This is a genomic window from Campylobacter sp. RM12642 (assembly GCF_020137635.1).
In the GTDB taxonomy this organism is placed as follows: Bacteria; Campylobacterota; Campylobacteria; order Campylobacterales; family Campylobacteraceae; genus Campylobacter_E.
This window is the reverse complement of the sequence record NZ_JACGAT010000002.1, coordinates 1-115,343: the sequence shown is the minus strand read 5'-3', so window position 1 is coordinate 115,343 and position 115,343 is coordinate 1. Positions and strand designations below refer to the sequence as shown.

Annotated in this window: 109 protein-coding genes, 2 tRNA genes, 1 other RNA gene and 4 pseudogenes (1 of these 116 running past the window's edge); 71 read left to right on the top strand and 45 right to left on the bottom strand. The window is 27.9% G+C overall.

Going from position 1 to position 115,343, the window contains the following annotated elements:
• From AVBRAN12642_RS01485 to AVBRAN12642_RS01470, 4 genes are all read left to right on the top strand, one after another.
• Positions 1-788: the 3' portion of a hypothetical protein gene (locus AVBRAN12642_RS01485; protein ID WP_336607320.1), read on the top strand. Its footprint begins 1,630 nt before the window's first position; 788 of the gene's 2,418 nt are visible here — the last part of the coding sequence; the start codon falls outside the window, past its left edge; it ends in the stop codon at positions 786-788.
• A complete protein-coding gene (locus AVBRAN12642_RS01480; RefSeq protein ID WP_214117184.1) occupies positions 775-2,025 on the top strand; it encodes an adenylosuccinate synthase in 1,251 nt (416 codons plus the stop codon). Before AVBRAN12642_RS01485 ends, AVBRAN12642_RS01480 begins: the two co-directional genes overlap by 14 nt.
• Entirely contained in the window at positions 2,022-2,438 is a 417-nt protein-coding gene (locus AVBRAN12642_RS01475) for a hypothetical protein (protein WP_214117182.1), read from the top strand. The genes AVBRAN12642_RS01480 and AVBRAN12642_RS01475 overlap by 4 nt, the downstream gene beginning before the upstream one ends.
• A gap of 85 nt (positions 2,439-2,523) precedes the next feature.
• On the top strand, positions 2,524-3,075 hold the full coding sequence (locus AVBRAN12642_RS01470) for a tyrosine-type recombinase/integrase (RefSeq protein ID WP_336607342.1): 552 nt from the start codon (positions 2,524-2,526) through the stop codon (positions 3,073-3,075).
• A gap of 611 nt (positions 3,076-3,686) precedes the next feature.
• Here AVBRAN12642_RS01470 and AVBRAN12642_RS01465 read toward each other — a convergent pair.
• Positions 3,687-3,762 (bottom strand) — tRNA-Met (locus AVBRAN12642_RS01465).
• A 10-nt stretch (positions 3,763-3,772) separates the two neighbouring features.
• Positions 3,773-3,847: transfer RNA gene (locus tag AVBRAN12642_RS01460), tRNA-Gln, on the bottom strand.
• Positions 3,848-4,000: 153 nt separating this feature from the next.
• Here AVBRAN12642_RS01460 and AVBRAN12642_RS01455 point away from each other — a divergent pair.
• Positions 4,001-4,990, top strand: a complete 990-nt coding sequence (locus AVBRAN12642_RS01455; RefSeq protein ID WP_214117180.1) for a bifunctional 3,4-dihydroxy-2-butanone 4-phosphate synthase/GTP cyclohydrolase II — start codon at positions 4,001-4,003, stop codon at positions 4,988-4,990.
• A gap of 55 nt (positions 4,991-5,045) precedes the next feature.
• Here the strand turns inward: AVBRAN12642_RS01455 and AVBRAN12642_RS01450 are convergent, their stop codons facing one another.
• From AVBRAN12642_RS01450 to glmM, 7 genes are all read right to left on the bottom strand, one after another.
• Positions 5,046-5,339: a DUF2325 domain-containing protein gene (locus AVBRAN12642_RS01450; protein ID WP_214117178.1), complete on the bottom strand. Its 294-nt coding sequence runs from the start codon at positions 5,337-5,339 to the stop codon at positions 5,046-5,048.
• 87 nt (positions 5,340-5,426) lie between these two features.
• The gene (locus AVBRAN12642_RS01445; protein WP_214117176.1) at positions 5,427-6,227 is read right to left on the bottom strand and encodes an adenylosuccinate lyase; all 801 of its coding nucleotides are present in this window, start codon (positions 6,225-6,227) and stop codon (positions 5,427-5,429) included.
• Between the two features lie 121 nt (positions 6,228-6,348).
• A complete protein-coding gene (dcuC, locus tag AVBRAN12642_RS01440; RefSeq protein ID WP_214117164.1) occupies positions 6,349-7,659 on the bottom strand; it encodes a C4-dicarboxylate transporter DcuC in 1,311 nt (436 codons plus the stop codon).
• 144 nt (positions 7,660-7,803) lie between these two features.
• Positions 7,804-8,535 carry an IclR family transcriptional regulator gene (locus AVBRAN12642_RS01435; RefSeq protein ID WP_336607078.1) on the bottom strand — a complete coding sequence of 244 codons (732 nt, stop codon included), beginning with the start codon at positions 8,533-8,535 and terminating at the stop codon, positions 7,804-7,806.
• Between the two features lie 160 nt (positions 8,536-8,695).
• Entirely contained in the window at positions 8,696-9,139 is a 444-nt protein-coding gene (gene hemJ / locus AVBRAN12642_RS01430; protein WP_214117160.1) for a protoporphyrinogen oxidase HemJ, read from the bottom strand.
• Positions 9,123-9,614, bottom strand: coding sequence for a signal peptidase II (lspA, locus tag AVBRAN12642_RS01425; RefSeq protein WP_336607077.1), 492 nt, complete (start codon positions 9,612-9,614; stop codon positions 9,123-9,125). Before lspA ends, hemJ begins: the two co-directional genes overlap by 17 nt.
• Entirely contained in the window at positions 9,581-10,903 is a 1,323-nt protein-coding gene (glmM, locus tag AVBRAN12642_RS01420; RefSeq protein ID WP_336607076.1) for a phosphoglucosamine mutase, read from the bottom strand. The genes lspA and glmM overlap by 34 nt, the downstream gene beginning before the upstream one ends.
• Positions 10,904-11,002: 99 nt before the next feature.
• Between glmM and rpsT the strand changes: the two genes are divergently transcribed.
• The 7 genes from rpsT (at position 11,003) to sdhE (ending at position 21,136) form a co-directional block, all read left to right on the top strand.
• Positions 11,003-11,269, top strand: coding sequence for a 30S ribosomal protein S20 (rpsT, locus tag AVBRAN12642_RS01415; protein WP_214117154.1), 267 nt, complete (start codon positions 11,003-11,005; stop codon positions 11,267-11,269).
• A gap of 6 nt (positions 11,270-11,275) precedes the next feature.
• Positions 11,276-12,343 carry a peptide chain release factor 1 gene (prfA, locus tag AVBRAN12642_RS01410; RefSeq protein WP_214117152.1) on the top strand — a complete coding sequence of 356 codons (1,068 nt, stop codon included), beginning with the start codon at positions 11,276-11,278 and terminating at the stop codon, positions 12,341-12,343.
• Positions 12,340-13,209 (top strand): hypothetical protein, encoded by an 870-nt coding sequence (locus AVBRAN12642_RS01405; RefSeq protein ID WP_336607075.1) that lies wholly within the window; start codon positions 12,340-12,342, stop codon positions 13,207-13,209. Before prfA ends, AVBRAN12642_RS01405 begins: the two co-directional genes overlap by 4 nt.
• A 60-nt stretch (positions 13,210-13,269) precedes the next feature.
• Positions 13,270-16,821 carry a pyruvate:ferredoxin (flavodoxin) oxidoreductase gene (nifJ, locus tag AVBRAN12642_RS01400; RefSeq protein ID WP_214119808.1) on the top strand — a complete coding sequence of 1,184 codons (3,552 nt, stop codon included), beginning with the start codon at positions 13,270-13,272 and terminating at the stop codon, positions 16,819-16,821.
• A gap of 647 nt (positions 16,822-17,468) precedes the next feature.
• Complete coding sequence (gene sdhA / locus AVBRAN12642_RS01395; RefSeq protein ID WP_336607074.1) at positions 17,469-19,313, top strand: 8-methylmenaquinol:fumarate reductase flavoprotein subunit; 1,845 nt, start codon at positions 17,469-17,471, stop codon at positions 19,311-19,313.
• A complete protein-coding gene (gene sdhB, locus AVBRAN12642_RS01390) occupies positions 19,313-20,272 on the top strand; it encodes an 8-methylmenaquinol:fumarate reductase iron-sulfur subunit (RefSeq protein ID WP_214117140.1) in 960 nt (319 codons plus the stop codon). Before sdhA ends, sdhB begins: the two co-directional genes overlap by 1 nt.
• 3 nt (positions 20,273-20,275) lie before the next feature.
• Positions 20,276-21,136, top strand: coding sequence for an 8-methylmenaquinol:fumarate reductase membrane anchor subunit (gene sdhE / locus AVBRAN12642_RS01385; RefSeq protein ID WP_214142701.1), 861 nt, complete (start codon positions 20,276-20,278; stop codon positions 21,134-21,136).
• A gap of 9 nt (positions 21,137-21,145) precedes the next feature.
• On the opposite strand, the gene AVBRAN12642_RS01380 is transcribed toward sdhE, so the two are convergent.
• The 6 genes from AVBRAN12642_RS01380 to AVBRAN12642_RS01355 form a co-directional block, all read right to left on the bottom strand.
• Positions 21,146-22,045, bottom strand: a complete 900-nt coding sequence (locus AVBRAN12642_RS01380) for a LysR family transcriptional regulator (RefSeq protein WP_214142702.1) — start codon at positions 22,043-22,045, stop codon at positions 21,146-21,148.
• A gap of 400 nt (positions 22,046-22,445) precedes the next feature.
• Positions 22,446-23,087 carry a histidine phosphatase family protein gene (locus AVBRAN12642_RS01375; protein WP_214142703.1) on the bottom strand — a complete coding sequence of 214 codons (642 nt, stop codon included), beginning with the start codon at positions 23,085-23,087 and terminating at the stop codon, positions 22,446-22,448.
• Positions 23,068-24,654 (bottom strand): phosphoglycerate dehydrogenase, encoded by a 1,587-nt coding sequence (serA, locus tag AVBRAN12642_RS01370; protein WP_214150537.1) that lies wholly within the window; start codon positions 24,652-24,654, stop codon positions 23,068-23,070. The genes AVBRAN12642_RS01375 and serA overlap by 20 nt, the downstream gene beginning before the upstream one ends.
• Before the next feature lie 88 nt (positions 24,655-24,742).
• Positions 24,743-25,558, bottom strand: coding sequence for a Gfo/Idh/MocA family protein (locus AVBRAN12642_RS01365; RefSeq protein ID WP_336607073.1), 816 nt, complete (start codon positions 25,556-25,558; stop codon positions 24,743-24,745).
• Positions 25,558-26,676 (bottom strand): 5-methyltetrahydropteroyltriglutamate--homocysteine S-methyltransferase, encoded by a 1,119-nt coding sequence (locus AVBRAN12642_RS01360; RefSeq protein ID WP_336607849.1) that lies wholly within the window; start codon positions 26,674-26,676, stop codon positions 25,558-25,560. Before AVBRAN12642_RS01360 ends, AVBRAN12642_RS01365 begins: the two co-directional genes overlap by 1 nt.
• Positions 26,677-27,768: a DegT/DnrJ/EryC1/StrS family aminotransferase gene (locus AVBRAN12642_RS01355; RefSeq protein ID WP_336607848.1), complete on the bottom strand. Its 1,092-nt coding sequence runs from the start codon at positions 27,766-27,768 to the stop codon at positions 26,677-26,679.
• Positions 27,769-28,095: 327 nt separating this feature from the next.
• Between AVBRAN12642_RS01355 and putP the strand changes: the two genes are divergently transcribed.
• The 5 genes from putP to AVBRAN12642_RS01330 all read left to right on the top strand — a co-directional run bounded on the left by putP (position 28,096) and on the right by AVBRAN12642_RS01330 (position 35,474).
• Entirely contained in the window at positions 28,096-29,616 is a 1,521-nt protein-coding gene (putP, locus tag AVBRAN12642_RS01350; protein ID WP_214119815.1) for a sodium/proline symporter PutP, read from the top strand.
• Positions 29,617-29,687: 71 nt separating this feature from the next.
• On the top strand, positions 29,688-32,228 hold the full coding sequence (alaS, locus tag AVBRAN12642_RS01345) for an alanine--tRNA ligase (RefSeq protein ID WP_336607070.1): 2,541 nt from the start codon (positions 29,688-29,690) through the stop codon (positions 32,226-32,228).
• Positions 32,222-32,680: a hypothetical protein gene (locus AVBRAN12642_RS01340; RefSeq protein WP_214117112.1), complete on the top strand. Its 459-nt coding sequence runs from the start codon at positions 32,222-32,224 to the stop codon at positions 32,678-32,680. The genes alaS and AVBRAN12642_RS01340 overlap by 7 nt, the downstream gene beginning before the upstream one ends.
• 9 nt (positions 32,681-32,689) lie before the next feature.
• Positions 32,690-34,633, top strand: a complete 1,944-nt coding sequence (locus AVBRAN12642_RS01335) for a transglycosylase domain-containing protein (RefSeq protein WP_214150496.1) — start codon at positions 32,690-32,692, stop codon at positions 34,631-34,633.
• 10 nt (positions 34,634-34,643) lie between these two features.
• Positions 34,644-35,474: a hypothetical protein gene (locus tag AVBRAN12642_RS01330; protein WP_336607069.1), complete on the top strand. Its 831-nt coding sequence runs from the start codon at positions 34,644-34,646 to the stop codon at positions 35,472-35,474.
• Positions 35,475-35,574: 100 nt separating this feature from the next.
• On the opposite strand, the gene AVBRAN12642_RS01325 is transcribed toward AVBRAN12642_RS01330, so the two are convergent.
• Together AVBRAN12642_RS01325 and AVBRAN12642_RS01320 are read right to left on the bottom strand one after the other, a co-directional pair.
• Positions 35,575-36,192, bottom strand: a complete 618-nt coding sequence (locus AVBRAN12642_RS01325) for a hypothetical protein (RefSeq protein WP_336607068.1) — start codon at positions 36,190-36,192, stop codon at positions 35,575-35,577.
• 68 nt (positions 36,193-36,260) lie between these two features.
• Positions 36,261-37,010, bottom strand: coding sequence for a hypothetical protein (locus AVBRAN12642_RS01320; RefSeq protein ID WP_336607067.1), 750 nt, complete (start codon positions 37,008-37,010; stop codon positions 36,261-36,263).
• 53 nt (positions 37,011-37,063) lie between these two features.
• Between AVBRAN12642_RS01320 and rnpB the strand changes: the two genes are divergently transcribed.
• Positions 37,064-37,388, top strand: an RNA gene (gene rnpB, locus AVBRAN12642_RS01315) — RNase P RNA component class A.
• A gap of 9 nt (positions 37,389-37,397) precedes the next feature.
• Positions 37,398-37,763: a YbgC/FadM family acyl-CoA thioesterase gene (locus AVBRAN12642_RS01310; protein WP_214117099.1), complete on the top strand. Its 366-nt coding sequence runs from the start codon at positions 37,398-37,400 to the stop codon at positions 37,761-37,763.
• A gap of 1 nt (position 37,764) precedes the next feature.
• Here AVBRAN12642_RS01310 and AVBRAN12642_RS01305 read toward each other — a convergent pair whose 3' ends face one another.
• On the bottom strand, positions 37,765-38,493 hold the full coding sequence (locus tag AVBRAN12642_RS01305; RefSeq protein ID WP_336607066.1) for an ATP-binding protein: 729 nt from the start codon (positions 38,491-38,493) through the stop codon (positions 37,765-37,767).
• Between the two features lie 128 nt (positions 38,494-38,621).
• On the opposite strand from AVBRAN12642_RS01305, the gene AVBRAN12642_RS01300 reads away from it, so the two are divergent.
• The 3 genes from AVBRAN12642_RS01300 to AVBRAN12642_RS01290 all read left to right on the top strand — a co-directional run bounded on the left by AVBRAN12642_RS01300 (position 38,622) and on the right by AVBRAN12642_RS01290 (position 42,039).
• Positions 38,622-39,902 (top strand): aminotransferase class V-fold PLP-dependent enzyme, encoded by a 1,281-nt coding sequence (locus AVBRAN12642_RS01300; protein ID WP_336607065.1) that lies wholly within the window; start codon positions 38,622-38,624, stop codon positions 39,900-39,902.
• 24 nt (positions 39,903-39,926) lie between these two features.
• Positions 39,927-40,865 carry a glycosyl transferase family 90 gene (locus AVBRAN12642_RS01295; RefSeq protein ID WP_336607064.1) on the top strand — a complete coding sequence of 313 codons (939 nt, stop codon included), beginning with the start codon at positions 39,927-39,929 and terminating at the stop codon, positions 40,863-40,865.
• 94 nt (positions 40,866-40,959) lie between these two features.
• Positions 40,960-42,039: an NAD(P)/FAD-dependent oxidoreductase gene (locus AVBRAN12642_RS01290; protein WP_336607063.1), complete on the top strand. Its 1,080-nt coding sequence runs from the start codon at positions 40,960-40,962 to the stop codon at positions 42,037-42,039.
• A 32-nt stretch (positions 42,040-42,071) separates the two neighbouring features.
• Here AVBRAN12642_RS01290 and AVBRAN12642_RS01285 read toward each other — a convergent pair whose 3' ends face one another.
• On the bottom strand, positions 42,072-43,358 hold the full coding sequence (locus AVBRAN12642_RS01285; protein WP_336607062.1) for an adenosylmethionine--8-amino-7-oxononanoate transaminase: 1,287 nt from the start codon (positions 43,356-43,358) through the stop codon (positions 42,072-42,074).
• A 48-nt stretch (positions 43,359-43,406) separates the two neighbouring features.
• Here AVBRAN12642_RS01285 and AVBRAN12642_RS01280 point away from each other — a divergent pair, with 48 nt between their 5' ends.
• Genes AVBRAN12642_RS01280 through AVBRAN12642_RS01270 form a run of 3 tightly spaced genes read left to right on the top strand, consistent with a single transcriptional unit; the run spans position 43,407 to position 45,755 of the window.
• On the top strand, positions 43,407-44,507 hold the full coding sequence (locus AVBRAN12642_RS01280) for an aminotransferase class I/II-fold pyridoxal phosphate-dependent enzyme (protein ID WP_336607061.1): 1,101 nt from the start codon (positions 43,407-43,409) through the stop codon (positions 44,505-44,507).
• Complete coding sequence (locus AVBRAN12642_RS01275) at positions 44,497-45,084, top strand: pimeloyl-ACP methyl esterase BioG family protein (protein ID WP_336607847.1); 588 nt, start codon at positions 44,497-44,499, stop codon at positions 45,082-45,084. Before AVBRAN12642_RS01280 ends, AVBRAN12642_RS01275 begins: the two co-directional genes overlap by 11 nt.
• On the top strand, positions 45,081-45,755 hold the full coding sequence (locus AVBRAN12642_RS01270; protein WP_336607846.1) for a methyltransferase domain-containing protein: 675 nt from the start codon (positions 45,081-45,083) through the stop codon (positions 45,753-45,755). The genes AVBRAN12642_RS01275 and AVBRAN12642_RS01270 overlap by 4 nt, the downstream gene beginning before the upstream one ends.
• Before the next feature lie 5 nt (positions 45,756-45,760).
• Here the strand turns inward: AVBRAN12642_RS01270 and AVBRAN12642_RS09855 are convergent.
• From AVBRAN12642_RS09855 to AVBRAN12642_RS01255, 5 genes and pseudogenes are all read right to left on the bottom strand, one after another.
• A pseudogene (locus AVBRAN12642_RS09855) lies at positions 45,761-46,264 on the bottom strand (methyl-accepting chemotaxis protein); the annotation flags it as partial.
• A gap of 354 nt (positions 46,265-46,618) precedes the next feature.
• Positions 46,619-47,362: pseudogene (locus tag AVBRAN12642_RS09850) on the bottom strand (cache domain-containing protein); the annotation flags it as partial.
• A gap of 309 nt (positions 47,363-47,671) precedes the next feature.
• On the bottom strand, positions 47,672-48,412 hold the full coding sequence (locus AVBRAN12642_RS09845) for a methyl-accepting chemotaxis protein (RefSeq protein ID WP_442862223.1): 741 nt from the start codon (positions 48,410-48,412) through the stop codon (positions 47,672-47,674).
• 117 nt (positions 48,413-48,529) lie between these two features.
• A pseudogene (locus tag AVBRAN12642_RS09840) lies at positions 48,530-49,273 on the bottom strand (cache domain-containing protein); the annotation flags it as partial.
• 341 nt (positions 49,274-49,614) lie between these two features.
• Entirely contained in the window at positions 49,615-50,451 is an 837-nt protein-coding gene (locus AVBRAN12642_RS01255) for a biotin synthase (RefSeq protein ID WP_214117065.1), read from the bottom strand.
• A gap of 53 nt (positions 50,452-50,504) precedes the next feature.
• On the opposite strand from AVBRAN12642_RS01255, the gene bioD reads away from it, so the two are divergent.
• From bioD to AVBRAN12642_RS01220, 7 genes are all read left to right on the top strand, one after another.
• Positions 50,505-51,101, top strand: coding sequence for an ATP-dependent dethiobiotin synthetase BioD (bioD, locus tag AVBRAN12642_RS01250; protein ID WP_336607843.1), 597 nt, complete (start codon positions 50,505-50,507; stop codon positions 51,099-51,101).
• A 2-nt stretch (positions 51,102-51,103) separates the two neighbouring features.
• Positions 51,104-51,664 (top strand): LemA family protein, encoded by a 561-nt coding sequence (locus AVBRAN12642_RS01245; protein WP_250325842.1) that lies wholly within the window; start codon positions 51,104-51,106, stop codon positions 51,662-51,664.
• A complete protein-coding gene (locus AVBRAN12642_RS01240) occupies positions 51,661-52,425 on the top strand; it encodes a DUF3137 domain-containing protein (protein WP_336607842.1) in 765 nt (254 codons plus the stop codon). The genes AVBRAN12642_RS01245 and AVBRAN12642_RS01240 overlap by 4 nt, the downstream gene beginning before the upstream one ends.
• Positions 52,422-53,126, top strand: coding sequence for a DUF3137 domain-containing protein (locus AVBRAN12642_RS01235; protein ID WP_336607841.1), 705 nt, complete (start codon positions 52,422-52,424; stop codon positions 53,124-53,126). The genes AVBRAN12642_RS01240 and AVBRAN12642_RS01235 overlap by 4 nt, the downstream gene beginning before the upstream one ends.
• Positions 53,127-53,240: 114 nt before the next feature.
• Positions 53,241-53,690, top strand: coding sequence for an acetyl-CoA carboxylase biotin carboxyl carrier protein (accB, locus tag AVBRAN12642_RS01230; RefSeq protein ID WP_214118793.1), 450 nt, complete (start codon positions 53,241-53,243; stop codon positions 53,688-53,690).
• Positions 53,691-53,700: 10 nt separating this feature from the next.
• Positions 53,701-55,035 carry an acetyl-CoA carboxylase biotin carboxylase subunit gene (locus AVBRAN12642_RS01225; RefSeq protein WP_214118795.1) on the top strand — a complete coding sequence of 445 codons (1,335 nt, stop codon included), beginning with the start codon at positions 53,701-53,703 and terminating at the stop codon, positions 55,033-55,035.
• A 48-nt stretch (positions 55,036-55,083) separates the two neighbouring features.
• Positions 55,084-56,394, top strand: coding sequence for an MATE family efflux transporter (locus AVBRAN12642_RS01220; RefSeq protein WP_214118797.1), 1,311 nt, complete (start codon positions 55,084-55,086; stop codon positions 56,392-56,394).
• An 18-nt stretch (positions 56,395-56,412) separates the two neighbouring features.
• Here the strand turns inward: AVBRAN12642_RS01220 and AVBRAN12642_RS01215 are convergent, their stop codons facing one another.
• The 4 genes from AVBRAN12642_RS01215 to AVBRAN12642_RS01200 all read right to left on the bottom strand — a co-directional run bounded on the left by AVBRAN12642_RS01215 (position 56,413) and on the right by AVBRAN12642_RS01200 (position 58,555).
• Positions 56,413-56,841 (bottom strand): hypothetical protein, encoded by a 429-nt coding sequence (locus tag AVBRAN12642_RS01215; RefSeq protein WP_214118799.1) that lies wholly within the window; start codon positions 56,839-56,841, stop codon positions 56,413-56,415.
• The gene (locus AVBRAN12642_RS01210; RefSeq protein WP_336607053.1) at positions 56,841-57,056 is read right to left on the bottom strand and encodes a flagellar biosynthesis anti-sigma factor FlgM; all 216 of its coding nucleotides are present in this window, start codon (positions 57,054-57,056) and stop codon (positions 56,841-56,843) included. The genes AVBRAN12642_RS01215 and AVBRAN12642_RS01210 overlap by 1 nt, the downstream gene beginning before the upstream one ends.
• Positions 57,057-57,110: 54 nt before the next feature.
• Positions 57,111-57,371: a rod-binding protein gene (locus AVBRAN12642_RS01205; RefSeq protein ID WP_239803721.1), complete on the bottom strand. Its 261-nt coding sequence runs from the start codon at positions 57,369-57,371 to the stop codon at positions 57,111-57,113.
• A 149-nt stretch (positions 57,372-57,520) separates the two neighbouring features.
• Positions 57,521-58,555 carry a flagellar basal body P-ring protein FlgI gene (locus tag AVBRAN12642_RS01200; protein WP_214118805.1) on the bottom strand — a complete coding sequence of 345 codons (1,035 nt, stop codon included), beginning with the start codon at positions 58,553-58,555 and terminating at the stop codon, positions 57,521-57,523.
• A gap of 130 nt (positions 58,556-58,685) precedes the next feature.
• Here AVBRAN12642_RS01200 and AVBRAN12642_RS01195 point away from each other — a divergent pair, with 130 nt between their 5' ends.
• The 7 genes from AVBRAN12642_RS01195 to AVBRAN12642_RS01165 all read left to right on the top strand — a co-directional run bounded on the left by AVBRAN12642_RS01195 (position 58,686) and on the right by AVBRAN12642_RS01165 (position 65,014).
• On the top strand, positions 58,686-59,369 hold the full coding sequence (locus AVBRAN12642_RS01195; RefSeq protein ID WP_214118807.1) for a F0F1 ATP synthase subunit A: 684 nt from the start codon (positions 58,686-58,688) through the stop codon (positions 59,367-59,369).
• Positions 59,369-60,787 (top strand): Asp-tRNA(Asn)/Glu-tRNA(Gln) amidotransferase subunit GatB, encoded by a 1,419-nt coding sequence (gene gatB, locus AVBRAN12642_RS01190; protein ID WP_267525128.1) that lies wholly within the window; start codon positions 59,369-59,371, stop codon positions 60,785-60,787. The genes AVBRAN12642_RS01195 and gatB overlap by 1 nt, the downstream gene beginning before the upstream one ends.
• On the top strand, positions 60,784-61,662 hold the full coding sequence (locus AVBRAN12642_RS01185) for an NAD(P)H-dependent glycerol-3-phosphate dehydrogenase (protein ID WP_336607052.1): 879 nt from the start codon (positions 60,784-60,786) through the stop codon (positions 61,660-61,662). The genes gatB and AVBRAN12642_RS01185 overlap by 4 nt, the downstream gene beginning before the upstream one ends.
• Positions 61,659-62,648 carry a glycoside hydrolase family 3 N-terminal domain-containing protein gene (locus tag AVBRAN12642_RS01180; protein WP_336607051.1) on the top strand — a complete coding sequence of 330 codons (990 nt, stop codon included), beginning with the start codon at positions 61,659-61,661 and terminating at the stop codon, positions 62,646-62,648. The genes AVBRAN12642_RS01185 and AVBRAN12642_RS01180 overlap by 4 nt, the downstream gene beginning before the upstream one ends.
• Positions 62,645-63,418: a TIGR02757 family protein gene (locus tag AVBRAN12642_RS01175; protein WP_336607050.1), complete on the top strand. Its 774-nt coding sequence runs from the start codon at positions 62,645-62,647 to the stop codon at positions 63,416-63,418. The genes AVBRAN12642_RS01180 and AVBRAN12642_RS01175 overlap by 4 nt, the downstream gene beginning before the upstream one ends.
• A complete protein-coding gene (locus AVBRAN12642_RS01170) occupies positions 63,405-64,163 on the top strand; it encodes a sulfite exporter TauE/SafE family protein (RefSeq protein ID WP_336607049.1) in 759 nt (252 codons plus the stop codon). The genes AVBRAN12642_RS01175 and AVBRAN12642_RS01170 overlap by 14 nt, the downstream gene beginning before the upstream one ends.
• 98 nt (positions 64,164-64,261) lie before the next feature.
• A complete protein-coding gene (locus tag AVBRAN12642_RS01165; protein WP_214118818.1) occupies positions 64,262-65,014 on the top strand; it encodes a TSUP family transporter in 753 nt (250 codons plus the stop codon).
• On the opposite strand, the gene AVBRAN12642_RS01160 is transcribed toward AVBRAN12642_RS01165, so the two are convergent.
• Positions 65,000-65,524 carry a GNAT family N-acetyltransferase gene (locus tag AVBRAN12642_RS01160; RefSeq protein ID WP_336607048.1) on the bottom strand — a complete coding sequence of 175 codons (525 nt, stop codon included), beginning with the start codon at positions 65,522-65,524 and terminating at the stop codon, positions 65,000-65,002. The two genes, AVBRAN12642_RS01165 and AVBRAN12642_RS01160, sit on opposite strands and share 15 nt — an antisense overlap.
• A gap of 55 nt (positions 65,525-65,579) precedes the next feature.
• Here AVBRAN12642_RS01160 and AVBRAN12642_RS01155 point away from each other — a divergent pair, with 55 nt between their 5' ends.
• Entirely contained in the window at positions 65,580-66,287 is a 708-nt protein-coding gene (locus AVBRAN12642_RS01155; protein ID WP_214118822.1) for a YebC/PmpR family DNA-binding transcriptional regulator, read from the top strand.
• A 9-nt stretch (positions 66,288-66,296) separates the two neighbouring features.
• Positions 66,297-66,764 carry a peptidylprolyl isomerase gene (locus AVBRAN12642_RS01150; protein ID WP_214118824.1) on the top strand — a complete coding sequence of 156 codons (468 nt, stop codon included), beginning with the start codon at positions 66,297-66,299 and terminating at the stop codon, positions 66,762-66,764.
• A 57-nt stretch (positions 66,765-66,821) separates the two neighbouring features.
• Here AVBRAN12642_RS01150 and AVBRAN12642_RS01145 read toward each other — a convergent pair whose 3' ends face one another.
• Both AVBRAN12642_RS01145 and AVBRAN12642_RS01140 read right to left on the bottom strand, forming a co-directional pair.
• Positions 66,822-66,971, bottom strand: coding sequence for a hypothetical protein (locus tag AVBRAN12642_RS01145; protein WP_214118826.1), 150 nt, complete (start codon positions 66,969-66,971; stop codon positions 66,822-66,824).
• Positions 66,972-66,973: 2 nt separating this feature from the next.
• Complete coding sequence (locus tag AVBRAN12642_RS01140) at positions 66,974-67,219, bottom strand: XRE family transcriptional regulator (protein WP_336607047.1); 246 nt, start codon at positions 67,217-67,219, stop codon at positions 66,974-66,976.
• A gap of 248 nt (positions 67,220-67,467) precedes the next feature.
• On the opposite strand from AVBRAN12642_RS01140, the gene AVBRAN12642_RS01135 reads away from it, so the two are divergent.
• From AVBRAN12642_RS01135 to dnaK, 3 genes are read left to right on the top strand one after another with little or no spacing between them, the layout of a single operon-like run.
• Positions 67,468-68,253, top strand: a complete 786-nt coding sequence (locus tag AVBRAN12642_RS01135) for a hypothetical protein (protein WP_214120281.1) — start codon at positions 67,468-67,470, stop codon at positions 68,251-68,253.
• A complete protein-coding gene (locus tag AVBRAN12642_RS01130; protein WP_336607046.1) occupies positions 68,250-68,813 on the top strand; it encodes a nucleotide exchange factor GrpE in 564 nt (187 codons plus the stop codon). Before AVBRAN12642_RS01135 ends, AVBRAN12642_RS01130 begins: the two co-directional genes overlap by 4 nt.
• A 12-nt stretch (positions 68,814-68,825) precedes the next feature.
• Positions 68,826-70,691, top strand: a complete 1,866-nt coding sequence (gene dnaK, locus AVBRAN12642_RS01125; protein WP_214118833.1) for a molecular chaperone DnaK — start codon at positions 68,826-68,828, stop codon at positions 70,689-70,691.
• Between the two features lie 504 nt (positions 70,692-71,195).
• Here dnaK and AVBRAN12642_RS01120 read toward each other — a convergent pair.
• Genes AVBRAN12642_RS01120 through gltX form a run of 3 tightly spaced genes read right to left on the bottom strand, consistent with a single transcriptional unit; the run spans position 71,196 to position 74,444 of the window.
• The gene (locus AVBRAN12642_RS01120) at positions 71,196-72,809 is read right to left on the bottom strand and encodes a lytic transglycosylase domain-containing protein (RefSeq protein ID WP_336607840.1); all 1,614 of its coding nucleotides are present in this window, start codon (positions 72,807-72,809) and stop codon (positions 71,196-71,198) included.
• Entirely contained in the window at positions 72,806-73,120 is a 315-nt protein-coding gene (locus AVBRAN12642_RS01115) for a YggT family protein (protein ID WP_336607839.1), read from the bottom strand. The genes AVBRAN12642_RS01120 and AVBRAN12642_RS01115 overlap by 4 nt, the downstream gene beginning before the upstream one ends.
• Complete coding sequence (gene gltX, locus AVBRAN12642_RS01110; RefSeq protein ID WP_336607838.1) at positions 73,107-74,444, bottom strand: glutamate--tRNA ligase; 1,338 nt, start codon at positions 74,442-74,444, stop codon at positions 73,107-73,109. Before gltX ends, AVBRAN12642_RS01115 begins: the two co-directional genes overlap by 14 nt.
• Positions 74,445-74,503: 59 nt before the next feature.
• Here gltX and AVBRAN12642_RS01105 point away from each other — a divergent pair, with 59 nt between their 5' ends.
• From AVBRAN12642_RS01105 to AVBRAN12642_RS01090, 4 genes are read left to right on the top strand one after another with little or no spacing between them, the layout of a single operon-like run.
• Complete coding sequence (locus AVBRAN12642_RS01105; protein ID WP_336607837.1) at positions 74,504-75,151, top strand: Crp/Fnr family transcriptional regulator; 648 nt, start codon at positions 74,504-74,506, stop codon at positions 75,149-75,151.
• A gap of 2 nt (positions 75,152-75,153) precedes the next feature.
• Positions 75,154-76,245 (top strand): metallophosphoesterase, encoded by a 1,092-nt coding sequence (locus AVBRAN12642_RS01100; RefSeq protein ID WP_336607836.1) that lies wholly within the window; start codon positions 75,154-75,156, stop codon positions 76,243-76,245.
• A gap of 8 nt (positions 76,246-76,253) precedes the next feature.
• Entirely contained in the window at positions 76,254-77,018 is a 765-nt protein-coding gene (locus AVBRAN12642_RS01095) for a phosphatidylserine decarboxylase (protein ID WP_336607835.1), read from the top strand.
• Entirely contained in the window at positions 77,011-77,484 is a 474-nt protein-coding gene (locus AVBRAN12642_RS01090; protein ID WP_214150280.1) for a YbaK/EbsC family protein, read from the top strand. The genes AVBRAN12642_RS01095 and AVBRAN12642_RS01090 overlap by 8 nt, the downstream gene beginning before the upstream one ends.
• Here AVBRAN12642_RS01090 and AVBRAN12642_RS01085 read toward each other — a convergent pair.
• The gene (locus AVBRAN12642_RS01085; protein ID WP_336607834.1) at positions 77,470-78,189 is read right to left on the bottom strand and encodes a hypothetical protein; all 720 of its coding nucleotides are present in this window, start codon (positions 78,187-78,189) and stop codon (positions 77,470-77,472) included. The two genes, AVBRAN12642_RS01090 and AVBRAN12642_RS01085, sit on opposite strands and share 15 nt — an antisense overlap.
• Before the next feature lie 462 nt (positions 78,190-78,651).
• On the opposite strand from AVBRAN12642_RS01085, the gene AVBRAN12642_RS01080 reads away from it, so the two are divergent.
• Genes AVBRAN12642_RS01080 through AVBRAN12642_RS01070 form a run of 3 tightly spaced genes read left to right on the top strand, consistent with a single transcriptional unit; the run spans position 78,652 to position 80,402 of the window.
• On the top strand, positions 78,652-78,972 hold the full coding sequence (locus tag AVBRAN12642_RS01080; RefSeq protein ID WP_214118493.1) for a hypothetical protein: 321 nt from the start codon (positions 78,652-78,654) through the stop codon (positions 78,970-78,972).
• 10 nt (positions 78,973-78,982) lie between these two features.
• On the top strand, positions 78,983-80,131 hold the full coding sequence (locus AVBRAN12642_RS01075; RefSeq protein ID WP_336607040.1) for a hypothetical protein: 1,149 nt from the start codon (positions 78,983-78,985) through the stop codon (positions 80,129-80,131).
• Positions 80,112-80,402 (top strand): metal-sulfur cluster assembly factor, encoded by a 291-nt coding sequence (locus AVBRAN12642_RS01070; RefSeq protein ID WP_336607039.1) that lies wholly within the window; start codon positions 80,112-80,114, stop codon positions 80,400-80,402. The genes AVBRAN12642_RS01075 and AVBRAN12642_RS01070 overlap by 20 nt, the downstream gene beginning before the upstream one ends.
• A gap of 35 nt (positions 80,403-80,437) precedes the next feature.
• On the opposite strand, the gene AVBRAN12642_RS01065 is transcribed toward AVBRAN12642_RS01070, so the two are convergent.
• Positions 80,438-81,268, bottom strand: a complete 831-nt coding sequence (locus tag AVBRAN12642_RS01065; RefSeq protein WP_336607833.1) for an ATP-binding protein — start codon at positions 81,266-81,268, stop codon at positions 80,438-80,440.
• 62 nt (positions 81,269-81,330) lie between these two features.
• Positions 81,331-82,194 carry a helix-turn-helix domain-containing protein gene (locus AVBRAN12642_RS01060; RefSeq protein WP_239803594.1) on the bottom strand — a complete coding sequence of 288 codons (864 nt, stop codon included), beginning with the start codon at positions 82,192-82,194 and terminating at the stop codon, positions 81,331-81,333.
• A gap of 228 nt (positions 82,195-82,422) precedes the next feature.
• Between AVBRAN12642_RS01060 and AVBRAN12642_RS01055 the strand changes: the two genes are divergently transcribed.
• The 8 genes and pseudogenes from AVBRAN12642_RS01055 to AVBRAN12642_RS01020 all read left to right on the top strand — a co-directional run bounded on the left by AVBRAN12642_RS01055 (position 82,423) and on the right by AVBRAN12642_RS01020 (position 89,219).
• Positions 82,423-83,319: a dihydrodipicolinate synthase family protein gene (locus AVBRAN12642_RS01055; RefSeq protein WP_336607037.1), complete on the top strand. Its 897-nt coding sequence runs from the start codon at positions 82,423-82,425 to the stop codon at positions 83,317-83,319.
• Positions 83,316-83,573 (top strand): annotated as a pseudogene (locus tag AVBRAN12642_RS01050) (UxaA family hydrolase); the annotation flags it as partial. The gene AVBRAN12642_RS01055 and the pseudogene AVBRAN12642_RS01050, both read left to right, overlap by 4 nt.
• A 99-nt stretch (positions 83,574-83,672) precedes the next feature.
• Positions 83,673-84,833 (top strand): UxaA family hydrolase, encoded by a 1,161-nt coding sequence (locus AVBRAN12642_RS01045; protein ID WP_336607079.1) that lies wholly within the window; start codon positions 83,673-83,675, stop codon positions 84,831-84,833.
• 20 nt (positions 84,834-84,853) lie between these two features.
• Positions 84,854-86,113: an MFS transporter gene (locus AVBRAN12642_RS01040; protein ID WP_336607036.1), complete on the top strand. Its 1,260-nt coding sequence runs from the start codon at positions 84,854-84,856 to the stop codon at positions 86,111-86,113.
• A 9-nt stretch (positions 86,114-86,122) separates the two neighbouring features.
• Complete coding sequence (locus AVBRAN12642_RS01035; RefSeq protein WP_336607035.1) at positions 86,123-86,911, top strand: SDR family oxidoreductase; 789 nt, start codon at positions 86,123-86,125, stop codon at positions 86,909-86,911.
• Between the two features lie 9 nt (positions 86,912-86,920).
• Entirely contained in the window at positions 86,921-88,168 is a 1,248-nt protein-coding gene (fucP, locus tag AVBRAN12642_RS01030) for an L-fucose:H+ symporter permease (protein WP_214149984.1), read from the top strand.
• The gene (locus AVBRAN12642_RS01025) at positions 88,165-88,899 is read left to right on the top strand and encodes an amidohydrolase family protein (protein ID WP_336607034.1); all 735 of its coding nucleotides are present in this window, start codon (positions 88,165-88,167) and stop codon (positions 88,897-88,899) included. The genes fucP and AVBRAN12642_RS01025 overlap by 4 nt, the downstream gene beginning before the upstream one ends.
• A 2-nt stretch (positions 88,900-88,901) precedes the next feature.
• On the top strand, positions 88,902-89,219 hold the full coding sequence (locus AVBRAN12642_RS01020; RefSeq protein ID WP_336607033.1) for an L-rhamnose mutarotase: 318 nt from the start codon (positions 88,902-88,904) through the stop codon (positions 89,217-89,219).
• A gap of 62 nt (positions 89,220-89,281) precedes the next feature.
• On the opposite strand, the gene AVBRAN12642_RS01015 is transcribed toward AVBRAN12642_RS01020, so the two are convergent.
• Positions 89,282-90,034 (bottom strand): amidohydrolase family protein, encoded by a 753-nt coding sequence (locus AVBRAN12642_RS01015; RefSeq protein ID WP_214120164.1) that lies wholly within the window; start codon positions 90,032-90,034, stop codon positions 89,282-89,284.
• 9 nt (positions 90,035-90,043) lie between these two features.
• Positions 90,044-91,333 carry an SLC13 family permease gene (locus AVBRAN12642_RS01010; RefSeq protein ID WP_336607832.1) on the bottom strand — a complete coding sequence of 430 codons (1,290 nt, stop codon included), beginning with the start codon at positions 91,331-91,333 and terminating at the stop codon, positions 90,044-90,046.
• Positions 91,334-91,436: 103 nt separating this feature from the next.
• On the opposite strand from AVBRAN12642_RS01010, the gene AVBRAN12642_RS01005 reads away from it, so the two are divergent.
• The 4 genes from AVBRAN12642_RS01005 (at position 91,437) to AVBRAN12642_RS00990 (ending at position 98,152) form a co-directional block, all read left to right on the top strand.
• Positions 91,437-94,175 (top strand): FAD-binding and (Fe-S)-binding domain-containing protein, encoded by a 2,739-nt coding sequence (locus AVBRAN12642_RS01005; protein WP_239803600.1) that lies wholly within the window; start codon positions 91,437-91,439, stop codon positions 94,173-94,175.
• Positions 94,176-94,319: 144 nt separating this feature from the next.
• Positions 94,320-95,690 (top strand): dihydroorotase, encoded by a 1,371-nt coding sequence (locus tag AVBRAN12642_RS01000; protein ID WP_214120167.1) that lies wholly within the window; start codon positions 94,320-94,322, stop codon positions 95,688-95,690.
• 1 nt (position 95,691) lies between these two features.
• Entirely contained in the window at positions 95,692-96,897 is a 1,206-nt protein-coding gene (locus AVBRAN12642_RS00995) for a hydantoinase/carbamoylase family amidase (RefSeq protein WP_336607031.1), read from the top strand.
• Positions 96,887-98,152 carry an MFS transporter gene (locus AVBRAN12642_RS00990; protein ID WP_214120169.1) on the top strand — a complete coding sequence of 422 codons (1,266 nt, stop codon included), beginning with the start codon at positions 96,887-96,889 and terminating at the stop codon, positions 98,150-98,152. The genes AVBRAN12642_RS00995 and AVBRAN12642_RS00990 overlap by 11 nt, the downstream gene beginning before the upstream one ends.
• A gap of 43 nt (positions 98,153-98,195) precedes the next feature.
• Here the strand turns inward: AVBRAN12642_RS00990 and citF are convergent, their stop codons facing one another.
• From citF to AVBRAN12642_RS00960, 6 genes are all read right to left on the bottom strand, one after another.
• Entirely contained in the window at positions 98,196-99,704 is a 1,509-nt protein-coding gene (citF, locus tag AVBRAN12642_RS00985; protein ID WP_336607030.1) for a citrate lyase subunit alpha, read from the bottom strand.
• Positions 99,701-100,516, bottom strand: coding sequence for an HpcH/HpaI aldolase/citrate lyase family protein (locus tag AVBRAN12642_RS00980; protein WP_336607029.1), 816 nt, complete (start codon positions 100,514-100,516; stop codon positions 99,701-99,703). Before AVBRAN12642_RS00980 ends, citF begins: the two co-directional genes overlap by 4 nt.
• Entirely contained in the window at positions 100,513-100,758 is a 246-nt protein-coding gene (locus tag AVBRAN12642_RS00975) for a hypothetical protein (protein WP_214118452.1), read from the bottom strand. The genes AVBRAN12642_RS00980 and AVBRAN12642_RS00975 overlap by 4 nt, the downstream gene beginning before the upstream one ends.
• A 1-nt stretch (position 100,759) precedes the next feature.
• The gene (locus AVBRAN12642_RS00970) at positions 100,760-102,031 is read right to left on the bottom strand and encodes a 2-hydroxycarboxylate transporter family protein (protein WP_336607028.1); all 1,272 of its coding nucleotides are present in this window, start codon (positions 102,029-102,031) and stop codon (positions 100,760-100,762) included.
• A gap of 103 nt (positions 102,032-102,134) precedes the next feature.
• A complete protein-coding gene (locus tag AVBRAN12642_RS00965) occupies positions 102,135-102,785 on the bottom strand; it encodes a response regulator (RefSeq protein WP_214118448.1) in 651 nt (216 codons plus the stop codon).
• Positions 102,778-104,316 (bottom strand): sensor histidine kinase, encoded by a 1,539-nt coding sequence (locus AVBRAN12642_RS00960; RefSeq protein WP_336607027.1) that lies wholly within the window; start codon positions 104,314-104,316, stop codon positions 102,778-102,780. Before AVBRAN12642_RS00960 ends, AVBRAN12642_RS00965 begins: the two co-directional genes overlap by 8 nt.
• 61 nt (positions 104,317-104,377) lie before the next feature.
• Here AVBRAN12642_RS00960 and AVBRAN12642_RS00955 point away from each other — a divergent pair, with 61 nt between their 5' ends.
• The 8 genes from AVBRAN12642_RS00955 to AVBRAN12642_RS00920 all read left to right on the top strand — a co-directional run.
• Entirely contained in the window at positions 104,378-105,679 is a 1,302-nt protein-coding gene (locus tag AVBRAN12642_RS00955; RefSeq protein ID WP_336607026.1) for a triphosphoribosyl-dephospho-CoA synthase, read from the top strand.
• 132 nt (positions 105,680-105,811) lie between these two features.
• On the top strand, positions 105,812-107,611 hold the full coding sequence (locus tag AVBRAN12642_RS00950; RefSeq protein ID WP_336607831.1) for a TolC family protein: 1,800 nt from the start codon (positions 105,812-105,814) through the stop codon (positions 107,609-107,611).
• Between the two features lie 3 nt (positions 107,612-107,614).
• Positions 107,615-108,280, top strand: coding sequence for a transglutaminase-like cysteine peptidase (locus tag AVBRAN12642_RS00945; protein ID WP_214120625.1), 666 nt, complete (start codon positions 107,615-107,617; stop codon positions 108,278-108,280).
• Complete coding sequence (locus AVBRAN12642_RS00940) at positions 108,277-110,169, top strand: bifunctional diguanylate cyclase/phosphodiesterase (protein ID WP_336607830.1); 1,893 nt, start codon at positions 108,277-108,279, stop codon at positions 110,167-110,169. Before AVBRAN12642_RS00945 ends, AVBRAN12642_RS00940 begins: the two co-directional genes overlap by 4 nt.
• Positions 110,166-112,301 (top strand): type I secretion system permease/ATPase, encoded by a 2,136-nt coding sequence (locus tag AVBRAN12642_RS00935; RefSeq protein WP_336607829.1) that lies wholly within the window; start codon positions 110,166-110,168, stop codon positions 112,299-112,301. Before AVBRAN12642_RS00940 ends, AVBRAN12642_RS00935 begins: the two co-directional genes overlap by 4 nt.
• A complete protein-coding gene (locus AVBRAN12642_RS00930) occupies positions 112,298-113,590 on the top strand; it encodes an HlyD family type I secretion periplasmic adaptor subunit (RefSeq protein WP_214118428.1) in 1,293 nt (430 codons plus the stop codon). Before AVBRAN12642_RS00935 ends, AVBRAN12642_RS00930 begins: the two co-directional genes overlap by 4 nt.
• Entirely contained in the window at positions 113,590-114,177 is a 588-nt protein-coding gene (locus AVBRAN12642_RS00925) for a response regulator transcription factor (RefSeq protein ID WP_336607022.1), read from the top strand. The genes AVBRAN12642_RS00930 and AVBRAN12642_RS00925 overlap by 1 nt, the downstream gene beginning before the upstream one ends.
• A gap of 154 nt (positions 114,178-114,331) precedes the next feature.
• The coding region (locus AVBRAN12642_RS00920) for a cache domain-containing protein (protein WP_336607828.1) at positions 114,332-115,343 on the top strand (1,012 nt) is incomplete at its 3' end.

The window sequence follows — 115,343 nt, the reverse complement described above, 5'->3', positions numbered from 1 at the left end:
ATGGTAGATATGCAGAATTTAAAGTTAGCTTTAATATTTCAAGAGATTATAATTATGATAGTAAACAAGCTAGGTTTTTAAATATAACAGCTCATCTTGCTTTATTAAAACAAGATATATTAGAAGATGAAATAAAAGAACCTATATCTTTTAGTGATATTTATAAACAAAGTAATTCTATCATAGGTATATTTGATAAAGAATTTAAATGTATTAGTGCTAATAAAGAACTAAGAAATTTATTAAATACTCAAAATGTACCTAAGATATATTTAAAAGACTTGTTAGCAAAAGAACAAGATAAAATTATTGCAAATATATTAGATGGCAAAACTTGTTCTATTAAGGATATTGTTTATTTAAAAGACTTTAATAATATATTGCATCCTAATAAATTAAGCTATGTTGTAACTAAGAATTCTTTAGGTGAGAATTTATATTGTTTAATTTTTAGACAAGAATATGACCCAGCAGAATTGGATAATTTTGTTGTATTTTGCAAAAATAGAATTGTAAATAATGAGAATTTAGATATTTTGTATTGCGAATATTACTATAAAGTAATTGGCAATAGAATTAACAATAATGAATCTTTTGATAATTTAGATTTTGATAAATTCTTAAATAATATTAGAAATTTTGATTTTACTAATGAAGAATTGGCTATTAAAGCAGATTATATGAGTAGATTAGTATCTTTAGTGAAAGAAAAAAATAGAGATAAAATTATGCAAATGTATGAAAACGGAAATAATATTTTTATAGGAGATATATATGAGCAAAGCTGACATATTAGTAGGTATTCAGTGGGGAGATGAAGGTAAAGGCAAAGTTGTAGATAAATTATGCGCTAACTATGATTTTGTATGTAGGAGTGCAGGAGGACACAACGCAGGTCATACTATTTGGGTTGATGGAGTTCGTTATGCTTTACATTTATTACCTAGTGGTATTTTGCATCATCGTTGCAAAAATGTAATAGGAAACGGGGTTGTATTAAATCCTGAAGTTTTGATTACAGAAATGGCTCAATTTGATAATTTAGAAGGTAGATTATTTATTAGTGATAGAGCTCATCTTAATTTAAGCTATCATGCACAAATTGATATTGCTAAAGAAAAATTTAAAGGTGATAATGCAATAGGAACGACTGGTAAAGGGATAGGACCTTGCTACGCTGATAAGATTTCAAGAAGTGGGCATAGAGTAAGTGAGTTGCTTGAACCTGAAAAACTTTGTAATGCAATTTTGAAAGATTTTGTGATAAATAAACCATATTTTGATACTTTAGGTGTAAATGCTCCTGATGCAAATGAGCTTTTAGCTAATCTTAAAAGATATAAAGAAATGTTAGCACCATTTATTTGTGATACTACAAGACTTATATGGAAAGCTTTAGATGAAGATAAAAAAGTCTTGTTAGAGGGTGCTCAAGGTAGTTTATTAGATATTGACCACGGAACTTATCCTTATGTAACTAGTTCAACAACTATTGCTGCAGGAGCTTTAAGCGGTTTAGGATTAAGCCCTTATGAAGCAGGCAAATCAATAGGAATAGTAAAAGCTTATACTACAAGAGTTGGACACGGACCTTTCCCTACAGAAGATAAAACAGAGCAGGGCGAAAGAATAGGCGAAATAGGAAAAGAAATAGGTGTTAGCACAGGTAGAAAAAGACGCTGCGGATGGTTTGATGCAGTAGCTGTAAGATATACTGCTAGATTAAACGGGCTTAGCGAACTTGCTTTAATGAAATTAGATGTTTTAGAAAATTTTGATAGCATTAAAATTTGTAAAGCATATGAATATAAGGGCGAAATAATTGATTATGTTCCAGCTGATTTAGAAAATGTAAAACCAATTTATGAAAGTGTTGATGGCTTTGGTAAAATTTATGGAATTAGAAGATACGATGATTTACCTGTAAATGCGAAAAAATATATCTCAAAAATTGAAGAATTAGTTGGTGTAAAAATAAAAATGATTTCTACTTCTCCTGAGCGTGAAGATACAATCATTTTATGAAATTTAAACAAATATTAAGTGTAAAAAAGCAAGCTTTACAAAATGCAGAGCTTGCTTTAAATAAAGCAAAACTTAAAAAAACTGCAATTGAACAAGAATTTGAATTAGTAAAAAAAGAATTAGACACATATCCAGAACCAAAAACTATACTTGAAATAAAATTAGCAAATGAAGCGATTTTTTTTAATTTAAATAAACAAAAAGAATTACTAGAAAAAATTAGTTTATGTGAAAAAGAGATAGTACATTTTACTCATTTGTATAAAAAAGCTTCGCTAGATTATGAGAAAATAAAATACTTACACGATGAAGAAATTAAAAAAAAGAAAAAAGAATTTGAAAAAAAACAAGCATTAGAGTTAGATGAGATTGCAACAATGAGATTTTTTGCAGCTAATCAAGATATAAATTAAGTTTAAGGTTTTTAGTAAGATATTTTATAAATTATTAAAAAAGGCTGTAAATCAAAAATAGCTTTATTTTAGATATACAACCGATATTCAAAAGAATATAATTAAAGCCATTGTTAATAATAAAGATAAGTATAGTAATATTTTTTTATTCTTACTACACGGAAGAAGAAAAAACGAAGTATTAAGCCTTAAGTGGAAAGATATAGATTTTAAAAACGAAAGCTATATAATACGCTCCGAAAATTGTAAAATCTCTAAAACTATGGAATATTCATTAACACCACTTTTAAAAGATAGATTAAAACTACATTTTGAATGGACTTTTTTCAATTCCGAAGAAGATTTCGTTTTTACAAACCCAGATACGGCAAATAAATATATAGATTTACGCAGAGCTTGGAATAACTTTTTAAATAAAAACAATCTACCAAAAATGAGACTTCACGACATAAGGCATTTAATAGGAACTTATGCTATTAATCATTTAGGACTTAGTATGGAAAGCGTAATGCTTACCTTAGGACATTCAAACATTACAACTACATACGGCTACTTAACACGCAATAAAAACCTTTCAAAAATGGTAATTAATAGCATTTTAGAAAGCGTTATAACTCCTTTAAATAACAATAATTAATTTTTACTAATTTATGCTTTATGCTTTGTGGGGGTATGGGGGAAACCCCCATAAAGGCTTAAAGTGTGTTCCACTTTAAGCCGTAGCATAAAAACGCTAAAGCGTTTTTACCCTAGTTAATGCGTTAGCATTAACACCACAAACGCATAAAAATGCCTTTTATTTCAAAAATCTACTAAAAACAATATTTACTTTATTATTAGCCCTTTAACGATTTAAAGCACCATTAAACGCATTTAAAGGCTATATCTTTAAGTTTATTAAATCTAAAGCTAAATAATCTAAGAGAGAATAAAAAGGGCGTGAGTTATGGCGGGGGGGGGCGTGAGCCCAACGCCGTAACGAACCCCGCCTTGTCTTATTTATACAAATTTGCGAGATTTTAAAAATTCGCCCCTTAAATGCCTATGTAATAGGCATTTTAACCTTATTAAGTTTCACTTAAGAAAAGCAATAAACCAACATAAAAAAACAACATTTTCAAAGTAAAATAAAACTAAACTATTTTAAGAATTTTTTAAGTTCAAAGATGTTAAAATTCTAAACATTTATATAAAAAAGAAGTCTGATAAAGATTTATATATTAAATAAGTATTCTAATTATGCTAAAATGGTTGCGAAAGAGGGATTTGAACCCCCGACCTTCGGGTTATGAGCCCGACGAGCTAACCACTGCTCTATTTCGCGACAAAAAAAGTGGATGGGGTAAAGGGATTCGAACCCCTGAATGACAGGACCAAAACCTGTTGCCTTACCGCTTGGCGATACCCCAATGCAAATTAAAAGCGTGATTATATATCAAAAAAATATATTTGTCAAGTAAAATTTTTAAAAAAATAATTTTTACTTATTTTTTTTGTATTGCTAAACATTTATATATTATTTTTACATACACTTAATTAAAATAATTATTAAAAGGAAAAATATGTCTTTTGTTAGTATAGAAGAAGGTATAAAAGAATTAAAAAAAGGAAATATGTTGATAATGCTAGATGCTGAAGATAGGGAGAATGAAGGTGATTTGATTTTTCCAGCAGAATTTAGCACACCAGAAAAGGTGAATTTCACATTAACACATGCTAGGGGCGTTGTTTGTGTAGCACTAGATAAAAAAATTGCAGAGCATTTTGAATTACCTCTAATGGTTCCTAAAAATACTTCTAATCATGAAACGGCATTTACTATTACGGTGGATATTAAAACGGCAAGTACAGGTGTTAGTTCTAGCGAAAGAGATGCTACTATAAAATTATTTGCAAATAAAAATGCAGTTGCAAGTGATTTTGTAAGACCTGGTCATATTAATCCGTTAATAGCAAAAGATGGCGGTGTATTAGTTAGAACAGGGCATACGGAAGGAACGGTTGATATGTGTAAATTAGCTGGTCTTACTCCTGCTTGTGTAATTTGTGAAATTATGAATCCTGATGGAACAATGGCTAGGCGTGATGATTTAATAGAATTTGGCAAAAAGCACAATATAAAATTAGTAACTATTGAAGACTTAATCAAGTATAGATTACAAAATGAAAGCTTAGTATCAAAAATTAGTGAAGAAAAAACTAAATTACTATGTAAAGATGTTAAAAAGATTGTATATAAAGATTTTTTAGGAGATATTCACACTATTTTTGCTTTTGCAGGTAAAAATGAAAAAAGTCTGATTAAGTTTTATAAGAGCTCTAAAGATATTAATATTTTAAATGCTACTAAATTAGAAGAAACTTTAAAATCAATAGATGATTTAAGTAAAGAAGGTGGTATGTTAGTATTTATGGAAGGCTTAAAAAGTGATGATAAAAATTATGGCATAGGAGCACAGATTTTAAAAGATTTAGGTATTAATAAGTTTAAATTTTTAGGCAATCAAGAACAATTTGCAGCTTTAAGTGGCTTTGGCTTAATTATTGAATAATTAAAATATTTAGAATTTGAAATTAAATAATTGATTTCAAATTCTATTTTAAAACTTACTTATTTAAACCCAAAACCTTGCAGTATTCACAATACACACAACTAACAGAACGCTTAGCACATACTAAAGGAATATTTCTTTTTTTAGCTTGACTTTTTATTTTTTTCATAGTGTTATGATTTAAAAAACTTGTAAGCATAACAACACAGCCAGTATCTTGTGGAATGCTTTGACGATTTACTCTATTTTCATTTCTAGCATCCCAATGAGTGATTGTTTTTGCACCTAAGTCATGTAAAACTGCTTTAATAGGGGTAATCTCATCTGCACCAATAACCAAAACTGACATAAAACTCTCCTTAAAAATAATTTTGAGTATGATACTCAATTAACCTTTAAAGAAACTGATAATTATTATAAATTTCTAATAATTATATTAACTTACATTTTTATACAATGGTTTTAGGCTTTCATATGCGATATTTATTTCTTCAAATTTTTCTTTTAAAACTCTTTTTACTTCTTCACTTTTTTCCGAGTGAAAATCAGGATGATAAACTTTACTTAACTTAAGATATTTATTCCTTACAACATCAAAACTAGCTCCTACTTCCACTCCTAATGTTTTAAAATGTTCTTCTAAAAGCATACAAACATTTAAAAACCTATTATCTTTTTTCAGCTCATTTTTAATTTCTTTTTTAAATTGCAAATAAGCCAATTCGCTTAGACTAAAGCTTACGCAGTAATTTAAATGCTCGTTACAAGCACATAGTTTATCTAATAAACTTAAGGTATTTTCATCTTTATAAGTGATGATAAATTTAGTTTTTAATATTTTTATATCGTGCTCTTTAAAATAATTAGAAAGATAAATTATTAAATTTTTTTCAAGATTTGAGAAATTTAAAATTATATCTTTTCTCATAAAATCAAGCTTACAATTTATCATTGCTTTTAGGCTGTTTACGCTTACTAGATTTAGTTTAAATTTTTTATAATATGCGGTATTTATATTTTGAAGTTGTTCGTTATTGTATTTTTTATTCAATATTGATAGTAATTTTAAAAAATATCTTCTTTGTGGAATTTCATTTTCAACATAAAATGATATTAATTTGCTTTTCTTTCCGATATTTTGTGAAAAATTTTTATTAATTATTTCTTTCATTTCTTTAAAAAATGAAAAATCTTGAGTATTTATACTAATTGATTCTAAATTCTGTACAACTTGCATTTATAACCTTTATAAAGTTTTTTATAAATAAGCAATTTGTATTCCAAATATAATTGTAGTGATTTTCAAAAGAACTTTTGCAAAAGGAAATAATATTAATTTTCCTTTTGCAATGTAGAATTTAAATAGCGATTAATACATATACTATTGCTGCAATAATTGTTGGTATTGCATTTCTTTTAGCTAGTTCAATTGGATTAACCTTCGCATAAGTAGCACATATAATAGCAGCTCCTGCAATAGGGCTCATACTTCTTCCAAGTCCAGCTACAGCAGTTACAACAGAGCCAAGGTGCATAGGGTCTAGTCCGATATCTGCTGCTTTTATCGTTACAGCTTGATTAAATGCTATTCCGGCAGCATCTCCGCTACCTGTTATTAAGGCTAGGGCAAAAGTTCCAACAGAACCTATGAAAGTTGCAATATTTGGATTTGATTTCATAAAATCAATTAATTGTTGAACAAATCCCATAGCTTCAAGCCCTGCAACAAATATCCCCGCACAAATAATGATTCCATATACATGTGAAAATCCTTCACCCATACCAGCACAAAATTTCTTCATAACTTCACCAGCTTTTACATCTTTAAAGCAAGTAATAAATGCTAATAATGAGCCAATAATCATTGCATGACCAATGCCAACTTTTGGAACTTTAAGTGCAAAAGTAGCTTCATACCATTCTTTAAAATGCGAATTGCTAAGAACTAAAAGTATAGCAACAGGAACAATTGGAACAATAGCTTTTATAGGATTGATTTTGAAATCTTTATCATCATTGCTTTCATCTTCAAGAACATAACCTTTATATTCTTTTAAAAGTAAGCCAACAATCATTAATCCAAAAGCACAAATTACAGCACTTACTCCAAAATAAAACGCTTCATAATGAATTACTTCCATTACATTTACTTTACTAACTTCAGCGACTATATTTGTCTGATGATAACCAGGGTTTAAGTTTGCGCTTCCATAAGTTCCTAATAAAACGGTTGAAGCAGCAAGTGCAGGATGAACTCCCATTCTCATAAGTAGCGGGATAATAACCGCACCAACAGCAGCAGAGCAACCAGCAGCAGAAGTTACTGAAATATTAATAAATGCAGTGATTAATACAGCTCCAGGAACTAGAAAAATACCTGCATATTTTAATACTTTTGACAAAGCATGAACTAAATGCTTATCGCAAGTTGTAAGTTTTAAAACATAAGCAAAACCCATGGCAGCAACTATTGGTTCAATAATGTTTGCCTTTTTTATCGCTTTAGTAAAAGCTTCTAGTGCGTCCATTGGAGCACCTGCAATAATACATAAAACAACACCACTTGTAAAAAGAACCATTCTTGATTCGTGGCGTTTAATTAAAAGTGTAATAGTAACAATTACTACTATTAACGCTAGTGCAATTTTAAGAATTGCAAAACTTTCCATATTTTCTCCTTAGATTAAGTAATAAAAATTAAAATTAATTTTCATTTATTCTAACTGAAAGTTGTTAATTTGATATAAATTATAAAAATGATAAAGCAATAATTAAAATATATTTAATATGAATATTAAATACTATTAAAATAATTATTGCAATTGCTCTTCTATAATTTTTTTATATTTTAATAATTCTGTTGTTATTAAATCCTTTTTTTCATCATTTATATGAAATTTCAAGATAGTAACACTAATTGCGGCAAATATTTGTTGGTTTTTATAAATAGGCACAGCAAAACAAGAAAAATCATCATCATATTCCCCGTATTCATAAGAATAACCTAGATTTTTACAATACTGAATATTGTCGTATAAATCATTTATATTATTGATTGTTCTTGCAGTATTTTGCTCTAGAATTTGTTTTTTGAAAATACTTTTTAATTCATTTAAATTCTTATCAAATAACAATGCTTTACCAAGAGCAGTTGCGTTAGCATTGGCTACATCTCCAGCTTTTGTCTTTAGAATAATTTTTTCATTACCTTCACTTTTATGTAAATAAATTACTTTTTTACCATTTAAAATCCCTAATTGCACGGCTAATCTTATTTTTTTAGCTAGCTCATCCATATAATAAATTATAATTTTTGTAGATTTCCTTTGTTCTAGTTCTGGATTTAGACAAAAAGATAATTTGTAATTTTTATTATCAAAACTTAAATAATCTAATTCACAAAGTGTTTTTAAAATAGGATGAAGAGTTCCCATACTGATTTTACATTCTTTTGAAATTTGTGTTATGTTAAGACCTTCATCACAATTTTTTAAAGTCTCTAAAATTTTAATAACCCTTAAAGTTGGTTGATGTAAAGTATCCAAGATTTTTCCTATTTATGTAAGATATTTTAATATATTAGATATTTCTTAATTATCTCTTAAAATTACAAGTTTTTTAGCTTAGTATTATTATTTAGTTTTTAAAAGAATTTAAACTGATAATATACATTATTGTTTAAATAGGAATATGTTGTATTCCTATTTAAAATGGTCTTATAATCATTGCAGTAATTATACCTATCATTATTATAGTAGGCACTTCGTTATAAGCTCTAAAAAATTTACCACTTTTTTTACAGGTATCATTTTTTAGTTGTTTAAGATATCTTAAGCAATCAAAATGATAAATCAGTAGTAGAACAACACACAATAATTTAAGATGAAAATAACCAAGTTTCATCAAGGTTGAATTAGCACTAATCATTAAAATTCCAGTAAGTAGCGTAATTATCATAGAAGGTTGTCCTATGAAATAAAACAATTTATCTTCTTGAATTTTTACAACTTCAACAAATTCTTTTTTATGTGAATGTTCTTGATGATATACATAAAGGCGTGGCAAATAAAACAAAGTCGCCATCCAAGAAATAAATGCTAAGTAATGAAGCCATTTTATCCAATCATAATTGTTAGCTAGAAATTCCATTTTTCTTCCTTTTCTTAAAAATTTCTTTTAAAATTATTATAATAACGCCAAGGTTAATACACACATCAGCAATATTAAAAACAGCGAAGTTAAACCAATAATGCCAAGCTATAAAATCAATAACTCCAGGATATAAAAACCTATCATAAATATTGCTTATGCCCCCGGCTAATATGAATGATAGGGCATAATAATTATCGTTTAGGAATTTTTTTTCTTTAATTAAAAGTATTCCAGCAATTATAAGCAACATTATTTGAATATATTTTAGATATTCTTGTAAAAAACTTAGCATTGAAAAAGCAACCCCATCATTAAAAACTAAATAAAAACTAATAGGGGTAAAATGCCATTCATAACCTGCTAAAAATATATTTTTACTAAGTCTATCTAATATTATTACAATGGCTATTATAAGACTTGAGATGATAATTTTTTTTCTCATACTAGCACACTTTGAAAGTATTTTATACATTCATTTTCCATATTTTTTAAGGTTTTTTCATTTTCACATTCAAGTAATATTCTCATTAAATTTTCAGTTCCTGAATATCTAAATAAATAATTCACATTATTTTTATTTAATTTTTCATATAAGTTATCTATGCCTTCTAATTTATCTAAAGGTTTTTTTTCTGTGATTTTTAGGTTTGTTAAGCTTTGTGGAAATAATTTAATTTCGCTAAAAATCTCGCTAGCTTTTTTATTTAATAATAATTTTGCTACTTGAAGTGCTGCTACTATGCCATCACCAGTTTTTGCATAATCGCTAAAAATTATATGTCCGCTTTGCTCTCCACCAAAATTATAATTTTTATCTTGCATTGCATGTAGAATATATTTATCTCCAACATCGGTTGTAACATAAGAAATATCGTGTTTTTTAAGATAATTTAAAAATCCCATATTGCTCATTTTACTAATTGCAACACCGCTTAAATTATTATTATCTTTTAAAGCTTTTGCTAAAACCCCTAATAAAATATCTCCATTAATGATTTCTCCGTTTTCATCAACCACAACCAATCTATCAGCATCTCCATCAAAAGCAAACCCAACATCAGCTCTTAATCTTTTTACTTCTTTAGCTAATATATTTGGATGAAGTGCTCCACAATTATCATTAATATTTATTCCATTTGGCTCACAAGCTAATGTTATAACATCAGCTCCTAATTCAGAAAAGACAGCAGGCGCAACCTTATAAGCCGCTCCATTTGCACAATCTAAAACAATTCTAAGGTTTTTTAAGGTTGTATCTTTTGGAAAAGAATTTTTAATATGAACTATATATCTACCTATTACATCATCAATTCTTTTTGCAGAGCCGATTTTATCCTTTATTACAAGATGCGAATTAATTAAATTATCATCATTAAATATTCTATCTATTTCAAATTCTTCGCTTTCGCTTAATTTAAATCCATTAGCATCAAATACTTTAATACCATTATCATAATAAGGATTATGAGAAGCACTTATCATAATAGCAAAATCACATCTTAAATCTTGACTTAAAAAAGCAACAGCAGGTGTAGGCATAGGGCCAATTTGCAATACATTAAAACCTACTGCATTAAGACCACTAACGATTGCATTTTCTATCATATAACCACTTCTTCTAGTATCTTTTCCGACTATTACTTTTTTTGTTAATGCTTTATTTTTAAAAAAAATTCCAATAGCCATAGCAGCTTTAAGAGCTTTAAAAGCACTTAAATCATTACCTGCAAAACCTCTAATTCCATCTGTTCCAAATATCATTTTTTTGCCTTTCAGTATGATTTTAATTTTGAATTAAGATTATTTTAACAAAACTTTACTAAAATCAGTCTTTTAAAAATTTTTACGAAGGAATTTTTTATGGCAAATCATAAATCATCAGAAAAAAGAGCTAGACAAACAATTAAAAAAACTATTAGAAACAGATTCTATAGAACAAGACTTAAAAACATTACTCGTGCAGTTCGTGAAGCAGCAGCAGCTAATGATAATGAAGCAGCAGCAGCAGCTTTAAAAGTAGCTAATAAAAAAATTCACGAAATGGTAAGCCGTGGTTTTATTAAAAAACAAACAGCTTCAAGAAAAGTAAGTCGTTTAGCACTTTTAGTAAATAAAATTGGTGCATAATTTTTAATGCTAGCAAGCAAACTTGAACCTTTCTTAAAACGCTATGAAGAAATTCAAGCGTTTTTAAGTAATATTGAAAATACTACAGATTTAGCAAAAGTTACAGCCTTATCAAAAGAACAAAAAAGTTTAGAAGATATAGTTGAGGTTGCTAAAAAATATTTAAATACGCTAGATTCAATTGAAGAAAATAAAACTTTATTGCAAGACCCTGATTTAGGTGATTTAGCTAAAGAAGAATTAAAAGAATTAGAAGAATTAAAACCTAAATTAGAAGAAGAAATAAAAATACTTTTATTACCAAAAGACCCAAATGATGATAAGAATATTTTCTTAGAAATTAGAGCTGGAACTGGTGGAGATGAAGCTGCTTTATTTGTCGGAGATTTATTTAAAGCTTATGCAAGATATGCTGAAGATAAAAATTATAAAATAGAAGTAGTTAGTCAAAGTGAAGGCAGTGCAGGTGGATTTAAGGAGATTATTTTATTAATTAAAGGTGATAAAGCTTATTCAAGATTAAAATACGAAGGTGGCACACACAGAGTTCAAAGAGTTCCTGCTACAGAATCTCAAGGCAGAGTTCATACAAGTGCTATAACCGTTGCAGTTATGCCTGAAGTAGAAGATAGTGATATTGAAATAAATCCAAATGATTTAAAAATTGATGTAATGAGAAGTAGTGGTCATGGTGGTCAGAGTGTAAATACTACTGATTCTGCAGTTAGAATTACACATATTCCAACAGGTTTAGTTGTTGTTAATCAAGATGGTAAAAGTCAGCATAAAAATAAAGAAAGTGCTTTAAAAGTTTTAAAAGCAAGGCTTTATGAAATGCAAGAGCAAGAAAGATTAGCAAAAGAGCGAGAGAGTAGAAAATCTCAAGTTGGAAGTGGAGATAGAAGTGAAAGAATTAGAACTTATAATTATCCACAAAATAGAATAAGTGATCACAGAATAAATCTTACTTTACACAGATTAGACATAATTATGCAAGATGGTTTATTAGATGAAATCATTGAACCACTAATAGCTCACTATCAATCAGAGGCTTTAAACGAAGCTAATTTATGAAAAAAATAATTTTAAGCATACTTGTTGTTGTATTAACAACTAGTGTGTTTTTGTATGATAATTATCAACAAGAACAAAGAAACATAATCAAGCAAAAACAAGAAATAGATTATCTAGTAAAATTACTTGAAAAATTATATATAGCAGCTAAGGTGGAATGTTCAAGTTATACTGAATGTTTTATAGAAAATGGAGTTTTTAAATATTTTAAATTCTCTAATATTTATATTAAAAACAGAGTTGCATTTTATAATTTTTTACAATTACTTGAAAAGGATTTTAAAGATTTAAAATACTCTTTTATAGAAAAGAATAATTTAGAATATTATTTTGATAAAAATAAATATTATTTTGATGATACTAGCTTGTTTAATATGAGTTCAGAATTTGAATTTAATGTTGATAATCTGAAGTTTAATGACAATGTAAAAGATGATTTAGCATTTTTATCTTGGTATTTAAATAAAACTGCTTATAAATCTGTTCTTGATATGTTAAATGATATTAGTATAGATTTTAGAGTAAAATATAGCGTTGTAAATAACACAATTGATTATTCTAAAATAGCGACTAATTTACAAATCAATCTTTCAAATACAAGTAAAATTAGTTTTAAAATAAGAAATAAAAAAATTGAGTTTAAGATTGAAAATTTTGATTTAATTAAAATTATTTTTATAGAATTTAAAGAAATCATAAAACCATTTTTAAAAAATAATGAAAATATTATATTTTTTGAAAGTTTATTTACTCATTATGATGAAATAATTAACCCTAAAATTAAATCAGTAACTTTTTTGATTGATAATATTTACAATACTAAAAATGTCCTATTTTCTAGCACTTACAAACTTGAATCAAATTAACATTTATTTATAAGCTTTGAGTAAAATTGAAACACAAATTCTATAAAAAAGGAAAAAATTATGGCAAAAGTTATGAAAACAATGGATGGTAACGAAGCCGCTGCATATGCTGCCTATGCGTTCACAGAAGTCGCAGGAATTTATCCTATTACTCCAAGTTCACCTATGGCTGATTATACAGATATTTGGGCTTCTCAAGGAAAGAAAAATATTTTTGGAATGCCTGTAAAAATTGTTGAAATGCAAAGTGAAGCAGGTGCTGCTGGTAGCGTTCATGGTTCGTTACAAGCTGGTGCATTAACTACAACTTATACAGCTTCTCAAGGTTTATTACTTAAGATCCCAAATATGTATAAAATCGCAGGTCAAATGCTTCCTGGTGTTATACATGTTGCTGCTCGTGCAATTGCTGCTCAAGCTTTATCAATTTTTGGTGATCATCAAGATATTTACGCAGCTCGTCAAACAGGTTTTGCAATGCTATGTTCAAATAGCGTTCAACAAGCTATGGATTTAGCTGGTGTTGCTCATCTTAGTGCTATTAAAGGAAGAGTTCCATTTATGCATTTCTTTGATGGATTTAGAACATCTCATGAAATTCAAAAAATTGAAGTAATGGACTATGAAGTATTTAAAAGATTAATTGATATGGATGCAGTTCAAGCATTCCGTGATACCTGTTTAAATCCTGAACATCCAAAAACTCGTGGAACTGCACAAAACGATGATATATATTTTCAAACTCGTGAGTTAGCTAATAAATTTTATGATGCTTTACCTGATGTAGTAGCTGATTATATGAAAGAGATTTCAAAAGTTACAGGTAGAACTTATAAACCATTTGTATATTATGGTGCTGCTGATGCTACTCGTGTAATTGTTGCTATGGGTAGTGTAAATGAAGCTTTAACTGAAGTGGTTGATTATCTAAACAAAAAAGGCGAAAAAGTTGGTGTTATGATGGTTCATTTATATAGACCATTTAGCTTAAAATATTTCTTTGAAGAAATGCCAAAATCAGTTAAAAAGATTGCAGTTTTAGACAGAACAAAAGAACCAGGTAGTATAGGCGAGCCTTTATATCTTGATATAAAAGCTGCATATTATGATAAAGAAAATGCACCTTTAATTGTAGGTGGTAGATATGGTCTTAGTTCAAAAGATGTTGACCCTGCACAATTACTTGCGGTATATGAGAATTTAAATCAAGAAAAACCAAAAAATAATTTTACAATTGGAATTAATGATGATGTAACTCATCTTTCATTACCACTAGGCAAAAAGATTTCATTAGGAGATGAAAGCACAACTGAATGTTTATTCTACGGACTTGGTGCTGATGGAACGGTAGGTGCAAATAAAAACTCAATTAAAATTATTGGAGATAAAACTGATTTATATGCACAAGCATATTTTGCTTATGATAGTAAAAAATCAGGTGGATATACAAGAAGTCATTTAAGATTTTCTAAAAAGCCAATAACTTCAACTTATTTAGTAAGTACCCCACATTTTATTGCTTGTAGTGTTGCTGCATATTTAGACATTTATGATGTTTTAGCAGGTATTAGAGAAAACGGAACTTTCTTATTAAACTCAATTTGGGACGAACAAACTACAATTGAAAAAATTCCTAATAAAGTTAAAAAAGTTCTAGCTGAAAAAAATGTGAATTTTTATATCATAAATGCTACAAAACTTGCTCGTGATATAGGACTAGGTAATAGAACAAATACAATTATGCAAAGTGCATTCTTTAAATTAGCAAAAATTATTGATTATGAAGATGCTCAAAAATATATGAAAGAATTTGCATATAAAAGCTATGTTAAAAAGGGCGAAGCAGTAGTTGAGATGAACTATAAAGCTATTGATATTGGAGCACAAGGTTTAGTAAAAGTTACTGTTGATCCAGCTTGGGCTAATTTAGTAATAGATGAGAAAAAAGCTGATGATAAATACATAGGAACTGCTTTTGTTGAAAATATAGTTAAACCTATGAACGCTGCAAAAGGTGATGATTTACCAGTGTCAGCATTTATTGGATATGAAGATGGTAGTTTTGAGCATGGAACTACACAATATGAAAAGCGTGGTGTTGGTGTTATGGTTCCTAAATGGATTGAAGCAAATTGTATTCAATGTAACCAATGTGCATCAGTTTGCCCACATGCAGTAATACGCCCATTCTTAATTAATGATGAAGAAATGGCAAATGCTCCAGCAGGCGTGAAAGAGCATTCAATCGATGCTAAAGGTGTAAAAGGCGAAAGTCTTAAATTTAAAATTCAAGTTTCAACATTAGATTGTACAGGTTGCGAGTTATGTGTAACTGAATGTCCAAGTAAAGAAAAATCACTTGTTATGGTTCCACTTGAAGAAGAGCTAGAAAAAGGCGAACAAGATAATGCTGATTACTTATTCCATAAAGTTACTTATAAAGATAATTTTATAGCAAAAGATACTACAAAAGGTGCTCAATTTGCACAACCATTATTTGAATTCCACGGAGCATGTCCAGGTTGTGGTGAAACTCCATATATTACATTAGTTACTAGAATGTTTGGTGAGAGAATGATGATTGCTAACGCAACAGGTTGTAGCTCAATTTATGGTGGTTCAGCACCTTCTACTCCATATCGCAAAAATGATAAAGGTTTTGGACCTGCTTGGGGCAACTCATTATTTGAAGACAATGCTGAGTTTGGTATGGGTATGAGAGTTGCTACCGAGACAATTCGCCATAGAATTGAAGATATTATGATTAATACAAAAGATAAAGCTCCAAATGCAATTGCAGCTCTTTATGGCGAATGGTTGGCTAATAAGAAAAATGCTGATATAACAGCAGATGTTAGAGATAGACTAATTCCATTATTAGAACAACACGCAGAGCTTGAAGGTGCTAAAGAAATTTTAGGTCTAAAAAGCTATGTAGCTAAAAAATCTCAATGGATTTTTGGTGGTGATGGCTGGGCTTATGATATTGGTTATGGTGGGCTTGACCATGTTTTAGCTAGTGGAGAAGATGTGAATGTATTAGTAATGGATACTGAAGTTTATTCAAATACAGGCGGACAAGCTTCAAAATCAACTAGAACAGGTGCAGTAGCACAATTTGCTGCAAGTGGTAAGCCAAGTCAGAAAAAAGACTTAGGACAAATTGCTATGACTTATGGAAATATTTTCGTAGCTCAAGTAAATTCAAATGCAAATTATGCTCATTTTATTAAAGCACTAATCGCAGCAGAAGCTTACGATGGACCAAGCTTAATCATTTGTTATAGCCCTTGTATAGCTCACGGAATTAAAGGTGGAATGGGTGCTAGTGGTGATCACGCAGAAATCGCAACTAAGTGTGGTTATTGGCCAATTTACACATTTGATCCAAGATTAGAAGCAGAGGGTAAAAATCCATTAAAAATTGCTTCAAAAGAACCTGATTGGAATTTATATGAAGAGTTCTTAATGGCAGAAGTTCGTTATAACTCACTAAAAAAAGGAAATCCAAAAGAAGCAGCAGAACTATATGCTCGCAACAAAGCAGATGCGCAAAGACGCTATAGACAATTAAAGCGTTTAGCAGCAGCTGATTATAGCGTTTCTGAATAATTTCAAGCCCTTTTTAGGGCTTGATTATTTTATTACTCAAATAGAATTTAAAACATTAATATAATTTTTTAATAACTAGTGAATTATTAATCATATTAATCTTTTTATGAAGAAATAAGAAACATTATTGACACTTATAAAAGCATTAAAACACTTTCATAGTTTTATACTCAAAAATTAAAATTATTTTTTAAGAATATATAAAAATATCATCTAATTATTATAAATTAAAGTAATTACTTAAATGGTGTTAATTTGCCTATTTAAAGCTTAATAGTATATATTCAAAATTAGCGTAAATAAAGGCAAATTAAATATTTAAAATATTAGTAAATTTATACTATAGATTTATAAGCAATGTGAAAAATTATTAATTATTAAAATATTAAAAAAGAAACTTTTTATAAGTTTATTACTAATAAATATTGATGATATTTTATTTTTTATATTAATTTTATTACAAATTCTCTAATTCAAAATACCATAAAATCGTGATTTTTTATATATTATAATTTTTATCTTATGAGATTATAAAAAAAATAATATTTGACTTATAATGTAATTTAGAATAATATTTTGCTATTAATTTTTTATTTTAAGAAAAAAATAAAGATTAATACCAAAATTCTTATTTAAAGGAGTTTTATATGAATGAAGAAAAATTCAATAGGCGAGATTTCATAAAATCAGCTACTATTGGTGTTGGTGCAGTAGCAGCTAGCACAAGCCCTGTATCAATTATGGCAAGTGAGCTTAAAAAAAGTGGTAAAAATACCTCACTACCAAGCGTAGATGTTTTAGTTATCGGCTCTGGTGGTGCTGGTCTTAGAGCTGCTGTTGCGGTTAGAAAAAATCACCCAAATTTAAATGTTGTAGTAGTTAATAAAGGTATGCCATCACGAAATGCAACCTGTATGGCTGAAGGTGGGATTAATGGTGTGATTGATTTTGAAAATGGTGACTCAAACAAATTACACGCATATGATACTGTTAAAGGTAGTGATTTTTTAGGCGATCAAGATGTAATTATTAAATTTGCACAAAAGGCTACCGAAGCAATTCACGAACTTGATTATGCAGGAATGCCTTTTAATAGACAAAAAGATAAAACGGTTGCAAGGCGTTTTGCTGGTGGTGCAAAATATGAACGCTGTAATTATGCAGCCGATAAAACAGGCTCTATTATGATGCACACCTGTCTTGATGAAGCCATTACAAATGGTGTTAATTTCTTGCTTGACCATTACTTACTTGATATTGCGATTGATAATAATGAGTGCGAAGGTGTAGTTCTTTTAAATATGCAAACAGGAGATGTAGTGCCTGTATTAGCAAAATCAGTAGTTCTAGCAACAGGTGGTTATACTCGTGTGTTCTATAACCGCACTTCAACCCCATTTAATGCTAGTGGAGATGGAATTGCTGCAGCACTTAGAGCTGGACTTGCGTTTAAAGACCCTGAAATGCTTCAATTTCACCCAACAGGAGTTAGAAATGGTGGTGCATTAATTACTGAAGCGGCAAGAGGTCTTGGTGGAAAATTAATTAATAATAAAGGCGAACGCTTTATGAGTAAATACTCAAATCGCCTTGAGCTTGCTCCAAGAGATATTGTTTCTCGTTCAATTGAAAGTGAAATTCGTTTAGGTAATGGATTTGGAGAAGGAATGGGTTCTTATGTTCTTTTAGATGTTACACATTTAGGTGAAGAACAAATTATGAATGAATTACCACAAATTCGTCATATTGGACTTTTATTTGAAGGTATAGATTTAGTAAAAGAACCAATTAAAATTCGTCCAACAGCACACTATTCAATGGGTGGTATAGAAATTGCAAAATTTGATGATATGAGTACTCATTTAGCAGGACTTTTTGCTGCAGGTGAGACAAGTTGTGCTTCAATTCACGGAGCAAATCGTCTAGGTGGAAATAGCTTAGCTGATGCGGCAGTTACAGGTAAACTTGCAGGTGAGGGTGCAGGTGAGTATGCAAGTAAAAGACAAAATTATGGCTCTGGCAAACACGCTGAAGAATTAGCTCAAAAATGGAGAATTAAGCTAAAAGATATAACAAGTGGCAATTCAAAACCTAACGAGCTTTATGATTTAAGAGAAGAATTTGGACAATACAACTGGGATAATATGGGAATTTATAGAACAGGAGAAAAGCTTGAAAAACATATAAAAATCCTAGATGAGATTTGGGCTAAATATAATAATCTTAAAATCTCAAATCCAAATATGTTCTATAACACCGCTTTAATTGAGTATTTAGAATTTGGAAATCTCATTCTTTTAGCAAGATGTGCTTGTCTTGGTGCATTAAACAGAAAAGAAAGCCGTGGGGCTCATACTAGAGAAGATTATCCAACAAGAGATGATGAGAATTTCTTAAAACATAGCCTTGTTACTTTAAAAGATGACAAATTAAGCCTTAGTTATAAAGATGTAGTTATTACAGAATTTAAACCTGAAGAAAGGAAATACTAATGAAAATTTTAATTGACCGCTTTAATGGAGTTGATAAATTTGTTCAAGCATATGATTTAAGTATAGATGAAGTAAAGGGAAAAACGCTTTTAGCCTTATTACAACATATAAAACGCACTCAAGATATTTCACTAAATTTTACTTCGGCTTGTCGTATGGCGATTTGTGGTGCTTGTGGTGTGCGTGTGAATGGGCATTCATACCTTGCTTGTGATACTAAAATGGATGATTTATTAAAAGAATATGACAATCCTGAAAGCTTAAAAATCTCTCCTTTGGCAAATTTTAAAGTTCTTTCGGATTTAGTTGTAGATTGGGAGCCAAGCATTGAGAATTTAAGAAAAATAAAACCAACTATAACACCAAAAGAAGCATTTTCTGATAAAAAAGGTTGCGTGCAAACTCAAGCTGAAGTTGATGCTATTAAAAAACAATGGGATTGTATTTTATGTGGTTGTTGTGCTAGTGAATGTAATAAACTTGAAGCTGATTCAAGTGATTATATGGAACCATTTGTATTTACTCACGCATTTCGTGCTGCTTATGATTCACGCTCAAAAGATGCTTTAAAACACTTAAAACCATCTATTGCAAATGGTCTTTGGATGTGCGTTCATTGTCAAGAGTGTGCTGACCGCTGTCCTAAAGGAATTAGTGCTGCTGATGATATAGCAATGCTAAGAGTAATGGCTATGAAAAAAGGTTTAAAAGATGGCACAGGACCAGCTCACGCAGAAGCATTCTTAAAAGACTTAGAAGATACAGGTAGATTAAATGAGATTTATTTAGCACTTCGCTCTGAAGGTGTTTTAGCAAATACTACAAAAATAGATATTGCATACAATCTAATGAAAGCAGGTAAGATGAATCCATTACATATTTTTGGTGATGAAGAAATTGAAGGTCATGAAGATTTAGTAAAAATGATTGAAGCAGCTAGAGCTGCTAATAAGGAGTAAGTTATGCAACAAAAAGATTTCGCTTTTTTCCCTGGCTGTGTTTTAAGTCAAGCAGCTAAAGAATCAAAAATGTCATTAGAAGCAATAGCTCCAATACTAGGTATAACTTTACACGAGATTAAGGGTTGGAGTTGCTGTGGTGCATCTCAAGCACAAGATGTAGACCCAATAGCAGCACTTGTAGCAAATGCTAGAAATATAGCATTAGCTGAGAATATGAATATGCCAATGCTAACAACCTGTAGCACTTGTATGTTAACTTTAACTCGTGCAAAAACTGCTTTAGATAAAGGTGCAAAAGACCGCATAAATGAATATTTAGCAAAAGGTAATATGAAATATCAAGGAAATAATGAAATAACAAGCCTTTTATGGATTTTGTATGAGAATTTAGATACCTTAAAATCAAAAGTTGTTAAGCCACTTTCAAATCTAAAAGTAGCTTTATTTTATGGTTGTCATAGTATTCGCCCTGAAAAATCATATAACGCAAAAGAAAGTTCAACTAATCCAAAAAGCTTTGAAGCTGTAGTTAGTGCGCTTGGTGCGACAATAGTTCCATTTGAAAAACGCTTAGATTGCTGTGGTTTTCACGCTAGTTATCCAGCAGTAAAATCGGTGCAAAAAATGTCATCTCAAATTGTTGGTAGTGCTGATAAAAATGGTGCTGATTGCGTTGTTACACCTTGTCCGCTTTGCCAAATGCAGCTTGATATTTACCAAGAACGCTATCAAGATGCAATGGGTTCTGAAATTAGAAAGCCAATAATTCATCTTTCTCAATTAGTAGGATTAGCACTTGGTCTTAGCAACGAGCAATTAGGACTTGATTTAAATATAATTGATGCTACAAAATTAGCATAATTTTAGGGGCTAAGCCCCTAATTCTTTTGCCATTTTTATAAACTCAAGCTCTAAATGTGAGAGTTTTTTATCTTTTTTATAAGCTATAACTAATGTTTTAATTAAATTATTATCCTTTATATTGAATAATTTTATTTTATCTTTTTTATCATCTTTTATTAATTCGCTAATAGTAAAAGTAGCACCAACACCACTTGCTACTATTGAATTTGCAATATCAAAAGTCTCAGTTTCGCATAAAATTTTAGGAATAAATTCATTGTTTTTAAACATTAAATCAATATCTAATCTACTTCTTTGAGAAGATTTTGGCAGAATAAATTTCTCATTTTTTAGTTCTTTGATTGATATTTCTGGCAATTCTTTATTTTTATATTTTAAAGATAATTCGTGTAAAGATGGTAGTGCTAGAAAAACATTGCTGCTTTTTATTATTTCATATTTTAAATATTTTATATCAAGTGGTAACACTAGCATTCCAAGGTCAATTTCATCATCATAAATCATTTGTTTGATTTTAAGCGTTGAAAAGATTTGAGAAATTTTAATATCAGCATCACTAAAACGCTTGCAAAATTGTGGCAAGAGATTTGGAATCATATTATAGCCATTTTGTAAGAATGCTATACGAATTTTGCCAGTTTTGGCATTGTTTAGTGCTGAAATTTCAGTATCAAGCTCTGCTATCATATCTTTTATTAGATTTGCTTTTTTTAAATATATTTCTCCTGCTTCGGTTAAAGATATTGGATTTGTGCTTCTATTAAAAAGCGTGGTTTTTAGCTCATTTTCTAATGCAAAAATACTTTGAGATAATGATGGTTGCGGTATTTTAAGCTCATTTGCAGCCTTTGTAAAGCTTTGCAATTTTGCTACTTTTAAAAATAGTTGCATATGTCTAAAATTCATCTTTTATCCTAATTTAAATTCTTTATTTTTCATATAAATATTTTATATGTTATTTGGTAATAAAATAAAAAATAGCTTTATAAAATTTTTTACTTTTAAAATTTAAATAGATAATATTTATTATAAGATTTTAAAACAAGGTAAAAATGATTATTCTAGCGTGGGTAATACCTGAATATAAGTAAAATAGCAAAAATAATATGCTAAATAATATTGACATTACAACAAATTCTGCTTTAGATTAATATATCTTGTAAGAATATTGTAAAGCAAATTGAAGCTGTATTTTATGGTTTTCATATTATACAAATTTATATAATTTTTAAAGATGAATTATTTAGTAAAGCAATGATTTTAAATTCTTATTTTGTAAAAATCAAAATAAGAATTTAAACAAGCATTATAAACCTAATTGAATTTCTTTAGAATATAAATATCCTAAATGATTGGTGTTATTTAAGGTTATTATTTTTGCTAAATCATTAGATATTTCAAGGACATTAATACAGGTATTATCTTGAGTAATGTTCCAAAATGAGCTAAGTGGTGCATTTAATAAATGAGAAATGATTACCTTATTTACTGCATCGTGAGCGAAAACTGCAATTGTTTTTCCATCGTATTTTGTAATATAATCGTTTATTGCAAGTTTTACTCTATTTAAAATATCTTCTAAGCTTTCTCCATTAGGCATTTTTACTAAATGTGGGGTTTGCTTCCATTTTTTTAATAAATCTTGTTCTATTTCACTTGATAATCTACCTTCCCAAGTTCCGTGATTTATCTCTAATAATCTTTCATCTTTTAAAACTTCTTTATTGTGAAATTTAGCACTTTCACAAGCTGTTTCATAAGCTCTTTTTAAAGGACTTGCTATAAAAAAATCAATTTGTATATTTTTTAAAGCAAGGGCTAATTTCTTAGCTTGTTCCTTGCCTAAATCACTTAAATCAGTATCAATTTGACCTTGATATCTACCTTCTTTATTCCAATTAGTTTGCCCGTGTCTAAGTAATATTAGATTAATCATCGCAAATCTCACTGCAATCAATTATCTTAACTCCATGAACTCCAGCTAATTCACAAAGTTTTTTATAATCTGTTTTTAATGGTTTTTTATTAATGCTAATTGCCATTATGTTTTCACCACTTGTATTTGTTTTGCTAACTTGCATACTTAAAATATTTATTCCTGCTTCGCCTAAAATAGTTCCAATTTGTCCTATCATACCAGGCACATTATCGTGTGGCACTAATAATAATACTCCACTTGGTTCAAATTTAATATCATATTCATCAATACCACTAACATAAGCACTCTTATCGCTCATTAAAGCTCCTCTTATTTCGTGCTCACCTAATTCGCTTACTATTTTTACTTTTATTTGATTATTTACTTCATCACTTTTTTGCTCAATTAAGCTTATTCCTCTATTTTGAGCTAGAATTGGTGCATTAACCATATTTACTTTTTCTTGCAATATAGAATTTAATAATCCACATAACATTACTTGGCTTAAAGCTCTAGTATCAAGCTCTTTAAAGGCATTTGAATATTCAATGAAAACTTGTTTAATTGCTGAATTGCTAACTTCACATGCAATAAATCCTAATGCTTTTACTAGATTAAAATAAGGCTTAATTTTATTTAGCATTTCAGGGCTAACTGGCACAGCATTTAAAGCACTAGCAACCATTTGACCATTTAACGCTTCTTTAATAGCAATTGCCACATCAACTGCAACTCCTTCTTGAGCTTCTATTGTAGATGCACCTAAATGCGGTGTTAAAACCACATTTTTTAAAGTTGTAATCTCGTGGTTTCCTAATGGCTCATTAGCAAAAACATCAAGAGCAGCTCCTGCAATATCTCCATTTTTTAAAGCATTTGTTAAATCATCAAGATTAATACATTCACCCCTTGCTGCATTTATAATTCTTACACCTTTTTTCATTTTAGCTATGCTATTTTTATTTATCATTTCTTTTGTTTCATCTGTTAATGGAAGGTGTAGTGTAATAAAATCAGCTTCAGCATAAACTTCATCTAATTCACATTTTTTAACTTGTAAATGAATAGCTCTTTCGTTGCTAAGATATGGATCATATGCAATTACTTTCATACCAAATGCTTGTGCTCTACTAGCAACACCAGCACCAATTCTGCCTAAACCTAAAACCCCTAAAGTTTTATCTTTTAATTCAAGTCCTAAAAAGCTTTTTCTATCCCATATACCATTTACAACGCTAGCATGTGCGTTAGGTATCATTCTAGCAAGGCTTAACATTAGTGCAAAAGTATGTTCTGTAGCTGCGTTTGTATTACCATTTGGTGCATTTACTACTATTATTCCTTTTTTTGTAGCTGCTTTTATATCTATATTATCTACACCAACTCCAGCTCTACCAATTACTTTTAATCTATGAGCGTGTTCTAATACTTTTTCTGTAATTTTTGTAGCGCTTCTTAAAATAACTGCATCATAATCACCAATTATTTTTAGCAATTCTTCTTCGCTAATTTTAGGATATTCACTTACTTTACAATCTTTTTCTAAAATTTTAGTAGCTAAATCGCTAACTCCATCTAAAACCAAAATCTTGTTCATCTACTCTCCTTTAAATAAAAGCTTTATTCTAGCAATTATTTTAAAGGATTGATTAATTAATTTGTTTTAAGTCGGTATTTTTAATATCTTAATTCAAATTCTTTAGAATTTCTTGAGTATAAATAGCATCATCAACACTTGCTAAAAGCCCTAAATCATTTGTCTTGATATAATTAATAAACTCATCTTGCTCTTTTGCTAAGCTTGAACGAGCTTGAAGTGTTATTGTAGTTTCATCTTTAATTAATTTTGAGTTTAAAAAGTCTAATTCATAGCTTGATACATTTGTATTTATAAAGGCTTTTCTAATCTTGCTATTAAATTCCCAAGAAGCTAAAATATCAAGATTATTAGAATTTAGTTTAATTTGCGTGCAAGGATTATTTGTGCGATTTATTTTAAAACTAGCCTTTATCCCAAAGAAATTTGCTAAATCCAAATCATGCACACAAAGGTCTAAATCAACCCCAACATCACTAATTCTAGCTGGTTTTTTAGACGCTCTTATAAAACTTGCATACTTTATTTCTTCGTTTTTGATATGTTTTAAAAACTCAAGACTTACAGGGTTAAATCTCTCGCAAAAGCCAACTGCTACATTTACTCCGCTATTTTTAATAGCTAAAGCTTCATCAAGGCTAAATGATAATGGTTTTTCTATTAGAATAAAATTGATTTTATCTTTAATCTTAGAAAATACTTCATAATGATATTTAGTCGGAACAACTATTATCGCTCCATCAATATCATTTTTTAATAATTCATCTAAATTAGAAAAATACTTATTATCATCAATCCAATCAGGCTTAATTAAATCAAAGCAATATAAATTTATATCCTTTTTACAAAGTTCGGTGTAGTGGTTTTTACCCATTACACCAAGACCTATTAATGCTATATTCATTAAAAGCCTTCTTTATCTAAAGTATTATTTAATTCATTTAAAAGTGCGATTTTTTCCCACTGAGTATTCATATCAATTTCATTGCCTTCTTCTGTAGAGCTAAAACCACATTGAGTGCTAAACTCAATTTGTTTTATATCTAAGAAATTAGCTGCTTCTTTTGCTCTTTTAATTAGAGTTTGAATACTTGGATTTTCCTTAGTTTTAGTAGTCAAAAGCCCAATTACTACTATTTGATTTTTAATATATTTTAATGGTTCAAAATCTCCTGACCTATCATCATCAAATTCTAAAAAGAATTTATTTATATTAAGATTTGCAAATAATTCGCTAGCAACCTTGCTATATCCACCACTAGCACTAAAATGGCTTCTATAATTACCCCTGCATATATGTATTGCACTTGTGATTGTTTTTGGCATAGTTGCTAGGCTTTTGTTTAAATACTCTACATATTCTTTAGTGCAATCATCGGCGTTATAGTTATTTTTGATTAGATTTGCTCTAAAATCTTCATCACAAAACGAGCCAAAGCTAACATCATCAAGTTGTAAATAAACTCCGCCTAATTTTTCAAATTCTAAATAAAAATCAGCATAGGCTTTTAAAATATCTTCTTTTAATTTTGCATAATCTTTTCCGTAGTATTCAAATTCTACATTAAATCCACCACGGATAAATAACATATATAAAAGCATTGATGGGCTAGGAATTGTTAATTTTAAGCGATTTGTATCAATGCCTAATTCTTTTGAAATCTTTACTAAACTTGCAAAATCTTTTAAGAAAGGATGGTCTTTACATTCTATTTTATTAGTTATTTTAATACCTTCAGCTCTTGTTTCTATACCTTTAAAAACATAGCCTTTTTCTTTAATAATTTTGCTAATTCCACTAAATCCCCAATAAAAATCTAAATGCCACCAAGAGCGTCTAAATTCTCCATCACTTAGATAATAAACATTGTTTTTATCACACTCAATGAGTAGTTCTTTTATGCACTCATCTTCAATAGCTCTTAATTCGTCTTTACTGATTTTTGCGTTTGCATAATCACTTCTTGCAGCTTTTAATTTAGCTGGTCTTAAGAACGAACCTACTTGATCTAATCTTCTCATTTATTCTCCTTTATTAAAAATTTCAATGATTTTTTCTTGGTCTAGTGTATCTAAAAATGCAGAAAATGGCAAAGATAAAATCTCGTTTGTTACATTTTCGCATACTTCAAAATCGCTTGCTTTATAATCTAAATATTTAAAGCAAGGTTGCGAATATAGTGCTATTGGATAATGAATTGCGGTTGGGATATTGTTTTCACTTAGTTTTTTTACTACTAAATCTCTATTTTTAACCCTTACGCTATATTGAGCCCAAACACTCTTATATCCTGATTTTACCTTAGGTGTAATGCAGTTTTTAAGGTTTTTTGTATAAATGTTAGCAATTTCGTTTCTTTTAGCAATTTCTTCATCAAAATATTTTAATTTTACATTTAAAACTGCAGCTTGTATGCTATCAAGTCTTGCATTTAAGCCTATTATTTCGTGTTTATATCTCATTTCGCTTCCGTGATTTATAAGTAATTTTACTTTTTTTGCTAATTCATCGCTATTTGTAAAGATAGCCCCACCATCTCCATAACACCCAAGCGGTTTTGAAGGGAAAAAACTTGTCGTGCTAATATCAGCAATATTACAAGAGATATTGCCTAAATCATCTTTTGCACCAAAGCTTTGAGCTGCATCTTCAATCAAGTATAAATTATGTTTTTTACATATATTTTTTATGGAATTTAAATCAGGCATTTGACCAAAAATTGAAACTGCCAAAATAGCCTTAGTCTTAGGTGTAATTAGGCTTTCAATTTTGCTTATATCAAGGTTATAATCTACTTCGCTTATATCAACAAAAACAGGTTTAGCTTTAATTAAAGCTATCATTTCAGAACTTGCAATGAAAGTAAAAGGAGTTGTAATTATCTCATCACCTTCTTTAATCCCTAAAGCTTTTAATGCTACATATAAAGCCGTAGTTCCGTTTGAGCAAGAATATGCGTATTTTGCTTTTGTATAATTTGCTAGATTACTTTCAAGCAAAGCAACTTCATTACCACCTATAAAACTTGTATTATTTAATATATTTTGAATTCTTTCATCTATTTCGTTTTTATATTTTAAATATTGAGATTTTAAATCACAGAATGCTAACATTGATTATCCTTAAAAAATAAAAGGCTAATTGTATTTGCTTTCATTTAATACATAATTATTTAAGGCTTTATTGTAATCTTTATAATAAGCTTTTTTAAAATATAAATTTATAAAAATTATTTAAAATGATATTGAATGTGATAAAATAGGATATTTAAAAGCTTTTATTTATAAACAAGTAGCAAATACTCAAAAACTATAGCTAGTAATAAATCTATTTATTAATAAAATATTTGAATTATTAAATAATCTTATTTTATAGTATTTTATTATTATTGGAATTTAGGTGCTAGAGTTTTAAAAGTTAGTCTATATAAAAGGATAAAAATGAATGAATTAGAAAAGGTGCAAATTAGTTTGCCAATAATTTTAGATTTTGTATTCTATAGCGTATTAATGCTAGGAATTGGGTTTTATTTTTGGAAGAAAAATAAAACTTCAGAAGATTATTTTATAGGCGATAAAGGTATGGGTCCTATAGTATCAGCACTTAGTGCTGGAGCGTCTGATATGAGTGGTTGGCTTCTTATGGGATTACCAGGGGCTGTTTTATTATATGGCTTAGGTAAAACTTATATAGCAATAGGGCTTAGTATTGGTGCTTTAATTAATTGGATGTTTGTTGCTAAAAGGCTTAGAATTTATACTGATGTTAGAAAAGATTGTATAACGATTCCTGATTATTTTGAGACTAGATTTAGCGATGATAGTCATACCTTAAGAATAATTTGCGCTATTGTGATTTTAATATTTTTTACCATTTATATATCTAGTGGTTTAGTAGCTGGTGGAAAGCTTTTTGAAGAATTATTTTCAGTTAAATATGAACAAGCAGTAATTACAGGAACTATATTAATAGTTGTTTATACTTTCGTTGGCGGATATAAAGCAGTTTGTTGGACTGATTTGATACAAGGCTTATTGATGATGGGAGCTTTAATTATTGTTCCATTGGTTATGATTAATGAAATAGGCGGATTTAGCGAAGCTATTAATATAATAATTAAGCTTGGAGAAGAAAGTCAAAAAGATTATATTTCTATGAGTAAAAATCTAACTTTAGTAGGGATAATTAGTTCTTTAGCTTGGGGACTTGGGTATTTTGGTCAGCCACACATAATAGTAAGGTTTATATCTATAAAAAGCACAAAAGACATTCCAATTGCTACTTTTGTAGGTATTTCTTGGATGGTAATTAGCTTAATTGGAGCTATTTTAATAGGATTTATTGGTATAGCTTATTTATATAAGTTTAATATAGACTTATTAGATAAGGATAGAATTTTTATAGTAACTAGCCAATTATTATTTAATCCTTGGATTTCTGGAATTTTATTAAGTGCGATTTTAGCAGCGATTATGAGCACAGCTAGTTCGCAATTATTAGTATCTAGCTCAACTTTAGCAGAAGATTTTTATAGAAAAATTTTTAATAAAGGAGCTCCTGCTAAGATAGTAATGAGAGTTTCAAGACTTAGTGTTTTGGTTGTTGCTATTGTTGCTTTTATAATTTCTGCTGATAAAAATACTAGCATTATTGATATTGTTGGATATGCTTGGGCTGGTTTTGGTGCTTCTTTTGGTAGTGTGATAATTTTTTCTTTATTTTGGAAAAATATGAGTAGATTAGGTGCGATTTTAGGTATGAGTTTTGGTGCTTTAGGAGTGATTTTGTGGGAGCATATTGATTATTTTAATATTGCAAAAGAAGGTATATTTGAACTTTATTCAATAATACCAGGATTTTTACTAGCTTCAGTATTTATAATAATAGGCTCAATAATACAGCCAGTAAGACAAGGAACAAAAAAAGCTTATGATGATATGCTAACTAAATTAAAGCTCTAAAAATTAGAGCTTTATTATCTTTAGTTTAAAACCTTTTTGATATGATTTAAAAAATTTTCAAGGATATAAAAATGGATATAAGAAAAGAATTTTTAGAGTTTTTTGCTAGTAAAGGTCATGAAATTACCCCATCAAGCCCACTTGTGCCTGATGATGCGACTTTGCTTTTTGCAAATGCAGGAATGGTTCCTTTTAAGAGTATTTTTACAGGTGAAGTGCCAAGCCCAAATCCACCTAGAAAAACAAGCTGTCAAACTTGTATTCGTGCAGGTGGAAAGCACAATGACTTAGATAATGTTGGTTATACTGCAAGACATCATACATTTTTTGAAATGTTAGGAAATTTCTCTTTTGGTGATTATTTTAAAGAACAAGCTATAGCGTATGCTTGGGAATTTGTAACTGAGGTTATAAAATTACCTAAAGATAGGCTTTATGTAACCGTTCATGAAAACGATGATGAAGCTTATAATATGTGGCAAAAACACATTGCAAAAGAACGCATTTATAAATTTGGAGATAAAGATAATTTCTGGCAAATGGGTGATACTGGTCCATGTGGTCCTTGTAGTGAGATTTTTTACGACCAAGGTGAAGAAAATTTTAAAAGCGATGAAGATTATATGGGTGGAGATGGAGATAGATTCCTTGAGATTTGGAATTTAGTTTTTATGCAGTTTGAAAAACACCCTGATGGAACTATGACAAAACTACCAAAACCTAGCATTGATACAGGTATGGGACTTGAGCGTGTAAGTGCTATTAAAGAAGGAAAATTTAGCAATTTTGATAGCTCATTATTTATGCCAATAATTGAAAAAATCGCAAGTTTAGCAAACCTAAAATATGAATATAAAAGTGGAGCTAGTTTTAGAGTAATTGCTGATCATATTCGTTCAGCTACATTTTTACTAGCTCAAGGCGTAACATTTGATAAAGAAGGTAGGGGATATGTCTTACGCCGTATCGTAAGAAGAGCTTTAAGACACGGATATTTACTAGGATTTAAAAGTGCATTTATGTATAAATTAGTAGATATTGTTTGTGAATTAATGGGAGAGCATTATACATATTTAAATGAGAAAAAATCTTTTGTAAAAGAGCAATTATTAAGCGAAGAAGAGAGATTTTTAAATACTATTGAAAATGGAATGAGTATTTTTAATGAAGAGCTTAAAAATACTAAAAATGTTTTTAGTGGAGAAGTTGCGTTTAAATTATATGATACTTATGGCTTTCCACTTGATTTAACTCTTGATATGTTAAGAGAAAAAAATCTTAAAATTGATGAAGACAAATTCAATGAACTAATGGCTAAGCAAAGAGAATTAGCTAAAGCAAATTGGAAAGGTAGTGGGGATAAAGCAACTCACGGAGATTTTAAAGAATTATTAGATAAATTTGGTGTAAATGAGTTCGTTGGATATGAAAATACTGAAATTAAAGCAAAATTATTAGCTGTTTTAGATGAAGAATTTAAAATTGGAATTAAAAACAAAAAAGCTTGGCTAATGTTTGATAAAACTCCACTTTATGCAACAAGTGGTGGGCAAAATTACGATTTAGGTAGTATTTATAAAAATGATAAATTAGTTGCAAATGTGCTTGAAGTTGAGAAATTTTTTGATATTAATTTAGCTTTAGTTGAAATTGTAGGTGATTTTAATGTAAATGATGAATTATTAATCAAAATTGATACCGAAAGAAGAGCAGAAATCGCAAGACATCATAGTGCTACTCACTTGCTTCATTATGCACTAAGAAAGGTTTTAGGAGAAAATGCAACTCAAGCAGGTTCATTTGTAGATTTTAATAGAATTAGATTTGATTTTAATTTTACCCGTGCATTAAACGAAGATGAGCTAAAGCAAATTAGTGATATTGTAAATGATATGATTTATAAAGCTACAAATTCAATTATTCAAATAACTGATATTGAAAGTGCAAAAAAATGCGGTGCAATGGCGCTTTTTGATACAAAATATGGCGATAAAGTAAGGGTATTGACTTTAGGAGATAGTATTGAGCTTTGTGGTGGAACTCATGTTAGCAATACTTCAGTAATTGGCGATTTTATAATATTAAAAGAAAGCGGAGTAAGTGCTGGTGTTAGAAGAATTGAAGCAATAGCAAGTAAGGCTGCTAAAGAATACTCAAGGAATTTGATTGCGGAATTTGAAAATATCAAAAAAAGTCTAAAAACAAATGATATTTTAAAGAGTTTTGAGAATTTAAAAAATGAAATAAAAGAACTAAAAGACGCTTTAAAAAATGGTACTAATAATTTAAATAGTGAGATTATTAACGGCATTAATGTTTGCGTTAGTGAATATAACGGGCTTGATATTAAAGCTGGTATAGATGAGTTTAAAAATAAATTTGATAAAGCTGTTATTGTTTTAATCGCTTGCAAAGATGATAAAGTAAACATTGCGGTTGGCTCAAAAAATACTAGCGTTAAAGCAGGAAATTTAGCTAAGATTGTAGCTCAATTTTTAGGCGGAAATGGCGGTGGTAGAGATGATTTTGCTACTGCAGGTGCAAAAGATATTAGCAAAATTAACGAAGCTTTAGCTTTAGCAAAAGATGAAATCAAGAAGGTAATATGCTAGGGCTTGATAGCTTAGTTTTACCTTATATACATTTATTAGCCGGTATTTGCTTTATTGGTCTTCATTTAGGCATTAGAGCAAATGCTGGTTTTTATTTATGTGAAGATGAAGAGAATTTACAAAAAGCACTAAGGATATTAAAAAAGCAGCTTTATGCGTTTTTTGTTTTAATGGCTGTTATGGCTTTTAGTGCTATATATGTAATGATTAATAATAGTTCTGACCCATTGTTTAATACTTTAGCATCTACACAATGGTCGCTTTATGCTTTTGCTACTTTAAATTTATTATATATTTATTATCAATTTATTTTATGTGAGAAAGAAAAAGAAAATAAATTATTGGTTTGTAATGAAAAAATAGCTTTAATTGTTTATTATTTTATCCCATTAAATATTTTGATTTCTTGTATTGGTGTGCTATTTGCTTTACTCATTAGCACTATGATTTAAGGAGATTTTTTGAAATACATTATTTATTTTATAGCTGTTTGTGGAATTTTAGGCTGTGTTGTTTTAGGATATTTTTTAAATGTTGTTGAAAATAAAGATATTGATTATAAGGAATTTGATTTAGACCTTACAACTCAATTTTATGATAGAAATGGCACTTTACTTGCAAATGTTTTTAACGAAAATAGAGCTTATGCTAGATTTGAAGAAATTCCACCAAGACTAATTGAAGCATTAATTGCCATTGAAGATACGAGTTTTTTTGAACACGAAGGAATTAATATTGATGCTATTTTTAGAGCAATTATTAAAGATATTCAAAAAGGTCGCTTAGCAGAAGGTGCTTCAACTCTTACTCAACAACTTGTGAAAAATCATTATTTAACAAGTGAAAAAAGTATTAAAAGAAAAATAAATGAAGCAATAATTAGTTATGAAATTGAAAAAAATCTAACAAAAGAACAAATATTAGAAAGATATTTAAACTTTATATTTTTAGGGCATGGATATTATGGGATTAAAACAGCTGCTGCTGGGTATTTTCATAAGGAATTAAACGAACTTAGCCTTAAAGAAATGGCTATGCTAGTTGGCTTACCAAAAGCTCCTAGCACATATGATCCTACAAAAAGAATTGATTTATCGCTTTCAAGAGCTAATGCGGTTTTAAAAAGAATGTATGATTTAGGCTGGATTAGTGAAGCTGAATATAAACAAAATGTAGCTTTAAAACCGATTGTTTATGATGAGAGTTTAACCCAAAATAAAGCTCCTTATGTAATAGATGAAGCTATTAGACAATTACAAGCTATGGGAATTGAAGACATTAAAACAGGTGGTTATAGAGTTGAACTTAGTGTTGATTTGAATACTCAAAAAATAGCTGAAGAAGCTATTAAGTTTGGATATGATGAACTTATCAAAAGAGATAAAGATATAGATTTAAATCAAATCAATGGAGCTATGATAGTTACAGAGCCTAGTAGCGGGGATATTTTAGCTTTAGTTGGCGGGGTTGATTATTATAAAAGTAATTTTAATCGTGCTACTATGAGTAATCGCCAAGTGGGTTCAAGCTTTAAGCCATTTGTATATCTTACAGCTTTAAATCTTGGCTATTCACCTGCTAGCGAGATTGCTGATATTGCAAGAGTATTTGAAACTCGTGATGCACAGGGTAAGAAAATGATTTGGAAGCCTAAAAATTATGGAAAAGATTTTAATGGTTTAATCACTCTTAAAGAAGCACTTACAAAAAGTAGAAACCTAGCTACAATTAACTTATTACTTGATACTAGCCTTAGTTTTGTTCATCAAACAATTACTAAATTTGGTTTTACAAATGTTCCACAAGATTTATCAATAGGATTAGGTTCTTTTGGGGTTAGTCCTTATAATTACGCTGAACTTTATAGCATTATTTCAAATTATGGAACAAAACAACCTATTAGATTGATTACAAAAGTTACTGATAAATTTGGTAATGAAATTGAGTTAAAAACCAAAGAAGCAGAAGAATTTGTAAAACCTGAACAAGCTTATTTAATGATTGATATGATGAAAAATGTTGTCGCAGCCGGAACTGGTGGTGCAGCAAGAATTGCAGGACTTGAAGTAGCTGGAAAAACAGGGACATCAAATAAAAGTATAGATGCTTGGTTTGTAGGTTTTACGCCTAGTATTCAAGTAATAACTTGGTATGGTAATGATAATAATAAGCCTATGAAATATTATGAAGGTGGTGCTAGAACGGCTGCTCCTGTATTTAGATATTTTATGCAAAAATATTTAGCAGAAAATCCAAATATTAAAAGAACTTTTGATATACCAAAAGGCGTTGAAAAAAGAGTAATTGATGGTAAAACTTGGTTTTATACAGACAAATCACCTTTACCAAAAGCAAGTAGAAATGATATATTAAAACAACAAGAAGAAGATGGATTAATGTTTTAGGTAAGTTATTATGAAAATATATAATAAAATTTTAAGAAGTTGTATTAAAAGAAAGTATGAGATTTTATCTTTATTTAATAATGATATTAAAACTATAAATCCTTATGCTTTTATAAGGGTTTATAATGAAATAGAAACAATAGAGGCAACACTAAAAACAATAGTGGGGGGGGGTATTACAAGAGGAGTTCTAGGCTATCACTTAGATGAATTTGGTAAAGATGATGGAACTAGTGAAGTAATTAAACAATTTTGTAAAAATAATCCAAATTTTATAGCATTTGAATATCCATATAAGGTTATACCTCCAAGTAAGACAATGTATTTAAATGATATTAAAGAAGAGTATAGATTGGATACTTATTATAATTTTGTTCTTGATAAAATTCCACTTAATAATTGGTTAATTAAAATTGATTGTGACCATATTTATAATGAAATTGCATTAAAAAAGGTATTAATGCAACCAAAAAGCATTATTGATAGTATTTATTTGCCTGCTCTTAATATGCATTATAGTGATGGTAAATTATATTTTTTAAAGAATTTTTATAAAATAGGAGATGACCATTGGTTATTGTTAAGAAATAAAGATACTAATTTTTGCATTGATAAAGATATGGGTTGTGAATTTTTAAATTATAACTTTTTTAATTTTATTAAAGCAGAAAATATAATAAGTCTTCATTTTCCGTTAATGAAAAAATCTCGTATTCATTTAGCTACTAAAGATAATTTAATTCCTTATGATGAATTTGATTTTTCACAATTAAAAATGACAGAGATTGATAAAGAATTTATTTTAAACAAAGAAAAAATTTTAAGTTATTTTAATTCCTAAGTATTTTAAATTCTAATTCAATTTAAAATCTAGTATTAATTATATATTACTATCAAATATATAGCTATATTTTATAAAGTTGAAATATTAAATTATTCACTTATTTTAAACTTTTATAATTTTTAAGAAAATATATCAAAATAGTAGCAAAACTAGGGATTAAAAATGCAAAATTTAAAAAAGTTAAAAAACTAATATAATCAATTCCGTATCCATATTTTATAAATTTTATATCAGGCGGGAATATAAATGCTATAAAAATTAAAAAACAAATAGTTATAAGCCTAAAAATTAAAGATTTTTTATTTAATTTTATATTAAGATTTGTAGAATTTGTATTAAAAATCATAATAATAACATATAAAATAAATATTAATATTATATAAAATACCCCAAAAAATACAAGTAAAACAAATAAAGGTATCAAAAATAAATCAGCACAAAATAACCAAGATTTATAAGAATTTGCCTTATAAATAAGACTTAAAAATAATATGCTAAAAAATGGTAGTATCAATATATCTATAAAATATGCTTGAAAAGTAAAAATACTTTTAATTACTCCCATTTTAAACATTAAAAAACCAAAAAACATATAAGAGCTTAAAATTAAAAGTAAAATGCCCCAAAATTTAAAAAAATCTGCTGTGCTTAAACTTGCTTTATAATTTAATAAAAATATATTTAAAAGAGTTTTTAAAAATATATTTTTAAACATTTTTATCCTTTAGATTTGATATTTGTTATTAAATTGATATATAAAATATATGTTAATATGATATTAATTTACAAAATATCTTTAATAATTGAGCTAATTTCTATAAAGCCATCAACTTCTCTTAAAAACAAATATTCATTTGAAGGTTGTTTTAGTGCTAAATAATTTTTACCTAAAATTTCATTACAATATAAATAACTAGCAAAACTCCCACTCCCACAAGCACTCTCATAAAATAAAGTCTTAATATCTCTTACCCAGACAATAGGCTCAAGACAATCACCTTGTAAATACATAAAACCACTTGCTTTTTTGTCTAAAAAATCATTATCTTTTAAATATGAATATGCAAATTCTTTTAAATTAATTTTAGATAAATCTAATTTTTTCGTATAAATAATATGAAAAATATCTCCTAAATCTACATAATATATATCATCATCAAGCTTATTTAATTTATATTCATTTTTAAATCTTAAATAATAAAAATTATCATCTTTATATAGTTTTTTAATATTATTATCTTTTATAAAATCACTGCTACTAATACCGCATAAATAATCTTTATCATTTAGTTTAATTTTTGTAGTTTTTAAATTATTAGTATCTAAAAAATACTTTCCAGCACATCTTAAAGCATTAAAACAAATCTCTCCACCTGCCATTTTTAATTCATAATCTTGTATAAAGCCAACTTGTTCAACATCTTTATGCTTAGCTAAAATCTCATTATTTATACTTTTAAAATCTAAATTATTAATTCCAACAACCAAAGCCGTAGTATTTCCCGCTGGATAATATAAATTATATTTATACATTTTTTACTCCTTTAATTTTCTTTATCTTAAACAAGCTTAGTTAAAATGGCGTAAGAGTATGGTGGATAATCGCTTTTAATTAAGAGGAAAGTCCGGGCTGCAATAAGATGAGGTTCCATCTAACAGATGGCTAGAGCAATCTAAGGGAAAGTGTAACAGAAAATAAACTTCCTAATTTTAGGTAAAGGTGAAACGGCGGGGTAAGAGCCCACCAGTGATTATGCGAGTAAAAGCAATTCAGCTTATAAACCCAACCTGCAGCAAGAAGGGGTGGTTTTTATCTTATATTTTAAACCCTTCGCTAGAGTGCTATTGTGAAATAGTAAGTAGATAAATGATTATCCAAGACAAAACCCGGCTTATAGCCATACTCTTTTAAGGATTAGGATGCAAATTAGAGTTTATTATGAAGATACTGATTGTATGGGGATTGTCTATCATACAAATTATTTAAAATATTGTGAAAGAGCTAGGAGCGAATGGTTTTTTGCTAATGAAGGAAAAGATTTATTAAAAGAAAATCCTTTTGCATTAAGAGAAATTAAGGCTATTTATAAAGCACCTGCTAAATTAGGAGATATTTTAGAAGTTAAAAATATTCTTGTAGGATTTGATAAATATTGTTTAGAATTAAAGCAAATAATTTATAAAGATGATAAAGCTATTTTTGAAGCTTTTATAAAATTAGTTCATATAAAAGATGGCAAACTATCCCCAATTAGCGAAGAATTAAAAGAATATTTGAGTAAATAATTTATATAAATTCTTTAAAATTTTCGTGATTAGCTAGTATTAGTCTTTTATCATTTAAAGCTAGAAGTTTTTTGCTAAAGCCGTTTTTGCTAAAAAGTATAAAATAATCAGGTTCAAAATCCAAATATCTAGCTTTTTGAATGAGTTTTGAATACGAGCTAATACACATTTTTTTGCCATTAAATTTCACTTCGCCTAATAAAGATATTTCGTAATTGTCATAAAAAATATCACATTCATAATCTTTGCCCCAAATACTCTTAATGCCTTTTATATTAAATCTCTTCTCGCACCACTCACAAGCGATTTGCTCGTAAATAAACGACTGATATTCATAAAATTTTTCATTAATTAATTTTAAGGCTAATTCTTTATCTTTTAAAATTATTTTCTCCATTGCTTTTAAAAAATAAAAATAAAATCTAGTGTAATTAGAATTAAAAATAACTTTATTTTGTGGATAAAATCTCTTAAAACTCAATAAATCATTATTTAATTCAAGTCTTAAAAAACCACGATTAATCAAGGAATGAAAGCTTTTTCTAGCTTTAAATCTTGAGCCGTATTTGTTGATAGAAAACTCCAAGCGAGATTTTCTAGCGTAGTGAATTAGTGCCTTGCATTCGCTTTCATTTATTTCAAATTCGTAAGGATTATATGTATTTACTAGCTCGTTTATATAATAATTAATATCATTTAAACTAGGTTTAAAACTCTTATCTCCAAACACAGAATAAAAGTCTAACGCTTCGTCTAAATAAAAATGCGGATATCTTTTAATAAAGTCTAAAAATTCTATAACTACCCCTTAATTTTTTTGTGCTAATTTTACTTTAATTATTTTTACAAAGGGCAAAAATGCAAATTAGTGAGCTAAAAAGCGACATAATTTTAGATGAAAATACAAAATATTTTGATTACACAGCAAGTGCTTTGGCACTAAAATCAATTGAATTAAAAATGCAAAATATTTTAAAAACATATGCCAACACTCATTCAGATAGTGCAAAAAATTCAAAAATAACAAGTAAATACTATAAAGACGCAAAAAGCTATATCAAAAAAAGCTTAGGATTAAATTCTAATTATAGCTTGATTGCTTGTGGGAGTGGCTCAACTGCGGCTATTAAAAAATTTCAAGAATTATTAGGAATATATGTTCCACCGCTTATTAAACAGCGTTATTTTAATGATATTGCTAAAAATACTTTGCCTTTAGTAATTGTTAGTGCGATTGAACACCATTCAAATGAGCTTAGTTTTAAAGAAGGTTTATGCGAGTGCATTAGACTAAATCATAGGGATTTTAATAGTGATTTATACGAGCTTGAAAGAATTTGCAAAAAGAACGCTAATAGAAAAATAATAATGAGTTTTAATGCCGTTAGCAATATCACAGGAGTTAGAGCAAACCTTGCAAAAATCAGCGAAATTGCGAAAAAATATAAAGCGATTTTAGCAATTGATGCAAGTTCGGCTATACCTTATGAAAATATTGAAATTCCGTTTGATGCTTTATTTTTTTCAGGACATAAAATGTTAGGCGGAGTTGGCACGAGTGGATTTTTAGCTATTAAAAATGAGCTTATTGGCAAAATTCCTACATTTGCAGCTGGTGGGACGGTTGGCTATGTTAGTAGGAGTAATTATGAGTTTTTAGACGATGCTGAAAGCCTTGAAGAGGGTGGAACTCCTGCGATTTTACAAGTTATTAAAAGTGAATTAGCTTTTAGGATTAGAGATGAAATAGGGCTTGGGGTGATTAAAGAAAAGGAAAATATCTTAAAAGAATATTTTTTAAACGCTATTAAAAAAGTGCAATTTAAATACAAAATCACACTATACGCTGCAAATATTAAGGATAGATTGCCTATATTTTCACTAAATTCTACAGGCGTTAGCCCTTATGATTTAGCTAGGGTTTTAAGCGATGATTATGGGATAGAAACTCGTGCTGGGTGTGCTTGTGCTGGTCCTTATGCACATGATTTATTAAATTATGTGGATAATCAAAATTTCAATGCTAAGCCTGGATTTTTAAGAATAAGTTTGCATTATACTCACGAATTAAGCGATATTGATTATTTGATTAACTCACTTTGCAAAAGCATAGAAAAGCTAAATAAGAATTTAAAATAAGGAATATTTATTAGCAAAGTAATTATGAATTTAAAAGGACTTGGTGCTTTAAGTATTCCAAGAGTGTTTTTTAATATGCAATTAATTTCAAAATTAAATGCTTTAAAAAAGTTAAAAAATGATGAGATTTTACATATAAAAAATAGATTGAATTATTACAATAAAATTAATGATTTTTTTGAGTTAAAAAAGATAGAAAATGTAGAGCATTCTAAATTAGGCGAAAACTTATTAAAAAACACTTCATATTCTTTTGATTTTTACAAGGTTAGCAAATATTTTCATAAAGATTTAAAGATAAATAAATTCTTTTATGATTGTTCTAGCGAGTTTTTAAATACTATAACAAAATCAAGACCAATTTATAGTAAAAATGTGATTTTAAAGCTTGATATCAGAAGGCATTTTTGTTTTTTAAATGATAAAAATGATTTTAAAGATAAAGTGGATTTGGCTGTTTTTATGGGTGCTTGTGTTCAACAAAATAGAATAGATTTTATTAATAAATTTAAAGATTGTAAAAGACTAAATCTAGGTAATGTAAATAAGAAAAATAGGTCAGGTTATTTAAGCAAGGAAGAGCAGCTTAAATATAAATTTATAATCTCTCTTGAAGGTTGGGATGTTGCTACAAATCTTAAATGGATAATGAGTTCAAATTCTATCGCAATTACTCCAAGATTAAAATATGAAACTTGGTTTATGGAAGGAAAATTAATTCCTAACGAGCATTTTTTATTAATTAAAGATGATTTTAGTGACATTTTAGATGTAATGGATAATGCTTTAACTAATGATAAATTAGTAAAAAAAATTATTAAAAATCAAAATGAATATATACAACAATTTTTAAATCCTAATATAGAAGAGTTGCTTGGTATTTTGGTTTTAGCGAAGTATTTTTATTATTCAAATCAAATTAAATTAGATAATTTTGTAATTGAATTATTTGATGGAATTTAAAATATATAAATTTTATTTTAAACTTTATTAATATTTAATATGAATTAAAGTAAAAATAATTTAATATTTATTAAATATTTTTAAAGGAGAGTTTATGAGAAAGATTGTATTTTTAGGTGCTGGGTATGCAAATTTAAGCCTAATTAAAAAGATTAAAAAGAAAAATCTAAGAAAAGCAGAATTTATACTAATAAACAATAATTCTTATCATTATAAAACGACAGAACTACACAAAATAGCAGCAAGAGAAAGCGAAAAAGACATAGTGATAAATCTAAAAAGCATACTGCCTAAAGATATAACCTTAATTTGTGATAATGTAAAAAGTATTGAAAATGGCAAGGTTATTTGTGAGAATGCAAATTATGATTATGATGAGCTTTATGTTGGACTTGGTGCGAGTGTAAATACTTTTGGCATTGCTGGACTTGATGAATGCTTAAATATTATAAATTATAAAAACGCTTTAAAAACTGCTGAAACACTTTATAAAAATCTTGAGCTTTATGAGAATAAAAATGTAATTATTTGTGGTGCGGGGCTTAGCGGAGTAGAGCTTTGTGGCTCAATTGCTACAACTTGCAAAAATCTAGGAATTAGTATTAATTTATATTTGGTTGAAGCAATGGATGAGATTTTGCCTGTTTATACTAAAGATTTAGCTAAAAAAGCTAGAAATTATTTAGAAAATCTAGGCGTAAAAGTTCTAAGCTCTCATAAAATAATCAAAAAAGTTGATGATAAATTATTCTTAAACGATGAAAATAATTATATAAAAGCAAAAACTATAATTTTTACAGCTGGAGTTAAGGGTAGCGAAGTGATTGCAAATAGTGGCTTTAATCACAAAAATAATAGAGTTTTAGTAAATGAATATTTAATGGCACCTAATTTTGATAATTGTTATGTTTTAGGAGATTTAGCGATTGTTTCAAATTTCGCACCTACTGCACAAATTGCTTGTAAGCAAGGAAAATACCTAGCAAAAAGACTAAATGCAAGACTTGAAGGAATTGAGTTTAACGAACCTTTTAAATACAATGATAAAGGTAGCATTTGTTCGGTTGGAAAAGACTATGCAATAGGCGTTATTTTAGGTAAAACTTATAGTGGTTTTATGGCAAAAAGTCTTAAAAAATTAACCGAAATAGAATGGAGTGAAACTCTAAAGTAAAATATTAAAAGAATTTTAAGAATTTGAAATTCTCATTTCAAATTCTTAAATCTCAAAATCTCTTTTATACTATTTATTACATAATTTATCTCATCGTTATTGATTACATAAGGTGGCATAAAATAAATCGTATTGCCAAGTGGTCTTAAAAGCAACCCATATTCAAGTGCTTTTAGATACACTTCAAGCCCAAATCTAGGATTAAAATGCTCTATATCAAATGCAAATACCATTCCTTGATGCCTAACATTTCGCACACTTTTAAATTCAGCAAATCCTTGCCAAAGTGAGTTTATATACTCGCTTTTAATTTTATTTTGATTTATAACATTATTTTTATTAAATATATCCAAAGTTGCATTCGCAGCAGCACAAGCAAGTGCATTTCCTGTATAGCTATGTGAATGCAAAAATGCCTTGTATTCGCTATATGGAGCATAAAATTCATTATAAATTTCATCATTTGTAATTACTACACTAATTGGTAAATACCCACCGCTAAGCCCTTTGCTAAGGCATAAAAAATCAGGCACAATTTCACACTGCTCTAAAGCAAACATAGTCCCGCTTCTTCCAAATCCAACGGCAATTTCATCAAAAATTATATCAATATCATAAGATTTTGCTAACCAACAAGCCTTTTTGATAAACTTAGCTGAATACATATTCATTGAACCTGCACACTGAATTAAAGGCTCAAGGATAAAGGCATTTATGTTTTTATGCTCTTTTTCAAGTAATTTTTCAAGCTCTTTTAATTCATTTTCATAATCTAGTCCACTTGGTGCAGGGGTGTTTAAGCATTCAAGCAAAAGTGGTTTATAAGTCTTTTTATAAAGTTCAACATCGCTTACGCTTAGTGCAGCTATCGTTTCTCCGTGGTAAGAATTATTAAGTGATAAAAATTTGTTTTTTAATTTTCCTTGCAAAAGATTTTTATGAAAACTCATCTTAAGTGCTACTTCAACAGCACTTGAGCCATTATCAGCATAAAAGCATTTATTAAGCTTAGTTGGTAGTAAATCAGTAAGTCTTTTTGATAATCTTATAATGCTTTCGTGAGAAAATCCAGCCATTATGATATGCTCTAAGGTGTTTAATTGCTCGTAAATTTTGCTATTTATATAATCATTGCTATGTCCGAAAAGATTTACCCACCAAGAGCTAACGCAATCAATATATGATTTATCATTAAAATCATATAAATACACACCTTTTGCCCTTTTTATAGGGATTAATGGCACAAATTCGTGCTCTTTCATTTGTGTGCAAGGGTGCCAAATATGTGCTAAATCAAGTTTTACTAATTCTTCTTGCATTTATAACTCCTTTATAAATTTTAATTAAAATTATTATAAAGGATAAAAATGCAAAACTTATTAAATGAATTAAAAAAAGAAAATAATTTTAGAGAACTAAAAAGATTTAAAAATGATGGTAAATTTGTGATTTTTAATGATAAAAGACTGCTTAATTTTGCTAGTAATGATTATTTAGGAATTGCAAGTAGCGGTGAGCTTGAACGGGAGTTTTTAAAAAATCATTTTGCACTTAGCTCAAGTGCTAGTAGAAGTCTTGGTGGCGGTGGAGATGAATACTTTTTGTTTGAAGAATACTTATCGTCTTTATATAAAAATGAAGCGCTTTTATTTAGTAGCGGGTTTTTGCTAAATTATAGTTGTTTAAGTGCTTTAGCTACTTTAAAAAATACGCTTTTTTTAGCTGATAAAAAAGTTCATGCAAGTATTATTGATGGCATAAAGCATTCTAATTTTAAACGCTTTAAACACAATGATATAAATGATTTAGAAAAATTATTGCAAACGAATTTAAATTATGAAAAAATCATAATAATTTGCGAGAGTTTATATAGTATGGATGCAGATTTTGCACCACTTGATAAGCTTTTAGAACTTAAGAAAAAATATAAAAATATTATGCTTTATGTTGATGAAGCACATAGTGTTGGTTCACTCGGCATTAATGGGCTAGGACTTGGATACTTAAAAGACATTGATTTTTTAGTTCTTACATTTGGTAAAAGCATTGCTAGTATGGGTGCTGCGATGATTTGCTCAAAAGAAGCAAAAGATTTTTTTATAAACAAGGCTAGGGGGTTAATTTATTCAACCGCTTTACCACCTATTAATGTAGCTTATTCGCATTTTGTGTTTTCAAAATTGGCTAATTTTGATAAATTAAGAGAGCATTTACAAAATCTTAGCTCATATTTAAATGAATTGCTAAAAGATAAAATAAAGGGCGTTAGTTATATAAAAATGATAGTTTTAGGAGATAATGAAAAAGCTAATTTTTACTCGGCAAAACTTATGCAAAAAGGCTTTTATGCTCCAAGTATAAAAACTCCAACCGTGGCTATTAAAGATACAGGAATAAGACTATCAATAAATGCTAGTATGGATTTTAGCGATTTAGATAATTTTGCTAAGGCTTTTTATGAAATTTGAGTTTTTACATAAAAATAATTCTAGTGATTTGGTGTTATTTTTCGGTGGTTTTGGCTTTTTACCGAGTGCTTATAATTTAGCTTCTAGAAATGATGTTTTAATGGTTTATGATTATTTGGAATTTGATTTAGGATTTTTAGAGATTTGTAAAACTTATAAAAGCATTAAACTAATCGCTTTTTCAATGGGTGTTATGGTGTCTTGCAAGTGCGATTTAAGTTCGCTTAATATCGTGCAAAAAATAGCGATAAATGGCACTATAAAAGGTATTGATGATGAGTTTGGAATTAGCGAAAAGCTTTTTAAAATTACGGCTAAAAGATTTGATAAAGAAAGCTTTTTAAATAATTGTGGCGGGATAAATAAGGCATTTAATCAAAATCCTAAAGATGAGCTTTTAAGTATTATAGAAATTTCTAAAAAGCCTTGTATTTGGCAAGATTATGATTTGGCATACTCATCAAATGATGATAAAATTTTCCCACAAAATGCACTTTTAAAAAGCTTTAAAAATATTAATAAAATCAATGCTTCTCATTTTTGCTTTGATAAGTTTTTAAGCTGGGATGAAATATGAAAAGTTTTTTAAGAGCAAAAGATACTTATTTTAAAAATGCTATCGTGCAAAATGATATGAGAGAAGTTTTGCTTAGCGAAATAAATGGGCGTTTTTGTAGGGTGCTTGAGCTTGGCTCAAATAGGGGTGAGTTTAGCAAAATGTTGGCTAAAAAGATAGAATTTAGTGAGTTTTATTGCGTGGATATTAATGATTTTAGCTGTGATTATGGCAAGGAATTTATTTTCGTAAAGCACGATTTAAGAGATTTTGAAAACTCATTTTTAGCTAAAATGGATTTTGATTTAGTCATTTCAAATGCGTGTTTTCAGTGGCTTGATTTAGCAAAATTAATAAATGAAATTTCTAAATCAAATTCTAAGCTAATTTTTAGCACTTTTGGAGTGAATAATCTTTGGCAAATTAAAGAACATTTTGGCGTAGGGCTTGAGTATTTAAATATTGATGAAATAGAGCGGATTTTAAAGCCGTATTATAAAAATATAAAGATTTTTGAGAAAGATTATGAGCTAAATTTTAGCTCAAGTATTGAGCTTTTTAGGCATTTAAAACTTAGTGGAGTAAATGCCTTTAGTGGGGTATTTTTAGGTAAAAATGATTTAAAAATCTTTAATGATAAATATCACAATACCTTAAACTACCACGCCATTTTCGTTAGTGCTAGTAAATGATTTACTCAAGTTCTAAATTCATTTAGTTTTGAGTTTAATTTTTCTGTAATGTTACTAAGATGATTTGCTGCTCCTGCTATTTCTTCTACGCTTCTTGCGTTTTCGTGAGTTATTTGATTTATATTATCCATACCTAGCAATATATCATCCATTGCTTTGCTAGTATTTATGTAGTCATTTACCGTGTTATTAGATATTTCAATAACCATATTCATAGCATTATTCATATCTTTCATAATTTTTTGTGTATCTTCAGAAAGATGGGTTAAATCGCTAATTTGTTTAGCATTTATACTCATTTGTTCGCTTGCATCTTTAATACCTTGAACTATAACACTTATTGTTGCATTTATTTCACTAAGGCTTTTTTGAGTTCTTTCTGCTAAACTTCTTACTTCATCAGCTACTACGGCAAACCCACGCCCATGCTCACCTGCTCTTGCTGCTTCAATTGCAGCATTTAATGCAAGTAGATTAGTCTGGTCTGCTACATCATTAATTATTTCTAAAATAGATTTAACATTATCAGCATCGTGGCTAAGTTTGATAATTTTATCTGATACTTCTGATTCTAAATTTGCACTTTGAATAATTTTTGTATTTAATTCTGAAATAGATTTATTTACATTATTAATGTATATAATTGCATCAACTAATTTTTCTTTACCATTACTAGCAGCATTTACACCACTATCTAATGCTTGTTTTGTAGTATCGCCTTTATTTGCTATATTTTCAACAATATTAGCACTTTGCTCAACACTTTGACCTGTATTTAAAGAACTTTGAGAAAGTTCATTTGCTACACTAGCATTTTCGCTACTTATATTTTTAGCATCTACGATTAATAATCTAACTTTTTCTATAAAATCATTAATGGCTTTACTTGTTGCTGCTATTTCATCTTTACCATTTATAGGAAGTTTTTGAGTTAAATCTCCATCTCCACTACTTAATTCAGTAGCTCTACTTGTAAGATAATTAAGTGGTTTAGATATTTGAAATAATACAAAGAAAATTAATATAGCAAGTATTATTATCCCAATAATCACTGCGTATGTTATGAATTTAATTCCAAAACTACTGATTTTATCATTCATACCTTTATTGATTGTATTGATTTTTTGTATACTTTCACTTAAGCTTATGCTACAAGCATAGATAATTCCCATACCTGTATCTTTTTGAGCGTATATTAAAACTTCTTTTTCTTTATCTAAAGCTTTATCAAAAAAAGTTGTCCTAACAAAACCACCATCTTTATCTTGAGCAGCTTTAATAATATCTCTTATGTAATAATCTCCATTTTTTCCTTGAGCATCATAGTTGTTTTTGCCTATTCTATCTTGGATATAATGAACTAGATAATTCCCTTTTTCATCCATAGCAAAAAAATTCACTAATTTATTATGCAAATCCATATCTTTTAAATAAATCAGCGTATTTTGGTAAGCTTCGTTTTTACCCAAACCTTTTGAAATCGCTTCTGTATAAATATTATCAGTTATATGATTTATAGCATAAATAATACTTTTAGCAGTGTTTTGTGCATCATCTAAGACTAATTTTTCAATAGATACATCAGTATCATCGCTAATTGATTTCATCGCACTATTTGATAAATAAATCATACTAGAGCATAAAATCACTAAAGACACAGCAATTATAATTGCTAATTTTTGAGATATTTTCATTTTACTCTCCTAATAATTTTTATTACAATGAAAATATTATCAAAAAATTAATTTTTTATTCTTAAGACTTTATATATCTATATAATAGTAGTTAAATATGTGTCAATGGGGGGGGGGTATCTTAAATTGTAATATGTATGAATAATGTCATTTATTAAAATTTTAATAAATAAATAAATTTTTAATATTAAAAAGTAAGCAAAAAATGCTTACTTTATTTACTCAAGTTCTAAATTCATTTAGTTTTGAGTTTAATTTTTCTGTAATGTTACTAAGATGATTTGCTGCTCCTGCTATTTCTTCTACGCTTCTTGCGTTTTCGTGAGTTATTTTATTGATATTATTAACTCCTGATAATATATCATCCATAACCTTGCTAGTGATTATATAATCATCTACGGTTTGATTTGAAATTCCTATTACATTATTCATAGCTTCATTCATATCGTTCATAGTTTTTTGAGTATTATCAGCTAATTTTGTCAGTTCCCCAATGCTTTTTGCATTTAGGCTCATTTGACCACTTGCATCTTCTATACCTTGTGTTATAACACTTATTGTTGCGTTTATTTCTACTAATGAATGCTGGGTTCTTTCTGCTAATTTTCTTACTTCATCAGCTACTACGGCAAACCCACGCCCATGCTCTCCTGCTCTTGCTGCTTCAATTGCAGCATTAAGTGCAAGTAGATTGGTTTGGTCTGCTACATCATTTATCATTTCTAAAATAGATTTAACATTATCAGCATCTTGACTAAGTCTTACTATCTTATCTGATACTTCAGCTTCTAAATTCGCACTTTGCATAATTTTTGTATTTAATTCTGAAATAGATTTATTTACATCATTTATATATTTTAGAGCATTTACTAATTGATTTTTACCATCTTCTGCAGCTTTAACTCCGATTGCTAGAGTAGAGTTTGCACTATCTCCTTTATTAGCTACATCTCTTACTATCACAGAGCTTTGCTCAACACTTTGACCTGTATTTAAAGAACTTTGAGAAAGCTCATTTGCCACACTAGCATTTTCGCTACTTATATTTTTAGCATCTACGATTAATAATCTAACTTTTTCTATAAAATCATTAATGGCTTTACTTGTTGCTGCTATTTCATCTTTACCATTTATAGGTAGTTTTTGAGTTAAATCTCCATCTCCACTACTTAATTCAGTAGCTCTACTTGTAAGATAATTAAGTGGTTTAGAGATTTGAAATAATACAAAGAAAATTAATATAGCAAGTATTATTATCCCAATAATCACTGCGTATGTTATGAATTTGATTCCAAATTCATTTATGTGAGAGTTCATATCGTCGTTGATTTTTTGTATTTCTTTCATTCCTTCATCTAAATCCACGGTGCAAGCATAGATAATTCCCATACCTATATCTTTTTGAGCGTATATTAATACATTTCTTTCTTTGTTAATCATAGAATCAAAAAACTTAGTTTTAACATATCCACCATCTGGGTTTGCTGATGATTTGATTAAATCTTGAATAAAGTATTTTCCATAAATATCTTTGTCATTTATATGATTTTTACCAACTCTTGCTTGAACATAATGAACTAGGTAGGTTCCATCTTCATCCATTGCGAAAAAATTCACTAATTTATTATGTAAATCCATATTGCTTAAGTATTTTATGGTGTTATTGTATGATACTTCTTTACTAATGCCTTTACTTTTTAAATCTAAATATAACTGGTCTGTCATATGATTTACACTATATACAACGCTTTGAGCAGTTTTTAAAGCATCGTCTAAGACTAATTTTTCAATAGATACATCAGTATCATCACTAATTGATTTCATCGCACTATTTGATAAATAAATCATACTAGAGCATAAAATCACTAAAGACACAGCAATTATAATTGCTAATTTTTGAGATATTTTCATTCTCATTCTCCTATTGATAATAATTTCTAAATTAAGCTCCGTATATTAGCATAAAATTTACTTTTTATTCTTAAGCCTTTAAATATCTATCTAGCAATGCTTTAATATGTGTCAATGGGGGGGGGTATCTTAAGTTGTAACAAATAAAATAAATATTAATTTAATAGTATTTTGAATTTTTTAAAAAAAATATAAAAATTTTTATATAAATTATTTATGGAATTTGGATTTAAAATTCAAATTCCATAAAATTTTTAGCAACTCTTAGCTACTTCATAGCCACTTTTTAAGATAAGTTCTACATCTTTATGTTTTTCTTCGCCTTTTGTAGTCAGATAATCTCCTAGCACGATAGCATTTATCCCTGCTTCAAACATAGCTTTAAAATCATCTTTAAATGCAAATTCTCTACCACCTGCAGCCATTAGTCTTGTATTTGGTAGTTTTTCTTTTGCAAGTTTTATTATATTAATAGCTTCTTCTTTGGTGATTTCTTTAGCTTTTATTTTTAAAGCTTCATTTTTTATATAAAAATTAATTGGACTTGTGTGCGGCTTTAAAGTCGCAAGAGCGTCAAGTAATTCAGCTCTTTGTTCATCGCTTTCTCCTAAGCCAAAAATCCCACCACAGCAAATGCCAAGTCCAGCATTTATAGCGTTTTGATTAGTTTCATATCTTTCTTCATAAGTATGAGTTGTGCAGATATTTTTAAAATTGCTTTTGGCGGTTTCTAGGTTGTGATTATAACTATCTATTCCATGCTCTTTTAAAAATACTAAATCCTTATAACTAGCTCTTCCATTGCAGCCAATTAGGTGTAAATGTAAGCCACTTTCTTTAATAGCACTTGCTGCTCTTGCAATAAAATCTAGCTTTTTACTATCAATTCCACGACCAGAAGTAACAAGGCAAAATCCTAAAGCACCAGCTTCACTAGCTATTTTTGCTTCGTTTAAAATAGTATTAATATCCTTATAATCATATACATTAATATTTGTATTATAATGCTTACTTTGGGTGCAATACGCACAATCTTCGCTACAATTTCCACTTTTTACATTGCAAATTGAACATAAAAATATTTCTTTCATTTTATATCCTTTACTTGTTAAAATACAATTTATTCTAACTAAAAAGGATAAAAATGTATATATGTGGCATTCATACTGACGCTGGTAAAACTCATTTATGTGTTGCTTTGTGTAAAGCTTTTAATTATTCTTATTTTAAAATAGTTCAAGCAGGTTGTAATAAAGATAGCGATATTTTAAAGCGTTTTGTAAAGAATGTAAAAGTTCATAAAGAAGGGATATTTTTAAATACTCCTGCATCACCACACATAGCAAAAAAGGTTGATAATATTGAATATTCTATAAATGATTTAATCTTGCCTATTGATGATAAAATGATTATTGAATTAGCTGGGGGTCTTTTTTGTCCTATTGATGATAATTTAACTATGATTGATTTTATGAAAAAACATAAGCGTAAAGTGATTTTAGCTGCTAGGAATTATTTGGGTATGATAAATCATACGATTTTAAGCATAAAAGCATTGCAAGATAATGGTTTTGATATTGTTTGTGTTGTGATGATTGGTGAGATTGATACTAGACTTGATGAGTTTATTTATAATTATACGGGCGTAAATATAGCTCATTTAGAGTATTTTGATGAGTTTAACATAGATGAAAAGATACAAGAATTTAAAAATGAAATTGAAAAATATTTAAGGAGTTAGTTTTGGAAATAATTTATGTGATTTTGGCTATTTTGTTTTTAGTAATTATTATGGTTATTTTTACTTATAATTCTTTAATAGCAAGAAGAAATGATGTAAAAAATACTTATTCAAGTATTGATGTTGAGCTTCAGCAAAGATATGATTTAATACCTAATTTAATAGCTTCTATAAAAGCTTATTTTGAATACGAAAAAGATACTTTAGAAAATATTGTAAAACTTAGAGAAAATGCTATGTATTCAAATAATACTAAAGAAAAATTTGCTTTAAATAACGAACTAAGTAAAGCTTTAGGGAATTTAAATATAAAACTTGAAAATTACCCTGATTTAAAGGCAAACTCAAGTGTTAATAATCTTTTAAGTGCTTTAAAAGATTGTGAAGAGCAAATTAGTGCTGCTAGAAGAGCTTATAATTCAGCAGTTACAAGTTATAACAATTATTGCGAGAGTTTTCCAAATAATTTAATAGCTAATGCTTTTAATTTTATAAAAGCTGATTTTTATGAAGTAAAAGATGAAATTAAAAGCAATCCTAATGTAAAAGATTTATTTAAATGATTAAAACATTAAAACTTATTTTTATAGTTTTAGTTGTTTTTGCATTTTATAAATTATGTTTAGCAATAGATGATTATTATATTAGCAAGGATATGAATTTAATTCATTTTAGTCATTTTTTATATTTAATGGTATCTTTAATATTACTTGCTTTATTAATTTATACTCTTAATCTTTTTTTATATGTATTGCCGTTTTTTTATAAACATAATTTCGTTTTGATTGAAGATAAGGAAAAATATAAAGATACATTAATAGCTTCTGATAGGGCTTATATTTTTAATGCTTATAGAAAAAATGGTTTAGATATTTTGTTTTGTTCTTTTTTAAAAGTTGATAGTATAGGTATGTTTGATGTTAAGATTAAGTATTTAAGTATTGATTTTTTTGGAACTTATATAAGGGTTAAGAAGAAAATTCATAATAATTTTGGTATTTTTGCTAATAGGAGATTGCTATTTTTATATTTTAATAATGGAATTTTATTTAATCAAAAGATTAGTTATTTGAGTGATAATGTAGAATTTAATAAAAAATTTATTTTATATCCTAGCGATATGGTTAAGGATTTTAAATTTTTAAATCCTAAAAAATTAAGAAATATCGTAACAGCTGCAAAATATATAAATCATAGATTTAGTGTGATTTATGGTGATGAATATTTAGAAATTTATATTCATAATTTTTTATTTTCTTCTAATATTGAGAATGAATTTAAAAGTGTTTTAAGAATTATAAAAGAATTTAATGAGGCAAAATGATAGAGTTTTTAAAAGTTTTTAGAATAATTTGTATTGTGTGTTTGGCAATATATTTAATTTGGGGTATTGCTAGGCAATTTCAAAATATTTATATAATGTTTATTTTGATAGTATTTATTATAATTTCATCATTTTTTATTAGCTATATTCAGTATAAAAATATAATCAAACCATTTTTTATTAGCAATAATTTTAATGAAATATCAAATATAAGCGATATTAAAAAAGGCATAATAAATAGTGAAAGTTTAAATATAGAATTTGCTTATAATAAAGATGATTTAGATATTTTAAAGGTTAATATTAAAAACACTTACTACACACAAAAAGATAAAAAAAGAGAAAAAGATATTTTTAAAGGAATTTATATTCGTAAAAAAAATATAAAAATGAAAGATTTTATAATAGTTAGTAATAGCGATATTAAGGATATTTTAGGAGTTAAAGAGCCTTTAATTTTACTTGATAATGTAGATTTTAATAAATATTTTAAATTGTATTCTAATAATAATTTAGAAGTTTTTAAATTCTTAAATCCTAAGAAATTAGATATTATTAGTAATAATGCAAAACTTATTAATCACAAAATAAGTCTTTTTTATAAAGATAATTATTTGCATATTTATATTCATAATTTTTCTTTTAGTGAAAATATTGAAAAAGAATTTAAAAGCATAATAAATATTGTTAATGAGTTTTAAAAAATGTGAGAATTTGAAACACGAAATTAAAAGTATATGCTATTATAAGTTATAATTTTATTTTTGTTATATTTATAACATTAAAATTGTCAGAATTTTATATCAGGAGAGAAAATGAAAAGAGAAGAAATAAAAGAATTAATAGATATGTTTGCTCAAGCAAATATAGGCAAAATCAAAATCAAAGAAGGCGATTTTGAAATTAGCTTAGAAAAGCAAGGAACGGTTGTTGAATGCGCACCAATTCCTGCAGTAATGCCACAAAGTGCCCCAGCACCAATTAATGTAAATGTAGTAAATGAAGCACAACCTGCTAAAAACACTCATCCAGCAATTACAAGCCCAATGGTAGGAACATTTTATCAAGCACCAAGTCCAGGGGCAGCTAGTTTCGTAAAAGTTGGTCAAACAGTGAGAAAAGGCGATACAATTTGCATTATTGAAGCTATGAAAATTATGAATGAAATTGAAGCTGAATTTGATTGCAAAATCGTAAGCGCTTTAGTAGAAGATGGACAACCTGTGGAGTATGGAACAGAATTATTTGCAGTTGAAAAACTATAAGTAGGTTGCAATGAGAGAGATTAAAAAGATTTTAATTGCTAATCGTGGAGAAATAGCTCTAAGAGCTATTAGAACGATTAAAGAAATGGGTAAAGAAGCTATTTGTATATATTCTAGTGCTGATAAAGACGCTTTATATTTAAAATATTGTGATGCTAGTATTTGCGTTGGTGGTCCAAAATCAAGCGAGAGTTATTTAAATATCCCATCAATTATTAGTGCTGCTGAATTATGTGGTGCTGATGCGATTTTTCCTGGATATGGGTTTTTGAGTGAAAATCAAAATTTCGTAGAAATTTGTGAGCGTCATAATATTAAATTCATAGGTCCTAGCGTAGAAGCTATGAATACTATGAGTGATAAAAGTAAAGCTAAACAAGTTATGAAAAGAGCAGGTGTTCCAGTAATCCCAGGTAGTGATGGGGCTATTAGTGGAGTAGAAGTTGCAAAAGAATTAGCTGAAGAAATGGGCTATCCTGTTATTTTAAAAGCTGCTGCAGGTGGTGGTGGCCGTGGTATGCGTGTGGTTGAAAAGGCTGCTGATTTAGAAAAAGCATATTGGTCTGCTGAAAGCGAAGCTACAAGTGCATTTGGTGATGGTAGAATGTATATTGAAAAATACATTAAAAATCCACGCCATATTGAAGTGCAAATCATAGGAGATAGTTTTGGAAATGTTATTCATATAGGTGAGCGTGATTGCTCTATGCAAAGAAGACATCAAAAGCTAATAGAAGAAAGTCCAGCTAGAATTTTAGAGCCAGCTACTAGAGAAAAATTATTAGAAACTGCTATAAGAGCAGCTAAAGCTATTGGATATGAAGGTGCAGGGACATTTGAGTTTTTATTAGATGATTATCAAAACTTTTATTTTATTGAAATGAATACAAGATTACAGGTTGAGCATTGCGTAAGTGAAATGTGTAGTGGAGAAGACATTATTCGTCATATGATAAATGTAGCTGAAGGAAAAGCTCTACCTAAACAAGAAGAGATAAATTTTAAAGGTCATTCAATTGAGTGCAGAATTACTGCAGAAGACCCTAAAACATTTACACCTTGTCCTGGGACAATTAGTAGATATACAGCTCCTGCAGGTGCAAATGTGAGAATGGAAAGCCATGTTTATCAAGGATACAGCGTTCCTCCGTTTTATGATAGTATGATAGGTAAGCTTGTTGTGTGGGCTCCTACAAGAGAGATGGCAATTCATAAGATGAAATGTGCTTTACAAGAATTAATAGTAAGTGGTATTAAAACTACAAAAGATTTTCATATTTCTATGATGGAAAATCCTGATTTTATAAACAATAAATTTGATACAAACTATTTATCAAGAAGATAATTTCTAAATGAAATTCTTTAAGAATTTCATTTAGTCCTAAGTAATGCTATGAAAGAAATTAATTTTTATAAATTATCTTTAAATATTTATTTAGAAATGCTACTTCGTTTTAGCTCTATTGTCATAAATACTATTATGATTAGTAGATACAATGTGTTTTTAATAGGAGCTATGAGTAGTGCAAATCAGATTTTTATAATAGCTACAACTATATTTTCATTCCTTTCAATTGGTTCAAGTGTATTAATATCTCAAGCTTTAGGCGCTAATAACAAAAACTTAGCAATAAGGTCAGCTCATATTAGTATATCTTTTAATATGGTTTTAGGTATTTTGATATTTTTTATAATTAATTTTTTTGATGGCAATATGCTTAGGTTGTTAAATGTTCCTAATGATATATTTGATTATTCATTAATATATTTACAAACTATAGCTTATGTAATATTGTTAGATTGCTTAAATATAGCTTTATCATCTGTCATTAGAACTTATGCTAAGGCTAAGGAATTAATGATTGTATCGCTTATTATGAATGCAGTTAATATTGTTTTTAATGCTATATTTTTATATAAATATGATTTAGGCTTATTTGGAGTGGGAATTTCAAGTGTAATTTCTAGGATAGTAAGCCTTGCAATGCTAATTTATATATATTTTAAGATTGCAAAACTTAAGATTTATTTTGAGCTATTTTTTAAAATTAATAAAAAAATATTAAAAAATATTTTGACAATAGGTGGCTTTAGTGCAGGAGAAAATCTACTATGGTCAGCACAATATATGGTTATTTTTGCTTTTGTTGGATTATTAGGAAAAGATGCTTTAAGTATTCAAAGTATATTTTTTCAAATTTCAATGTTTATATTTACTACTAGCTCTGCATTAAGTGTGGCTAATGAGATAATCATCGGTAGGCTAGTTGGTGCAAAAGAATTTGAAAAAGCGTATAAACAAAGTTTTAAAGTATTAAAAATTGCAATAATTTGTAGTTTAGTATATGCTAGTTTTGTTTTTTTAATTCAAGATTATATATTTCAAGCACTTAGTTTAAGCAATGAATTAATAAATATTATAAAACCGCTTTTTATAATAAGTTTTTTCTTAGAAAGTTCAAGAGCTTTAAATATAGTAATGGTTAATTCTTTAAGGGCTAGTGGGGATGCTGCTTTTCCTTTTTATGCTGGAATTGTTTTTATGTGGGGAGTTAGCGTTCCTTTAGCTTATATTTTAGGGATACATTTACATTTTGCTATGGTTGGAATATGGAGTGCTTTTGTAGTTGATGAACTTTTAAGAGGACTTGCTAATACATATCGTTGGAAAAGTAAAAAATGGCAAAGCAAATCAGCTGTATAAATATCTTTTAAAAGATATTTATATTTTATGATTTAGTGTTGTTGTGCTTTTAAATTCTTGTTTGTATCCGTTAGTTTCTATGCTATCTTTTAACATTTCTTCAAGTAAAGAATCATAAAATTCTTTAACACTTAGCACATATTTTGCATATTCTTTGTTTTTTGCTAATAAGTAATTTAAATTAAATTTTAATTGTTGTAATAAATCGCTTGATTTTTCACTTAATAAATCTGATAAATTACCATTATTTTTAGTAGCTAATTCAAGTAAGGCATTATCTAAAGCTTGTTTTTCTTTTAAAAAAGCATTAAGTGCTTCTACTTTTTCCTTATTTTGAGTATCAAGCCTATCTTTTCTAGCTTCTTTAATATCACTTATTCCTTGTTCTGTTATGCTAATAATTTTTAATAAAAGATTATTAGCAGTAGCTAGTCTTTTTTCTATCATTAGTATAACTCATTTGCAATTGCATTTGCGGTAGATTTTAAATCAATTTTATAAGTTCCATTTGCAATTTGCTCAGCTATAGCAGCTGCTTTTGGGCTTAAAGAACTTTTGGTTTCTTTAACTTCAGTTTTATCAACATTTTCACTTTTTGTAGCTTTTGGCTTCATAATATCTTGGCTTGAATATACCATAGATGAACTAAGTGAGTTTAACATTTTTCAACCTTTTTATAATATTTGCATACTATATCGGAATTAGTTTAAAAAACTTTATAGCCTTTCTTTTAAAAAATTAAATAGCATTTCAGAAAATCCAAGCCCACCACTTAAAGCCTTACTCATAGCATCATTATACATTGAGCCATAAATATCATCTCCAGCGTCTTTTCCAAATAGTGGATTTTCTAATTTAAGACTAATATCAAGGACACTTTTTATCATAAATGCTTCAAAAGCATCTGTTTGTTCTTTTAACAATTTTTCATCTACTTTTGCAGTATTTGGCTGGTTTATTAAATTAGAATTTAAAATTTCATGAGATTTTTTATTTTCTATTTTATTAATTTCTTTTTCTAATAAATTAGAAAAATTATTTTTACTATCTTCGCTTAATTTTATTAAGGTATTTGTATTTGGTAGAGTATTTTTATATGTATTTTCATAAATTTTTGATATATCCATTATAAAATCTCCAATTCAGCATTAATTGCTCCAGCTTGTTTTAAATTTTTAATAATCGTTATTACATCAGCAGGGCTTGCACCTAGTTTATTTAAGGCTCTAGTGATATTTGCTAAAGTTATTTTATCGTTAGTAATTCTTAAAATATTTGAGCTAGTATCAATTACACTACCATCTTTTAAATCAACTTCATTGTCTTTTAGCTCATAAGGTCTTTTAGGTTCAATTTTAATTGTTATATTTCCATGAGATATTAAAACAGGACTAACTTCTACATCAATTCCACTTATTATCGTTCCTGTTTTTTCATTTATTATGATTTTACTATTTGCGTTTATTTCTCCAGCATCTAGCGATAATACTTTTGCTATAAAATCAACTGCACTTTCTTCTTCTGGTCTTTCTATTATTATTGTTTTACCATCTGTAGCTTTTGCTATATCTAAATCATAAGCTTTATTTATTGCGTTTTTTATTTTACTCGCTAGTGCAAAATCATTTTGCTTTAGACTTAGAGTAATTCTTTCTTGATTGTTAAAATCAAAATTAACTTCTCTTTCTATACTAGCTCCATTTGTTATTTTTGCATTTGTCATACTAGCACCTTTGCCACTACTATCTATACTAAGCGCTCCTTGAGCTAATGCGTAAATATTCCCATCAACACCTTTTAAAGCACTTAATAAAAGTGTTCCACCTTTTAAACTTTTAGCATCACCTAATGAAGCTACATTTACATCAATTTTATCCCCACTTTTTGCAAAGGCAGGTAATTTTGCACTAATCATAACTGCTGCGGTATTTTTACTTTTAATATCATCAGGGCTTATTTTGATATTCATAGAGCCTAGCATATTTGCAATTGATTGAATAGTAAATTCGCTACTAGAACCATCTCCACTACCATTTAGACCAACAACCAAACCATATCCGATTAATTCATTATCCCTAACTCCAACAATATTTGCAATATCTTTTATTTGTGAAGCCATTAAGGAATTTAATATAAATATCAAAAATATCATAAATCTCATTATTTTTCCTTATTTTAAATATGTTTAAATTAAGCAAATCATATTCCATATTTTTTACAAAAACATTAACCAAATACTAAATTAGCTTTTGTAAAATCAGCAGATTACTTTCAAATTTTAAGGATAATAAATGCACAATTTATTTTTATTTAGTGATTTTATAGCTGATGACAATAAAGCGATTACTTATTTAATTCATTTCGTTTTAGTTATTGCAATTATTTTGGTTTTAGCAAAATTAGCAACTTCTAAAATGCAATTAGTTCCAAAAGGTATTCAAAATATTATGGAAATGTTTTTAGATGGTGTTTTATCTATGGGTAAAGATACTTTAGGCTCAAAGGAAGCAGCTTTAAAATATGTTCCTTTAATCGCTACTCTTGGATTAGTTGTTTTTGTAAGCAATATAATAGGTATAATTCCTGGATTTGAAGCTCCTAGTGCTAGTTTAAATTTAACACTTCCTTTAGCAATAATTGTTTTTATATACTATCATTACGAAGGCATAAAAACTCAAGGATTTTTTAAGTATTTCAAGCATTTTTTTGGTCCTGTTAAAGTGATTGCTCCACTTATGTTTGTTGTTGAAGTGATATCACATTTTTCTCGTATAGTTTCTTTATCTTTCCGTCTTTTTGGAAATATTAAAGGAGATGATTTATTTTTAGGTGTTATTTTGGCTTTAGTTCCAATCGTAGCTCCGCTTCCACCATATTTTCTTTTAACATTTATGGCATTTTTACAATCGTTTGTATTTATGATTTTAACTTATGTATATATAGCTAGTGCTATTGCAATTGATGAGGAGCATTAATGGAATTTGAAGTAGTTATTGGTTTAGAAGTTCATACTCAGCTTAATACAAAAACTAAGATTTTTTGTTCTTGTGCGACAAGTTTTGGTGAAGTTGCTAATACTAATGTTTGCCCTGTGTGTTTGGCATTGCCTGGAGCTTTACCTGTATTAAATAAAGAAGCTTTACAAAAGGCTATATATTTTGGTAAAGCAATTAATGCAAAAATTAATGAAGTAAGTATTTTTAATAGAAAAAACTATTTTTATCCTGATTTACCTAAAGCTTATCAAATATCACAATTTGATGTGGCAATAGTTGAAGGTGGAAAATTAGAAATTGAAGGTGATTTTGGTAAAAAAATAGTAGGAATTACTAGAGCTCACCTTGAAGAAGATGCAGGTAAAAATATTCACGAAAACGATAATTCTTTAGTGGATTTAAATCGTGCAGGAACTCCACTACTTGAGATTGTAAGTGAGCCAGATATTAGAAGCGCTGATGAAGCTGTAGCTTATCTTAAAAAACTTCATTCTATTATAAGATTTTTAGATATTAGTGATGCTAATATGCAAGAAGGCTCTTTTAGATGTGATGTTAATATATCTATCAGACCTAAAGGCGATAATAAATTTTATACAAGAGTAGAAATTAAGAATTTAAATAGTTTTAAATTTATTCAAAAAGCAATAGAGTATGAGAAAGAACGCCAAATAGCTGCTTGGATGGATGGTAAGTATGATAGTGAAGTAGTTCAAGAAACAAGATTATTTGATACTACAAGACTTGTTACAAAACCTATGAGAAGCAAAGAAGAAGCTGCTGAATATAGATATTTTGCAGACCCTGATTTATTACCTGTATTTGCTAGTGCTGATATGATTAATGTTGCAATTCCTGAACTTGCAGATGAGAAAATATCTCGTTATGTTAGCGAGTATGGGCTAAAAGAAGATGATGCTAAGGTTTTAGTAAGCTCACTAGAAATGGCTATGTTTTTTGAATATTTAATAAAATCAGGTTGTTCTCCAAAACTTAGTACAACTTGGTTAAGTGTAGAATTAATGGGTTTATTAAAAGGTGAATTAAATATAACAAATTCTCCTGTGGGAAAAGAAAAATTAGCAGATTTGATAAAAGCTATTGAAAATAGTGAAATATCAAATAAAGCAGGCAAAGATGTTTTAGCTTATTTGTTTGAAAACGATATAAGTGTAAGTGATGCTATTGATAAACTAGGATTAAAACAAGTTAGTGATGATGGTGCTATTAATGCAATAATAGATGAAATATTATCTAAAAATGCAGATAAGGTAGCTGAATATAAGTCAGGTAAAGATAAGTTGTTTGGATTTTTTGTAGGACAGACTATGAAAGAAGGCAAAGGAGCTTTTAATCCAAATAAAGTAAATGAGCTTTTAAAGGCTAAGCTTGGATGATTAGCGTAATTGGTTCTGGTAAGTGGGGTAGTGCAATAGCTCATGCTATCTCACTTAATAACAAAGTAAATATTTGTTCTTTTAGTAAAAAATCAGGTGAATATATTGATATAAACGAAGCTAAAAAAAGTAAATATTTAATATTTGCATTAAGTGCTCAAGGAACCTATGATTATCTTAGAGCTAACTTTAGTAATTTAAATTATAATTATGTATTAATCGCTTCAAAAGGTATTTATCAAGACTTATTTTTACACGATATATTTTCTAAGTTTTTTCCAATAGAAAATATTAGTGTTTTAACTGGCCCATCTTTTGCAACAGAAGTTAGTAAAAATTTACCAACAGCACTTGTAATTAGTGGTGTTAATGATAAGTTAAATCAAGAATTTGCTAATTTTTTTCCTAGTTTTATAAAGACATACACTGATAATGATGTCGTTGGTGCTGAGATTTGTGGCGCATATAAAAATATTATTGCTATTGCTAGTGGAATTTGTGATGGATTAGAATTAGGTAATAATGCAAGAGCTGCTCTTATTTCTCGTGGTCTTATAGAAATTACTAGATTTGGTAAGTTTTTTGGTGCTAAAGATAATACTTTTCTAGGTTTAAGTGGGGCAGGTGATTTATTTTTAACTGCTAGTTCAACATTATCAAGAAATTACAGAGTGGGATTAATGCTTGCAAAGGGCTATAATCAAGATGAAATTAAGCAAGAATTAAATGAAGTTGCTGAAGGAATTGATACTACTAAATCAGTTTGTAAAATTGCAAAAACACATAATATATATTGCCCTATTGCTAATGAAATTTTATTAATTTTAAATGGCAAGAATGTAAAAACTAGCTTACAAGATTTATTAAAAAAATGAAAAAATTTTTAATTATATTATTTATAAATATTGTATTGTATTCTCAAAATTTATCAAATATAAGCACCCAAAGACTAGCTGGTCAGATGATTATGATAGGTTTTAATGGAAAAGATATTAAAGAATACAATATAAGAAAATTAGGTCAAGAAGCTAGTCTTGGAAAAGTTGGTGGTATAGTTTTTAGGGCTAATAATTTCACAGATATTGAGCAGGCAAAAAAATTAGTAAGTAGATTTAAAAATATAGCAATTGTAAATCCATTATTTTTAGGTATTGATTATAAAGATTTAGATAAAAATTATGATTTTTTATATTGTAAAGAACCTGATTTTATTAATCAGAATTTAAATATTAATGATGCTAGATTAAATTATCTAAAATCAGCTTTAAATTTAAAAGAATTAGGACTTAATTTAAATTTAACATTAGGGGTAAATACTAATATAACTAATGATTTATTAGATAAACTTAGTATCTATGCTAGAGAATACTCTGATGCTTTTAGGCAAAGTAATATTTTAATAGCAGCTAAAACTTTTCCTGGAGATATGAATAATTCTTCAAGTTTTGTTAAAGATTATAGATTAAGTTTTTTAAAGCCATTTTATGATTTTACACAAACTAATAAAGTTGATATGATAATGGTTTCAAATAAAATTTATCCTATACTAGATAAAAAACCAGCAAATATGTCTAAGAAAATCATTAATATATTAAAAAATGATTTATCATTTAATGGGGTAATAGTAAGTGATGATATCTTAGGTGGTGATTTAGATGGCATAGATTTTAAAGATAGGATAATTGATAGTATAAATGCTGGAGTTGATATATTATATTTTGGATTATCTAGGATAAAGTATGGAGATACAGCAAGTTATGTTGTTGATATTATAAGTCAAGCAGTAGATGATGGCAAAATAAGTAGAAGTAGATTAGAAGAATCTTATATAAAAATTACTTCTTTAAAAGAGAGAATATGATAAAAAAATTATTAGATGAACAAAGTGGTATTAAAAATACAATTGATAATTTATATTCACACCCTGACCCATTGCAAGTAGTATATGATAATATTAATAGCAAAGATATAGAATTTATTGCTTTAATATGCGCTTTATTTGCGTATGGAAATGCTGGTGCTATAGTAAAATTTTTAAAAAAACTTGATTTTACTTTACTTAATAAAAGTGATGAAGAAATAAGGCAAATAAATCACAAATATAGATTTCAAAACGAAAGAGATGTAGCAGAAATTTTTATTAGTTTAAAAAGATTTAAAGAAAAATCAAGTATAAAAGATTTTAGTCATAAAATTTATAAAACAAGCAAAAATAATAAAATATTAGAAGTTATTCAAGCTTTAATTACTGAGATTTATTCATTGAATGATTATAGAAGTGATGGGTATGAATTCTTTTTTAGTAAAGTTAATAATACAAGTGCGTATAAAAGATATTGTATGTATTATCGCTGGATGGTAAGAAATGATAATTTAGATTTGGGTTTGTTTAATGAAATTAGTCCTGCTGATTTATTAATGCCACTTGATACACATACGCATAAAATGGGGCTTATGTTAGGGCTTATTAAAAGAAAACAAGCCGATCAAAAATGTATGCTAGAGCTTAGTAAGGCTTTAAAAAATTTTTGCAATGAAGACCCTTTAAAATATGATTTTGCTTTATATAGAATATCTCAGACTAATGATGAAAATTCTTTACAAGAATTAATTAAAAATGCCAGAAATTAGTATTATCCAAGAAATTATAGTTTTAATATCGGCATTATTTGCTGGCTTTATTGATGCAATTTGCGGCGGTGGAGGGCTTATTATAATACCTATGCTAATTGCTTTTGGTTTAGGAGAACAATTAGCCATTAGCACTCACAAATTTCAAGCAATGTTTGCGATGTGTTGTTCGTTTTCAACTCTATTTAAATATATAGAATTTAAAAAAGTATTTATAGGAATGATTTTTAGCATAATAGGTGGTATTTTAGGTGCTAGGGTTCTTTTAATAATTAATCCTGAACCATTAAAACCCATTATATTATTTACTCTTTTATTGATTTTTATATATTCTATTTTCAATTCAAAACTAGGTAGTATTAAAGCTAAGCAAATAATGAGTGAAAAATTATTCTATCCGTTTTTTGGCTTATTGATAGGATTTTATGATGGATTTTTAGGGCCTGCTACAGGTTCATTTTGGATATTTGCTAGCATTAGTTTAATAGGTCAAGATATTAAACAAGCAAGTATTAATGCTAAGGCTTTGTGTATGGCAAGCGGTATGATTTCTCTTATAATATTTATGATAGATTTTAAGATTTATTATTCACTTGGTTTAAAAATGGCAGTATGTGGTATATTTGGAGCATTTTTAGGTGCTAAATTTGTTTTAAAATACAAAAGTGATTCTATCAAAAAAATATTTTTAGTTATTGTTTTTATAACTTTACTTAAACTAACTTATGAATATTATTTAAAATAATTTTTTATTACAAATTATAAAATTTATTTATATAAAAGACTTTTTATAAACTTATTTAGTCTTGTATAATTTAACTAAAATTATTATATAATTTCTTTATGGAATTTAGTTTATTAGAATATTTTATAGGCTTTTTAGCTTCTTTTATTGGTGGTTTTATTGATGCTATTGTGGGTGGTGGCGGACTTGTTACATTGCCTGTGATTTTAGGACTTGGAGTGCCACCATCTTTAGCTATTGCAACTAGTAAGTTACAAGCTAGTATGGCTGCAGTTTCTGCTGTATTTAGTTTAAGAAAAGAAATAAAATTTAAAGAATTAAGACTTGGAATTTTAATAACAGCAATTTTTTCAATTCTTGGAAGTTATGTTTTGCTTTTAATATCTAATGAAGCTATTATGCCACTTATTTTAGTTATTTTAATATTAGTATTTATTTATACTATTTTTAAGCCAAATCTAGGGAATATAAACAAAAAAGCTATTTTAAGCACTACTTTATTTTTAATAATTTTTGGTGTTATTTTGGGATTTTATGATGGTTTTATAGGACCAGGAACTGGCTCGTTTTGGATATTAGCATTTACTTCTTTATTAGGATTTAATCTAAAGCAAGCGTCAATAAATACTAAATTATTAAACACTACAAGCAATGTTTGTTCTTTATGTTTCTTTTTGTGCTTTTATGATGTTTTAATTAAACTTGGTCTTATTATGGGAATAGGTGGGATAATAGGTGCTTATTTAGGTGGTAAATGCCTTCTAAAAATTAATATAAATATAATTAGATGGGTTTTTATAATTATTGTTTTTTGCACTATTTGTAAATTAATATATTCAAATTTCTTTTAGCATTTTAAAATAGTTTTCAAATTCTTTACACTCATTTATTACTTTAAAACCATATCTTTCGTATATTTGTGAAGATTTGGTTATTAGTGTAATTTTTTTATAACCTTTATTTTTTGCTATATTAATTGCATATTCAAGCATTTCTTTTAATATCCCCATTTTTCTATAGCTAGGAATTATCGCTACACTATCTATATAAAATTCATCTTTATCGCATTCTTTTATAATCTCATAATTTGAGTTTATATTTTTTAAATATTGCTTTAAAGCGTCATCATTATATTCTCTATCGCCATAAGCACAACAAATTGAAATAATTTGATTGTCTTTTTCATATACAAATAAATTATCAAGACAAAATCTAGTTTTTTCCTTGCCAAAAAATTCATAAAATTTTTCTATTTTTTTATGATAGTCTTTCTCGTTAAAAAAGTTTTCACTAAACTCAGCCATTGCTAAGTCTAAAATCTCGCAAGCCTTATAATCACTCATTCTAGCAGGTCTAATCATTAGTTATCCTTGTTTTTGTAAAATCTTAACCAAATTTTAATTATAAGAGGTGAATATGGGAAGAGCGTTTGAATACAGACGTGCAGCAAAAGAAGCTCGTTGGGATAAGATGAGTAAGATATTTCCAAAATTAGCAAAAGCTATTGAAGTTGCAGCAAAAGAAGGTGGAATTGACCCTGAAATGAACGCAAAACTTCGTTCAGCAATAGCAACAGCAAAAGCTCAAAATATGCCAAAAGATAATATTGACGCGGCATTAAAAAGAGCAGCAGGTAAAGATGGAAACGATATTAAAAGCCTTCATTATGAAGCTAAAGCTAATTACGGAGTGCAAATTATAGTTGAAGTTGCTACTGATAATACCAATAGAACCGCAGCTAATATAAAAGCTATTTTTAATAAAAACGGAGCTACTCCACTTGTAAATGGTAGTTTAGAATTTTTATTTTCAAGAAAAAGTGTTTTTGTATGTAAAAAACCTAATATGGATTTAGAAGAATTAGAATTAAGCCTAATTGATTTTGGTTTAGAAGAATTAGAAGATGAAGAAGAAAATGTAAGAATTATCGGAGCTTATGATAGCTTTAAAGAGCTTAGCACAGGAATTGATGAACTTAAATTAGAGCTTGTTAGTGGAAGACTTGAATATGTCCCAAACAATCCAATAAGTCTTAGTGAAGAGCAAATCACTGAACTTGAAAAATTATTAGATAAGCTTGAAGAAGATGATGATGTTCAAGCAGTTTATACAAATATAGAATAAGGAAAAATTATGTTAAAGGTATATGACAATTTTGCAGATTTAGAAAATATTAATGAAGCTATTATTAAGACAAATAAAGGTGATATGAAATTAACTTTATTTAAAGATAGCCCGCAAGCTACTTTAAATTTCGTTCATTTAGCAAAAAATGGATTTTATAATGGTCTAAAATTTCATAGAGTAATTCCTAATTTCGTTATTCAAGGTGGTTGTCCTTTAGGCACAGGCACAGGTGGTCCTGGTTGGAATATTAAATGTGAATGCAAAAATCAAGAGCATAAGCATTTAAGAGGGACTTTATCTATGGCTCACGCTGGTCGTGATACTGGTGGCTCTCAATTTTTTGTTTGTCATTCAGCACAACCACACTTAGATGGAGTTCATACGATTTTTGGTCAAGTTAATAACGAAGATGGCTTAAAGGTTCTTGATAGTATCCGCCAAGGCGATATTATTGAAAGTATTGAAATAAAATAATTTAAAATATATAAGATATGATTCAAATTCTTTAATTTAGGTTAAAGAATTTGAAAATTAATTAAATTGATGATTATATTGCTTTTTACGAGGATATAAAAGTTTTTTGCAGATATTTTTTAAATATCTTTTTATTATATTTTTTTTACTTGTTCTAATACTATTAAATATCATATCAAGTTCTATTCTTTCCTTTTCGGTAATCACTTTTAATCCTTTAATTGTTTTCTTATACGAGACATTAAAAATAATAACTCATCATCATCTAATTCACTAAGCATTGTAAATACAGCTTTTACTGCTTGTGGTTTAGAATTACCTAAACGCCAGTCTTGATAAGTTCGCATAGGTAATCCTAAACGCTGCGACATTGCTTGCAAAGAAATTTTCTTACCATTTTCTTTACTTTCTATCGCATTATGTAATAAATTAAATATATCGTTCGTCTCAATCATTTTTAAATTATACGATTTTAAAAATTAAACTTCGCTAAAACGGAGTTTATATTTGTAAAAAAATATAAAAAATACAAAATATCCTTAAATCAATACATTAAAAAATAAAATATATACGAAATAATGTATAAAATATATGGTTAAATAATTTTACTAAATTAAGTTGAGTGTATTAGACTAAATAGTTACTTGATAGTTAACAACTCAAGTGATATAATTTGTTTATCAATTTTAAGGTATGAGTGATAATGAGTAAAAAAACTGATTTTATACTAGAGCAAATGATTAAAGCTTATTTAAGCGAGCAAAATCCAATTGGCTCTATGTTATTGCAAGATAGTTTGAATGTTCCTGCAAGCACTATAAGAGTTTATTTTAAACAACTTGATAGTGATGGTTATATTTCAAAACTTCACGCAAGCGGTGGAAGAATTCCTACTCAAAAAGCTATGAAATATTATTGGAAGCAATTTTTTAATTATGAATTAAATTCTAAATTAGAATTAAACTCAACTTTAAATTTATTAAGAGTTGCTAACGAGAATGATTTGTTTTTCCTTATTGTTGATAACAAAAAAATATTTTTAAATGATATTTTAAACATTGAAAATAGATTTATTATTTTAGATTTTATAGAAAATAGGGTTTTGATTGATTTTAACGATGAATTAAATATACTTTTTAATCAGTTAAAAGGATATGAAATAAATGATATTAAGACGATTTTATATAGATTAAATTTAATAAATACTTTAAGTGATATTGAAAATTCTTTTAAAAATAAAATTAAATTTATATGTGGAGAAAAAATTTTTGCAAATATTGTAAAACTTTCTTCATTTAGTTCTATTATGAATTTAAAGTTACTTGATTATTTTACTAATAACTTGATTTATGATGAGCTATTTTTACCTGATTTTATGGGAGTTAAATTAGATTGTAATTATATGCAAAATAAAAGCTCTTTAATAATTGCAGGTAGTATTTTTACAGACTATGAAAATGTTTTAAATCAATTAAGGGAGGCGATATGAGCGAAAAAGCCACGCAAGAAGAAAATGTAGTAAATAACGAAGAAGTTTGCGAATGCAATGAAAATTGTGAATGCGAACAAAATGAGTTAAGTAATGAAGAAATTGCTTTAAGAGCAGAGCTTGATAAGGCAAATGAAGAATTTGCAAAATTAAAAGACGCTTATCTTAGAGCTAATGCAGATTTTGAAAATTATAAAAAACGCTTAGAAAAAGATAAGCAAAGTGCTGTTTTATATGCACAAGAAGGATTACTTAAGGATTTAATACCTGTTTTAGACGCATTAGAAAATGCTAGTAATTTTGAAGCAGATGATGAGTTTTCAAAACAACTTAAACAAGGTATTGATAATACTTTAAGTTTATTTAAAAATATCCTAGCAAAACACGGAATCAAAGAAATCGTAGCTAATGAAGGTGATGAATTTGACCCTAGTTATCACGAAGCTATGATGCATGTTGAAGCAGAGCTTGAACCAAATTGTGTTGCAGTTATGTTTCAAAAGGGTTATATGATAAATGACAGAATAATTAGAGCTTGTAAAGTAAGCGTATCAAAATAAAAGGAGAAAATTATGGGAAAAGCAATAGGTATAGATTTAGGAACAACAAATTCATGTGTAGCAATTTATGAGCGTGGAGAAAAAAAAGTAATTCCAAATAAAGAAGGAAAAAACACAACTCCTTCAATAGTAGCATTTACAGATAAAGGCGAAGTTTTAGTAGGTGATAGTGCAAAACGCCAAGCAGTAGCAAACCCAGAAAAAACAATTTATTCAATTAAAAGAATTATGGGTCTTATGATGAATGAAGACAATGCTAAAGAAGCGGCAAAACATTTACCTTATAAAATAGTAGATAGAAATGGTGCTTGTGCGATAGAAATTGCAGGTAAAACTTACACTCCACAAGAAATTTCTTCAAAAGTTTTAATGAAACTTAAAGAGGATGCTGAAAGCTATTTAGGAACATCTGTAACTGATGCAGTAATTACCGTTCCAGCATACTTTAACGATGCACAAAGAAAAGCTACTAAAGAAGCAGGTCAAATCGCAGGATTAAATGTATTAAGAATTATAAACGAACCAACTGCAGCAGCTCTAGCTTATGGTCTTGATAAAGTAAGTGCTGAAAAAATTGCAGTATATGACCTAGGTGGTGGGACATTTGACGTTACAATCTTAGAAACTGGTGATGGTGTTGTAGAAGTTTTAGCAACTGGTGGTAATGCGTTTTTAGGTGGAGATGATTTTGATAATAAATTAATTGATTTCTTAGCAACTGAGTTTAAAAATGAGCAAGGAATTGATTTAAGAAATGACAAAATGGCTTTACAAAGATTAAAAGAAGCAGCAGAAAACGCTAAAAAAGAGCTTTCAAGTACAAATCAAACTGAAGTGAATTTACCATTCATTACAGCTGATGCAACAGGTCCAAAACACCTTGTAAAAACAATCACAAAAGCTCAATTTGAAGGAATGATTGACTCACTTGTAGCTGAAACTATTACAAAAATCAATGAAGTTATAAGTGAAGCAGGAATTAGCAAAAACGAGATTAAAGAAGTAGTAATGGTTGGAGGTTCAACTCGTGTGCCTTTAGTTCAAGAAGAAGTTAAAAAAGTATTTGGAAAAGAACTAAATAAAAGCGTAAATCCTGATGAAGTTGTTGCAATGGGTGCTGCTACTCAAGCAGGAATTATTCAAGGTGATGTAAAAGATGTGCTTTTACTTGATGTTACTCCACTTAGTCTTGGAATTGAAACTTTAGGCGGAGTTATGAGTAAAATTATAGAAAAAGGTGCAACAATTCCTACTAAAAAAAGTCAAACATTCTCAACTGCAGAAGATAATCAAAGTGCAGTTACTATTAATGTCTTACAAGGTGAGCGTGAGTTTAGCCGTGATAATAAATCTCTTGGTAATTTTAATCTTGAAGGTATCCCAGCAGCTCCAAGAGGTGTGCCACAAATTGAAGTTACATTTGATATTGATGCAAATGGTATTTTAACGGTAAGTGCATTAGATAAAGCAAGTGGTAAAGCTCAAAATATCACAATCACAGGTTCAAGCGGATTAAGTGATGAAGAGATTAAAAATATGATAAACGAAGCTGAGAAAAACAAAGAAGCTGATAAATTAAGAAGAGAAGTAGTAGATGCGAAAAATCAAGCTCAAAGCCTAGTTCATCAAGTTCAAAAAAGCCTAAATGATTTAGGAGATAAAGTTGAACCTGCAATTAAACAAGAGATTGAAGGTGCAATAAATGAGCTAAATGATGTAGTAAATAACGAAAATGCAACAAAAGCTCAAATAGATGAGAAAATGAAAAAACTAAGCGACGCAAGTCATAAATTAGCTGAAAATCTTTACAAAAAAGATGATAGCAAAGACGCTAAAAAAAGCGAAAAAGATGATGCAGTAGATGCAGAAGTAGAATAATAATTTATTAAAAACTAGTCTTACAAGGATTTATCCTTAATTTTAGGAATTTCAATTTGAAATTCCTAATTTATCTTAATTCAAAAAATCTTTTAATATTTATTTTTAGTGATGGTAAAATTTAGTAAATATTATATTTTTATACAAAAATAGATTACAAGTTCTGAATTAATTTTGTAAATTACAACTAAGTATGAAAAGTATATAAAATAAGAGTTCTTATATTTTATAAAATAATTTTTAAGAATTTAAATAAGTTATATAGTTTTTAAATAAGCATATATAAAAATTAAGTATTTTTAAAAACATTTGATAGCGATTTTAAACCCAAAATATAATTTATTTTTTATTACTGCAATATTTAAAGCATATATCAATTATTATAAAGTAAGTTATTAAAATCATTTGAATTGTTTTTTTATGCTAGTATTTAAGCTTTAAATGGTTTTTAGCTCTTATAATTTAGTGCAAAAGCTAAGGATAATATAGGTAAAAATACCTATATTATTGATTTTTATCTATTTGTTTTATTAAATCACTCATTTTTACATTTTGACCTAATATTTTTAGATAGATATAATAGTTTGCTAAAACTTTTTTACCATACAATCTACTTTCTAAATAAGGCACAAGCTCCATTGATAAGAATGGTTCGTATGATTTTAGTTTAGAATTTGGATTAAACATATAATCTTTTTTTAGCATTCTTTGAGTAAATCCTAAGCCCCCGTTATAAGCATAAGCTATAAATATAGGATGCTTAACTCCTTTTTTAAGCGTATTTAAATGAGCGTTTGCGAATTTATAAGCTATTTTTGGGTCAAACATTTGAGTAACATCAAAATCATTATCATTAAAATCAACTTTAGCAGTATGTCTTGCTACAAAAGGCATAAATTGCATCATACCTAAAGCATAAGAAGTGCTTACAGAAGCTGGTAAAAATCTGCTTTCTTGTTTAGCAATAGCTAAAATTAGTGCTTTTTGCTCTACGCTATAATTGGCTAATTCTTCAGGAAATGGTATTGGATAAATATTATCTTTAAAATTACTTAATTTATCGCTAATTACTAGATATTGTCCTTGAGTATTTTTGGTATTAAAATATTCTTGCATTTCGCTAAGCTTTTGAGTATCAGCATTTTTAATGTCATTCATAAATCTAGCTTGAACTAAAGCATTATTTATAGGATAATCTATGCTTTTTGTAGGATTTGGTGTGATGATGGTCGGTAATGGTGTGTTTGCTAGTTCTTTTGCTAAAATACTATAAATATTTAAATCATCACTATTTGCTAAAGTATCTAAATGTCTAGTTTTATTACTAGCTAAATAAGCAAAAAATAAAGCATTATCCTTTGGTCTTTTATATTTATAAGTTTTATTAGCTCTTAAAAAGTATTTTTCTGCTAAGGCATTTTTATTAAACATAAGTGCATTTAAACCTAATGCAAATGCTAAATCTTCTTTAGCATCTTCTTTATCAAGACTTGCTAATTTTTCTTTTATTTTTGGATATTTATCATCTACTATAGCTGAGTTTAAAAATTTATAAGCATTAGGGTGTTCCATCATACTAGCACGAGTAAGTGGCCCTGGAGAAAAATCATCTAGCTTATATCCATCATAATAAAGCTTCATTAAGGTTTTTCCATCACCTTTTTTAATGCTTTCTGCCACAGGGTTTTTGTTAGCTAATATGCTTAATTGTGAGCTTAGATTTTTATCTTTTTGTTTATAAATATTTGCTAGTTTTATTAGGTTTTCTTTGCTTAACTTTTTTGCAAAATTTATTTCTTTTAGTCTAAATACCTGACATTTTTCATCTGCGTTCATTATAGAATTGATTGAATAATTATAGCAAGAATCAGCAGGTAATGTCTTTGGCTCTTCTTTAATATCTTTGCTTAGTTTTTCATATTCTTTTTTCATAACTCCAGCAAAACGGAAAATATGTGTTTTAAATTCTTTTAAATCTTCTTTTTTTATCTCATTATTTTTTAATAAATTATATAAAAAAAAGTCCTTAGCAAGTGAGTTTGGCTCATTTTTTAATTCTTCATAAGTATATGAAAATAAAGCTTGAGCAATTAATAATATACTAATTAATTTTTTCATAATAATCCTTTTACGATTTTTACTAATTCAAATAATCCGATTTGTAATAAATGTATTCCTACAAAAACAGCAATAGGAGCAAGACTTACCATACCTATATTTAAAAATCTAGGCGGTATTATCATATATACTAAATCAAAGGCAGGTCTTACTAATTTATATATAATATTGTATATTTTATATCCGATAGGGCTTGTAAAAGCTTGTGGAAAAAACGAAAATAAACAATAGGCAATAACTAAATAAGAATAAATATTTAGTCCTCTTATTATCAATACAAGTAGTAAAACTACAATATCAGCAAAGCTCATCTTTTACCTTTAAAAACTCGCTCATACAAGGTTGCATAATCTCATAAATTTGTGCTAATTCAGGGCCGTGAGCTGAACCGCTAAGCAATAACCTTAAGCTCATAAATAATTGTTTGCCTTTTAAATTAGCGTTGTGATTTAGTTTAAATTCTTCGTATTTGCTAGGTAGGTTTGATTTTTCTAATTCAGCTTTTAATAATTTCGCACTCTCACTAAAATCTAAATTGTTAGCAAAAACTACATTAAATGGTAGAAAATATCCACTAAGTTTAGCTCTAATTTCATTTAAAGTACTTGCTTCTTCTAAGTGAAGTTTTGCTAATTTTGCTAATACTTTTACATTACTAAACTTAGCTAAAAACTCATCTTTAAACAATAATCTAGCTAGAATTTCATCATCTAAAATCTTAATATGCTCTCTATTTATAAATCTTAATTTTGCCATACTAAATCTAGCTGGAGATTTAGAAATATTGCTTATTTCAAACCAAGAAATTGCATCATTCATCGTAAAAATTTCATCAGGGGTTTTATTGCCTAAAGCTAGTAAATAATTAGCTATCGCATCAGGCAAAAAGCCTTCATTTAAAAGCCATTTTACGCTTGAATGCTCTTGTCTTTTGCTCATTTTTTGACCGCTTTCTTCGTCTAAAATGATAGGTAAATGTGCATATTGCATACTCTCATTAAAGCCTAAAGACGCCTTTATATGCTCTTGTTTTGGAGTATTGCTTACATGGTCTTCTCCACGGATAATAAAGCTAACTCCTTCGCACATATCATCCATAGAACATGCAAAATTATATGTAGGTGTCCCATCAGCTCTTAAAATCACAAAACTATCAACATCATTTGGCTCAAATGATAAAACGCCTTTTATTTCATCTTTGAAAGTGATTGTGTTTTTAGGCTTTTTAAGTCTTATTACGAATGGTTTATTTAAATCTTGTTTTAAATTCTCGCAAGTTCCATCGTATCTATAAGCTCTTTTTTCGTTTTTTGCTAATTCTTTTTTCTCTTCTAATTCAGCTTCGGTGCAATAGCATTTAAAAGCAGAACCATTTTCTAATAATTTTGCTGCTAATTTTTGATGAGTTGCTAGATGAGTGCTTTGCACATAGTATTCGTCCCAATTAATCCCAAATAAATTTAAAATACTCTTAATCTCTTCTTCTTTGCCTTGAATATTTCTAGCTGTGTCTGTGTCTTCTATCCTTAAAATAAACTTTTTATTATATTTTTTCGCGCATACATAATTAATAACGGCAGTCCTTAAATTCCCTATATGCATATCGCCTGTAGGTGATGGGGCAAATCTAAACATTTGTAATTCCTTGATATGATTTTTCATAATTCTATTTTAAGAAAGTAAAAAGAGTGCCAATGAAAGAAGTATTAAAAAAAATTTATTTTTTTAAAGATTTTAATGAAAACGAGCTTGAAGAATTAGCCAAAATTTGCATTTTTAAAAGTTATGAAAAAGGTGAAATGCTATTTATGGAAGGCGAGAGTAGTAAGTATTTACACTTATTGATTAAAGGAAATATTAAGGTTTATAAAACTAATCAAAAAGGAGCTGAAATTTTTATGCATAAATTAACTCCGATTTCTTTTGTAGCCGAATTAGCTAATTTTGAAAATATACCTTTTCCTGCGAGTGCTAGTTTTTTAAATAGTGGGGAAGTGATTAAGATTGATTTTGAAGAACTTAAAAATAAGTTTTTAACTAAGGTTGATTTTGTTCTAGCTTTATTGACTGGAATTTCAAAAAAGCTAATTTATTTATCAGAATTTGTGCATAATGAAATGATTTTAAGTGCTGAAGCAAAATTAGCAAAATTAGTTTGCGAACAAAGCGAAGTATTTAAGAACATAAAACATATCCAATTAGCTTCATTTATAAATCTAGCTCCTGAGACTTTTTCTAGAATTTTAGCTAAGTTTAAAAATGATGGAATTATTAGTTTTGATGATGATAAAAACTTAATAATTCATGATGAAAAATATTTAAAATCACTTTACGAGAATTAATTATGAGCTTACACCATTTATTATTTGCTATTGTATTTTGTATTGCTGTTTTTATTGCAAATGCTTATATTTATAGACAATTATTTAGAGTAATTTTCCCTAGATTTAAAGGCTTTTTTTTAATAATTTGCGTAGTTTTATTTATATCTAATGTTGTATTTTTGTTTTCTATGAGAGCTGATTTTTTGCCTGAGATTGTTTATACTATTTTATCAATTCTTTTGGGTTTTTCTTTTTTCTTCTTTTTAATTGCTTTAATTTATGATATTGTTAAATTTATAGCCTTTAAAAGCGTAAAGAATATAGACACAAATAGAAGAAAAACTTTAAAATTAATTTGTGATTTAGGTGTTTTATTTGTTGCATTTGGATGTTTTTTACAAGGTATATTTAAGGCAATTAAAATTCCACCTATTAAATATGTAGATTTAAATACAAATCTGGGAATAAAAATTGCAATGATAAGTGATGTGCATTTAGGCAAGAATTTACATAAAGATTTTTTACTAGGTTTGATTGAAAAAATCAATAATCAAGAAGTTGATTATGTAGTAATTGTGGGAGATTTAATAGATACTAATATAGATGAGATTGATTATTTGGATTTATTAAATACCTTTAATATGCCTTGCTTTTATGTAACGGGCAATCACGAATACTACCACGACGCTACAAAAATCATAGCAAAATTAAAGCAAACTAATATAAAAGTATTAGAAAACGAAAGCGTAGATTTAGGCAAAATTGTGCTTAGTGGTATAAATGATTTAAAGGGTGCAAAATATGGAATGCCAATGGATTTAGCCCCAATTTATAAAAATTTTAATGATACTAAATACAATATTTTATTAGCTCATCAACCTGTTGTAGCTAAGGAATTTGATTTGAGTAGATTTGATTTAGTTTTATCAGGGCATACTCACGCAGGGCAGATTTTCCCATTTAGTATTTTGGTTATTATGCAGCAAGGATTTTTGCACGGGCTTTATGAAATCGGTAAAAAAACTAAATTATATGTTAGTAGTGGTGCTGGATTTTGGGGTCCATCTATACGCTTTTTAGCACCTAGTGAAATAGTAATAATTAGACTTTAAGGAATATAATGAGAAAAACAATTTCAAGAATTTTTGGTAAATTAGTAAGCATAAAATATCCAAAAATTATGCAAAATTATATAAACAAAACTTATGTAAAGCATTTTAATATACCTTTAGATGAGTTTAAAGATTATAAAGAATACGATAGTTTATTAGCTCTTTTTACTAGAAGATTAATAAAGCCAAGAGAATTAGAAAGCGGCTTTATAAGTCCTTGTGATGGCACTATTTTAAGTTATGCAAAAAGCTTAAATTTAAAGGCCTTTAGTATAAAAGGTAAAGATTATGATATTAAAGAGCTTTTAGGTTTTACTCCTAAAAATGAGCTTGATTTTTTAAATATTTATCTTAGCCCAAGGGATTATCACAATTATCATAGTCCTTGTAATATGCAGGTTTTGAATCTAAAATATTTTTGTGCGGAGCTTTTTAGCGTTAATTTAAAAGCACTTAGTAAGCATGATAATTTGTATTCAAGAAATGAGCGTGTAGTTTTAACTTGCAAAAAAGATAGTGGAGATATTTTTTATATGGTTTTTGTAGGGGCTGTAAATGTTGGCAAGATGGAATTTGATTTTGATACAAGCGTGCAAACTAATATGAAAAATGCAAGTGATTATGAGAAAAACTATGATAATGTAAGCTTAAAAAAAGGCGAAATGCTAGGAAGATTTTTGATGGGTTCTACTATTTTAATCTTAGGCGATGATTTAAAACTTGAATGCCAAGTTGGTGCGATTAAATTCGGACAAAGAATAGCAAATGATTAAAAAGACTAATGCAGCAAGGTTTTTAGATACTTTAAAAATAGATTATGAATTATTAAGCTATGAAGTAGATGATGATTTATCAGCAATTAGCGTAGCAAAAAAGACAGGAATTGATATTAAATATATTTACAAAACCATAGTTTGCGAGGGTAAAAATGCCTTGTATGTTGCTTGTATTCAAGGGGATTTAGAAATAGATTTAAAATCTTTTGCAAAGGCGGTAGGAGAAAAATCCTTAAGCCTTTTAAAACTTGATAAATTAAAGGATAAAACAGGATATATTAGGGGCGGTTGTTCGCCTTTTGGTATGAAAAAAGATTATGTTAGATTTATTGACGAAAGAGCTTTAGAGCTTGAGTATTTTGTGCTTAGTGCTGGGCTTCGTGGTCTTCAGCTAAAAATAAATGCAAAATATATTCAAAAGCTTTTTAATATTGCTAGTATAAGCACTTCATCTATCATTTAATTCTCCTTTTTTATACATTGGTTGAAATTTATTAACAATAACATTGAGCATTCTGTATCTTATTTCCTTATCTTCTGGGCAATATTTATGTAAAGCATATAAATAATTAACCGGACCATCATAGATATTTTTTATATATACATTACTTTTATCTGTAAATAAAATAGCTTTTTTAAAGTATTCATTAATTTTTATTGTGTCTGTAGCATTACAAATATAATCAGGTAAAGGTATATCAGTAACATCTATTTTTGAAGTTCCATCGTAGTAATTGTTTTCACTATAATATTTAAATGCTGAAGTTCTTAAGATATCTATGACTACTTCTAGGTATAGTGCGTAATTAAATTTTTTCTCTGCTTGATATGAATAGTATTTATTAAAAGCTATATTTAAAAGCTCATAAATTTCACTTGCTTTATCATAATCTTTTATATAATATTCATATGACCTTTTATGTGGAGAATGAGACATATATAGCATAACCAAACCAAGCATATTAGATAGTCTATATTCTGTCATAATATCCACATCATAATAAATATTGCCATAAGGCACTCTTTTTATCATTTCATAGATTTCTTGATAATCATCGTAGCTTAGCTTGTCTAACATACTATAATCTTGTGTTTTTTTAGTTAAACCATACATGCGTTTATAATACAAAACCCACCACATAATATCTTCAATACTATCATCTGGCAAGAGCTTTTTACCTTCATCATAATAATTTTTAGCTATATTTAAAAAAGGTCTTACAATAAAGCTATCATATTTAAAAAATATATTTAATGTATTTGCAATATCAATAAATAAATATCCGGTTAAAAATTTTTCACAAGCTTTCAGTTTTTACTATATTTTTGTGGATTAAATTCTAATAAATATAAACTCATAATTAAAATATATAAAAGTGGAATTATTATAAAAACAATAAATAAAGCTTTGTATAAAATCTTTTTAAAATTAAATTTAAAATTAATTATTTGATTTATATTCATATTTAACCTTGTAAAAATAAGGTTTATTATAGCAAATATATATTTAGGAATTTGATTTAAAAATTTATTTAAGTATTTAATTTTTCTTTTTTTGAACTTCAAATTGACTTAAGTCAAAGTCAAAATTTTTAAACTTTTTTAGAATAGTGAGAAAAAAGGAGAAAAAATGTTTGATTTTAAATCTTGGAAAAAAGTTAGTTTAGCAAATGCTACGGTTGAGTTTTATGAAAATGATGAATATTTAGCTTTTGATAGTAGTCAGTGTATGCCACCTGAACCTATGATAAATGCTAGAGTTGGCTTAAATAATTTAAAGCCTAATCAAAAATTAATTATGCTAAATCATAAAAATCCTTTAGGCTTACTTCCTAGCGTGAAGCCATATTATGATATTCAAACTACACAAAAAGATGGACTTTTTTGGCTAGTATTTACTAAAATTAAAGAGCATAGCAATTTTGATGAAGCTTGTAAAGACCATCCATAAGGGCTAAGTTATGTTAAACGCATTCGCACCACCATTTAAAGTGGTGGCTATTTATTTTATATTTGCATTTTGCTATTTATTAGCTTTTATGTTTTTATTTTCTTATTCAAATTACGATTTTGAGAGTTATCAATTTAAAGCGTTTTTGCATTGTTTTTTTGCTGGATTTGCTTTAAATATAATAATAGGTAGCCTTTATCAATTAAGCTCGGTAATTTATGAAAAAGCATTCTTTAGTATAAAAGGTGTATTTTTTGTGAGTTTTATTTGCAATATCTCTTTAGCCTTTATTATGTATTCGTTTTTAAATTATGATTTGGAATTACTAAAATATAGCGTATTTGCTATGATTTTAAGTGTTTTTTATTTTATTGTGCTGTTTTTAATATCATTTTTTGATTTTAATAATATTGCTAAAAGTGCTTTATTTTGTGGGGTTGTTTTTTTAGCATTAGGTTTAGTTTGTGCTGGTTTAATTGTGCTTATTTTAAACGGGCTTATATATTTAGATTATGAACTAATTCTTCATCTTCATATATATTTTATGCTAGGTTTTATTTTGTTTATTTGTATAGGTGCTGCTAGTGTGTTATTGCCAATGTTTGCACTAACTCATAAGCATAAAAATTATTTATTATGGCTTAGTTTAGTGGCATATTTTTTAGCATTTTTTCATAAAAGTATAGCGATTTTTTCTCTAGCTTGTTTTGTATTTTGGTGTTTATATATACTTAAAATACGAACAAGAAAGGCTAAAGATTATTGGAATTTAAATATTGTTTTTGCTTGTATTGGCTCGTTTTTAGCGATGAGAGAATTTTATGTTTTAGACTATGCTTTAGCTATTAAATTATTAATTTTTGCAACGATTTTACCTTTTATAATCGCACATATTTATAAGATTTTGCCATTTTTAATATGGTTTCATTTTATTTCAAAATTAATCGGAAAAATAAAAGTCCCTTTATTAGATGATATGGTGATTAAAAAAGCAGCTTTTTTTACTATGCTAATTAATATATGCTTAGTAATTTCTCTTTATTTTAGTTCATCAATTTATTTATATATAGCGTTAAATATAGGTCTTTTAATTAATGTAATCAATTTTTTTACTTATATAAATTACAAAGGAGCAAAGAATGAAAAAGCAAGTAATTAATGCAATTTCAAATGTAATTGACCCTGAAGTGGGTTTTGATATTTTAGCTTTAGGGCTTATTTATGATATACAAATTGATAATTCATATTGTAAAATTACTATGACCTTATCTACTAAGTCTTGTCCTATGCATGATTTACTGATAACTTGGGTAAAAGACTCTGTTTTAAGTGTAGATGGAATAGATAGTGTTGATATTAATTTAGTATTTGAGCCTGCTTGGAGTATAGAAATGGCTAGTGATGAGGTCAAAAGTGCTTTAAGTTTTTAATTTACTATGAGAGATTTTCTCATAGTAAATTCTAATTATAGTTTGATTTTTAATAAAGAATTATTAGCCATTTCAGGCACTAAAAGTGTGTTTGTATAGTTATCATAAAACATATCAGCAGGTCCTTTAAGTGCTTTTAAATCTAGCTTTTCTAATTTATTTTGATTAAGTTTATAAATATAACCATTTAGCTCTTTACCCCAGCTAGATACTAAAATATCATCATTAATTTTAACAATTCCATCAAATTGCTCTAAATTATCACTTAGTTTTTCTACATTTTTACTAGCTAAATCAATTTTTAAAATAGCTCCGCCATCTTTTTCACTAGGATTATATCCTACGACATATAAAGAATTTTTATCAATCAATAAGCCATTAGGACCACCATAATTTTTGTCAATATTCATAAAAGTTTTATAATTTTTATCTTTTAAATTGATTTCAAAAATCGTATAAGTGCCAGTATCACTTACTAAAAGAGTATCATTGTCTAAGCTCTCAATTGCATTTAAAAATACCGAGCCTTTAATTTCTAGCTTAAATACTTCTTTTTTGCTTGTTATATCAAAGCCGTATAAAGTATCAATATCTACAACATAAAGTGTATTGTTAATAATCTTCATACCTTTTGGAGCATTTAAATTCTTTACAAATACATTGATTTTATCATCAGCTTTTGAGATTATATTTATATAACCATCTAAATCCTTGTTTAAAGGCTCAATTTTTTGACCTACATTTGAGACAAATACATAATCTTTATTTGCCACAACACTCTCAGGCGAAGCAAAAGCATTGATTTCTTTAACTTCCATTGCATTCATACTAGCAAGTAATGCTATACTTAAAATATATTTTTTCATCTTTTCTCCTTAAATAATTTTTGAAAAATTATAAGGAAAAAAGAATTTTATTTCTAATAGTTTTAATGTAAAAAATATAAGTTTTTTGATTTTTGAAATTGTTTTGGGGTTTTATTATATCTTTTTTTATAGCGTGAAATAAACCAAGCAGGGGAGTTAAATCCTACTTCTAAACATATTTCTGTAATGTTTTTGTTTGAAAATTCTAATAAGAATTTTGCCTTTTCAAATTTTTTATTATCAAGCCATTCTTTAGGGCTAATTCCAAAGCTTTGTTTGAAGTTTTTGCTAAAAGTAGTTAAGGACATATTAGATATTTTTGCCATATCATTTACGCTTTGAAAATCTTGTTCGCAATACGAAAATATCTGATATAAAGATAGTTTAAAATTGGTAATTATGGTTTTTAAAAATGATAAAAAACTTTGATTATTCTTACTATAAAGTAGGGCTAAAAATAATTCTTCAAATTTTAATTTTAAAATATCTTCATTGGTTTTATAGCTAAAACAAGGCAAAAATGATGTAAAAATTGAGCTTAATAATTCATTAGAATTTAGCTTAAAAATATGCTCATCGGTTGTAAAATTGCTATTTAAAAGGGCTTTATATTTATAAATTAGCTCTATTAAAATACTTTCTTTAAAACAAATTATAATTGAATTATAATAGTTATTTTCTACGCAGTCTTTTATCAAATATGAGCCTTTTGTAAAAAACAAAATCTCGTTTTTATTAATTGTAAAATCTTGCTTTTTAGTATGTATCATTTTGTATCCATCGTTTATAAAAACAAGAGCATAATCATCAAATAATACTTCATAATAATCATCATTTTTTCTAGTTTCATATAAACAAAGATTAAGATAGTTAGAACTTATAACATTTTTGCTGATTTTACTTAATTCATTAGGTAAATATATCATTTTTCGCCTTTAGTTTTAAAATTTATATATTTTACAAAAGAAAAATTTAATAAAAATTCTTTCGTATATACAAAATATAAATTTTAATTTACAAAAAGTAACACTTTTTCAAAAAAATTAATTTTATTTAATTTATTTTTCATAATTTTTATCATTTTTTGCATATTCTTTCTTAAATACAAAAAATAAAATTTAATTTTTTTGTATATACAAAATTAAGGAGAAATTATGGGAATTTTAAAAGGAACTTTACCAGCTTTATATACACCATATAAAGATGATGGAAGTATTAACGAAGTTGAGTTTTTAAAGATGTGCGAATGGGGCATTGAAAAAGGACTTGATGGTTTATTTTGTAATGGTAGTGCGGGAGATTCACAAGCAATGCCATACGAAATGAAAGTAAAAATGCTAGAGCTTTCAATTAAAGCTGCAAATAAAAAAGTGCCTGTTATTTGTGGGATAGGAAGTTGTATTTATAAAGAGAGTTTAGACCTTGCAAACGAAGCTTATATAAAAGGAGCTAATGCGCTTTTACTTATGATGCCATATTATTATAAGTTTAATGATGATACGCTTTATACTTATGTAAAAGACTTACAAGCAAAAGTAAAACTCCCACTTTATATTTACAATATTCCACTTTTTGCACCTGCAATGAGCTTAAATCTAATTGAAAAATTAAGCAAATTGCCAAATATTGTAGGTATTAAAGATAGTAGTGGAGATGCTTTGTTGCTAAATCATATTTTAGATGTTGTGCCAAGTGATTTTGATGTATTTGTGGGTCGTGAAGAGCATTATTTTGGAGCTTTAATGATGGGTGCAAAAGGTTCAATGACAAGTGCAGGATGTGTTTTCCCTGACGCTATGAGTGCGATTTATAAAGCATATAATGAGAAAAATTATGAAAGAGCAATCAAACTTCAAAAAGCCTTGCTACCTGCTATTAGATTTGGAATGAGCTTATCATTTCCTATGGGCTTTGCGCTTTTACTGAAAGCTCGTGGTTTTGCTTTTGCAAACAAAAGCATTCACCCACTAAGCGAAGAGACCTTAAAAGCACTTGATGAAAAATTCGAATATGCAAAAGAATTAGTTAAAAATATAGAAAGTGTGTTATGAAAAATAGATTTTTAAAAGTTAGTGAAATTGACAATGTTGCAACTGCAATAAGTGATTTAAACAAAGGCGAAGTTTTTAATGAAGTTACCTTATTAAATGATATTAAAAGCGGACATAAATTCGCTTTAACTGATATTAAAAAAGGTGATTTTATTATTAAATACGGCGAAGTAATAGGAGCAGCTAGTATTGATATAAAAAAAGGCGAGTGGGTTCATACAACCAACACCGAAGGCGTTCGTGGTAGGGGAGATAGCTGTGATAGTTCAAAATTAGAAAATGCTTTAAGATTAAGTCAAGAAAGTGCAAGTAAGAAAAACCTAAACGCACAAGATTCAAAACACGAAAAAGTAATTTTGAAAGGCTATAGAAGAGAAGATGGCAAGTTTGGCTTAAGAAATAAGGTCTTAATAATTCCTAGCGTTGTATGTGCTAATAAGGTCGTAGAAAACATTGCTAAAGCGTGTCCTGAAGCTGTATATGTAACTCATCAGCACGGATGTAGTCAGCTTGATTTTGATGCAGAGCAAACAAGAATGCTAATGGCTGGAAATTGTGCAAATCCTAATGTATATGCAGCACTTGTAGTTGGGCTTGGTTGTGAGACTATTAGTTCAAATTCTGTTAAAGAATTAGCAAAAAGTTTAGCTCCTTATAAAGATATAAGAGCAATTAGTATTCAAGAGCTAGGCGGCATTACAAATACAACAAATGAAGGCATAAAAATAGTTAAAGATATGCTTGAAAATGCTAGTAAATGTGAATTAAGTGAAGGTGATTTTAGCGATATTATCCTAGGTACTGAATGCGGTGGAAGTGATGCTTATAGTGGGCTTAGTGCAAATCCATCGCTAGGAAGTTTAAGTGATTATGTAGTAGAGAATGGCGGAGCTGTAATTTTAGCTGAAACAACCGAGCTAATAGGAGCTGAAAATATCTTAGCAAGGCGTGCAATTAATGCTGAAGTTGAGAAAAAGATATATGAAAAAATCTATGGCTTTGAAGAAAATGTAAAAAATAGTGGCTCAGACATTCGTGGTGCAAATCCAAGTCCAGGAAATATAGCAGGTGGGCTAACTACTATTGAAGAAAAAAGCCTTGGTTGTGTTTATAAAGCAGGGACAAGCAAAGTTGTAGATGTGATTGATTATGCAATGCCAGTTACTAAAAAAGGTCTTACATTTATGGATACTCCAGGAAATGATATAGAGCAGCTTAGTGCTATGGTTGCAGGTGGGGCTAATTTAGTTGTATTTACTACAGGTCGTGGAACTCCAACAGGAAGCCCTGTAACTCCAACGATTAAGCTAAGCACAAATAATTTTTGTGCGAAAAATATGGCTGATGTGATTGATTTAAACGCAGGCGAAATCGTAGATGGCAATAAGAGTAAAGAAGATATTAGAGATGAATTAATAGAGCTAATCGTAAAAATTAGTGAAGGCAAATTAACAAAAGCAGAAATCAATAAACAAAATGATTTTAGCGTTTGGAGACTAGCAACAACTTGCTAAGTCTTAAACAAGGGGGATTTATGGAAAAAATAGTTAATAAAATGTATTTAAAGATAATGCCTTTAATACTTTTAATGTTTTGTTTAGCAATGCTAGATAGATCAAACATTGCTTATGTAAAAGATTATATAGAAATAGACGCTGGTATTAGCAAGGCTGCATATGCTTTAGGTGCAGGGATATTTTTTATAGGCTATGCGATATTTGAAATTCCATCAAATTTATTATTGCATAAATTAGGGGCAAAAATTTGGCTAAGTAGAATTATGATAACTTGGGGACTTGTATGTATGGCTATGATTTACATAAAAGATGAAACAAGTTTTTATATTCTAAGATTTTTATTAGGGCTTAGCGAAGCAGGATTTAGCCCAGGGGTTATTTTATATCTTAGTTATTTTTTCCCTACTATTTATAGGTCAAAAGCTTATGGGTTTTATCAATTAGGAGCACCGCTTGCACTAATGCTTGGTGGCGTAATTACAGGGGCTATATTAGATTATGCACCTAGCATTTGGTTTAAAAATTGGCAATGGATGTTTATTATCCAAGGTGCTATTACTATTTTAGTTGGTTTTTATGCTTATTTTAAACTTGCAAGTAAACCTGAAGATGCTAAATGGTTAAGCGAAGAAGAAAAAGCAATTTTAATTGCTGAACTTGAAAAAGAACAAAATAATAAAGAAGAATTAAATTCTAGCAAAGCTTTATCATCAATTATTGTATGGAAATTCGTTTTAGTTTATTTTGCAATTCAGCTTAGTGTTTATGGGGTTTTATTTTATTTACCTACTCAAGTTTCACATTTTTTAGGGACAAATGTTGGATTAAAGGTTGGAATTATTAGTGCAATTCCTTGGGCTGTTGTATTAATTGCTCTACCTATTGTTACAAGTTATGCTGATAAATTAAGAGCTTGGAGTTCTTTTAGTATTGCATTATTGTTATTAGCTGTTGTTAGTATGTTTTTATCTGTATTTATAAATTCTTTAGCTTTATTTATTTTATTCATATCTTTAGCAGCTGTTGGTTTTATAGCGATTCAGCCTATTTTTTGGAATTTACCAACTCAAATCTTAAAAGGCACAGGAGCAGCAGCAGGAATAGCATTGATTGGGGCTTTAGGCAATCTTGGTGGTTTTGTAGCACCTAATTTAAAAAATTATGCCGAAAGTCAATTTAATAGTTCTTATGCAGGTTTAATTGCTTTATGTTTGGTCGCATTCTTAGGAGTGCTTATGTTAATACATTTAAAAAAATCTTACAAAAATATTAAATAAGGAGAAATTATGGATTTAGGATTAAAAGGAAAAGTTGTAGTTGTTACAGGTGGTGGAAAAGGTATTGGTGGTGGCATTAGTATGTGTTTAGCTAATGAAGGTGCAATTCCTGTTATCATATCTCGCTCTAAGCTTGATAGTGATTTTGAAAGCAAAATTAAAGCACTTTGCCCAAATTACGGCTTTTATCAATTAGATTTATCAAAATGGCAAGATATTAGTGTAGTTGTAGAGCAAATTGTGGCTAAATATGGCTCAATTTATGCACTTGTTAATAATGCAGGTATGAATGATAATCTTCATATTGAAAGTGCTACGACAGAGGAGCTTATTAAAAGTTATGAGAGCAATTTATTTCATTATTATGAAATGACAAAATGCTGCCTTCCACATATTAAAAAAGAGCAAGGAAGTATCTTAAATATCTCAAGTAAAACAGGTATCACAGGTCAAGGAAGAACAACAGCATACGCAAGTGCAAAGGGCGCTCAAATAGCTATGACAAGAGAGTGGGCTTGCGCTTTTGCACCTGATAATGTTAGAGTAAATTGTATTTGCCCTGCTGAAGTTTGGACTCCACTTTATGAAAAATGGATTAAAAATTTCTCTGACCCTGAAAAGCAATATCAAGAAATTGCAAAATTTATTCCACTAGGTCATCGCTTTACAACTTGCGAAGAGATAGCTGATACTGCAGTATTTACAATAAGCCCAAGAGCATCTCACACAACAGGGCAGATTTTAACTCCAGATGGTGGTTATATGCATCTTGATCGTGCATTAAACTGGGAAAATTAAGGAGAAAAAATGAATAAAAATGTAAAAATTGCAATTATTTTAGTAACTTCATTATTTTTCTTATGGGGTGTTAGCTATGGACTTGTTGATGTTATGAATAAAAACTTTCAAAATCATCTAGGCATTACTCAACAAAATAGTGGCTACTTGCAAATGGCTTATTTTGGGGCGTATTTTGTGATGGCACTACCTGCTGGCTGGATTGCTTCAAGATTTTCTTATAAGGTTGGGATTATTACAGGATTAGCACTTTATGCGATTGGTTGTTTGCTAATAATTCCTGCAACTAATATGGCTAGTTTTTCTATGTTTTTATTTGCATTTTTCATTCTTGCGTGCGGGCTTGGAGCACTTGAGACTAATGCAAATCCTTATATGACAAAGCTAGGAGATGAGAAAAACGCTTCATTTAGAATTAATGCAGCTCAAAGCTTTAATGGTTTTGGGCAATTTGTTGGACCTATTATTGGCGGAAGTTTGTTTTTATCAATCACTCATAGTGGCGAAAATGCAACTGATACAGAAAAAGAACAAGCATTACTTGAAAATATGTTTAATGTGCAAATGGTTTATGTAGGAATTGCTTTAGTAGTGTTTTTAATCTTACTTGCATTTGTGTTTAATAAAATTCCAGAAGGTAGCGAAGTAAGTGAAGAAGTAGAGTATAAAGACAACTCAAAATCAATTGATGTATTTAAACATAGGCATTTTAACTTAGGTGTATTAGCTCAATTTTTATATGTTGCAGCTCAAGTTGGAGCAGGAGCGTTTTTTATAAATTACGCAGTAGAACATACAGCAAGTTTAGGAGAAAAAGCTTTAAGCGATGAAAAATCAGCATATTTTTTCTCAGCTGCACTTGTTGCGTTTATGATAGGAAGAATTGTTACAACTCCACTTATGAAAAAATTTAAAGGCGAGAGTATTTTGGGGCTTTATTCATTAATAAATGTTGCATTGTGCTTTTATTTATATATTGCTGATGGAATGATTAGTGTTTATGCTTTAATTTTGGTATTTTTCTTTATGAGCATTAGTTTTCCTACTATTTTTGCCGTTGCTACAAAGGATTTGCCATTAAATCAAGTAAAACTTGGTGGCTCAATCTTAGTAATGAGTATTTGTGGTGGTGCAATAATGCCTACAATTATGGGTTCAATAAATGATAGTTATGGCACAGGTGCGGGATTTTTAGCTTTAGCTCCTTGCTTTTTATATGTAGCATTATATAGCTTTTTATGGACTAAAAAGTCATGAAAATAATTGATACACATTTTCATATATGGGATAAAAATGATATTAGTTGGGTGCAAAACGCCCCAACTAGATTGCAAAGAGATTTTTCTTTTGATGAATATTTAGATGAGTTTAGCAAAAGTGATTTTTTAGGTGGGGTTTATGTAGAAATAAATGCAAATAATCCTAGCCAAGAGAGTGCAAAAATGCTTAGCTTTCAACATAAAAAATTACTTGCTTTATGCCTTGCTACGATAGGTGGTGCTAGTTTTAGAGAAGTTTTACATACAAAGCCAAGTGGATATTGCTTAGGCAGTGAGTTTAAAAAGACTATTAATCTAGTAAATGCAAATGATTTAATGTTTGAAGTTTGTATAAACGAAGATGAGCTAAGTAATTTTAGCAAAATTGCAAAGGAATTTAAATCAGGAATTATCTTTAATCATTTTGCAAATATTAAGGATTTTAGTGGCGAAGATAGTTTAAGGCAAATTGCTAAAAAAGAAAATATTTATATGAAATTATCTTGTCAAGATGATTTTATTTTAGGCAAGGATTATTCAAAATTACTTGATATGGCATTTAATATTTTTGGAGAAAGTAGAATTTGTTTTGGCTCAAACTATCCTGTAAGTGAGTTAAAACCAAATGAATGGATTAGAATAATTGAAAATCATTTTAAAAGTGATGATTTAAAAGAAAAGATTTTTTATTTAAACGCAAAAGAAATTTATAAAATAAAGGAGATTTAAAAATGCAAAGATTTGGGCAAATTATAAAAGTTATTCCGGAAAAATTAGCTGAATACGAAAGGCTTCACGCAAAACCTATGGAAGGTGTAAATGAGATGATAAAGGCTTGTAATATTCGTAATTATTCAATTTATAATTTTGGCGAGTATTTATTCGCTTATTTTGAGTATGTAGGGAGTGATTACGAAGCTGATATGGCAAAAATGGCAGCAGATGAGAATACTCGTAAGTGGTGGGCTTGCACAGACCCTTGCCAAATATCACTTGGCTATGCAGGTCAAAAATGGCTTAATATGAAAGAAGTTTATCATTTAGATTAGACTTTTCATATTAAGTTTAAAATAATTCTTATTTAACTAAATTAAATAAGAATTAAAAATATTTATATAAAGAAAAGTTCTTTAGCATTATCTTGTAATATAATTTTAGCTTTATCATTAGTAACTTTTAAAAAATCATCTAAAGCTTTTTGATAATTTATTTTGCTTTCGTAATTTGTATGCGGCCAATCACTTCCATAAACAAAGCGTTTTATATCAAAAATATCGCTTAATTTATCAAATACATCTTTACTAAACGCTAAATCTTCATCTAATCTATAAAAACCACTTACTTTAAAGTTAATATCTAAATTTTTATAATTATTAAACTCATCTAATAATTTAAAAGTATCTTTATTAGGTCTTGCAAGATGATCAATCATAATTTTTACATTATATTTGGCTAAATCATCAATGATAAATAATAATTTATCTAATTCTTTATGTAATTCTATGTGAAGATTAAATTCTTTAATATACTCTAAAGCTTCTTTATAATCATCAAAATTAGGCTTATCTTTTCCTATTAGATTAAGCCTTAATCCACAGACATTTTTTTCTTTTAAATCACTAATATTATTAGGGTCAATTACCACAATTCCCCTTAAATTAGAATGCTCTTTTAAAGCTTGTAATAAATATGAATTATCAAAACCTAAAAAACTAGGCTGAACTAAAACCCCATAAGAAAAATTAAATTCCTTTAAATTAGCCAAATATTGTTCGCAACTTGCATCATAATTTGGCACATATCTAACTACGTTAGCCGAACTTATATTTGCTCTAAAAATGTGAGCGTGAGTATCTATATACATAATTCTTCCTTAAAAAATATTCATAACAATAATTCCAGCAATTAATGCTGCTATTAAACCTATAGGAATTGCTCTTACAAGTAAGCCTTTAAACAAACTATCTTTATGTTCGTTTGCAATCGCTCCTAAAACCAATGAACCTCCAGAGCTAAATGGAGAAATAGCACTAGCTTGTGCTCCAATTACTATGCAAGTAAATAACACAACTTCACTAAAACCACTTGCATTGCTTAATGTAGGCACAAGTGGGAAAAGTGCAGGAGTAACCACTCCTAAAGTGCTAGAAAATAGCGACATAATAGCTGCAATTATCATCATCATAATAGGGACAATTATTTTTGGCACATTGCTTTCTACAAAGCCTGATAATTGATTAATCACACCTGCTTTAGTAGCAATGCTAACAAGTATCCCAACTCCGCAAATCATAATCAAAGTTCCCCAAGGAATAAGTGCTATAACTTGCTTTTCATCTCCTAGTTTTAAAAGCAATGATATAGCTACAAAAACAATAGCTATTAATCCTATATCTATTTTAGAATTTATAAAAGTTATAGTTTTTTCATTGGGAAATGCAATGTGCAATAAAGGAAATGCTAATACAAAAACCATCATAAGTGCCATTAAAATTAGTGTGGTTTTTTGTTTATCATTAAAAGTAATTTTTTCGCTTAATAATTCTATTTTTATATTAGATTTTTTTGCTTTAAATACAAAAAGACTGATTACAAAAATAGGCAAAATAAAAGTAAATAAAAATATCACAAAAGCATTAGAAAATGCAATATCAGGATTTATACTTGATTTTTCCATAAGAGAGCGAAATATTATTCCACTTTGAGAAGTTGGGAAATTTGCCCCGCCTAAAGCACCATAATTAATAGCCATAGCTCCACCAACCCTATCAAGACCTGTTTTTTCGCAGAGTAAAAAAGTAATTGGAGCCATAAAGGCTAAAACACTATAAAATCCAGCACCCATTGCAGCAATTAAAGCCGATACTAAAAATATCGCATAAGGTAAAAAATATGGATAATTTTCAAATTTTTTAATCAAAAACGCAGCTAGTTTTTCTAATGTCCCATTAACACTTGCGAAATTATAAAATAACGAAACCGCAAAAATAACAAAAAATATAGAAACAGGCCAATAAGAAATAATTTCTTTAGGCTTTAAATCCATAAAAAACGCACCAATAATATAGGCAAATATAATTGCAAAAAATCCTATATTTAAGCGAGTTTTATAGCCAATTAGAATTGATAAAATAATGGCTAAGATAATAAAACTTGTAAGCATATTAATCCTTTAATTAAAAATATTTTTTTAAATTCTTTTTTAAATTCTAAATAATTTATGTAAAATAACATTAATTTGATTAACAAAGAAAAGGAGAAATAGTATGAATAATTATGAATTATTTTACAATGAAGCTAAGAATATGTTTAAAGATAGGATATTTAATGACTATCTTAGATGTTTTGCTTATGGAATTGATGCGTCTTGTTATAAATATGTCCCTAAGATAGTAGTAATAGCAAGAAATGAGAGCGAAATACAAGAAATAATTAGACTAGCAAATAAATATAAAACTCCATTAAACTTTAGAGCAGCAGGAACTAGCTTAAGCGGTCAAAGCTCAACGGATAGTGTTTTAGTAGTAATTAAGTTTGCATTCAAAAAAATCGCTATAAATGATGATGCTAGCGAGATTAGTTTAGGTTGTGGTGTTGTTGGAATTAATGCTAATTTATCATTAGCTAAATTAAGTAAAAAAATTGGTCCAGACCCTGCTACGATTAATTCAGCTTTAATTGGTGGTATTGTTGCCAACAACTCAAGTGGTATGTGTTGTGGAACTAAGGATAATTCTTATAAAACTTTAAATAGTATTAGAGTGATATTAAATGATGGAACTATCCTAGATACTAAAGATAAAGCAAATGTGGAAGAATTTAAAAGAACTCACGCTAATTTAATTAATGAAATTAGAGCTATTAAAGAAGAGATTAAAAATGATAGCGAATTATATGAATTAATTAAACGCAAATTTAAAATCAAAAACACAACAGGCTATGCTATAAATTCTTTCATTGATTATGATGATGAAATAGATATTTTAGCTCATTTATTTGTAGGTAGCGAAGGGACTTTAGGTTTTGTTAGTGAAGCAAGACTTAAAACTATTGATGATTTACCTTATAAAGCCTGTGCTTTATTGTTTTTTAATGATATTAGTGACGCTGCAAATACTATTAGTGAATTTGCAAAATATGATTTTATAAATTCAGCTGAAATTATGGATTATGCTAGTTTAAAAGCTGCTAGTAGTTATGATGAATTAAAAGATTTATTAAGTGATATAAAAGACAATAATACCTGTGTATTAATTCAAACTGAAAGCGATAATGAAGAAGTTTTAAATGCAAATATAGTTAAAATTAAAGAGCTTTCAAGCAAAACTTTTAAATCATATTATTCTAAAGAAAAAAGCGAATATGATTTATGGTGGAAGATTAGAAAAGCGCTTTTACCAATAGCAGCTAGTAAAAGACCTGTTGGAGCTACTGTTATTACTGAAGATGTGTGTTTTGAGATAAAAGATTTAGCAAATGGTATTAGTGCTATTCAAGATTTATTTAAAGAATTTAATTTTGAAGGTATTATTTTTGGTCACGCATTAGCTGGAAATATTCACTTTATCATCACTCCTAATTTAAATGATAAAACCGAATTTGAAAATTTTGCAAAATTAGTAGAAAAAATGTCAAGTGTAGTAGCTAGTTTTGGTGGAAGTATCAAAGCAGAGCATGGCACAGGAAGAATGGTTGCACCTTTTGTTGAGATTGAGTGGGGTAAAAAAGCTTATGCTATAAACTGCAAGATAAAAGATATTCTTGATAAAGATAATATATTTAATCCTGATGTAATTATTACAAAAGATAAAGATATTTATAAGAAAAATATCAAAAACCAAAGCCCTGTTGATGAAGCTTTAAATTTATGTATGGAATGTGGATTTTGCGAGAGATTTTGTCCATCAAATGAAATCAGCCTAAGCCCTAGACAAAGAATTGCAGTGCTTAAAGAGATGAAGAGTTTAGAAGAATTAAACGACGAAGATAGCAAGAAAAAATTAAAAGATATGAAAAAGCTTTATAATTTTTATGTAGATACTACCTGTGCTGCTTGTGGGGTTTGTTCTATGGTATGTCCTTTAGGTATTAATTTTGCTGATTTTAGCTTAAAATATAGAAAAGCAAATCAAGGAGCTATTTCAAGAATTATCGGTAATTTTGCTTATAATCACCACGAAACTACTTTAGCTCTAGCAAAAACTTCTTTAAAAATTGCTAATAAATTTGATAATTACAAATTAAATAATTTACTAGCTACATTTAATTTACCACAAAGTAGAAATTACTTGCCTAGAGCAAATGATTATAAGTATTCAACAAATACTCAAGAAGAAAATGTTATATATTTTACAAGTTGTTTAAATAAAGCATTTAAGCCTAATGCAAAAATGAGTGATAAAAGAAGCATTCAAGAAGTATTTGAAAGTCTATGTAAAAAGGCAGGAATTGGAATAATCTACGCTCCAAATGATTTATGCTGTGGAAAGGCTTATGAGAATTATGAAAATATTCAAATTGCTAATGAAGCAAAATTAAATGAGTATTTATCTAATCAAAATTGCAGCGTTGTGATTGATCATTCTGCCTGTTCGGCTAAGGTAGTTAAAAATCATAAAGGTAAAGTTTATGATTTGAGTGAATATTTATACAAAGTAATTGCTCCAAGATTAAAAATCACAAAAGTAAATGAGCCAATAGGCTTATATATTATGTGTGCTGCTAGAAAAATGCATATAGAAGATAGCATAATGAGTTTAGCTAAATTATGTGCTGATGAAATAGTAATTGATAATGATACATACTGCTGTGGATTTGCTGGATATAAAGGCTTTTTAACTCCTAAGCTAAATATAAGTGCTACAAATAATTTTAAGAAATTTTACTCAAGCACTAATGTTAAAAGAGGTTTTAGTTCATCTAGCACTTGCGAAGTAGGACTTAGTGATGCTACTAATATGTCTTGGCAACATATTGCTTATTTATTAGACGAATGCAGTAATTAATCATTGAAAGAATTTGAAAATTAATTTTCAAATTCTTTAAGCTTGTGTTACTAAAAGTAATACAAGCTTTAATATTTTTATTTTTTTCTATCTTTTTATCAATATATCTAGTATCCTAAAAACATAAGTTAATAAAGGAGTAAAATGAAAACTTATGTTTCTAAATTAGTATTAAAAGATACTATAGGTATTGGTGTTTTAGTTGTTAAAGAAGAGCTCTTTAGTAGAGTAGAATTATTTTTAGAAAAAGATTATCAAAAGAGCATAAAAGAATTAGCAAATATTTATGGTTTTAGTGAAGACGCAATTGATTTAAGAGATAAGATTATTTTTCCATCGGCTATTGATTCTCAAGTGCATTCTCGTTCTCAAGCAAATAATGAAGATTTTGAACTAGCAAGCAAACAAGCAAGTGCAGGTGGTGTTAGTGTAATGGTAGAAATGCCTTATGATGCAGGATTACTTATATCAAACGCAAATAATTTTAATAAAAAATTAAAAGATGGCTTAGAAAATTCTTATGTTGATTTTGCTCTTTATGCGACCATAAATCCAGAAGATGGTATAAAAAATATTGAAGAATTAATAAAATTAGGTGCTTGTGGCTTTAAATTATCTTTATTCGGAACAGACCCTGTTAGATTTCCTAGAATACCACCATATTTAATGTATGAAGTTATGCTTGAATGTGCAAAATATGATGTAATGGTAGGAGTGCATAATGAAGACCATGAAAGTGTTATTTATCTAACTGAAAAAATAAAACAAGAAAGAACAGACTATAAAGCACATAATTTATCTCGCCCTGAGTGGGTTGAAAATATAGCTGTAAATACTATATATGAATTAGGAGCTAGTGCAAGAGCAAAAGCTCATGTTGTTCATGCTTCTAATAAAAGAGCTTTAGAAATTGCTAATAATTATAAAAAAGATGGCTACAAAGCTAGTGTTGAATGCTGTTTGCATTATTTAATTTGCTCTGAAGAAGATGAGGTTAGAAGATTAAATGGTATTGCTAAAATCAATCCACCAATAAGAGATTTAGCCAACAAAGAAGCTATATGGGAATGTTTAAAAAATGGCTTAGTTGATGTAGTTTCAACAGACCATGTAAGATGGAGTAAAGATAGAAAAAGTAATGAGAATATATTTTTAAATTCTAGTGGAGCTGCAGGTCTTGAAGTGTTATTACCTTTATTTTTAAGTGAATGTAAAAAAAGAAATGTAGATTTAAGTTTAGCTTCTAAATTACTATCAACTAATCCAGCGAAATTGTTTAAATTGCCAAATAAAGGAGAATTAAAAGCTGGAAATGATGCTGATTTTGTTATTTTAAGCGAAGATACTTATAAGTATTATGCAAAAGATGGTTTTAGTAATCTTGATTATAGTTTGTATGAAGGCTATGAAATGCTTTATAAAATAAATGAACACTATGTTAGGGGTAATAAAGTATTTGATGGTAAAAATGTATATAAATTTAATGCAAAATTTATAAATCCTAACGAGAATTGATATGAAAATACTTGCAGATGATATTAAATTTCATATAAATAATTTAGCAAAAATTACAGAAACAAATCGTCCTTTTACTAGATTGGTATTTACTAATACTTATGAAGAAGGTAGAAAATATATTAAAAATCATTTTTTAAATTTAGGACTTAATGTTATATATGATGATTTTGCCAATATGTTAGCTATTAAAAAAGGCAAAAGTAATGAATGTATTATAGTAGGTTCTCATAGCGATACCGTTGCTAGTGGTGGTAGATTTGATGGAGTTTTAGGTGTTGTATCTGCTATGGTAATTGCTACAGCTTTAAAAGATATACAATTAGATAAAACTTTAATTTTTTGTGATTATTTAGGAGAAGAGCCTAATTATTTTGGTTTATCTTGCGTAGGTTCTAGGGGAATGTCTGGTAATTTGAGTAAAGAACAACTTGATATTAAAGTTAATGATACTAAATTATCAGATATGATAATCAAATCAGGTGGTAATAAATCATTTAGAACTTTTAATGAATTAGGAATAGGTAAGCTTATTGAAAGTTATGAATTGCATATTGAACAAGGAAATATGTTAGAGAGTTTAAATACTAAGATTGGTATTGTAAATAAAATTGTAGGTATTTCAAGATTTAATGTGGAATTTAAAGGTTTAAGCAATCATGCAGGAACAACAGCTATGCATTTAAGAAAAGATGCTTTATTAAATTCTTCAAAATTTATCGTATGGTTAAATGATAAAGCTATTGAGTATTCTAAACAAGCTTATACGGTGGCAACCGTTGGGGCGTGTAGTGTAATGCCTAATGCTGCTAATGTTATTTCTAATAGTGTAAAAATAAGTATAGATTTAAGAAGTGAAGATGATTTAATAAGAATAAATTTTATTAAAGAGATTGAAGAAAAGCTAAAAGATTTAGACGCTAATTATAAATTAGTATCAGATTCTAATGCTACTCCTGCTGATGATTTAATTATTAAGAATTTAAAACAAACAGCAGATGAGCTACAAGTAAGTAATATTATTATGCCAAGTGGGGCAGGGCATGATAGTGCTTTTATAGCTAAGATAGCTTCTATGGGTATGATTTTTATACCTAGCAAAAATGGTTTATCTCATCATCCTGATGAAGAAAGCTCATTTGAAGATGCAGCTATTGGCACTCAAATTATTTTAAATAACATATTAAGGAGTGGTTATGAAAAATAGAACAAGAACCGTTATAGCAGCTTCTATGGGTAATGCTTTAGAATGGTATGATTTTTCTTTATTCGCATTTTTTGCAGTATATATTAGTGCTAATTTTTTTCCAAAAGAAGCAGACCCAATTACTAATATGATTAATACTTTTTTATTATTTGGGGTTGGTTTTATAGCAAGACCTATTGGTGCTATACTATGTGGCTATATAGGTGATAAATATGGTAGGAAAAAGTCTTTATTGCTAACTATTTCAACAATGGCTATAGGAATAATTATTATAGTATTAACTCCAAAATTTCAAGATATAGGATATTTAGCTCCTATTATGCTTTTAGTAGCAAGATTATTTCAAGGATTTAGTGCAGGTGGAGAAATCGGTGGGGCAACTAGTTATTTATTAGAAAATGCTGATAAAAAGCAAAGATTATTATATGCTTCATTTTTGCAATCAACCATTGGAATTGCTAATATATTATCTGCATTAGCTGGAGTTATTATTACTACTATATTTACTACTCAAGATATTTATGATGGTGCTTGGAAATATGCTTTTGCTTTCGGGCTTTTGATTATTCCTATTGGCGTATATATTCGTAATAAATCTAATGAAAGTGCAGTTTTTATTGAGCAACAAAAAGAGAACAAAAACAAAGCACCTTTAAAAGATTTATTAAAAGATTATAAAGGTAGAATTTTTACAGGTATGCTCTTTAGCACATTATGGACTGCTGGAGTTTATAGTTTAATTATTTTTATGCCTACTTTTTATCATAAATTCTTAGGCTATGATATGCAATTAGGCTATACTGCTAGTTTTTTAGGAAATATATTTTTGACATTAGGGTGTTTTTTTGCAGTGTTTATAGCACATAAAATTGGTCTTATAAAATCTCTTATGATTTCTATTGGACTTTTATCTTTTATTCCATTTTTGGCTTTATATGTTTTATTAGGTAGTAGCAATGCTTTTTTATTATTTGCTATTCATATAATTTTATGTTTATTAATTAGCTTTTTTGTTGGATTAGCACCTGCTATTATGAGTTTATTATTTCCTGCTCATGTAAGAAGTAGTGGTTTGAGTATTTCTTATAATTTAGTTGCAATATTTTTTGCAGGATTTACTCCGGCAATTATTACATATTTAGCAAAATTTAGCTTATTTGCTCCTGCTGCTTGGACTTTATTGTCTTGTATTTTAGCTTTTTGGGGAGTTGTAAGAATGAAAAAATTAGGTCTTGATAATTGGCAAGAGTTTTAATTAAAAAGAATTTGAAAATTAATTTTCAAATTCTTTAATTGTTTTAGACTTGTCTTATTACATCAATTACACTGCCATCACGATATTCAACGACGGCTACTATTCTTTTATTTGATTTTTCATATTCACAAACTCCGCAAATATCATTTGCAATACTAGCTAAGTCTTTTATATCAAGTATTTTTAGCCTTGAGTTTTTTAAGGTTTTTGCCAAAGTTTTATCATTTAGTGCAATTCCGTATTCGCAAACAAGTGCATTAATGCTTTCTCCTGGAGTTGTAATTGAGTTTATTTTTTCTTTAACGATAGCTTTTCTAGTCCTAATTAAATTAGTAGTAATTATTGCTAGTTTTGCTCCTGCAGCAGCGTCGCTATGCCCACCACTTCCGCCCATAATATATCCATTTGAACTAGTCATTACATTGGTATTAAAATTAGTATCAACTTCAGTTGCTCCTAAAACAACGCAATCAAGTCTATTTACTATAGGAGAGCTTGTGTGAATGTTTGCATACAAACTTGAGCTAACTTCGTAATGATTAGGATTAGTTTGCAATGATTTTAAAGCTTCTAAATCAAAACCTTGAACATCAAAAATATTATTAAAATACCCTTCATTATATAAACTAACTAAATATGCAGTTATTCCGCCCATAATAAATGAGCCTTTGATATTTTTTTCTTTCATAATTTCTTTTACATAATGAGCACTTGCAAGGCTTATCCCACCAGCTCCTGTTTGAAATGAAAAACCATCTTTTAAAAGCCCACTTTCATCTATTAAATTAGCTGTTGTTTTAGCAATTTTTAGCTGAATTGGGTCTTTTGTAATATCAGTTGTGCCTGATTTAATACCATTTGGATCACCTATCTCATCAACCATTAAAACATAATCAATCTTATCTTGAGTAATACTAGGATTGCTTAATGGATAAGGATAGATAGTATCGCTTACTGCAACGCTAACTTTAGCAAAGTCTGCATCAGGCATAGCATAACCGATTGAGCCAAAGGCATTTTTACCCATAGTGCCGTTTATATTCCCTGCGTTATCAGTTGCACTTGCTGCAATAAATGCTACATCAATTTCTAAATCCCCTGCATAAATTGCTCTAGCACGACCGCCGTGGGTTCTAAAAATAGCTACTTTTTTAAATTCTCCACGAGAAATAGCATTTGCGACTTTTCCTGTGCAATAGTTTGTATCTATTTGAGTTATTATTCCTTTTTTTGCATATTCTACTAAAAAATCATGAGTTGGAAAAATTGCACTAATTGCTAGTTTTAAATCATTTATGCCTAGCTCTTCACAAGCTTGTAAGATAATTCCTACTACTTTATCCCCATTTCTTAGATGATGATGAAATGATATTGTATCTCCACTTTTTAAGCCTGTTTTTTTGATTAATTCTTTTACATTTGTATAGACTTTATTATCAGTTGGGTTTGATAGTTTTATATGCTTTTTAAGTGATTTTTCTTTAGGTTTTAAGCTAAATGCTCCGTTAAAAGCAATTACTTCTCCATAATCTTTAATATAATCAATATTCATAGAATTTCCTTTAAAATCTTTTTAGCACGACTAACAATAGGTGCATCAATCATTTTGCCATTTAGTGAAATTACTCCACTTTTTTTAAGTTCGGCTTCTTTTATAGCGTTTAGGACTTGATTAGCCCAGATTATTTCTTTTTCGCTAGGTTTAAAGCAATTATGAATAATATCAATATGCCTTGGGCTAATTACTAATTTGCCATCAAATCCTAGATTTTTAATATAAGTTGTATCGGCTATTAATCCATTTTCATCATTTATATTTGTATATGGAGTATCTATTGCATCTATTTTTGCAGCCTTACATACATTTAATAAATAATTTCTAGCAAAATCAATCTCAACTCCACTCTCGCTTCTTCTTGCATTAATTTCGCTCGTATAATCTTCTGCACCAAAGCAAATAGCACTAACGCCATTTAAAAATGCTAATTCTTTAGCATTCAATAAGCCAAGTGGAGTTTCTATTAAAAGTAAAATTTCAATTTTTGGATTTAAATTCTTAGTGTATTTGATAAGTTCTTTAATCTCTTCTACATTTTCAGCTTTTGGGATTAATATGCTATTAATTTTAGTTTTTGATAGTGCTAAAATATCGTTTTTTGCATTCTCTAAATTAATTCTAACTATTTTTTCACATTCATAATTTAGCCTAGTTAAGGCATTGCAAACTAGATTTAAGGCACTATCTTTTTGCATAGGACTTACTGCATCTTCTAAGTCAAATATAATAGCATCAGCTCCAAATAATCCTGCGTTTTGAATATTTCCTGCATTATTTCCTGGTATAAATAGCAATGTTCTTCTCATTTTTCTAACCTTTCTAATGCTGTTTTTAGCCTTGCTAAGATACAAAAATCTAAAGCACCTTTATCATTTATCTCTATTAAGACATTTGTATTTTTGTGTTCTTTACAATAATTTTGAATTAAGTTCTTAATATGTTTTGCATAAGGATTTTCTTCTTCGTTTATAAATACGATTTGAAATTCCTTATGTTTTTGAATATTAATTAAACAATCATTTGATTCAATAGTTCCAACGCTAATCATCTTAAACTCCAAATTGTGCAAATAAAAATGTAGCAGCTATAACCGTGCAAGCTCCGCCAATTCTAGTTGAAATCTGTGCAAATGGCATAAGCTCCATTCTATTACAAGAGCCTAGAATTGCAACATCTCCTGTGCCACCAAGTCCTGAATGACAAACCATAACGCAAGAGCATTCAATCTCAAACATATTTAAAAACTTTGCACAAAAATACCCAGTAAGTGCCATAGTAGTAACTACGCTAAAGCAAATTATTATAAAAGCAATATTAATTGCAGCAATTACATCTTTCCAAGGTGTCCAAATAACTCCAACACCTACTAAAAGAGCCCAAGTTAGGTTTTTGCTTACAAATTGATATATGAAATTAGCTCCGTATTCTAGGCTTTTTGGCATTATGTTTAAAACTTTTGTAATAGCAGCCATAATAATCATAATAATTGGAGCAGGAATTGAAATTATCATATTTAATAATTTTCCTATTAAAAAATAGCATACCGCAACGAGCAAACCAGCACCCATTAATTTAATATCAAAAGGCAAGGTATCGTTATTTAAAGAATTGATATTTTCTTCTTTAGTTTTTACTAAAAGCCCGTTTCCACTTAAATGTGGCTTTTTTAGAGCTAGATTTTTTAAATATCCTGCATAAGCAATTGCAAATAAGTTTCCAAGCATTGCAGCAGGTGCTAGAAGTGCTATTATATTTGATGAATTGGCATTGCCTAAAATTTCTGAATAAGCAACACTTAGTGGGATAATTCCCTCTCCAACTCCGCCACTTAAGATAGGAATTGCTATATAAAATACAGCGTGAGCTCCGCCAATACTAGTAATTGAACCTATTAAATATGCCACTATAATAGCTAAAAAAGTTCCTATAAATAAAGGTATAAACATTTTTAAAAACCCTGCAATTAAAATTGCTCGTTTCATACTTAATATACTTCCAACTACTAAAACGCTTATATAAAGATATAAGAAATTAGATTGCTTAATGAAAAATGTTATAGCATCTATTGAGTTTTGATTTAATAAACCATAATAAACCATACAAGATGGAACAAAAATGCTTAATATAGCTGGTCCGCCAATATCTTTTAAAATAGGCACTTTCATACCAATTTCGCCAAGCAGTATTCCTAAAATCATAGTAATAGCAAGTCCGCCTACCATATCTTTAGGAAGTTTTCCAAAATAGCAAGTGAAAAATACAATAAGTGCAAATACACAAAATGCGTATAAATTTACACCACCTATTTGTCTTTCTTTCATAAAAACTCCTTTAAAAATAATTTGAGTTTTCATTTTAAGAAGAATTAAGATTTTGTAAATTTAAGTAATTTAAAAAAGCTTTTAAATAATTAAAATAAGTAAATTAGTTTAATTTATAATATATTTGTGGTCTTCCTTTGGCTTTATATTCTAGTTTTGAAGTAATGTAATTAATTTGTTCTAAATAAGTTAGATATTTTCTAAGAGATATTTTAGAAATATTTGTTAGTTTTTCTAATTCATTGACATTAAACCAAGTATTAAATTCTTTTATTTTATCTTTTATAAGAGCTAAAGAATTTTTATCAATTCCTTTTGGTAATTCATCAATTTGTTTATAAAGAGCTTTATCAATATTTTCTTGATTGATTTTGCTATTTAATAGATTTCTTCTTAACTTATATTGATTTAGTGAGCTTTCAAGCCTATTTTGTTTAAATGGTTTTAGAATATAATCAATTACTCCTAGATTTAAGCTTTTTTGTAAGCTTAAGCTATCATTTCTAGCAGAAATTACAATAATATCAATCTTACTAAACTCACTTTTAATTCTTCTAATAAGCTCAATTCCATCAGTATTTGGCAAGGTTAAATCAAGCAATATTAAATCTATTTCATTACTTAGCAAATAATTTATAGCATCATCTACTTTAGTAAAACAAGCTAGTAATTTAAACTCACTTACTGATAAAAGAATGTTTTTATTAATATCTTGCACCATCAAATCATCTTCAACTATTATTGTCTTAATCATTATTAATCCTTAAAATTACACTAAAAGAGCTTCCATTTTTTAATTTACTAACACTTATTGTTCCATCATAATTAGCAACAATTTTAGCACATAAATAAAGTCCATATCCTCTAAATTCACCCTTAGTAGAATAGCCTTTAGTAAATAAGTTTTCTTTATTTTGAATGCCGCAGCCATTGTCTTTGCATTGAATTTTTAGGTAGTTTTTATTATTTTTTATAAATATTTCTATATTTTTATTTTCTGTATTGCTTAATGCGTCTATTGAATTATTTATTAAATTTGAAAGAATGCTAATAATATCATTTTGTAAATTACTATCATTTAAATTATCTAAAAATGATTTTTTATTAAGATTTATATTGATTTTCAATTCTTTTGCAAAGGCGAATTTGCTTTCGCAAAAAGCTAGGATTACTTTATCATTGATATTGCATAATAATTTATTTAAATTCTCTTTATTTTTTAAAATCAATTCATCACAATAATTTTTTGCTTCATTTATATTATTATTTTCTAATAAGGCATTTATTATGTGAAGTTTGTTTGAGAATTCGTGATGATTTGCTCTTAGGGCTTCGGCGTATTTTTTGACATCTATTAGCTCATTTGCTAATTTTTTAACTTCTTTTATATCTTTAAAAGACGCTACAACTCCTGCTATATTATTATCTATAAAGTATGGAATTCTATTTGTTAAAATTGTGATTTCGTTTAATATTTGCTCTTGATTTAATTCAGCTATTTTTGTATTTAATACTTTTTGCATATTTGAATGTGGGATAATATTGGCATTTTTTCCTATTAAATCATTATCTACTAAGGCTAGTTTAAAAATATCTTTAGCTTTATCATTTATTAAAGTAATGGTGTTTTTATCATCTACTGCAATTATCCCATCATTTAAAGATTGCAAGATAGCGTTTTGTCTTGCAACTAAACTAGCTATTTGTTTTGGTTCATAACCTAATAATATGTTTTTTATATTTTTATTTAGTATTTTTGCTAGTATTAAAATGATTATTATAAAAATAATTATCAAAACAAAATTATATTTATTTTCTTCTAAAATTATTTGATTTAGATAATCTACGAATACTCCAACTATTACAGCACCTATAATTTGATTATCTTTATAAATTGGGCTAAAGCTTCTAATTGAGCGTTTTAAAGAACCTTTTGCTATTGAGATATAATGTCCTTGTCCGTTTAAAACTTGTTTAGCGTCCCCACCTTCTACTAAAGTGCCTATTAAATCTTTATTAGGGTGGGTTAGTCGCTTTTGGTTTTTATCTATTATTACTATGAAATCAAGATTTAATTCTTTACTTAATTTGTTTATATCTTCATTTAAATTAGGATTATTTATATCAATATTTTTTGCTAGAGTTTTTGATATTGCTTCTATTTTATGAGTAATTTCGTTTTCAATTAATTTTTTGCTTTGTATAAAAATAAAAACAGAAGTAATGCTTAAAACTATAAAAGAAATTAAAAAAAATGTTAAAGTAATTTTTGTAAATAATCTCATTTAAAATTCCTAATAGTTTTTTGGATACATTATATTAAAATCATTTAAGGAATTTGAAATTATGCAAAAAGATTTGCTTCAGCTAGTTTTAGAACAAAAAGAAAAGAGATTTAATGCAAGACTTGAATACGAAAATATTTATAAAACTCCTGTAATTTGCTTTAGTCTAAATCTTCCTTATATGTATAAAATAGCTAATATTAGTGAAGTTAAAGAATTGTTTTTATTCGGAATTAACGAAGCGCTTAGTTTAGGAAATATCATAAATTATAGTGTTAATTTAGATGAATTATTTTGCTTATTTGCGATTGATGATGAAGCTTTAAATATAAAAAAACTTACTATATCTTTAGAAAATAAATATAATTTTTCAAGATTATTTGATTTTGATGTGTATTTTAATAACGAGACAATTAAGTTAAGAAATGCAGGTAGGAAGTGCTTTTTATGTGATGAATTAGCCATAGTTTGTCAAAGAAATAACACTCATACAAAATCTAGCATATATAAAAAACTTGATGAATTATTTGATGATTTTTATGTGCATATTTGCATAAATAAAAGTATTAAAAATAATTTTAGCAAAGCTGCTTTAAAGGCATTATTGTATGAAGTTAGCTTATCTCCTAAAATCGGCTTGGTTGATAGATTTAGTTCAAATTCTCATAATGATATGAACTTTTATACTTTTTTAGATAGCGTAAGTGAATTAAGAGAATATTTTGATAGCTTTTATACTTTAGCAAAATTATCAAAAAGAAATGATTTTATTAGGCTTAAAAAAATAGGTCAAATAGCAGAAAAATCTATGTTTAATGCCACAAATAATATAAATACTCATAAAGGTGCTTTATTTTTGTTTGCGATTATGATTTTTGCTTGTAGCAAAAGTGAAGATGAATTATCGCTTGAAAATATCTCAAAAATTACAAAAGATCTATGCGTAAATCTATGTCAAAATGAGTTAAACAACAATCTTAATTCAATCGGTGGGATTTGCTTTCAAAGATTTGGGATTAAGGGGATAAGAGATGAGGTTGAGAAAGGATTTATAAATACTTTTAAGGCTTTTAAATTCTATCAAGCTTTTGAGATTAAAAATGATATAAGTTTGTTAAAGACTTTATTTTATATCGTATATTTAATAGATGATACGAGTTTAATAAAAAGATTAAATTATAATTATGATAATTATTTACAAGTAAAAAATACTTGCTTAAAACTTAGTAAATATGATGATAGTAAAATAATAAAAATTATTAATAAATTAAACAATTTATACTCAAGTAAAAACATTAGTTTTGGTGGAAGTGCTGATGTTTTATCATTAATAATATTTTTAAATTTTATAAAAATAAAATAATTTTTTAATAATTACTTAAAAATTATATAAGATTAAAATTTTTTATAAAAAAAAGTAAAAAATCTATGGAAATATTAAGTTTAATTAATTAAAGTAATACCTTTAATTTATTTTTAAACTTAAGGAACAATGATGAAAAAAACATTAATCACATCTATTATTGCGGCTAGTTGCTTGCACGCAGCTGAATATAATATATTCATAGCCAGCTTTAAAAAAGACGATTATGCTACATTAAACAAAATAAAATCAAATATTGAAAAAGTTGTTAATAGTAGCAAATACGCTAATGAATTGGTGGTAAAAGCAAGAGCTAGTGACCCACAAAGTGCAAATAATAGCACATATCACACCGTAGTTGTTGAAACTGCTGATATGTCTAAATCAAAAGTAACAGAGATTAGAAACTATCTTCGCTCAAATTCTATCTATAAAGACGCTTATTTTACGACTAGAAAACCAAATGAACCTAAATTTGCTAAGGTTGATAGCGAAGTAGATACTAATTTAAACAATGACGAATTAACTAGCGAACCAGCTGTTGTAGATAATAATTCATCTGTTTCAAGTATGTTAGATAGTTTAGATGAAAAAAATGATAATGGTTTAAATATTCCTGCATTTAACAATGTTGAAGACACTAATTCAATTACTTTAAATAAAATGATTGCTAGTGTTCTTGATACAAACCCAAGTGTAAATACTTATAAACAAGAATATTTAAAATCTTTAAAAGACTTAGATATAGCAAGTGCTGAATATTATCCAATGTTAAATGTATATGCAAATGGTGGATATGTTAATAAAAAGCATAAAGTTAATGTAAATCCTGAACAAAAAGGAACAGGCACAACTCACGATGCTTCAATAGTTTTAACAGAAAACTTATTTAATGGTGGAAAAGATATGAATGGCAAGGCTCAACAAAGCCACATTACAAATTCTACAGCTTATAAAGTAATTCAAAATTCAAATGAAATCGTATATGATAGCACTAAAGCATATTTAGATATGATAAAAACTAAACTATTACTTGAAATAGCACAAAAAAATGTAAAAGCTCACGAAGATATTTATGCTCTAATCAAAGATAGAACAAGTTCAGGTTTTGCAAGAGCTAGTGAAGAAAGACAAGCAGGAAGCCGTTTAGCACTTGCTAAAAATAACTTATTATCAGCAGAAAACGATTTTAAAGATGCTGAATCAAGATTTACAAGATTATTTGGTAAAAATGTAGATATTAATTCTCTTGTAATGCCAGAATTTACTTATGCAATTCCTAGTTCAGTTGAAGGCTTAAATGAAATTAGTAAAAAATGTAATCCAAGTGTGAGAATTCAAGCTGAAAATATCAATGTGCTTGAATATGAAACAAAGGTTAAAAAAGGAAATTATTTACCTAAATTAGACTTAGAATTAAGTGCAAACTATGCAAAAGATAAAATCTTTAGAGATTTACAAGCAGATACTAAAGATACTTCAGCAGGTGCTTATTTAAGATTTTCATACAACCTATTTAATAAAGGTCAAGATAAGCTAAATGTTGAAAAAAGTAAAATCGGAGCATTAGCAAGTCAAATGGATTATAATGCTACTTTAAGAGAATTAGAAGAAAGCAATTCATACGCATTTAATTCATATAAAATTAGTAATGATAAATTAAATTATTTAAATGATTATGTTGAATATGCTAAATCTACACTTTTAACTTATGAAGATGAATTTAAAATTGGTAAAAGAGATTTAATCAATGTATTAGATGCTCAAAGCGAATATTTTTCAGCTGCTAAAGAATTAATTAATACAAAGAGCAATATTTTATTAACCCAATACAAAATGCTTGATAATATGGGTGTAATTTCTGAAGGTTTTGTTAATGGTTATGCAAAACAATACATTAATAAAGCTTGCTCAATCTCTGATATTAAGTAATTGATGTATAGTAGAATTTTTAAAAGAGTGATTTTATTCACTCTTTTTATCGGTATTAGTTTATCTAGTTCTTCATTCATTAAACCACAAACTTATGTTAGAATGGAGAAGACTTACGGACAAGTTAGTGTTAAAAGACTTGAAAAACTAGATAAGTTAATGCAAGATATACAAAATACAAATGATGCAAATAAATTAGTAAAAGTTAATGAATTTTTTAATGACCCAAGTATTATAAAATGGCAAGATGATATGATAACTTGGGGTAAGACTGATTATTGGGCTAATAGATTTGAATCGCTTGGAAAGGGTTTTGGAGATTGCGAAGATTTCGTAATCGCAAAATATCTTACTTTACTTGATTTAGGAGTTAGTGAAGAAAAATTATTTTTTACATACGTATATGCTAATTTAAATGGCAAATGGATTTCTCATATGGTTTTAGCATATTATGAAAAACCTAACGATATTCCTTTTATTTTAGATAGTAATACAAATTCAATTAAAAGAGCAAATAAAAGAGTTGATTTAAAGCCTGTGTTATCGTTTAATGCTAAAGACTTATTTTTAGCACAACAAGCATCAAGCGGTAAATTATCGGCAAAATCTTCAAAATATACAAAAGATTGGTCTAGTTATTTAGAGAATTTAAAAAAGGGTGATTTATGACTTTATTTAAGCAAATTTTATTAGGTGCTATAGTTTTTATATTAATTATAATAGCTATTGTTGGTGTTAAAAACTATCAAACTACAAATGATTTTATAAACGAGCAATTAAGTGCAAATGCAAAGCATACAGCAACTTCGCTAGGATTATCAATTGCTACTTTAGATAATGTTGATAAAGATAGTGTTGAGCTTATGATTAATGCTATTTTTGATAGTGGATATTATCAAGAAATTAAATTCACTGACGCAAATGATGAGATAGTTTATGATAAAAGTAAAGAAAAAGTATTTTATGGAGTTAGTGATTTATTTGTAAAACTTGTAAATATTAGCACTCCTGTTGAGAGTTTTGAGATTAGACAATGGAATAAAATAGGCACTATTTATGTGCAAATTAGCCCTGCATTTGCTTACGAGCAACTTTATACAACCCTTAAAGAATTGTTTATTAATTTAGTGATTATTTTTATAGTTTCTATGATTTTAATTTATTTTTCACTAAAAGCGATTTTAGCACCACTAAATAAGGTTAGAAAACAAGCAGAAGCTATACTTGAACACGAGTTTATAATACAAAATAAACTACCATTTACCCAAGAAGTTAGAAAAATGGTAATGGCAATGAACTCAATGGTAGGTAAGGTTAAAGATATATTTGATAAAGAGAGTGAAACGCTAGATAAATATAATGATTTGCTTTATAAAGATGAAAGAACTAAGCTATTTAATAGAAGATATTTTATAAATAAATTTGAATCAATTAAAAGTAGGGAAGAATATTCAAATGGATATTGCTTTTTATTAAGCATTAAAGAAACTTATAATCTAAAAAAGATTTTAGGTTTTAATAAATCTATGGAATTTTTAGGAAGATTATCAGATATTTTAAGAGATAATGATAAGGTTTTTGATAGCGAATGTGTGTTTTCAATTAATGAAAATGATTTTGCTGTTTTAGGTGAGAATTCTTTAGGTTTTGAAGAAAACTGCGTAAATTATCTAAATAAAATAAAAGATTTATTTAAAGAATTTGGACTTGATGATAGTGAGTTTTTAATAAGCAGTTCTTTAAGTTCTTATGAAGGAAAAAAGCTAAATGAAATTCTTGCTGAATTAGACTTATTGTTAATTAAAAATAAGACTAATTATTCTTTAAACAAATCAAATAATTCTGATAATATTATCTTAGGTAAAGAGCAATTTAGAACATTTATTTATAACGCTATGAATAATAATGATTTTTGTTTTGCTAGCCAAGAAGTTTTAGGTATTGATAATAATGTATATCATAAAGAATTGTATTTGAGATTAAAATATAAAAATGAATTAAAAAATGCTTCTTATTTTATGCCTATTGTAAATGAGCTTAATTTATCAAAAGAATTAGATATTTATGTATTAAGCAAAGCTTTAAGTGAAGAATTTAAATCAGGAATTTCTGTAAATATTTCAAATGATTTAATAAAAGCAGAAAATTATCAAAAATTAGAAAAAATATTCAAAACTAGAAAAAATGAAAAAGTTTATTTAGAACTTGCTATGAGTAAGGAATTAAATATTAGAAATCTTATTGAGTTTTCAAGATTTGCTAAGACTTATGATATAGCTTTAGGGCTTGATCATTTTACTTTAAACAAAGAAAACTTAAGTATTTTAAATGAATTGAATATTTCTTATATTAAAGTTCAGGCAAGAACATTGCTTGATTTATTAGAAGATGTTAATGCTAGCGGGGCTAAAAATGCTTTAGAAATTATCTTAAATTCAAAAGGAATAAAAATAATTGCAATAGGTATAGAAGATGAAGAAACTTACAACAAAATAAAAGAATTAAATATTAATTTAGTTCAAGGAAATTACACAAGTAAAGTTAAGGAAGAAATATGATAAATACAAAAACAGATGAATTGCTAGATTGTCTAGTTATTCTTACTAAGCTTTATAACAATCCTTATAGTGCCGAAGCACTTACGGCTGGGTTGCCTTATGATAAAAATTTAGGCGGTATAGAGCTATTTTCAAAAAATAATAAAAAATCTCTTTTTAGTAGAGCTGCAAAAAGAGCTGGTTTTGCTAGCACATTAGTGAAAAAAGATTTAAAAGATATTCCTAATTTAGTATTGCCTTGTATTTTAATGCTAAAAGACCAAAAAGCATGTATTTTACAAAGTTTTCAAGATAATGATAAATTAAGTATTATTTTTCCAGGATTTGATGGTGCAGCTACATTGGTTAGCAAAGCAGAAATTGAAGAAGAATATTTAGGCTATGCTTTTTATTTAAAAAGAGAATTTGTTATTAAAAATGAAATAAATAATCTTAAAAATAACCCTAATGAGCATTGGTTTTGGGATACGCTTAAAAAATCAAAATCAATTTATGTAGATGTTTTACTAGCTTCATTTATTATAAACTTATTTGTTTTAGCAGGTCCGCTTTTTACAATGAATGTTTATGATAGGGTTGTGCCTAATAATGCAATTGAGACTTTATGGGTTTTAGCTTTAGGAGTATTTGTTGTTTATACAATTGATATGATTATTAAATTAGTTAGAGCTTATTTTTTAGAAACAGCTTCAAAAAAGAGCGATATTATTATGAGCTCATTAATTTATGAAAGAGTGTTGGATATTAAATTAAGTTCTAGACCTGCTAGTGTTGGTTCTTTTGCGCAAAATCTAAAAGAATTTGATACGCTTAAAAGTTTTTTTGCAAATGCTAGTATTGCTGCTATTGTGGATTTGCCATTTTGTATAATATTTTTAGCAACAATTTATTTTCTAGCAGGGCATTTAGTAGTAGTTCCTGTTGTTGTTATGATACTTATTTTAATTTATACATTTAGTATTAGAAAACCTTTACAAACTTCAATAGAAAGCACATATCAAGCAAGTGCATTTAAAAATGGTGTTTTAATTGAGAGTTTAAATACACTTGAGACAATTAAGACTTTAGGTGCAGCATCTTCTTCTCAATGGATATACGAAGAAGCAACAGGAGAAATTGCTAATAAAAGTATAAAAAATAAATTATTATCTAGTTCTATTCCTATGGTTACAGGGTTTTTAGTTCAATTTAACACTATTGCTATTGTTGTATTAGGTGTTTATATGATTAAGGATATGGAGCTTAGTATGGGTGGTCTTGTTGCTAGTGTGATTTTAAGTTCTCGTGCAATATCTCCTATGGGTCAGGTAGCTTCTCTTATATCAAATTACGAGCAGACTAAAACAGCTTATAAGAGCCTTAATGATATTATGAATATGCCAGTAGAGCGTGAAAATGGCAAAAAATTCGTAAGAAGAAATAGTTTCTTAGGTGGTATTGAGTTTAAAAATGTTTCATTTGCTTATCCAGAAGCGAAAAAAGAATCTTTAAGTGATGTTAGCTTTAAGATTAATGCTGGAGAAAAAGTTGCAATTATTGGTAAAAATGGTAGTGGAAAAACAACTATAGAAAAATTAATTATGGGACTTTATGAGCCAAGTAAAGGCAGTATTCATGTAGATGGTATTGATATTGAGCAAATTGACCCCGTGGATTTAAGAGAGCATATTGGCTATGTTTCTCAAGATATTATGCTATTTAAAGGCACTTTAAGAGAAAATATAGTTTATAAAGCACCTTATGCAAGTGATGAAGAAATTATAAAAGCTGCAAATATTTCTTGCGTTAGTGAATTTGTAAATTCTCACCCACTTGGATTTGATATGCCTGTTTATGAGCGTGGAGAAGGTATAAGTGGGGGTCAAAGACAAGCTATTGTAATATCAAGAGCGTTTATAACAAATACACCTATTATGCTATTAGATGAGCCAACAAATCAAATAGATACTCAAACAGAAGCAAAAGTTATAAATAATTTAAAAGAAGCTTGCAAAGATAAAACATTAATAGTAATTACTCATAAACAATCACTTCTTAGTCTAGTTGATAGAATAATTGTAATTGATAATGCTAAGGTAGTTTTAGATGGAAGTAAAGAAGAAGTTTTAGCAAAGTTAGGAGCTAGTAAATGAAAAACTATACAAAAGATGATTTAGATTTTATGAATAGCTTATCACAAGCTGTATTATCAAAAAGCTCTCAAAAAACAAAAACTATGCTTTATATAATTATTACTTGTGTAATTGGTTTGATTGCTTGGATGAGTGTAGCAGAGATTGATGAGATTACAAGGGGGCAGGGCAAGGTAGTGCCTAGTGGTCAAAATCAAGTAGTTCAAAACCTAGAAGGTGGTATAGTTCAAGAATTATTAGTAAGAGAAGGCGATGTTGTAAAAAAAGGTCAAGTATTACTTAAGATTGATAATAAAAGTTTTGAGAGTTCTTTAGGCGAGAGTGAAGTAAAAATTAGTGAGCTTTTGGCTAAAAAAATTAGACTTTTTGCTCAAGCAAATAGTAAAGAATTTGATATTAGTATTTTAAGCGAAGATGAAGTAAATAAAATTTTCCCACAGACTTTAAAAAACGAACAAAGTTTATATGAGAGTAATATAGAGCAATTAAAAGAAAAAATTTCTCAAAAAGAAAGCGAAATAAAGGAACTAAAATCAAAAATCAACCATCTAAGCACGAGTTATAATTTAGTATCTAAACAAAATGATTTGACTTATAGTCTTTATAAAAAAGGTAGTGTAAGTGAAGTTGAATATTTACAAATTAGCAGACAATTAAATGATATTAGGGGAGAATTATCTCAAGCAAGATTATCGCTGCCTAAATTAGAAGCTACATTAAATGAAATAAGATTAGGTTTTATTAATGATTCTAAAAAAGAACTAAACGAAACAAATGCTGAAATTGCTAGAATTAATAAAAGCCAAATAGGTCTTGATGATAGGGTTGATAGAACCTTAGTAAAAAGCCCTGTAAATGGTATAGTTTCAAAGCTTAATGTTCATACGGTTTCAGGAGTAATCAAGCCAGGTGAAAATATAGCTGAAATAGTTCCACTTGATGATAGATTGATTGCTGAAGTTAAGGTTAAACCTGCTGATGTGGCATTTTTAAGAGAAGGTTTAAGAGCTATTATTAAGGTAAGTGCTTATGATTTTAGTATTTATGGCGGACTTGAAGGACAAGTTATGCAAATTAGTGCCGATACAGAAACCAATGATAAAGGAGAGAGTTTTTATTTAGTAAAAATCGTAACAGAAAAAAATCATCTAGGAACAGATGAGCACCCACTAAATATTAAGGTGGGTATGATAGTAAATGCTGATATTGTTACTGGTAAAAAGACTATATTAGATTATTTATTAAAACCAATATTTAAAACCAAACAAAATGCTTTAAGGGAAAGATAATGCAAATAATTATAAATGTAGAAGATAAAGAGCTAAGAACTTATTTAGAAGAAATATTGAATGATTTTAATGTATATTCAACAAATTATTTAGATGTAATAATAGCTAAATACAAAGATGCTAATGTTATAATTTGCGATAATATTGATAGTATAAAAGAATTATCAAAATATAATTTTAAATGCCTAGCTATATCAAAAAATCCAAATTTTATAGAATCTCAAGCGTTTTTAAATGGCAATGCTAAAGGGTATGCAAACGCAAGAATGCAAAAAATTCACTTTATAGATGCAATTAATTGTATTAGTAATGGTGGTATATGGTTATTGCCTGATATTATTAATAATATGATAAGCCTTATTAATCAAAGCTATAAACAAGATAATAATGATTTATATGAATTATTAACTGATAGAGAAAAAGTAGTTGCAAATTATATAAAAGATGGATTAAACAACGCACAAATTGCTAATATTTTGCAGCTTAGTGAAAGAACTATAAAGGCTATAACTTCAACTATTTATCAAAAAGTAGGGGTTAAGAATAGAATTCAATTCGTAATGGCTTTAAAAAATATTGATAAATAAATATAAAGTCCTATTTTAAATTCTTGTTTAAAATAGGATTAAAATTGTATTCTTTTAGTTAATATTTTTAATTAATAATTATTATTACTTAAGTTTTATTTAACTTTGTTTATTTATACTACGCCTTTTTAAATTATTACAAAAAAGGATTTAAATGAAACTATCACAAAAAATTTCCATATATCTTACCGCAGTTTTAATAATTGCATCAGTAATTTTAACTTCATACGAATTAAATAGAGTTAAAACTATTATTAATTCAAATTACAATGAATTAAATAGAAATGATATAACTTTAAAGAATTTGTATATAAATTCTTATATAGATGTAAAATTAAATAATATTAAAAAAATTGCTAAAAAATTTGAAGAAGCAAAAGATGTAAGCCCAAATTTTATTAAGCAAATAATAGAAGATGATAATAAGATTTTAGATTTTAAAGGTTTATTTGTAGGTTTAACAAATGGCGATGTTTATAAGGCTGAATCTGATTTAACTTTTAGATTAATCCCTAATTTTGATGGTAGAACTAGAGCTTGGTATAAAGAAGCTTTAGAATTAAAACAAGCAAATTTATCTTCAGTATATCAAGATGTTTCAAGTAAAAAATCAGCTACAACTATTTTTGCACCTGTAGTAATTGATAATAAAATAGTAGCTGTTGTTGGTGGTAATATTTTAATTGATGATTTTAGCGATGAGATTACTAGAGCAAATTCTTTAAAAAATTCTAGCACTATAATTTTAGATAAAAATGATGAGATTATTTCAAGTTCTAATAAAGATGACTTAGGTAATCCTGAATGGAAAAAAGAATTTGTAAGTAAATTACAAAATTATTATAAAAATGATAATAGTGGTAATTTTATATTTAATAAAAATGATAAAGAATATATAGCTTATTGTTTAGAAGATAAATTAACAGGATATGATGTTTGCTCAATTATGCCAAAGGCAAATATTGATGATACTATTCACAATAGTATGATGAATTCGATTTATGAGTTTATAATATTTATTATTGTAGTTATAGGAATTTTATACTATTTAATCAAAAAATCTTTAAATCCTATGATTGCTATGCAAAATGGTTTAACTGAATTTTTTGAATTTTTAAATTATGAAAAAAATGATGCTAACAAAATCGCAATCACTTCTAAAGACG

What these genes read in the sequence shown, in the direction of transcription:
- AVBRAN12642_RS01120 (WP_336607840.1), bottom strand. Translation starts at nt 72,809, where the DNA reads ATGAAAAAATTAATTAGTATATTATTAATTGCTCAAGCTTTATTTTCA.
- lspA (WP_336607077.1), bottom strand. Translation starts at nt 9,614, where the DNA reads ATGTATAAAATACTTTCAAAGTGTGCTAGTATGAGAAAAAAAATTATC.
- AVBRAN12642_RS01295 (WP_336607064.1), top strand. Translation starts at nt 39,927, where the DNA reads ATGAATTTAAAAGGACTTGGTGCTTTAAGTATTCCAAGAGTGTTTTTT.
- AVBRAN12642_RS00935 (WP_336607829.1), top strand. Translation starts at nt 110,166, where the DNA reads ATGATAAATACAAAAACAGATGAATTGCTAGATTGTCTAGTTATTCTT.
- AVBRAN12642_RS01185 (WP_336607052.1), top strand. Translation starts at nt 60,784, where the DNA reads ATGATTAGCGTAATTGGTTCTGGTAAGTGGGGTAGTGCAATAGCTCAT.
- AVBRAN12642_RS00945 (WP_214120625.1), top strand. Translation starts at nt 107,615, where the DNA reads ATGTATAGTAGAATTTTTAAAAGAGTGATTTTATTCACTCTTTTTATC.
- AVBRAN12642_RS01035 (WP_336607035.1), top strand. Translation starts at nt 86,123, where the DNA reads ATGGATTTAGGATTAAAAGGAAAAGTTGTAGTTGTTACAGGTGGTGGA.
- AVBRAN12642_RS01015 (WP_214120164.1), bottom strand. Translation starts at nt 90,034, where the DNA reads ATGTATATAGATACTCACGCTCACATTTTTAGAGCAAATATAAGTTCG.
- glmM (WP_336607076.1), bottom strand. Translation starts at nt 10,903, where the DNA reads ATGATATTTGGAACAGATGGAATTAGAGGTTTTGCAGGTAATGATTTA.
- AVBRAN12642_RS01235 (WP_336607841.1), top strand. Translation starts at nt 52,422, where the DNA reads ATGATAGAGTTTTTAAAAGTTTTTAGAATAATTTGTATTGTGTGTTTG.
- AVBRAN12642_RS00975 (WP_214118452.1), bottom strand. Translation starts at nt 100,758, where the DNA reads ATGATTAGCGTTGGAACTATTGAATCAAATGATTGTTTAATTAATATT.
- AVBRAN12642_RS01180 (WP_336607051.1), top strand. Translation starts at nt 61,659, where the DNA reads ATGAAAAAATTTTTAATTATATTATTTATAAATATTGTATTGTATTCT.
- gltX (WP_336607838.1), bottom strand. Translation starts at nt 74,444, where the DNA reads ATGTTTAGATTTGCCCCATCACCTACAGGCGATATGCATATAGGGAAT.
- AVBRAN12642_RS01040 (WP_336607036.1), top strand. Translation starts at nt 84,854, where the DNA reads ATGGAAAAAATAGTTAATAAAATGTATTTAAAGATAATGCCTTTAATA.
- AVBRAN12642_RS01100 (WP_336607836.1), top strand. Translation starts at nt 75,154, where the DNA reads ATGAGCTTACACCATTTATTATTTGCTATTGTATTTTGTATTGCTGTT.
- alaS (WP_336607070.1), top strand. Translation starts at nt 29,688, where the DNA reads ATGGATATAAGAAAAGAATTTTTAGAGTTTTTTGCTAGTAAAGGTCAT.
- AVBRAN12642_RS01360 (WP_336607849.1), bottom strand. Translation starts at nt 26,676, where the DNA reads ATGAGAAGATTAGATCAAGTAGGTTCGTTCTTAAGACCAGCTAAATTA.
- AVBRAN12642_RS01365 (WP_336607073.1), bottom strand. Translation starts at nt 25,558, where the DNA reads ATGAATATAGCATTAATAGGTCTTGGTGTAATGGGTAAAAACCACTAC.
- AVBRAN12642_RS01405 (WP_336607075.1), top strand. Translation starts at nt 12,340, where the DNA reads ATGAAAAAAATAATTTTAAGCATACTTGTTGTTGTATTAACAACTAGT.
- AVBRAN12642_RS01065 (WP_336607833.1), bottom strand. Translation starts at nt 81,268, where the DNA reads ATGAAAAAATATATTTTAAGTATAGCATTACTTGCTAGTATGAATGCA.
- AVBRAN12642_RS01320 (WP_336607067.1), bottom strand. Translation starts at nt 37,010, where the DNA reads ATGTATAAATATAATTTATATTATCCAGCGGGAAATACTACGGCTTTG.
- AVBRAN12642_RS00940 (WP_336607830.1), top strand. Translation starts at nt 108,277, where the DNA reads ATGACTTTATTTAAGCAAATTTTATTAGGTGCTATAGTTTTTATATTA.
- AVBRAN12642_RS01010 (WP_336607832.1), bottom strand. Translation starts at nt 91,333, where the DNA reads ATGCTTACAAGTTTTATTATCTTAGCCATTATTTTATCAATTCTAATT.
- accB (WP_214118793.1), top strand. Translation starts at nt 53,241, where the DNA reads ATGAAAAGAGAAGAAATAAAAGAATTAATAGATATGTTTGCTCAAGCA.
- AVBRAN12642_RS01270 (WP_336607846.1), top strand. Translation starts at nt 45,081, where the DNA reads ATGAAAAGTTTTTTAAGAGCAAAAGATACTTATTTTAAAAATGCTATC.
- AVBRAN12642_RS01255 (WP_214117065.1), bottom strand. Translation starts at nt 50,451, where the DNA reads ATGAAAGAAATATTTTTATGTTCAATTTGCAATGTAAAAAGTGGAAAT.
- AVBRAN12642_RS01105 (WP_336607837.1), top strand. Translation starts at nt 74,504, where the DNA reads ATGAAAGAAGTATTAAAAAAAATTTATTTTTTTAAAGATTTTAATGAA.
- AVBRAN12642_RS00950 (WP_336607831.1), top strand. Translation starts at nt 105,812, where the DNA reads ATGAAAAAAACATTAATCACATCTATTATTGCGGCTAGTTGCTTGCAC.
- AVBRAN12642_RS00925 (WP_336607022.1), top strand. Translation starts at nt 113,590, where the DNA reads ATGCAAATAATTATAAATGTAGAAGATAAAGAGCTAAGAACTTATTTA.
- AVBRAN12642_RS01325 (WP_336607068.1), bottom strand. Translation starts at nt 36,192, where the DNA reads ATGTTTAAAAATATATTTTTAAAAACTCTTTTAAATATATTTTTATTA.
- AVBRAN12642_RS01150 (WP_214118824.1), top strand. Translation starts at nt 66,297, where the DNA reads ATGTTAAAGGTATATGACAATTTTGCAGATTTAGAAAATATTAATGAA.
- AVBRAN12642_RS01475 (WP_214117182.1), top strand. Translation starts at nt 2,022, where the DNA reads ATGAAATTTAAACAAATATTAAGTGTAAAAAAGCAAGCTTTACAAAAT.
- AVBRAN12642_RS01285 (WP_336607062.1), bottom strand. Translation starts at nt 43,358, where the DNA reads ATGCAAGAAGAATTAGTAAAACTTGATTTAGCACATATTTGGCACCCT.
- AVBRAN12642_RS00965 (WP_214118448.1), bottom strand. Translation starts at nt 102,785, where the DNA reads ATGATTAAGACAATAATAGTTGAAGATGATTTGATGGTGCAAGATATT.
- fucP (WP_214149984.1), top strand. Translation starts at nt 86,921, where the DNA reads ATGAATAAAAATGTAAAAATTGCAATTATTTTAGTAACTTCATTATTT.
- AVBRAN12642_RS01140 (WP_336607047.1), bottom strand. Translation starts at nt 67,219, where the DNA reads ATGATTGAGACGAACGATATATTTAATTTATTACATAATGCGATAGAA.
- AVBRAN12642_RS01210 (WP_336607053.1), bottom strand. Translation starts at nt 57,056, where the DNA reads ATGTTAAACTCACTTAGTTCATCTATGGTATATTCAAGCCAAGATATT.
- sdhA (WP_336607074.1), top strand. Translation starts at nt 17,469, where the DNA reads ATGAATGAAGAAAAATTCAATAGGCGAGATTTCATAAAATCAGCTACT.
- AVBRAN12642_RS00970 (WP_336607028.1), bottom strand. Translation starts at nt 102,031, where the DNA reads ATGAAAGAAAGACAAATAGGTGGTGTAAATTTATACGCATTTTGTGTA.
- AVBRAN12642_RS01155 (WP_214118822.1), top strand. Translation starts at nt 65,580, where the DNA reads ATGGGAAGAGCGTTTGAATACAGACGTGCAGCAAAAGAAGCTCGTTGG.
- AVBRAN12642_RS01170 (WP_336607049.1), top strand. Translation starts at nt 63,405, where the DNA reads ATGCCAGAAATTAGTATTATCCAAGAAATTATAGTTTTAATATCGGCA.
- AVBRAN12642_RS01060 (WP_239803594.1), bottom strand. Translation starts at nt 82,194, where the DNA reads ATGATATATTTACCTAATGAATTAAGTAAAATCAGCAAAAATGTTATA.
- rpsT (WP_214117154.1), top strand. Translation starts at nt 11,003, where the DNA reads ATGGCAAATCATAAATCATCAGAAAAAAGAGCTAGACAAACAATTAAA.
- AVBRAN12642_RS01450 (WP_214117178.1), bottom strand. Translation starts at nt 5,339, where the DNA reads ATGTCAGTTTTGGTTATTGGTGCAGATGAGATTACCCCTATTAAAGCA.
- nifJ (WP_214119808.1), top strand. Translation starts at nt 13,270, where the DNA reads ATGGCAAAAGTTATGAAAACAATGGATGGTAACGAAGCCGCTGCATAT.
- AVBRAN12642_RS01445 (WP_214117176.1), bottom strand. Translation starts at nt 6,227, where the DNA reads ATGCAAGTTGTACAGAATTTAGAATCAATTAGTATAAATACTCAAGAT.
- AVBRAN12642_RS01330 (WP_336607069.1), top strand. Translation starts at nt 34,644, where the DNA reads ATGAAAATATATAATAAAATTTTAAGAAGTTGTATTAAAAGAAAGTAT.
- prfA (WP_214117152.1), top strand. Translation starts at nt 11,276, where the DNA reads ATGCTAGCAAGCAAACTTGAACCTTTCTTAAAACGCTATGAAGAAATT.
- AVBRAN12642_RS01200 (WP_214118805.1), bottom strand. Translation starts at nt 58,555, where the DNA reads ATGAGATTTATGATATTTTTGATATTTATATTAAATTCCTTAATGGCT.
- AVBRAN12642_RS01160 (WP_336607048.1), bottom strand. Translation starts at nt 65,524, where the DNA reads ATGATTAGACCTGCTAGAATGAGTGATTATAAGGCTTGCGAGATTTTA.
- AVBRAN12642_RS01025 (WP_336607034.1), top strand. Translation starts at nt 88,165, where the DNA reads ATGAAAATAATTGATACACATTTTCATATATGGGATAAAAATGATATT.
- dnaK (WP_214118833.1), top strand. Translation starts at nt 68,826, where the DNA reads ATGGGAAAAGCAATAGGTATAGATTTAGGAACAACAAATTCATGTGTA.
- AVBRAN12642_RS01300 (WP_336607065.1), top strand. Translation starts at nt 38,622, where the DNA reads ATGCAAATTAGTGAGCTAAAAAGCGACATAATTTTAGATGAAAATACA.
- AVBRAN12642_RS01175 (WP_336607050.1), top strand. Translation starts at nt 62,645, where the DNA reads ATGATAAAAAAATTATTAGATGAACAAAGTGGTATTAAAAATACAATT.
- AVBRAN12642_RS01165 (WP_214118818.1), top strand. Translation starts at nt 64,262, where the DNA reads ATGGAATTTAGTTTATTAGAATATTTTATAGGCTTTTTAGCTTCTTTT.
- AVBRAN12642_RS01380 (WP_214142702.1), bottom strand. Translation starts at nt 22,045, where the DNA reads ATGAATTTTAGACATATGCAACTATTTTTAAAAGTAGCAAAATTGCAA.
- AVBRAN12642_RS00955 (WP_336607026.1), top strand. Translation starts at nt 104,378, where the DNA reads ATGCAAAAAGATTTGCTTCAGCTAGTTTTAGAACAAAAAGAAAAGAGA.
- AVBRAN12642_RS01075 (WP_336607040.1), top strand. Translation starts at nt 78,983, where the DNA reads ATGTTAAACGCATTCGCACCACCATTTAAAGTGGTGGCTATTTATTTT.
- AVBRAN12642_RS01080 (WP_214118493.1), top strand. Translation starts at nt 78,652, where the DNA reads ATGTTTGATTTTAAATCTTGGAAAAAAGTTAGTTTAGCAAATGCTACG.
- putP (WP_214119815.1), top strand. Translation starts at nt 28,096, where the DNA reads ATGAATGAATTAGAAAAGGTGCAAATTAGTTTGCCAATAATTTTAGAT.
- AVBRAN12642_RS01095 (WP_336607835.1), top strand. Translation starts at nt 76,254, where the DNA reads ATGAGAAAAACAATTTCAAGAATTTTTGGTAAATTAGTAAGCATAAAA.
- hemJ (WP_214117160.1), bottom strand. Translation starts at nt 9,139, where the DNA reads ATGGAATTTCTAGCTAACAATTATGATTGGATAAAATGGCTTCATTAC.
- AVBRAN12642_RS00980 (WP_336607029.1), bottom strand. Translation starts at nt 100,516, where the DNA reads ATGAGAAGAACATTGCTATTTATACCAGGAAATAATGCAGGAAATATT.
- AVBRAN12642_RS00995 (WP_336607031.1), top strand. Translation starts at nt 95,692, where the DNA reads ATGAAAATACTTGCAGATGATATTAAATTTCATATAAATAATTTAGCA.
- citF (WP_336607030.1), bottom strand. Translation starts at nt 99,704, where the DNA reads ATGAATATTGATTATATTAAAGATTATGGAGAAGTAATTGCTTTTAAC.
- AVBRAN12642_RS01290 (WP_336607063.1), top strand. Translation starts at nt 40,960, where the DNA reads ATGAGAAAGATTGTATTTTTAGGTGCTGGGTATGCAAATTTAAGCCTA.
- dcuC (WP_214117164.1), bottom strand. Translation starts at nt 7,659, where the DNA reads ATGGAAAGTTTTGCAATTCTTAAAATTGCACTAGCGTTAATAGTAGTA.
- AVBRAN12642_RS01070 (WP_336607039.1), top strand. Translation starts at nt 80,112, where the DNA reads ATGAAAAAGCAAGTAATTAATGCAATTTCAAATGTAATTGACCCTGAA.
- AVBRAN12642_RS01220 (WP_214118797.1), top strand. Translation starts at nt 55,084, where the DNA reads ATGAAAGAAATTAATTTTTATAAATTATCTTTAAATATTTATTTAGAA.
- AVBRAN12642_RS01480 (WP_214117184.1), top strand. Translation starts at nt 775, where the DNA reads ATGAGCAAAGCTGACATATTAGTAGGTATTCAGTGGGGAGATGAAGGT.
- AVBRAN12642_RS01195 (WP_214118807.1), top strand. Translation starts at nt 58,686, where the DNA reads ATGCACAATTTATTTTTATTTAGTGATTTTATAGCTGATGACAATAAA.
- AVBRAN12642_RS01240 (WP_336607842.1), top strand. Translation starts at nt 51,661, where the DNA reads ATGATTAAAACATTAAAACTTATTTTTATAGTTTTAGTTGTTTTTGCA.
- AVBRAN12642_RS01090 (WP_214150280.1), top strand. Translation starts at nt 77,011, where the DNA reads ATGATTAAAAAGACTAATGCAGCAAGGTTTTTAGATACTTTAAAAATA.
- AVBRAN12642_RS01135 (WP_214120281.1), top strand. Translation starts at nt 67,468, where the DNA reads ATGAGTAAAAAAACTGATTTTATACTAGAGCAAATGATTAAAGCTTAT.
- AVBRAN12642_RS01215 (WP_214118799.1), bottom strand. Translation starts at nt 56,841, where the DNA reads ATGATAGAAAAAAGACTAGCTACTGCTAATAATCTTTTATTAAAAATT.
- AVBRAN12642_RS00960 (WP_336607027.1), bottom strand. Translation starts at nt 104,316, where the DNA reads ATGAGATTATTTACAAAAATTACTTTAACATTTTTTTTAATTTCTTTT.
- AVBRAN12642_RS01115 (WP_336607839.1), bottom strand. Translation starts at nt 73,120, where the DNA reads ATGAGCTTTGCTGATATTGTAGTTTTACTACTTGTATTGATAATAAGA.
- AVBRAN12642_RS01280 (WP_336607061.1), top strand. Translation starts at nt 43,407, where the DNA reads ATGCAAAACTTATTAAATGAATTAAAAAAAGAAAATAATTTTAGAGAA.
- AVBRAN12642_RS01130 (WP_336607046.1), top strand. Translation starts at nt 68,250, where the DNA reads ATGAGCGAAAAAGCCACGCAAGAAGAAAATGTAGTAAATAACGAAGAA.
- AVBRAN12642_RS01310 (WP_214117099.1), top strand. Translation starts at nt 37,398, where the DNA reads ATGCAAATTAGAGTTTATTATGAAGATACTGATTGTATGGGGATTGTC.
- AVBRAN12642_RS01225 (WP_214118795.1), top strand. Translation starts at nt 53,701, where the DNA reads ATGAGAGAGATTAAAAAGATTTTAATTGCTAATCGTGGAGAAATAGCT.
- AVBRAN12642_RS01000 (WP_214120167.1), top strand. Translation starts at nt 94,320, where the DNA reads ATGAAAACTTATGTTTCTAAATTAGTATTAAAAGATACTATAGGTATT.
- AVBRAN12642_RS00930 (WP_214118428.1), top strand. Translation starts at nt 112,298, where the DNA reads ATGAAAAACTATACAAAAGATGATTTAGATTTTATGAATAGCTTATCA.
- sdhE (WP_214142701.1), top strand. Translation starts at nt 20,276, where the DNA reads ATGCAACAAAAAGATTTCGCTTTTTTCCCTGGCTGTGTTTTAAGTCAA.
- AVBRAN12642_RS01340 (WP_214117112.1), top strand. Translation starts at nt 32,222, where the DNA reads ATGCTAGGGCTTGATAGCTTAGTTTTACCTTATATACATTTATTAGCC.
- AVBRAN12642_RS01455 (WP_214117180.1), top strand. Translation starts at nt 4,001, where the DNA reads ATGTCTTTTGTTAGTATAGAAGAAGGTATAAAAGAATTAAAAAAAGGA.
- AVBRAN12642_RS00990 (WP_214120169.1), top strand. Translation starts at nt 96,887, where the DNA reads ATGAAAAATAGAACAAGAACCGTTATAGCAGCTTCTATGGGTAATGCT.
- gatB (WP_267525128.1), top strand. Translation starts at nt 59,369, where the DNA reads ATGGAATTTGAAGTAGTTATTGGTTTAGAAGTTCATACTCAGCTTAAT.
- sdhB (WP_214117140.1), top strand. Translation starts at nt 19,313, where the DNA reads ATGAAAATTTTAATTGACCGCTTTAATGGAGTTGATAAATTTGTTCAA.
- AVBRAN12642_RS01275 (WP_336607847.1), top strand. Translation starts at nt 44,497, where the DNA reads ATGAAATTTGAGTTTTTACATAAAAATAATTCTAGTGATTTGGTGTTA.
- AVBRAN12642_RS01005 (WP_239803600.1), top strand. Translation starts at nt 91,437, where the DNA reads ATGAATAATTATGAATTATTTTACAATGAAGCTAAGAATATGTTTAAA.
- AVBRAN12642_RS01055 (WP_336607037.1), top strand. Translation starts at nt 82,423, where the DNA reads ATGGGAATTTTAAAAGGAACTTTACCAGCTTTATATACACCATATAAA.
- serA (WP_214150537.1), bottom strand. Translation starts at nt 24,654, where the DNA reads ATGAACAAGATTTTGGTTTTAGATGGAGTTAGCGATTTAGCTACTAAA.
- AVBRAN12642_RS01020 (WP_336607033.1), top strand. Translation starts at nt 88,902, where the DNA reads ATGCAAAGATTTGGGCAAATTATAAAAGTTATTCCGGAAAAATTAGCT.
- AVBRAN12642_RS01355 (WP_336607848.1), bottom strand. Translation starts at nt 27,768, where the DNA reads ATGTTAGCATTCTGTGATTTAAAATCTCAATATTTAAAATATAAAAAC.
- bioD (WP_336607843.1), top strand. Translation starts at nt 50,505, where the DNA reads ATGTATATATGTGGCATTCATACTGACGCTGGTAAAACTCATTTATGT.